We start from the raw sequence: 114,517 nt of genomic DNA on the forward strand, positions 1-114,517 counted from the left end.
TCATCTGCTGAGACTATCGTCAAAATTTCTCATTTCCATACCTTGCTTAAACGCTTATGAATACAGCTTCTCAAAACCGCCGTTCTCCTTGCACCGCAAGCCAATCAACAACGGTTTCGTTGTGATGGCTCTGCGACTGTGCGTCTGGCTCTTTTCAATATTTACTTAAATTGATCCACATTTCACTTTTCCGCAAAAAACTTGGTTTTTTACAGAGAATCTGCTATAATATAATACCGATTGAATCGGTTGCCTGTGGCTGATTCACATGCAAAGTTCCGGTAATCTATGGAGAAAGAGGAATCTGGATTTGGAAATTGGAATCATCGGGTTAGGCAGAGACGGGAAGATCGTGCTCCGGCATCTGCTGCAAAAGACGGTCGAAGACCTCGCAGTTTACGATCCGGACGGGCGGACCACCAGACATCCGGTCCGGAATTACGATACAGCAGCAGAGCTGTGTGACCATTGTGAAACCGTCATTCTTGCGCTCGAGACAGCTTCCGATCTGACCGCGCTTTGCAATGGGATCGCCCCTTATCTGCATCCGGGGCAGCTTTTCATCGACCTGACCCCGGCAAGCCCCGCACTTGCACACGCTGTCTCGAATGGGATGCGGCGGCATGGTGTGCGGTATATCGAATGCGGCATTTATGGCAGGGAAGGGCTGGAGCAGCCGTTCCTGCTGTTTGCAGGCGGGTCTGGGGAGGCATTTTCCGCTGCGCTGCCGCTTCTGCGGTGTTTCGCGCCCGACTGCCGGCATCTTGGTCCCGCTGGAAGAGGTAAGGCCGGACGATTGCTCTGCCGCGCGCTGGATGACAGCCTTCAGAAAGCGGTTGCTGAAATCGGGGATACGGCATCCATGCTCGGAATCGGCCGGGAGCGTTTTCTCGACTCGCTCGGCGGCTTTTCCGGGATTGCAGATCCGCTGGCAGCCTTAGGTGGAGGAAGCCCGGTGTTCCCTCGTGAGCTGCTCGCCGCAGATACCGATATGGTCAGCCAGATGCGCCAGCGGGCAGAAACCCTCAAGGACAATGAATAACCCCCGCACATCCGGAGCCGGAATGTGCGGGGGATTTTCTTTTTTGGATTTCCTGAATATAGAAAAATAGATGCATTTTTGCAGCCGCTATGCGCCGATACGATAGGCAGCACGTCCGGAATCGAAGAGATTGGTTCCGGTAGAGTCTGCGGCGACGATTAACGGGAATGCTTCCACCCGCAGCCGTTTGATCGATTCGCAGCCGAGATCGTCGTAAGCGATCACCTCACAGGCTTTGATACAAAGTGCAGCAAGGGCGCCAGCGCCACCGATCGAGCAGAGATAAACCCCTTTGTTGCGGACAATCGCGTCATAAACCGCGGGGGAGCGCTCCCCTTTGCCGATCGTAGCGGTCAGCCCAAGGTCCATCAGCTTGGGGGTAAACGGATCCATCCGGCTCGAGGTGGTTGGGCCGCAGGAGCCAATCGCCATCCCTTCTGGAGCAGGGGTCGGACCTGCGAAATAGATAGCTGATCCCTCGAGCGGGAATGGGAGTGTCCCGCCCTCATGGATGGATGCCATGAGCCGCTTATGGGCAGCGTCCCGCGCGGTATAGATCACGCCGGAAAGGAGTACACGGTCCCCGGTGCGCAGCTCGGGCGCCCGGACTGCGAGGTCTTTGGCGTCAATGTTCCATGTTTGCATCTGTATTCCCTCCAAGATAGCCAGCCTGGTCCGCAGGCGTTTCAAACGGCTGCGGTTCTTCCTGTGTATAGATGAGCGAAAGCTCCTCCGGGGAAAACCGCTTTTCCACCTGCCCGACTACCTCCTGCATCACATCAATCCGGTCGTTGAGCACAAAGAGGATCTCTTCGATGGATTTGCGCAGGCGGGAGGCATCCCCCTTAAAGCTGCCCAGTTCGGAGTAAAAGCTGTTCATCCGCTGCTGGGCGGCCATGGCGATCTCCTGTGCCTGCGTATGGGCGGCGGCGACGATATGGTCCGCATTCTGGCGGGCCTCGATGATGGTATCCCCGATCTGGTTGGAGATTTCATCGTATTTTTTGCTCTTGTAGTCCAGGCTTTCGGCCCGGAATTGCAGCTGGCGGTTGCGCTCAAGCTGAATCTCGATCTCACGCGCCCCGTCTGAAAGCTGCTTTTCGAGCGTGCGGTTCTGCGCTTCCAACTGGGAAATCTGCTCCTGCGCCTGCCTTGCGACCTCCCGTTCCTGCTCCAGCTGGGCGGCGACCGTCTCAAGCTTGGCGTTCTGTTCGGCGAGCTGCGCCTCCAGGCTGCGAATATGCGCGAGCTGGGATTCCTGCGCTTTTCCAAAGCCCTCCAGCTTCTCCTGATATTCTTTTTCTGTATTTTGAAAATTTTCGTTCAGCGTATCTATGTAATAGAGCACCGATTTTTTGTCAAAGCCGCCAAACGTCGCGGTCTTGAAAAATCCGGGTTCTGGCATCCTGAAACATCCTTTCTATCTTGGGATATGAAATAGATTCTAAGATATTATAACATTTTCGTCGGGAAATACAAAGGAAAATTTGCGGATGATGCGGGATTTCCGGAAATTTCTTGCGACAGGCGCAGATGCCGGAGGAAAATCCCCGGCATCTGTCATTATTGGTATTTGGCTGCGGTCCCGTAGGCCATGACCTCCGCCGCCCCCTGTAGGATCGAGGATGAGGTATAGCGCACGCCCACGATGGCATCCGCTCCCAGCGCCTGCGCTTCCTCAATCATCCGGTTGGTAGCGATCTGGCGCGCCTGGTTCATCATGTCGGTGTAAGATTTCAGTTCACCACCTACGAGGGTTTTCAGCCCCTGTGTGATGTCCCGCCCGATGTTTTTCGACTGGATGGTGCTGCCTTTCACCAACCCCAGCGGTTCGAGCTCTTTTCCTGCGATCGTTTCGGTTGTAACCAGTAACATCCTGCTGTACCTCCATTTATTGTTTTCAAAAATTTGCCCGAGGGGCCTTTTCCTTTGTCAAAAGTCCCCTGCGGCGGCCCTTGGGCCGGAGCAAAAAAATCGTGTAGAACTTTTGACGATAAACCAGATTCTGCGTATTTGCATTTTTTACATTATAGACTGTGCTGCAAGATGTTGTCAACCTTTACGCAGATGTTCTGCGCTCCTCCCTTAGACGGCGGGCAAGCAGGATAAAGACCGGTGCAGCGAACATGCCGGCCACCCCGGCGATTTGCAGCCCCGCATACATCGCGGTGATCGTGGCGATCGGATGCAGGCCGATCTGCGCGCCGACCACCTTGGGTTCCACGATATTGCGTACCACTGCGATGATCCCAAACAGAAGCAGCAGCCCCGCGCCGCCCGCTGCATCCCCGCCAGCCAGCAGGACGATCCCCCATGGGACAAGGACGGTGCCGCTGCCGATCAGTGGGAGCAGGTCAAGCAGGGTGATGACTGCGGCAACCGGCAGGACATAATCAAACCGGAGCAGCCATAGCCCAATGGCAAGCTGGACAAAGGTGATCGCCATAATGATCGTGTAGGCGCGCAGATACTGCCAGACCGTTTCACGCAGGAATTCCTGCAAACAGTCCATCCGGTCGGAACGGGGCATCAGGGAGCGCAGGAACCGCCCCACCTGATGGTAGTTTGCGGCAGTGAGCATCGAGATCACAATGGTGAACACTGCGGCGAGCAGGAGCATAGGAAGCTGTGCCGCCAGCCCTGCGGCCCAACCGACCAGGTGGGCCGATCCATCCACCGCCGCCTGCTGCACTGCCGAGGCGACCGCTTCGGAGAACTGCTCCAACCCACCGCTCGCGTCCCGGAACAGCCGCCCCGCGATCCCGTAGAACCACTCGTTAAACCGGGCAAACAGAGGGGAGATACATTCGGCATAGAGGGCGGGCAGGCGGGCAAGCAGCTCGTAGAGCTGGGCGAGCAGGATGGTGAAAAAGAGCACAAGCGCCCCTGCGGCGGCAAGGTAGAAGAAGGTCAGCACCAGTGCGGACGAAGCTTTTTCGCCCAGATGGGTGCGTGCGGAGAGGCGGAGCGCCGCAGGGCGCAGCAGCGTCGCGATTGCCGCGCCGAACAGGAAGGGCAGCAGCCAGAAAAAGACATACCGGATACAGAACCAGCAAAGCCCGCCGATGACCGCCCAATAGAGGGCGGCGGTGATCGTGTTCCACTGTTCGTCGCTGCGCATCTGATCCCACCTCCGTATTCCCAAAACGCTTTTTTCTTTTTATAGTATGCGAAGATCAGATACCGATATAACCGGCAGGAGAAAGATGCATGATATTGGCAGAAAAGCTGGGGTAGCAAAAAGGGATTTGTCGAAAATAAACAGTCTTTGCTGGATTTTTCTACAAAGATGGGGGAACCTGATACTTTACAGCAAAGGATGGTTATGATAAACTGTATCTGATAGCAATACAAAAGTGTGCAGGAGGCGGACAAGATGCTGGAAAACCGGGAGTTTTTGCTGGTGGATGCCCAGGCCCTGCCGGAGGTGTTCCTCAAGGTGGTGCAGGCCAAGCGCTATCTGGCGCAGGGGAAAGCGAAAAATGCCTCCCATGCGGCACAGCTTGCGGGGATCTCCCGCAGCGCGTTCTATAAATATAAGGATGCAGTCCGGCCGTATGACCAGCGGGAGAGCGGGAATATCCTGACCTTTTCGCTCACGCTGGAGGATCGGCCCGGGGTGCTTTCGGTGCTGCTTGGGGAGTTCTACCGGGCGGGGGCGAACATCGTCACCCTCAACCAGAACCTGCCGGTCGATGGGGTAGCGGCTGTCACCGTTTCGGTGTGCACGCGGGAAGGCTCGCGGGAACAGCTTCTCGACCTGTTCGCCGCGATCGACGGCATCGTGGAAGCCAAATCAATCGGATAAAGAAAGGGGTAAGCAGGATGATGAATATTGCTGTTTTGGGGTATGGGACGGTTGGTTCCGGCGTAGTGGAGGTCTTTTTCAAAAACCGGGAGAACCTCCAGCGGAAAGCGGGACAGGAGCTCGGCCTGAAATATATCCTCGACGTGCGGGAGTTCCCGGACAGCCCGCACGCGGACCTGTTTGTCAAGGATTTTGAAACAATCGTCAACGACGAGAGCATCAAGGTAGTTGCCGAGGTGATCGGCGGCCTGGAACCGGCCTACAGCTTCACCAAAGCCTGCCTTTCACACGGCAAGAGTGTCGTAACCTCCAACAAGGAGCTGGTTGCGCAGAAGGGCGCGGAGCTGCTCGCGCTCGCGCGGGAAAACAAGGTCAACTATCTGTTTGAGGCGAGCGTGGGCGGCGGTATCCCGATCATCCGCCCGCTGCATATGTGCCTCGCGGCCAACCGGATCGACGAGATCGCCGGTATCCTCAACGGCACTACCAACTTCATCCTCACCAAGATGATCCGCGAGAGCATGCGGTTCGAGGATGCCCTCGCACTCGCGCAGCAGCTCGGCTATGCCGAACGCAACCCAGCCGCAGATGTCGAGGGCCATGACGCCTGCCGCAAAATCTGCATCCTTGCGGCGCTTTCGTTCGGGGAACACATCTATCCGAAGGATGTCAGTACCGAGGGGATCACCCAGATCACCCTTGAGGATGTTGCCTATGCAGCGTCCTGCGGCAGTGTCATCAAGCTGATCGGGCGCGCCCGCTGGAACGGTGAGGGCAGGAAGATCACCGCGATGGTTTCCCCTGCGTTCATCCACCACGAGAGCCAGCTCGGGACGGTGGATGACGTATTCAACGGCATCCTGGTGCGCGGCGATGCGACCGGCGATGTGGTGTTCTACGGCAAGGGCGCGGGCAAGCTGCCGACCGCTTCGGCTGTGGTCGGGGACATCATCGAATGCGCAAAGGCGCCAGGGACCAGCCCGTCGCTGCAATGGAAACCGTCCGAGGGCGGCAATGTCGCCGATCCGGGCGAGAACGTCACCGCAATGTATCTGCGCTGCCGGTCGGAAACGGTCAAGCTGCCTGAAGCGCTGAAAAAGCTGTTCGGAGAGGTACAGGAACTGCGCCGGGAGGGCCAGCCTGCGGACGAGTTTGCCTGTATCGTTTCGGCGCGTCCGGAACAGGAGATCAATACGTCCATCACTAAGCTCGCGGCGATGGATGTAGAACTGCTGGGCAAGGTCCGGGTGCTCGACTATTGAGCCGCCCAATCAGAATCCGCATCCCGGCAACCAGCGCGAATATCGGCCCGGGCTTCGATTCGATCGGGCTTGCAGTCAACCTTTATAACCATCTTACCATGGAGGAATTCGACGGCTGCGAGATCGTTTCTCTGGATTCCACGCCAGTGCCGCGCGGGGAGGACAACCTGGTCTATGCCTCCGCGAAACACCTGTATGAAGTCTGCGGGGTCCCGTTCCGGGGGCTGAAGATCGGGCAGATCAACAATATCCCGTTTGCACGCGGGCTGGGCAGCTCGTCCGCCTGCGTGATCGGCGGCCTGAAGGGTGCCAACCATCTGATGGGCAATCCGGTTTCGGACGACGAACTGATTAACCTCGCCGCAGGAATCGAGGGGCACCCGGACAACTCCACCCCTGCGCTGACCGGCGGCCTGGTCACTGCGGTGATCGACCGGGGCAGGGTCTATTATGTCAAGCAGGAGATCCGCGGAAATCTGCATTTTGTGGCGATCGTGCCCGACTTCGAGCTGAAAACTTCGCTGGCGCGGTCGGTCCTGCCCGATGCGGTCTCCCGGCAGGACGGGGTGTTCAACCTCTCGCGGGCAGCGCTGATGTCGGTGTCGCTTTACAGCGGCAACTACCGGAACCTGCGGGTTGCGGCGGATGACCGCCTGCACCAGCCCTACCGGCTCGGCCTGATCCGGGGCGGCGCCGAAGTGATGGAGCTGTGTTACAGCCTGGGCGCGTATGCTGCGTTTATCAGCGGGGCCGGCTCGACGATCATGGCGATCGTGGACGCTGCGCTTCCCGATTTCGGGGGCTGCATTTCCCGGCACCTCCCCGGTTTGGGACTGGATGGATGGCAGGTGCATACATTATCAATAGACAACATAGGAACCGTTGTTGAAACGGAATAATACAGAGGCTTTTCCAATGGTTTGACTGCTAAGGGGCTGGTACCATTCCGCGCGCTTTGGCGAATGGTACAGCTTCTAAAAACCAGCGGCCGGTCTGATGCGGGCCGGCACGCTTTCGGGAGGAATGAAGATGAATCTGGTGGTACAGAAGTTCGGGGGAACATCTGTCAAGGACGCACAGCGCGTCTTTAATGTGGCGAAGATCGTCACAGACACCTATCAAAAGGGAAACAACGTGGTGGTGGTGGTTTCCGCACAGGGAGACACCACCGATGACCTGATCGCAAAGGCCGGGGAGATCAATCCCAACCCCTCCAAGCGGGAGATGGATGTTCTGCTCTCGACCGGGGAACAGATTTCGATGTCCCTGCTCGCCATGGCGATCGAGCGGATGGGCTTCCCGGTGAAATCACTGACCGGCTGGCAGGCAGGTTTCCTGACCGACTCGACCCACGGCTCGTCCCGCATCCGCCGGATCAACAAGGAGCGGATCGACAACGAGCTTTCCAAACGCAACATCGTAATCGTAGCGGGTTTCCAGGGGATCAACCGGTATGACGACATCACCACGCTGGGCCGGGGCGGCTCGGACACGAGCGCGGTTGCGCTGGCTGCGGCGCTCCACGCCGACCTTTGCCAGATCTATACTGATGTGGACGGCGTTTACACCGCAGACCCGCGGCTGGTGCCGGGCGCGCACAAGATGGATGAGATCACCTATGACGAGATGCTTGAGCTTGCCTCGCTCGGCGCGGGTGTGTTACATAACCGCTCGGTCGAGATGGCGAAGAAGTACGGCGTCAATCTGGAGGTGCTTTCGAGCCTGACGCAGAATCCCGGCACCAAAATTAAGGAGGTTGTCAAAGTGGAAAAAATGTTGATTCGCGGCGTCGCAAGGGATAACGATGTGGCGCGCATTTCGATCGTGGGTGTGCCCGACCAGCCGGGCATTGCATTTAAAATCTTCTCCCGGCTCGCCGCCAAAAAGGTGAATGTGGACATCATCCTCCAGTCAATCGGCCGGGACGATACCAAGGACATCAGCTTCACTGTGCCGCGTTCGAGCAAGCAGCTCGCAATGGAGCTGATGGAGGAGATCAACGAACGGTGCGGCGGAAAGGGGGTCATCTGCGACGACAACATCTCCAAGGTCTCGATCGTCGGCGCGGGAATGCAGTCCAACCCGGGCGTCGCGTCCAAGATGTTCGAGGCGCTCGCCGAAGCAAACGTCAACATCCAGATGATCTCCACCAGCGAGATCAAGATTTCGGTGCTGGTCAAACTCAGCGATGCGGATAAGGCGGTCAACGCGATCCACGACGCTTTCGAACTATAAGAACCCGTATTTACAACCATTTGACACCGTCTGGGCGGGTCTTTCGCCGTCCTGCCGCGTTGAAAAATCCTGCAATACACAAAGGATTGCCTGCATTTTTTCGCCTTGCAGGGCAGCAAACTCCCTCGCCCATCCGGTATCCTCTGAATTTATGAATACAGGTTCTAAAAATTCGGGCTGGTACAAAAGATCACAGCCAACCCCCGCCCGCTTTTACGCCACACGAAGAGCCGCCTTTCGAGCGCAGCCGCCGCAGGCGGCTCTTAGCGTGAGATGCGGCGGAAGTTTGCTCCTGGGAAGCGCTGCTCTGGCCGGCTTCTGCACGCCGCTGCGGCAGTTTTTCGGGCTTTTGCCGCCCTTCGGACTGCAAAAGCCTTTTCTGTTTTGAAAGCACCTATGGATTGTGCAGAAGCTGTCAGGATTAAGAAGGGGTGTCAAACCTCCAAAAGTTAGGAATGAAAGAAACTTGATGAAAATTCTTGCGATAGAAAGTTCCTGCGATGAAACCGCGGCGGCAGTCGTCGAGGACGGCAGACGGACGCTTTCTTCGGTGATCTATTCGCAGGTGGCCGAACATCAGAAATATGGCGGGGTCGTGCCCGAGATCGCGTCCCGCCGCCATACCGAACAGATTGTGCAGGTGGTGCAGGCGGCGCTGGACCAGGCTGGCTGCACCCTTAGCGAGGTGGACAAGATCGCGGTGACTGCGGCCCCCGGGCTGATCGGCGCGCTGCTCGTCGGGGTGAATTACGCCAAGGGGCTTTCGATGGCTTCCGGAAAACCGCTGATCCCGGTGCACCATATCCGTGGCCACATTGCCGCAAACTATCTGGCGCACCCGGACCTGGAACCGCCCTTTCTCTGCCTGGTGGCGTCGGGCGGGCACAGCCATATTGTCGAGGTGCGGGATTACACCGATTTCCGGATTATCGGGCGCACCCGGGATGACGCGGCGGGTGAGGCGTTCGACAAAGCCGCGCGTGCGATGGGATTTCCCTATCCGGGCGGGGTTTACATCGACCGCGCCGCGCCGCTGGGGGACGACAGCAAATACCGTTTGCCCCGCCCGCGCGTGGAGGGGTCGGAGTATGACTTCAGTTTTTCCGGGCTGAAAACGGCTGTCATCAATCTGCTGCATAACGCGTCCCAGAAAGGGGAAACTGTGGATAGGAACGCGCTCGCGGCTTGCTTCCAGCGGGCGGCCTGCGAGGTTCTTGTGGACCATTTGGAGCGGGCTGCGCAGGCGTATGGATATACCACCATTGTCGCAGCGGGCGGTGTTTCCGCCAACAGCGGGCTGCGCGGCAGGCTCGGGGAGATGTGTGCTAGGCATGGATATGCCCTCTATCTGCCGCCGCTCGAGCTTTGCGGGGACAACGCTGCGATGATCGGTGCGCAGGCGTATTATGAGCAGCTGGTTTATTCCCCGGCGGGCCTGGACCTCAATGCGTCCGCGTCCAAGGGGATCGACACTGTGTTCTAAGAACCTGTTCCGTATTTATTTGTGCAGGGGGGCTTTTTCTCTTGCAAAAAGCCCCCTCTTGCCGCATCGCGGCAATTCACCCGAAAAAAGCGCTTCATAGGATAAGTGTTCCGCCGCGTGCACGCGGCGTCGGGGGCTCTGCCCCTCGACCCCGCCACCTTTGAAAAGGTGGACGAAACTTCTGGATAAAGAATAGATAAAAAGCGCACTTTGCCCCATCGGGGTGGGGCCTGCGGGGAGGGGTCACTGACCCCTCGCCCGTAAGGCAAACTGAGGGGGCGTCGCGGCGGATGCCGCGCTTCGGACCCGCAGGTCCGAGAAGTCCCCCGAAGAAGGGCGCTTGCGCCCCGGAAGTTTGGGCTGGAACCCAAACTTCCGTTGCCTCACTGCCCCTCGACCCCGCCACCTTTGAAAAGGTGGACGAAACTTCTGGATAAAGAATAGATAAAAAGCGCACTTTGCCCCATCGGGGTGGGGCCTGCGGGGAGGGGTCACTGACCCCTCGCCCGTAAGGCAAACTGAGGGGGCGTCGCGGCGGATGCCGCGCTTCGGACCCGCAGGTCCGAGAAGTCCCCCGAAGAAGGGCGCTTGCGCCCCGGAAGTTTGGGCTGGAACCCAAACTTCCGTTGCCTCACTGCCCCGCGCCTGAGCAGGAAAGCCTGCCGCTACGGCTAGGAACCGGCTTCCGGCCGCGATTTGCAGGAGGCTCCAAAAAAGTGCTGTTCTATTGTAGAAAATTTAACAAAAATACCATTGCAATTTTTACAGCGGTGAACTATAATGGTAGCTGTGGGAAGAGTTCATTTTCCCGCCGATTGTTTTACTGTTTCAAGTTGCTATTTTAATACAACGAGAGGAGAACCGGAAATGACAAACAACAAAAATGTCCTCAACTGGATTGAGGAAATGAAAGCGCTTGTCAAACCTGACAAGGTGGTCTGGATTGACGGCAGCGAGGAGCAGCTCAAAGAGCTGCGTGACCTTTCGATCTCGATCGGGGAGATGGAGGAGCTCAACGAGGAGAAACTCCCGGGATGCCTGCTGCACCGCACTGCGGTCAACGATGTCGCGCGTGTTGAAGGCAGAACCTATATCTGCTCCAGAAACAAAGAGGATGCAGGCCCGACCAACAACTGGGAAGACCCGCAGGTCATGTATGAAAAGCTCAAAAAGCTGTATGACGGCTGTATGCAGGGCCGCACCATGTATGTCATCCCCTACTGCATGGGTCCGATCGGTTCCCCGTTCTCCAAAGTCGGCGTTGAGCTGACCGACTCTACCTATGTCGTTCTGAACATGGACATCATGACCCGTATGGGACAGGCCGCTTTTGATCAGCTGGGCGATGAGTCCAACGATTTTGTCCGCGGCCTGCACTCCAAGGCGAAACTCGAGGAGGAGAACCGGTATATCGTCCACTTCCCCGAGGACAACGCGATCTGGTCGATCAACTCGGGCTACGGCGGCAACGTCCTGCTCGGCAAAAAGTGCTTTGCGCTGCGCATTGCTTCCTATCAGGCGAAGATGGAAGGCTGGATGGCAGAGCATATGCTGATCCTCGGCCTTGAGAATCCGCAGGGCGAGATCAAATATGTCTGTGCAGCGTTCCCGTCCGCGTGCGGCAAGACCAACCTGGCGATGCTGATTCCGCCCAAGAAGTTCCTCGAAGCAGGATACAAGGTCTGGACAGTCGGCGATGACATCGCATGGCTGCGGATCGGTCCGGACGGGCGCCTCTGGGCGATCAACCCCGAGAACGGTTTCTTCGGTGTTGCACCGGGTACCAACGTCAAGTCCAATCCGAACGCGCTTGAGTCCACCAGAAAGAACACCATTTTCACCAACGTGGTTCACAATCTGGACGACAACACGGTCTGGTGGGAGGGTCTGGACAAGAATCCGCCTAAGAACGCGGTCGACTGGATGGGCAACAAGTGGGATTGCACCGATGGTTCCAAGGGTGCGCATCCCAACTCCCGTTTCACCGCACCGGCGGTCAACTGCCCCTGCATCTCCTCTGAGTTTGCAAATCCGCAGGGCGTGCCGGTTTCCGCGATCATCTTCGGCGGACGCCGCGCCAAGACCGCTCCGCTGGTCTACCAGTCCCGTGACTGGCAGCATGGTGTGTTTGTAGGCTCGACAATGGCTTCCGAGACCACCGCTGCCGCGGCTGGTGCGGTCGGCGTTGTCCGCCGCGACCCGATGGCAATGCTGCCGTTCTGCGGCTACCATATGGGCGACTATTTTGCACACTGGCTCGAGATGGGTAAAAAACTGGGTGACAAAGCGCCGAAGATCTTTAACGTCAACTGGTTCCGCACCGATGATGAGGGTCACTTCATCTGGCCGGGATTTGGCGACAACATGCGTGTGCTCAACTGGATCGTTGACCGCTGCGAAGGCAAGGCCGATGCAGTGGAGACCCCGATCGGCTACGAGCCGAAGCCGGAGGATATCGACACCGAAGGGCTTGACATTGATCTCGATACCCTCAAGGGCCTGCTGAATGTCGACAAAGACCTCTGGAAAGAGGAAGCAAAGGGCATCCACGAGTTCTACGCGAAGTTTGGCGACAAGCTGCCCAAGGAGCTCGAGGCTGAGTTGGCAAATCTGGAAGCCAACCTGAACAAATAAATGATGCGGGTGTATCGTGCAAACCCGTGGCGCGGGGTCACTGCGATTGCGCTGGTTGCTGCGGCAGCGGCGATTTCGGTGGTCTACGGGGTTATGGCAGTATTGGTTCTCAATCCGCGCCAGCATTGAATGGAACAGGCGGCCGCTGTTGCGGCCGCCTGTTTTGACTGTTGGGAAAATCTACAGGGGCCCGCTGCCTGGCGGCACAGATGTCAGCCGGCAGCTCATGGGGCGCCTCTTTGAGAAAGGGGACAATCCTTATGCATATCCAAAAAGTAAAGATTGGAGAAAGTACCAGCCGGCAGGGGAATCGGCTTATAGAGCTGCCTTTTCTGATCCTGCTCCTCTTTTTGCCTCTTGCCGAGCTTTATCAGAGCCGAATCCAACTGTCTGCATTCACAACCTCCCTGTCCTTTCAGATGATCGGTATGATGCACCTCGTTTCCCCGCTCCTCTTCCGATTTGGATACCTGTTTTTAGCGGTTGCAAAGGTTCGGTCTTTCCGAAAGAGCCGGTTGGCCCTGACGGCCCTGCTGCTGGCGTTTCTCTCCGCGGCGCTCTGGAACGCTCTTTCTCCGCTGCCGCTGGACTTCCAGATTTCAAGGCCGAATCAGCTTCCTGTCCTGCTCTGCAACTGGGCCTTTTACTGCTACCTGTTTGTCCATTTTTTCAGGGCAGATCCATAAGCGTGCTTGCTGACTATGGAATGCAAAATGAAACAGGCGCATCCAACAGGTCGGTGTGGCCTGTGGGTGCGCCTGACTGTGTATTGGGTTTCGGGTTGCCCGGTCAGAATCCTGGACCGGGCACTGTCCCCACTTATTCCGCCCAACGGTCGATCTGTTTCAGGAAATGGGGGTCCTCGGTCACGACCCGGACCGGTTTGTTATAGTCGAGCGCCATCAGCCCGAGGATCGACTTCGCGTCCGCGATTTTCCCTTCGACTGTGTGCACACCGATGTCCTCCACAGACTGCATCGCCAGATACATGAACTGGCGCAGGTCTTCTGCGGAATGGAGCACAATCTCTTTTACCATGGATAAAACTCTCCTTTCAAAAAGGGTTTTGCTTGCTTTCTTTCCTACGCCTCTATTAAACTACAAATTTTTCTAAAAGTCAATATATACAATTTGATTTTTTTTGTTTATACATATTCACTATAATTAGCACTCGATATAATTGACTGCTAAAAAATATGTAAACATTTCGTGAAGGGTATTGACTTCTGCAAAAAATATGGTACATTATAGTTGTTAGCAATCAATTTACATGAGTGCTAAAGCCTGATGGAAAGGTGACAGCGATGAAGCTGGATATTCGAAAACTGAAGATTCTGACTGCGATTGTAGAGACATATATCGACACCGGCGAGCCGGTCAGCTCGAAAATACTGGCGCAGCAGCTCGGTTTTTCGGTATCGTCCGCTACGATCCGCAACGATATGGCGGCCCTTTTCGAGATGGGCCTTCTGGAACAGCCCCATACCTCGGCGGGGCGGGTTCCCTCCCACCTTGGCTACCGGGTATATGTTGACCAGCTGATGCACTGCAAGCCGCTTTCGGAGGAGGAGCGCCGGGAGATCGACGCACTTTTCAATGTGCGCGATCCTGATCCCGACAAGCTCCTTGAGGATGCGGCGCAGGCGCTCGCGGACTACACCAACTGCGCGACCGTCTCAACGACCATCACCCCAAAGACCGTTCTGGTCAAGCGGGTGGAGATCGTCCCGGCGGGCACGCGGACGGTTGTTGTCCTGGTGATCGCCACCAATGGGGTCATCAAGAACAAGGTCTGCCGGGTCGATTTCCGGGTGACTGGCGAGATCGTCGAGTTCCTCAACCAGTTTGCCAACGGGCGGCTGGTCGGCAGGTCGGTTAACGACATCTCCCAGTGGTATATCAACTCGATCTCGGTCACGCTCGGGGATTACTCCCAGCTCTTTATCCCGGTGCTTGCCACCATCTATGAGCTTTGCCGGGAGATCAACGACGGGCAGTTCTACACCTCGGGCGGCGCAAACCTGCTCAACTACAAGGAGCTGGCGGACATTGCCCGGGACCTGTTAAGCGCGATGGCAAACCGCGAACAGCTGCTTGGTGTGATCGGCTCCAAAAGTGACGCGGTGTTCATCACGATCGGCAAGGAGAACAACCAGAGCGAACTGACCGATACCTCGGTGGTGGTTACCAAATACCGGATTGGGGAGCAGAATTCGGGTGCGATCGGGGTGATCGGGCCGGTGCGGATGGACTATGCAAAATTGATCCCACATCTGGAATATTTTTCGCAGACACTAGGTAAATTATTGGCGGAGACGTTTGAACAGGAGAACTGATCCATCATTTGGATAGAGACAAAACCGTCCGGAAAGGAAGCGAGCAGATTGTCCCAGGAAAACAAACACGAAAAGCTGGACCCGGAGCAGGAACAGACTGTTTTGGACCAGGAGGAAGCGCAGAAAGCGCAGCCGGAGCCGACGGGGGAGCCCAAACCGGAGGAGCCGAAGCCCGAAAAGACCGAACCCCAACTGTTGCAGGAAAAGGTGGACGAACTCAACGACCGGCTTCTGCGTACGATGGCGGAGTACGACAACTTCCGCAAACGCAGCCAGAAGGAAAAGGAGGCCATCTACCCGCAGGCAACTGCGGCGGCGGTGGCGCAGTTTGTCCCGATCCTGGATACCTTCGACCGCGCCCTCTCTGCCCCCTGTGCGGACGAGGAGTTCAAAAAGGGGGTCGAGATGATCCTCCAGAACTTCAAGGATGTGCTGGCCAAGATGGGCGTCGAGGAGTTTGGCGCACCGGGTGAGCAGTTTGACCCGGAATGCCACAATGCGGTGATGCATATTGAGGACGAATCGTTTGCTGAAAACAGCATCGTCGAGGTGTTCCAGAAGGGTTACCGGATCGGCGACCGGGTGGTCCGTCACGCAATGGTCAAGGTTGCAAACTGAACAGGGACAGATTCTAAATGTTGCAGATTATTATTTCGAAATAAATGGAGGACTGAATCATGGGAAAAATCATTGGTATCGACTTAGGTACAACAAATAGCTGTGTATCCGTCATCGAGGCCGGCGAGCCGGTCGTCATCGCAAACGCTGAGGGCGCGCGGACAACCCCTTCGGTTGTCGCGTTCTCCAAAACCGGCGAGCGGATGGTCGGGCAGGTCGCAAAACGTCAGGCGATCACCAACCCGGACCGCACCATCTCCTCGATCAAACGCCATATGGGCACCGATTATAAGGTCTCCATCGACGGCAAGAGCTACACCCCGCAGGAGATCTCCGCAATGGTCCTGCAAAAGCTCCGCGACGACGCGGAAGCCTATCTCGGCGAAAAGGTCACCGAAGCGGTCATCACCGTCCCGGCATACTTCTCGGATGCACAGCGTCAGGCGACCAAGGACGCGGGCAAGATCGCTGGGCTGGATGTCAAACGCATCATCAACGAGCCGACCGCGGCAGCGCTGGCATATGGCGTTGACAAGGAAGAGGATCAGAAGATCATGGTCTACGACCTCGGCGGCGGTACCTTCGATGTTTCGATCATCGAGATGGGCGACGGTGTACAGGAGGTTCTCGCGACCAACGGCGACACCCGTCTGGGCGGCGACGACTTTGACGAGCGGGTCATCAACTACCTCGCGGACGAGTTCAAGCGGGAAAACGGCATCGACCTGCGCAACGATAAGATGGCTATGCAGCGCCTGAAAGAGGCGGCGGAGAAAGCCAAGATTGAGCTCTCCGGCATGACAACCGCGAATGTCAACCTGCCGTTCATCACCGCCGACGCAACTGGTCCGAAGCATCTCGATGTGACCATCTCCCGCGCAAAGTTCAACGAGCTGACCGCCGATCTCGTCGAGCGGACGATGGTCCCGGTCCGTAAGGCGATGGCGGATTCTGGGCTGAAGGTTTCCGACCTCAACAAGGTCCTGCTGGTGGGCGGTTCCACCCGAATCCCGGCGGTACAGGAGGCGGTCAAGGCGTTCTGTGGTAAGGAACCGTTCAAGGGGATCAACCCGGATGAGTGCGTTTCGATCGGTGCCGCGATCCAGGGCGGCGTGCTTGGCGGCGATGTCAAGGGCCTCCTGCTTCTCGATGTCACCCCGCTCTCCCTCGGCCTCGAGACCCTCGGCGGCGTCTGCACCAAGATCATCGAGCGCAACACCACCATCCCGACCAAGAAGAGCCAGATCTTCTCGACCGCTGCGGATGGGCAGACCTCGGTTGAGATCAACGTCCTGCAGGGCGAGCGCGAGATGGCGCGCGACAACAAGCAGATCGGCATGTTCCGTCTGGACGGTATTCCGGCGGCTCCCCGCGGCGTGCCGCAGATTGAAGTGACCTTCGACATCGACGCGAACGGCATTGTCCATGTCACCGCGAAGGACCTCGGCACCGGCAAGGAGCAGAACGTCACGATCACCGCTTCGACCAACATGTCCAAAGAGGATATCGACAAGGCAGTCAAGGATGCGGAGATGTTTGCCGAAGAGGATAAAAAGCGCCGCGAGGAGATTGACGCCCGCAACGCGGCTGACAACATGGTATTCCAGTGTGAAAAAACGCTGACCGACCTCGGCGACAAGGTGTCGGCGGATGAGAAAGCAAAGGTACAGTCCAAGATCGACGCGCTCAAAGAGGCGCTCAAGGGCACCAACACCGACGAAATCAAGTCCAAACAGGAGGATCTCCAGAAGGATTTCTACGAGATGAGCGCCAAGATGTACCAGCAGCAGGCCCCGCAGGGTGCGCCGGATATGGGCGCACAGGACATGGGCGGCAGCAACGGTCAGGCAGGCGACTATGTGGATGCCGACTTCAAAGAGGTTGACGAGGACGGCCAAAAGTAATAGAATAGGCTGGCAGGTGTTAAGGCGGGGGTCTCCCTCCGCCTTAACCTGATGCAGTGGAACAGCCAATGCGATATGAAACAGATACACAAACAGGGGTGAACAGATTTGGCAGATAAACGGGATTATTATGAAGTTTTGGGCGTTTCGAAGGACGCCTCGTCGGACGACCTGAAAAAGGCTTACCGCAAACTTGCAAAGCAGTATCACCCCGACATGAACCCGGGGGATAAGACTGCGGAGACCAAGTTTAAAGAGGTCAACGAGGCGTATGAGGTTTTGAATGACCCCGCCAAGCGCCAGCGGTACGACCAGTTCGGCCATGCAGGGGTTGACCCGTCCTATGGCGGAGGCGGCGCGGGATACGGCGGAGGCGGTTTCGGCGGTTTTGACGTTGGGGACATTTTTGAGAGCTTTTTTGGCGGCGGCTTCAGCGGTTTTGGCGGAAGCAGCCGCACCCGCAATCCAAACGGCCCGATCCGGGGCAACGACATCAATGTGACGCTTGGGCTGTCGTTCATGGAAGCGGCCAAGGGCTGCAAACAGCAGATTCAAGTCCAGCGGCTTGAAAAGTGCGATGTCTGCGGCGGGAGCGGCGCCAAGAGCGGTACGACCGCAGAAACCTGTACCGAATGCGGCGGTACAGGCCAGGTCAAGGTGTCCCAGCGGACGCCAATCGGTGTGATCCAGACCACCCGCACCTGTTCGAAATGCTCGGGCAAAGGCAAGGTCATCAAGGAGCCCTGCCCCGACTGCCGCGGGATGGGGCGTGTCCGGCATACCCGCACACTTGAAGTCTCGGTCCCTGCGGGCATTGATGACGGACAGACATTCGTTCTGCGCGGGCAGGGCGATCAGGGGGTCAATGGCGGGCCTTCCGGTGATGTGAACATCATGGTCACTTTGCGTCCGGATACCCTCTTCGAGCGGGATGGGTTCGATGTCTGGTGCGATATCCCCATCACCTTCTCACAGGCTGTGCTTGGGGACGAGATCACCGTCCCGACGATCGACGGCAAGGTCAAATATACCGTCCCGGAGGGGACCCAGTCGGGGACCGTCTTCCGCCTGCGCAACAAGGGTATCCAGTATGTCAATGGGCGCGGGCGCGGCGACCAGTACGTCAAGGTGAATATCGAGGTCCCCCGCAACCTGACCGGCAAACAGAAGGAAGCCCTGCGCAAATTTGAGGAGCTTTCAACCGAGAAAAACTACGAAAAGCGCCGCAGCTTTTTCGACAAGCTCAAGGACGCAATGAAATAAGAATCTGTATTTATCATCAGGGGATGCCGGACGGGCGAATGGTTGTGAATACGGGTTCTAAGCAGCCAGTACCCCGGCCGCCTCTTTTTTCGATTTGAAAAAGAGGCGGCTTTGTTGTATACTGTATCTTGGAAAAGCTGCCGGGAGTGGCTTCACAGGAGAAAGGGTTCCGCTGCATGCGCGCAGCGGCCAAAGGCTCTGCCTTTGGAAACCGCAGCCTTTGAAAAGGCTGGCGAAACTTTTGGATTTGCAATAAGGGAAGGAGAAACAGGTATGCAGTACAGCGAGGTGCAGATTCGGGTTGCAACCGCGGATGTGGATACGGCTGCGGCGATCGCCAATCTGGTGGTTCCGTACGGCCTTTATATTGAGGATTACAGCGACATCGAGGAGCTTGCGCCCAAAATTGCGCATGTGGATCTGATCGAACAGGAGCTGCTCGACCGCGATCGGGATCACGCAATCATCCATCTCTACATCTCTCCCGAGGAAAACCCGGCAGAGGCGGTTTCATTCGTGCGGGAGCGGCTCGAGTCGGAACGGATCGGATTTTCGATCGAGCGGGCACAGGTCAACGAGGAAGACTGGGCGACCGCTTGGAAAAAATACTATTTTCCCACCAAAGTCGGGGAGCGTCTGGTCGTATGCCCCTCGTGGGAAACCTACTCCCCTGTTGAGGGGGAGGTCGTCCTGACGATCGACCCGGGCATGGCGTTCGGCACCGGCACCCATGACACCACCCGCCTCTGCATGCAGCTGCTCGAAGAGCATGTCCGCCCGGGTGACCGGCTGCTCGATGTCGGCACCGGCAGCGGCATCCTCGCAGTTTCGGCGCTGCTGCTTGGCGCAGGCGCGGCGGTCGGGGTGGATATCGACGAGGTTGCGGTGCGGGTTGCAAACGAAAATGCCGCGGCAAACAACGTTTCCGATCGGGTGGACTTCTTTGCGGGCGACCTCGCGGACAAAGCCAGCGGACGGTTCCGGGTCGTGACCGCCAACATCGTGGCGGATGTCATCATCCGGCTGATCCCCGATCTGGACCGGTTCCTCGAGCCGGATGGTGTATTCATCGCGTCGGGGATCATCGACATGCGGGAGCCGGACGTTATGCAGGCGCTCACCGCTGCCGGTTACCAACTGGCTGGCAGGAAAGAATCGGGCGGATGGGTTGCGCTTGCCGCCTGCCGCGCCGGAAACTGATCGGAAAGGCGGTGGAGGCGGGATGCCCAGATTTTTTACAGGCCAGGTGAACCGGGAACGGGCGCTGATCGTGGGGGAGGATGCGCGTCATATCGCGCTTGCTTTGCGGATGAAGGCCGGGGAACGGCTGACCGTCTGCGACGCGGATGGCCAGGACTATCAGTGCGTGATCGAGCGGATCAGCCCGGAACAGGTGGAACTGCGGGTCGAGGAGGTTGCGCCATCGGCTGGGGAGCCGGGTGTCTGGATCACCCTCTATCAGGCGCTGCCCAAGGGGGACAAGATGGAAACGATCGTCCAGAAGGCGGTTGAATTGGGGGTCGGACGGATCGTGCCGGTGCTGACCCACCGGTGTGTCTCCCGTCCGGACGACAAATCCATGCGCAAAAAGTGTGAGCGGTACAACCGGATTGCGCTCGAAGCAGCCAAACAGTGCGGACGCGGACGGGTGCCCGAGGTTGCGCCGCTGGTCGGGTTTCGGGAGGCGGTCGCGCAGATGCGCGCCGACCCGCTCGCGCTCTTCTTCTACGAGAACGCCGACCAGCCGCTCCGGGAAGTTCTCTCCGGGCATCTTGGGGACCGGGTTTCCATCCTGATCGGGAGCGAAGGCGGGTTTGAACCGTCCGAAGCGGCGTTTGCGGCAGAAAACGGCCTTGTCCCGCTTTCACTGGGGAGCCGTATCCTGCGGTGTGAGACCGCCCCGCTCGCCGCGATCACCGCGATTTTATATCAGGCCGGGGATATTTGACCCGCCTGGTGAACATACTTGAAACAGAGAAAGAAGGAGAGTGACATGAGAAAGATTGCAGCACTCCTGCTGGCCTGCCTGCTGTTTGGCGGATGCGAAGAGCGCCATGCGGCGCCGGTGCAGGCGGAGTCCTCGGAGGATGCCGCCCCGGTAAGCTCTCAATGGTGGGAGGAGGTCCCGGAGGAGCTATCTTCGGATCCGGAGCCGGAAGAGTCCTCCCCGGCATCGGAAGAGCCGTCCTCAGAACCGGAAGAGCCGCCGCTCGAGCTGGAAGAGTGGGCGCTGGTCCTTGCCAACTATGACCACGACATCCGGGAGTACGAGCCCGAGTTGGAAGAGGTCCAGAACGGCTACCGGATGGATGTGCGCGTTGCCGAGATCGCCCGGCAGATGATCGCGGACGCGGCGGAACAGGGGGTAAGCCTTCTGGTGTGTTCAGCCTACCGGCCGTATTCCTCGCAGGAGCGCAACTTTAACAACAGTGTCAACACCTATCTTTCGATGGGCTACAGCCAGGATCAGGCGGTCGCGGCTACCGCGCAGCTGATCGCCTATCCCGGCAGGAGCGAGCATCAGACCGGGCTTGCCGCAGACATCGTAACCCCGGCCTACCAGGGGCTGGACGATGGGTATGCCGAGACCGACGCGGCAAAATGGCTGCTTGAAAACGCGGCGGACTACGGGTTTATCCTGCGCTACCCGGCGGATAAAACCGAGATCACCCGGATCAACTTTGAGCCGTGGCATTACCGGTATGTGGGAATTGACGCGGCAAAGGAGATTATGGAAAACGGGCTCTGCCTTGAGGAGTTTCTTGAGCAGCAGGGAATGATCGAATGAGCCGCCGGCAAAAAGCTGCGCGGGCCGCGTACCGCCTGCTGGAGGTGCGCGGACGGCGTGCGGCAACGGCTGCCGCATTCCTCCTGCTTGTGGTGGTGCTGGCCGCGGGTTGCCTGATCGCATGGCAGGTCCAGCAGATGAAGGATCAGATCCTGAAAACCCAGCTTGTGCAGTCGCTCACAGGCGGGGCTGACCTGGGCAGGTTCTCCCAGTTATCCGATCAGGGCAGGCTGACCCAGCTCCTTTCCGACCCCCAAACCGCTGCCCTGCTGGTCAGCTATTTCGACTCGATGGCAGATTCCCTCCAAAACCTCGACCCGTCCGGACGGGGGGCTTTCGCCCGGTTTTGCGCCCTTCTGGACGCGGCGGAGGGTTCCGGCGCTGCGTTGACCGGGTTTCGATGGGAAGAAAATGCCCTGATGGCCGACTGTGTTTCCGACCGGGAGGACGCCTCCAGGGAGATGATGGAAATTCTGGGGCGGGACAATCTGTTTTCAGATGCAGAACTTTCCTCCCTGATAGGAGAAAAACAGGGGATTTTCACAATCTGCTGCAAATTTTCCGATCTCGTTTAGATGGAATCCACAAATTTTTTGAATTCTATACATAAATATCGCTCCATCTCTGTAAATTTCGGATGGTTTGTGGTAGAATGATTTTAAACTGGGAGATCGTAAAATTGGCAAAAGAGAAACAGATGGTATGGCAGATCCCTCTTACCCGGAAACAGGCTGGGGTCTTTTTGGCGGCATTGCTCCTTTCCGCTGCGCTCGTGCGGCTGATCCTCGGCTATACGGCGGTTCACTATTTCGATTTGGGATACTATGTTGACTGGTCGTCCGGTGTGCTGGAGGATTTTTTCGGCGCATATGACCGGATCGAAAATCTGGATTATCCGCCGCTGTTTCTCTTCCCGCTCTATTTTACCGGGTGGGTGATGTCCGACCCGCGGGTCTCGGAGTTTCACCCCTACGCGATGCTTGCTCTCAAGGGCTGGCAGATGCTCTTCGATCTGGCGCTCATCCCCATGCTGTATCTTCTTCTGCGCAGGCATGGCGAGCTGTTTGGCCTGCTTGGGGCGGCGCTTTGGGCGGTCAACCCGACCATCCTCTACAACTCCGCCTACTGGGGCCAGACCGACAGCATTATGCTCTTCCTGCTCGCGCTCGCATTCAGCCTGCTCGACAATGGCAGGCCGGTCTGGAGCAGCGTGACAATGGCGCTCGCCTGCCTGATGAAGTTCCAGTCGCTCTATTTTGCGCCGCTTTTTGCGTTGGTGCTCTTTACGCGGTATCCGTTCCGGAGGGCGGCCCTGGGCGGCTGTGCAGCCGTGGCAACCGCATTTGCGGTATTCCTGCCTTTCATGCTCCGCTCAGGCTGGGGTCTTCCGTTTCGCGTTTACTTCGGCGGATTTGCACAGTATCCAGGGGCATCGCTCAACGCATTCAACCTTTACAGTGCGGAAGGGCTGAACTATGCCAGCGTTGCAACCACTCTGGTTGGGCCGCTCACTGTCGGCGGATTTTCCGCCTGTGCCACAGCCGCCGCGCTGCTTCTGTTGGCTTACTTCTACCTGACCGCGACCGAAAAAAGCGTCTGGCTGCTGGGGTTCTGGTTTATGCAGACGGTATTCCTGTTCACCGCCCGGATGCATGAGCGGTATCAGATACCGGTGCTGTTGTTCGCACTTCTGGCGAGCGTTGTACACAGGAGCTATCCGCTTTTCTGGGGATACGCCGCGTTGACGGCAATCACCTTTTTTAACCATTTCCTTGTGCTGGAAGAGGCGTTTGCAGGCGACCCGCCAAAGGCCTGGACGCTCTGGTTCGGCGATCTCGTCGAACAGTTTTCGTGGGCGAACCTTGCTGTCTATGCACTGACAGCTGCGGTCTGCCTGCATATCCTGTATCGCAGGGGGCGGATCAGCCTGCGTGAGGGGATTCAGCAGGCGGGTTCTTACAAATTTTGAACAGAAAGCTGTGTGTTGGATTGAACGTATTTTCACATCTCACCATGGGGCGGTACCTCTACGCTTATTTTACCGAAAACCTCGGTGTAGAGCTGGATAAGGTCAGCTTTGTAAGCTGGAACATGCTTCCGGACGTCGCCCCAAGCCTGTTCAGGCTTTCCCACTTCAAAAAGGACATCTATGACCTCGTGATGGCGCGCGCGGAGCATCTTTCCAAAGAGGGCGAGCGGATGAGCGTCAAGGAATACAGCCGTCAGCTTGGCATCCTCTGCCATTTCATGTCGGACTTTTTCTGCTATGCACACGCCGAATATTTCAGCGGGAGCAAGGTGGGGCATCTCCGGTATGAACTGCTGATGCAGCTGTACGGGTACCGCCGCAAGGAGATGCTGCATGCAGTCGACCTGATTGCCAATGCCGCAGAACTCGACCATTCAGCGGCACTCTATGAGCAGATCAACGAGCTGCATGACCAGTACCGCCAGATAGCCCCTTCCTATGGGGTGGACTTCGTTTACTCGCTGACCGCCTGTGTGGACCTCCTGATGGGGATTCTCGACCAGCCAGCCTCATCGGCTACATAACCGGTCGAAAAACCGGCGGGAAATGGCCTGCCCTTCTCTTTTCCGGACTGTGGATTCAAACACCCCCTGCTGCGAGCCAGATGCGGCAGGGGGTGTTTTTGTTCCTGTTTCAGGGGCTTCTATTCTGTGAACCTCTGTCTGTTTCAAGTGTGCTGCTGATGCTGCGCATATTCCGCCACTTTATGCAGCAGCTTGCAATCGACCAATGCATCCACCAGGGTGCCATCGGCTTCATACGCCTGGGAAAAAACCTTCCCTTCCTGCATAATCTCATTGATAAGCCCGGTTTTGCTGTACGGGATCAGAAGCGTGAGCCGTTTATGCGTCGGTGCAAGGGCTTTGGCGGTTTTTTGCAGAAGCGCATCGAAGCCGAACCCGGTCCGGGCCGAGATCAGCGCGGTCTGATCGTTAATCGGCAGGGGCGCTTCGGATACCAGGTCGCATTTGTTCAACACGGTGAGCATCGGTATCTCCTGCGCGCCAAGCTCCTGCATCAGCTTTTTGGTGACCGCGATCTGTTCGTCCGCTTCCCCGGAGGAGATGTCGCAGACGTTCCAAAGCAGGTCTGCGCCGGCGGCTTCCTCCAGTGTCGATTTGAATGCTTCCACCAGATGATGCGGCAGCCGCCGCACCAATCCCACCGTATCGACCAGCATAACGGTCCTGCCATCCGGCAGGGTCAGTGCCCGCGAAGTGGGGTCCAGCGTTGCGAACAGCTTGTTCTCGGCGAGCACGCCTGCATCGGTCAGCGCATTGAGCAGCGTACTTTTCCCCACATTGGTATAACCTACGATCGCCACAGTGGTCACACCGTCCTTTTTGCGGCGGCTGCGCAGCAGTCCGCGACGCTTTTCCAGCTCTGCAAGCTGTTCCTGCAATGCGGTAATCCTGCGCCGGATATGCCGTCGGTCGGTCTCGAGCTGGCTTTCGCCCGGGCCGCGGGTGCCGATCCCGCCGCCCAGCCGGGAAAGCACGCTGCCAAGCCCAGCCAGGCGTGGGAGCTGGTATCTGAGCTGCGCCAGCTCGACCTGTAATTTCCCTTCTGCGGTGACTGCGCGCTGGGCAAAAATATCGAGGATCAGCGCTGTGCGGTCGATCACCGCGATGTCGCAGAGCTGCTCGATATTGCGGACCTGCGCGGGAGAAAGCTCATGGTCAAAGATCAGCAGGTCGATCTGATGGTCTTTGCAGAATGCTGCGGCCTCCTCCAGCCGCCCTTTGCCGATCACCGTAGCTGCTTCAAAAGCTGCGCGCTTCTGGGTCATCTTTGCCACAACTTCAGCCCCCGCGGTCGCCGCAAGCTCCTCCAGCTCGGCGAGCGAGACCTCCAGGTCAAATTCCCCGGTGTCTGCGGCGATCAGAACCACCCGCTGTGGTTTATTTTCTGTTGTTTCGATCATGCGGAACTCCATTTCCGGGGAGGATTTTTTACTCCCCAATCGTTTGAGCTGCTTCCAGATGGGTTGCTCCTAGCATACCACATCTGCCCTGGGAAAACACCTCTCGGATTTTTACCAAATTCTTTGCATTGAAGATCGGCCCGGAATGGGATAAACTCAAGATAGTATTATTGAATTGGATGTGAACAACCGATGAAGATTCTCTTGTCAACCTCGCTTCCACTCCGGCCCTTTTTCGAACGGCTGCTCCCCGCATCCCCCCACGAGGTGGAACTCCTCTGTTTTGAAGAGGAGATGCCTGCTCTGGAGCTGCTGGAACAACAGCTCGCCCGTGTTACAGGCTGTGACGCGATCCTGCTTCCGGATGGCGCGGCCATCCTTGGGGAAACCGGGCTTCGGGCGGGCAGCATCCCGCTGGTCCTGCCCCGGGTACATAACTGCGTGGCGCTCCTGCTCGGCGGTGCAGACCGGTACCGCAGCCTGTTTGAGCGCTATCAGGGCGGCATCTGCTGGCAGACCGCCGGCCTTGCCGCGCTGCTCGGTTCCGACGCGCAGGAAGCGTACTCCTGTCTGTGCTATCTTGCGGATACCCAGCTTGGCCTGCGGGACACTTCAGTAGAAGCACAGGCCGCCGCCAAACGGTACGGCTGGGACTTTTTCGAGGCCGAAACCGACCTCTCCTTGATTGAACGGATGCTCGCCGGGGACTGGGACACGGATGCGTTTCTGACCGTCCGTCCGGGGGAACAGGTCCTGCCCTCCTACACCCGTACCCTGATGGAAGCTGCCGCCTGCCGGTGATCCGGCTTTCCCGCGCCAGAGAGGGCGCCGCAAATGCGGCGCCCTCTTTGTGATCCTCTTTATTTCCCGCCGGCGATCTCTTTCAGCGAAGTGACCATCCCTGCTAAGGACTGGATTTCACTTGGAATGATGATCTTAGTTGCCTTGCCATCTGCCGCCTTTGCAAACGCCTCCAGGCTTTTGATCTGGATGACCCGGTCGGTCGGATCGGCTTCGTTCAGCATCTTGAGTGCATCCGCATAGGCGCGCTGCACCATCTGGATCGCTTCCGCTTCACCTTGCGCTTCACGGATCTTCTGCTCGCGGACACCCTCTGCACGCAGGATCGCGGATTCTTTCTCCGCTTCCGCGCGCAGAATCGCGGACTCCTTTTCACCCTCGGCCACAAGGATCTGGCTGTGTTTTTCGCCCTCTGCACGCAGGATGGATTCGCGGCGTTCGCGCTCGGCCTTCATCTGTTTTTCCATCGCGTCCTGGATCTCGCGCGGCGGCAGGATATTTTTCAGCTCGACCCGGTTGACCTTGATCCCCCATTTGTCGGTTGCGACATCCAGCGTCGCGGTGATCTTGGAGTTGATGACATCACGGGAAGTCAGGGTGCTGTCCAGCTCCATCTCGCCGATGATGTTGCGCAGGGTGGTTGCGGTCAGGTTTTCGATCGCCGACATCGGGCGCTCGACCCCGTAGGTGTAGAGCTTGGCATCGGTCACCTGATAAAAGACAACCGTATCAATCTGCATGGTAACATTGTCCTTGGTGATTACCGGCTGGGGCGCGAAGTCGACTACCTGTTCCTTCATGGACATCTTTTTGGCAATCCGGTCGATGAACGGCACCTTGACATGCAGCCCGGTCTCCCAGGTGGCATAATAGCTGCCGAGGCGCTCGACCACATAGACACTCGCCTGCGGGACGATCTTGATGTTCGAGATCACGACGATCAGCACAAACAGTACAATCGCGATCAGGATTGGGATTAAAAGCATGGACGTTGAAATAAACATGGAAATTCCCCCTTTTTTAGAAATAAAACAGGCACTGCCTATCAAACACTACAACAGAAGTTCCCGAAGGGTTCCAACTGCCTGATGCCAGTCTGTTGTATGTATCCGTCTGGACGCTGAATCAGGCTGCGGAATTCTCTTGGCGAAGGGGCATCATGTCGCCCCTTTGTGGGTATGCTGTGCTGTTTCGGCTGCAACGATCAGCTTCACCCCTTCGATCGCCAGCACCCGGACCCGTTCCCCCTCTTCGAGGATTTCGCCATCCTGGGTGCGGGCGGACCAGTCCATCCCAAGCACCGAGACCCGGCCCATTCCGGGAAGGTTATCCACCGTCTGGGTCACCACCCCGGTCTTTCCGATTACGCGGTCTGCGTTGGTCGGTTCCTTGCAGGTCTTAACCACCTTTCGGACAAATGGACGGGTAGCCAGCAGTGCAGCCAGAGAGACCCCCGCAAATAGAATCCATTGGGTGCGTACCGACGCGCCCAGCGCCGCTGAAACCGCCGCGACCACTGCGCCCAGCGCAAACCAGATTGCATTGAGCTGTACCGTGATCCCCTCGGTAACCGCCATCGCGATTCCGAGAACCAGCCAGAACACCGGCATCATTGACCCAACAAACGACATAATCAGACCCCCTTGCTTTTTTTCATCTGGTGGTATCGTCAAGACACTGAAAAACAGGCATCTGCTTTTCAGAGGCGGGCAAAAGTCCGCCAGCACATTGTGTGCCGAATGACCATGTAACCCTAGAAGCAAGGCCGTAAACAGCAACCTTTTTTAGAGAGACCGCTGCGGGTTAAAAAAACCAGAAAAAGCTTTGCTCCTGTCCTAACCGGCAGGTACCAAAGCCGATTTCAGCTTTGGTGTACGATCTTGCAGGCTGTCTGCAACATCGCCCCCGCCTTTGTGGATATTATAGCATAAAACGAGTGTTTTTCACAATGCCTGAAACAGAGCCTTTTTTTCCCGGTGGGGTCCGGGCGGGTTTTGTAGATGGGCGCATCCTCCTCGAGCTTACCCAATCGCGTCCAATCTCGCGTATACGCGCTCATACACCACTTTCAGGCGGCAGTAGTTCCGAATCAGAATGTTCTAAGGACCGCCTATAGTATCCTGGCCCGATGGGAAAGCGGCCTCGTTACACCGGGAAAAAAGGGCAGATGCGGCGGTCAGGGCTTCTGGTCGCAGCTGCGGATGGATGGAACCCCGACAATGAGGGAAGCGGCGGCCAGAGTGAGCACTCCTGCGACGATAAACCAGTTTTGCACTCCACAAAGCTCGGCAAATATGCCTGAAACCGACAGAGCGACCGGTGCGACCACCAGTTGAACACTGCTTGAGATCGAGAGAACTCTGCCGAGATACTGCTGTTCGAATCCCTGCTGGAGCAGAGGGGTGTACATCCCCCAGTAGAACGGTCCAGAGACTCCCATAAAGAACGAGCAGACAGAAAATGCCCAGAATCCGTCGGGCGGGAGCAGGCCGGAAAAAATCAGGCTGGCAGACATCAGCAGGAACGAAAACAGGATGGTACGAATTTTATTTTTGGAGCCGCCCCAGCCCCCGAGGACTAACGATCCAAGCAGCAGCCCGATCGAAAAAACGATCTCCGCAATGCTTGCGTGAACATTGGTGCCGCCAAAGTAGGACATACTCATCAGCGGAAAGAGCGCACTGGTGGGCATCAGCGCGAAGGTGTAAAGTGAGCTGACCAGCACCAGCCCAAAGAGGCCGCGGTTGGAGCGCAGGATGCGGAATCCGGCAGCGGCTTCCCGCAAAAACGACCCTTTGGGTTCTGCTGTTTCGGAGCGGGCGGGCAGAGGAGAGATATGGCAGATACAGAGGGTGCAGACCGCTGCCAACGCACCGATTACATCAAGAAAAACAATGCTGCTCAAGCTCCAGACGCTGTAAATGACCGCTGCCAACGCAGGGCTGAGAATCTGCGAAACCGATTGCAGCGACTGGGAATACCCGGCGCAGCGGGTGAGCTGATCCGCCGGGACGATCTGTGGGGTGACCGCCTGAAGCGACGGGTTGTGGAATGCCGACCCGACCGACCGGGCGAGCAGGACCGAGAGGATCAGCCAGACGGGGAGCGCTCTTCCGCCCAATCCGGCGGCAACCAGCAGGAGGCTTGCGAGTGCGATCAGCAGGTCGGAAACGATCATAATTTTTTTGCGGCTGTAGCGGTCGATGTAAACCCCGATGAATGGGCCGAGCACCGCTTGTGGAAGAAACCCGGCGAGCATTGCAGCGGAGAGGACTAATGCGGAACCGGTTTTTTCGGTGAGATACCAGACGATCGCAAATTGCAGGATCGAGCTGGAAAGCTGGGAAACCGCCTGTCCGGACCAGATTATAAAAAAGTTCTTTTTCCATTGGTACATATCGAAGCCTCCCCTGCGCAGATACTTTGTCTATTATATCCAATCTGGATAGAAAGCGCAAGCGCCGGGGGCACACAGCGCGTACGGCGGCGGGGGTTCTGCCCCTCGATCCCACGATTTTTTGAAAAAAATCGAGTAAAGCTTTAGAGTTTAAAACAGAGAGGATTTCTCAGGCCGGGGAGGGGCGTATGATGATGGGCTGGTAAGAGAGCCAGAGGTGGTATTACGGCGGATGTTCTGGTTTCTGCCCGAGGGGCTGCCTTTGACAGATTGCATAAAACGGTAGAAGTACAAAACAGGCATCCCGGAAACGGGATGCCTGTTTGTGTTTAAGCAGGGGTCTTTTCCTGCCGTTCTTTGTAATGGTGCGCCTGCTCAAGCAGCATATCCTTGACCTTCATCAGACGGATCTGGGTAGAGCGTTCGCTCTCGTCCAGCTTCATCGTGATGTACTTGATGTTCTCCTGCGTTTCAGGGATCATGACATGTTCGAGCGCATTGACGCGCCGGCGGGTTTTTTCGATCTCCGCAGCCATGAGCTGGCAGGACTTTTCGCACTCGGCGAGACGGAGCATATCAGGCAGGATGTCCGCCAGCGACTTTACCGCGTCGTCGAGATCACTCGAAGTGAAAGCGTAGCCATAGGAATAGATGTTGTTTGCATCCGAGGTGCGCGTCTTATACTCAAAGACCGGGATGTCCACGCTCATGACATTGCGGTGGGAGGTCTCAAGATAGACCTCCTGCATCGGCGCCATCATCGCGACATTGAGCACCTCGTCGGCCATCCCTGCGCGGGCGAGCACGAAATTTTTGTTGGCAGCAGCGATGCCCGCTTCCACCTTTTCGCGCAGTGCTTTATTCTCCCGCACGAGATCGAGAAACTGCCGCATCAGCTCGTCACGCTTATCCTTGAGCAGCTTGTGGCCGCGGGTGGTGGTCGCCAGTTTCCGCTTGAGGCGGGTCAGCTCCATACGGGTGGGGTTTACCTGTTGTTTCGCCATGACAGCTCACCCCTTACTTTCCGTAGTATTCGTCGAGGAACTCGTCCTTGATTCGTTTCAGCTCGCTGCGGGGCAGGATGTTGAGCAGCTTCCAGCCGATCGCGAGGGTTTCCTCAATGTCGCGGTTGGCGTCGTAGCCCTGCGAGACATACTCGTTTTCAAATGCGTCGGCAAACTGCGCATACAGCTTGTCGATATCGGTCAGTGCAGCCTCGCCGAGGATGACCATGAGTTCTTTCGCCTCTTTGCCGCGGGCATAGGCGGCGAACAGCTGGTTCATGGTGTTGGCATGGTCGGCGCGGGTCTTGCCCGCACCGATTCCCTTGTCCTTCAGGCGGGACAGGGAGGGCAGCACGTCGATCGGCGGCGCAATATTTTTGCGGTAGAGGTCACGCGAAAGGATGATCTGGCCTTCGGTGATGTAACCGGTCAGGTCAGGGATCGGATGGGTTTTGTCGTCTTCCGGCATGGTCAGGATCGGGATCATCGTGATCGAACCGTTTTTGCCCTTCTGCCGCCCTGCACGCTCGTACAGCGAGGCGAGGTCGGTATACATGTAGCCGGGATAACCGCGGCGTCCGGGGACCTCTTTACGGGCGGCTGAAACCTCACGCAGCGCATCCGCATAGTTGGTGATGTCGGTGAGGATGACCAGGACGTGCATGTTCTTTTCAAATGCGAGGTACTCGGCAGCAGTCAGCGCCATACGCGGGGTCGCAATACGCTCAACCGCCGGGTCATTCGCGAGGTTGATGAACAGGACGGTACGGTCGAGCGCGCCGGTCTCACGGAAACTCTCGATGAAGAAGTTGGATTCCTCGAAAGTGATGCCCATTGCGGCAAAGACAACCGCGAACGGCTCAGAGGTTCCGCGCACCTTCGCCTGCCGCGCGATCTGTGCGGCGAGGTTGGCGTGGGGCAGACCGGATGCCGAGAAGATCGGCAGCTTCTGGCCGCGGACAAGGGTATTCAGCCCGTCAATTGCTGAAACGCCGGTCTGGATGAACTCCTGCGGATAGTTGCGCGCAGCGGGGTTCATCGGCAGGCCGTTGATGTCCACCCGCTTGTCGGGCAGGATTTCGGGGCCGCCGTCGATCGGGCGCCCCAGCCCGTCGAACACGCGGGAGAGCATATCCTCCGAAACGCCAAGCTCCATGCTCCGCCCGAGGAAGCGGACCTTGGAATTGGAGAGGTTGATACCGGTCGAGCTTTCAAAGAGCTGAACCAGCGCATTGCTGCCGTCGATCTCAAGCACCTTGCAGCGGCGTTTTTCACCGGAAGCAAGCTCGATTTCACCCAGCTCGTCGTAGGTGACGTTTTCGACGCCGCGCACCAGCATCAGGGGGCCTGCGACCTCCTGGATTGTGCGGTATTCCTTCGGCATCAGAATTCCTCCTTCCGTGATACAATCTCTTCGATCTCCTGCTCGAGGGCTTTAAAGACCGCGTTATATTCGGCCTCCAGCTGCTCGGCAGGGGTATATTTGTAGCGGCCGATCCGCTCGCGGACCGGCATCTTGACCAGGTCGTCGATCGGCGCGCCTTTTTCGAGCGCAGCAACCGAACGGTCATAGAACGCCAGCACCAGCTCCATCATGATATACTGTTTCTGAAGCGGGGTGAAGGTGTCAACCTCGTGGAACGCATCCTGATGCAGGAAGTCCTCGCGGATTGAGCGGGCGGCTTCGAGTTTGAGACGGTCGGGCGCGGAGAGCGCGTCCATACCGACCAGCTTGACGATCTCATCCAGTTCGGATTCGTCCTGCAAAAGCCGCATGATCCGGGCGCGCAGCTCCATCCAGTCGGGCTGGACATGCCCGTTGAACCATTTGGACATCGAATCGGTGTAGAGCGAATAACTGGTCAGCCAGTTGATCGCGGGGAAGTGGCGGCGATAGGCGAGCTGGGCGTCGAGGCTCCAGAACACCTTGACGATCCGCAGGGTTGCCTGTGTGACCGGCTCGGAGATGTCGCCGCCCGCAGGGGAAACCGCGCCGATCACCGAGAGCGCGCCTTCGCGCCCATCCGCGCCGAGTGCAACCACGCGCCCGGCACGCTCATAGAACTGCGCCAGACGGCTGCCGAGGTAAGCGGGGTAACCCTCTTCACCGGGCATCTCCTCGAGGCGTCCGGACATCTCGCGCAGCGCTTCCGCCCAACGGGAGGTCGAATCGGCCATCAGCGCGACCGAATAGCCCATGTCGCGGAAATATTCGGCGATCGTGATACCGGTATAGATCGACGCCTCACGCGCCGCAACCGGCATATCCGAGGTGTTTGCGATCAGGACGGTGCGCTCCATCAGCGAACGGCCGGTTTTCGGGTCTTTCAGCTCGGGGAACTCGTTCAGAACGTCGGTCATCTCGTTGCCGCGCTCACCGCAGCCGATGTACACAACGATGTCCGCGTCCGCCCACTTGGCGAGCTGATGCTGTACGACCGTCTTGCCCGAACCGAACGGGCCGGGGACCGCCGCAACACCGCCTTTGGCGATGGGGAACAGGGTGTCGATGACCCGCTGACCGGTGACCAGCGGTTTATCCGGGGAGAGCTTCTGCTTGTAGGGCCGCCCGACGCGGACCGGCCATTTCTGCATCAGGGTAAGTGCCTGTTCGGAACCGTTTTCGGTCTCAATAACCGCGACCGTCTCCGAGATGGTGTAATCCCCCTCGGTGATCGACTTCAGCTTGCCGACGATCCCGGCCGGCGCCATGATCTTGTGCAGAACCACTTCGGTTTCCTGCACCGTACCGATTACATCGCCGCCCACGACCGGGTCCCCAGCAGCCATCACCGGGGTGAAATGCCATTTCTTATCGCGGTCGAGCGAGGGAACCTCAACGCCGCGCTCAAGGGAGTTGCCGCTCTTGGCCATGATCGCCTCAAGCGGACGCTGGATGCCGTCATAGATATTCGAGATCAGGCCGGGGCCAAGCTCAACGCTCATCGGGACGCCGGTGGACTCCACCGGTGCGCCCGGGCCGAGGCCGGAGGTCTCTTCGTAGACCTGCACCGAAGCCTGGTCGCCGTGGATCTCGATGATCTCACCGATCAGGCGCTGGTCGCTGACGCGCACGACGTCGAACATGTTCGCATCGCGCATCCCCTCGGCGATAACCAGCGGGCCGGCTACTTTTTTGATCGTACCTTTGCTCATTTTATGCATTCACCTACTATCTATTAGTTGCCGTTGAAGATAATATCGGAGCCGACCGCCTGCTCCACGGATTTTTTGACATTGAGGATCCCCATGCCGGTGTTGCCCGAGACGCCGGGGATCGGGATGATCGCGGGGAGCGGGGCCAGGCGGTAGCGGTCGATCTCGGCTTGGATCTGTGCCGCGAGTGCTTCGGTGATATAGACGACCGCATACTCCCCTTCGGCGAGCTGGCGGAGCTTTTTGGAAGCCTCTGCCGGGTCGGTGACAGGGAAGGTATCCAGCCCGAGCGCGGCGAAGCCGTAGATGCTGTCGCGGTCCCCCATGACTGCTGTCCTATACATACATCTCCCTTACCCTTTCCCGGATCGACTGGTCGGAAAGCTGGTTGAGCTTGCCCGAAAGGATGATCCGAACCGATTTGATTTCGTTTTCGCGCCCAAGGATGTAGGCCGCCAGCGGCCCGATGCCGAAGCTCTGGAACTGCTGGGGACGGATATAACGGATGATGAGGTTATCGCACCACCGCTCAAATGCGGACGGGGACTGCCGCAGCACCTCGACCGCGTCCGCGTAGTCGGTTGTCGAGAGCAGGTCGCAGATCGAATCCAGCCCTTCGGCGGCCGCTTTCGCGAGCCGGGAGACACTCAGAGAATCGCACTCGGCCAGCGCGCGGCGGATGAAATCCATCGGCTTGCCGGTGCGTGCGCACCGCACCGCTGTTTTGATGTCAGCGGCGGCGACGGTCAGCTCCGCATACCTGCGGACCAGCTCGTCACGCGAGGCTTTGCCCGCTGCATAGACCGCATCAAGCGCCGCGCGGTCGAGGATGATGTCGCACAGCTGCCCGTCGCGGGTCTGGGCGAGCGCGGTATAAGCCTCCTCCGCAGGGCCGCGCATTGAGTCGGGCAGGGAACCCCAGTCCCGCTCCTGCACCGCGTGCAGCAGTTCCCGATGGTCGATCGTGCCATGTGAGATGAACAGCCCGAAGTCCTCCGAGCCGGTACAGACCAGCTTGATTGCGGCTTTCAGGTTGTGGTAATCGTTGGTGTAGAGGAATACGTCAAAAACCGAGAGGTCGGGCACCAGCTCGCGCATCAGCGCCCAGGTCTTTTCCCGCTCTTCGGCAAGCAGGCCTTCGGCGGTGGGGTTGGCTTCCATCCCGCCCCAGCCTTTGTCCTGCAGCAGCCGGATGCATTCCTCATAGCTTTTGGCGGCGAGAAGCTGCTCGATCGCCTGGTCGTTGAAGAGTGCAAGCTCGTTTGCGCGGATGCGTGCGACCGCATAGGTATATGATTCAGACATTTCTTGACCTCCTTTTACCGGACTGCACGCGCGTCATGCGAACAAAAGGGCATGCACCTTATCCTGAAGCGACTCACGCGCCGCATAGAACAGCGCCTCGAGCGAACAGTTCTCTTCGACGCCGCCGTAGGTCAGCACAAAGCCGCCGTCGATGGTGCAGGGATTGGCGGAGATCGAAAGGGGGCCTTTCGCGGCCTTGGAGAGCGTCTCCGAAAAACCCTCGGGCAGGCGGCCCAGGTCAGCGGCGGAGAAAGCGATTTCCCCTTCCTGCGGCAACGAAAATTTACCGGCCATCTTGAGAATCAGGTCGAAATACTCCTTGTCGGGCAGCGAACGGATCGACTGCTGCGCATCCGCGATCACCTCGGAGATGATCCGCTGTTTTGCGGCGAGAACCTCCCGGCGCACCGCAAGGTCAGCAGCGGATTTTGCCGCGGCGGAAGCGGCTTCCGCCGCTGTTTTCGCCTGCGCCGCAATCGCAGCACAGTCCGCCTTGGCCTGTTTCTGGGCCTCGGCGGTATATGCAGCAGCCTCTTCTTTCGCCTGTGCGATGACCTCGCTGGCCGACTGGGCAGCTTCGTCCCGGATCTGCTTTACGATTTTTTCTAATCCTGTCATCGCAGAATCCTCCTAAACTTTGTAAGTACGGAACCGATTCCGCTTAAATGTTGATCGCGCCAACGCCGCTGATGGCGAGCAGGGAGATCAGCAGGGCAAGGATCGCGTAGGTCTCGACCATTGCCGGGAAGATCATCGCCTTACCGAACTGGTCCGGGCGCTTTGCAACCATGCTGATACAGGAGACGGATGCCTTGCCCTGATAGATCGCGGACATCAGGCCGGCGATTGCCATCGGCAGGCAGGCGAAGAAGTACATGACGCCCTTGGCGAGCGAGATCTCGACCGGGGTGCCGATAACGCCGACGTTCGACAGGCAGAGGAACGCGATCAGCAGGCCGTAGATGCCCTGGGTGCCCGGGAGCAGCTGAAGGATCAGAACCTTGGAGAATTTCGCGGGGTCCTCGGTGGTAACACCGGCGGCAGCCTGGCCGGCAATGCCGACTCCGATCGCGGAGCCTGCGCCCGCAAGACAGGCGGCGAGCGCCGCGCCCAGTATCGCAAATGCAATTCCCATATTAGCCATCATGATTAGTTTTCCTCCTTAAATTTGAAATATTTGGTATGGGCAGCAAACGGTGAAAACGGACGGCTGCCGCCCTCATAAAACTTACCGAAGAACTCGACAAACTGCAGGCGGTTGCAGTGGACATACGCGCCCAGCAGTTCGATACCGAAATTGAGGATATGCCCGACTAGGAAGACGAGCACAAAGAGGATCACGCCGGGAACGGTTTTGCCTCCCATGGAACCCATCTGGTTGATAACCGAGCCGACAACGCCGGTTGCGAGGCCGAGCGCGAGCAGACGGGAGTAGGAGAGGATGTCGCTGAGGTAGCCGGTGACGTTATAGAGCTCGTAAAGCCCCTGCGCAAACCGGACAGCCGGGTTGGCGCTGTCTCCGTTGGTGAACACGATCCCCACCGCGCCGGCTGCGGCGACCCATCCGAACACGCTGCCAATGCCAGCAGGGACAGCGAACGGAAGCTGCAAAACACTGACCAGCATATCGGTCGAAAGCCCGAAAACGATCAGCCCGCCGACGAGCATATACCAGAAAATCACCTTGCAGAGCGCGCTTTTGTAATCCCTGTGCTTGATGTGCAGGTAAAGCTGGATGCCCAGGCCGGTAAACAGGTGGACAACGCCGACTGCCATCGAAAAGACGAGCAGCTTCATCGGGTCGTTGAGGGGCAGGAACCAGAGCGGCGGAATGCTGACCTCATGCCCGAGGAAGGTGCGGGAAACGACGTTGACCACGTCGCCGAAATAACTGCTGAACACGATGCCCCATGCAGCGGTCGAGATACCGCAGAAGAAGAACATCTTGACCATCTTGCGCAGGCCCGGTTCGATATTTTTGAACTCGAGCAGGACCAGACCGGTGCCGATGCAGAGCAGCGCGCCATAGCCGAAGTCCGAGAACATCAGGCCGAAGAGGAAATAATAAAAGCAGGCCATGATCGGCGTCGGGTCGATCTCGCTGCGCAGCGGCAACCCATACGACTCGAGCACCCCTTCGACCGGCTCCGCGAACCCGTTGTTGCGCAGTGCGCAGGGGACTTCCTCTTCCTCACCCGGATCTTCCAGCTCGACCGCGAGGTCAAACCGGCTGGTAAGCGCAGCTTCGAGCGCAGCAGCGTCCGGTTTGGGGATATACCCGGTCAGCAGGAAGGTGCTGCGCGACTGGGACAGGCATCCGATCGCCTGATACCGTTCGGCACGCATCGTATAATAATCGGAGAGGAAGAGCAGGGATTCCCGCGCCTTGGCCTGTGAGGCGATCTCGGCCTGTGCGCTCTGCACCGCCACCTCAGCCTCCTTGGCCTGTTGAGAAAGGATGCCGATCTGCTCGGAAGGCGGGAGCTTGGACGGGGATGGGGGACGCATGAAGCCCATCGAACGGAGCGCCTCCTCCAGGGCGGGCGCATCGCCGCGGGGGACGACCGCCATGATGCAGGTCTGTTCGTTCGACTGGCTGATCAGGTCGATGTTGACCGCCTGCACCTCGGGGGCAAGCTCGGCAATCCGCCGGTATAGCTCCTCAAGGGTGAGCGGTTCGGCAAACGAGCCGATAAACGCCGCGGTGGTACGGGTTCCGGTGAACCGCATCGAGACATCGAGGCCCGCCCACGGCGCAAGCTGATCGAGCTGGGTCTGGAGCTTAACCAGCTCCGCGCGGTTTTCCGCGATTTTTTTCGAGAGGGAAACCAGATGGGATGCTGTTTCGGAAATTTCATCCCGTTTGCCGCAGAGCGCGTCGTATTCTTTTGCGGAGATCGCGCGCCTGCCTTCGAACATGGCAAACATCGAGGACTTTTCCGGGACATACTCGTTGAGCACCTCGACAGCCTGGCTGGCGGTGGAAGCCGCTTTTTCAAACAGCGACTTCTGCTCCTGCGTGTCCGGCTTGCCGAATACCTGGTCCTGCAAGGGCAGATCGGTCAATTCGACCGCGCCGCGCCGCTGCAGGAGTTCCAGAATCTGTTTACGATCCTTTTTGAGCGCGCATATGCTGATGCGTTGCATCTGCAATACCGCCATAAAACGATACCTCCTTTTTAGATGGGATCAGCGGGCTGTCAAAACCCGCCTAGACCAGTTCGGAGAGGATCAGGTTGAGCGCCTCTTTCCGTCTGGACTGCGCCTGTGCGCGCAAGCCGTCAATCTTCGACTCCGCCGCTGTGAGCGCCTCTTTCTGGAGGCCTTCACCGAGCAGGCGCGCCTGTTCAACCTCGAGGGCGGCACGCGCTTTGGCGTCACTGATCATTTTGGAGGCCGACTGTGCACAGTCGCTCTTGGCCTTGGCAAGGATAGATTCCCGCTCAAGAGCCGCTTTTTTAGCGGTTTCTTCCGCTGCAAGCTCTGCATCCCGGATCGTCTGCACCGTATTCTGGTTCATGCTTATCACCACCTGTTTTGCACCGTTTGAAGATGTATTTTTGTAGCCATCCTTTAGAAAGGAGAGGGTCTCCATCAGAGACACCTTTGTTATTGTACACGAAAATAAGGCAAAATGCAATATAATTGGTACGAAAAAAGAGCATCTTTTTCTGGATTTCGCAAGATTTACATCGGTATCCTGCATTTTGCATTCGAGGGCTTATCAAGGGGGCTGGAGGGCTCTGGTGATATGCTCTGCAGCGCCTCTCGGCTTCCTTTTATGCCGTTGATACCGGGTTCTTCAAGCCCTTCACCAAAAAGGGCCACAACAGGTAATTGCCCATTGTGGCCCACTGCTTAACAAAGCAGAATTCAGCGTTTTCCAGTCTTTGATAAATCTGAATGGCAGCCACAGCATTTTATATTTTCTGAACACAGGCAGCAAGCAAGCCCGCATCTGGCAGTTCAAGGTTCTCTTTTCACGATATGCACTCACTTTCCCTGCAAATAAGGAATTCTCCTGCGGCTCTGGATGCCGCAGACGGGGAGCAGGGCCAATGTTGCCGGGCCAGGATTTTTGTGCTATAATCGAGTAATTGGAAAGACGCAGAATGGGTTCTTTTCGGGCTTACGGCAGGGGCGGCGGCAGCGCTGGATTGGATTGCGCAGTTATCTTGCGCGCAGAGCGTGCCGGCGGGCTTTTGCCCTCCACTTTAGTGCAAAGCAAGCGCTCGCTTTTGCGTGTGCTGACGATATCCGAAAAAGCAAAGTTGGATTTGCTGATTTGATCCGCCGGAAAAGACTGTTTTCGCGGCGGTCTTGGCGTCTGCCAAAAATGCAGGAACGGGGAAAATGGAGTATGGGAAAGCTGGCTGTTGGGATACTGGCCCATGTTGACGCGGGAAAGACCACCCTTTCGGAGGCGATGCTCTACCGGAGCGGCTGCCTGAAGAAGCTTGGGCGGGTGGACCATCGGGATGCGTTTCTGGATACCGACGCGCTCGAACGGGAGCGGGGAATCACGATCTTTTCCAAGCAGGCGGAGCTGCCGGTGGGGGAATGGGGGATCACCCTGCTGGACACACCGGGGCATGTTGATTTTTCGAGCGAGATGGAGCGGGTTCTCGGCATCCTGGATTACGCAGTCCTTGTCATCAGCGGCGCCGACGGGATACAGGGCCACACCCGTACCCTTTGGGACCTGCTCGCCAGATACCGGGTGCCGGTATTCCTGTTTGTCAACAAGATGGACCTGCCGGGCAGCGACCGGGAGGGGCTGCTGTCCGCGCTCAAAAGCCAGCTTGGGGAGGGATGCACAGCATTCGGCGGCGAGGAAGGGGAGGCGTTCTGGGAGGAGGTCGCGCTCTGCGATGAGCAGGCGATGGCCCGCTATCTGGAGGACGGTGTTCTCCCGGACGGATTTGTCGCCTCGCTGGTTGCGCAGCGCAGACTGTTCCCTTGCTATTTCGGCTCGGCGCTCCGCCTTGACGGGGTGGACGCCCTGTTAAAAGGGATTGAACGGTTCACCCGGATGCCCGACTATCCGGAGACGTTCGGTGCGCGGATTTACAAGATTGGCCGCGACCCGGGCGGCGCGCGTTTGACCTTTCTCAAGGTCACGGGCGGGAGCCTGCGTGTGAAGGCCCTGTTGACCAACCGCCGGGAGGGGATGCCGGAAGGTGCGGTCTGGGAGGGAAAAGCCGACCAGCTGCGCATCTATTCGGGGAGCCGGTACCGGTTGGCGGAAGAGGTGTTTGCAGGGGAGGTCTGCGCGGTGGCCGGCCTGGACGGGAGCCGCCCGGGCGAAGGGCTTGGCTGTGAAGCCATGGGGGAGCCGCCCAGCCTCGAACCGGTGCTGACCTACCGGGTGGAGCTGCCCGAGGGCTGTGACCCGCACCTCGCGTTCCGGAAACTGCGGCAGCTCGAGGAGGAGGACCCGCAGCTCCGGCTTTCGTGGGACGGACAGCTGCGGGAAATACAGGTCCGGCTGATGGGTGAGGTGCAGATGGAGGTGCTCCAGCGGCTGATCCGGGAGCGGTTCGGCTGGGAGGTATCGTTCGGGACAGGGAGCATCGTCTACCGAGAAACGATCGCCGCCCCCGTGGAAGGGATTGGGCATTTCGAGCCGCTGCGCCACTATGCGGAAGTGCATCTCCTGCTCGAACCGGGCGAACCGGGGAGCGGTTTGGAGTTCGGGACGGCGTGCAGCGAGGAGATGCTCGACCGCAACTGGCAGCGGTTGGTCCTTACCCATCTGGAAGAGCAGGTACAGCCCGGCGTGCTGACCGGATCTCCGGTCACCGATCTTCGGATCACGCTGGTTGCCGGGCGCGCCCATGAAAAGCACACCGAAGGCGGGGATTTCCGGCAGGCGACCTATCGAGCGGTACGCCAGGGGCTGATGTCCGCTGAAAGTATCCTGCTCGAACCGTGGTACCGCTTCCGGCTGGAGCTGCCCGCCGGGTCGGTGGGCCGGGCGCTCAACGATCTGCAGCGGCGGCATGGACAGGTCGACCCGCCCGAGACAGCAGGCGCGGATGCGGTGGTGACCGGTTCGGCCCCGGTTGCCTGTATGCGGGATTATGCGGTCGAGGTCGCGTCCTATACCCGCGGCCAGGGAAGGCTCTCCTGCACGCTTCTGGGGTATGCGCCCTGCCACAACCAGCAGGAGGTGGTGGAGGCGCTCGGCTACGACAGCGAGCGGGACCTTGAGCATCCGGCCGATTCGGTGTTCTGCGCGCATGGCGCGGGTTTTACCGTCCGGTGGGACCGGGTGCGGGAATATATGCATGTCGAAAGCGGGCTTCCGTCCAGAAACCCGGGGATGCAGGGGGCGGAACCCGCAGCAGGGGTGCCCCGGCGTGCCGGCCCGGCCTACGGGGGAAGCCTGGAGCAGGACAAGGAGTTACAGGCGATCTTTGAGCGCACCTATGGCCCGATCAAGCGCCGGGCGATGGCGCCGCAGTCCGCCCTTTCCCGCGTCGAACGGGAGGGTGCGGAAAAGCCTGTTCCGGCACCGGTCCCCAGCGGGCCGGAATACCTCCTGGTTGACGGGTACAATATCCTCCACGCGTGGGACGAGCTGAAAGAGATCGCCCGGGACAATCTGGACGCCGCCCGTGGAAGTTTGATGGACCTGATGAGCAACTATCAGGGATATTGCGGCTGCGAGGTGATCCTGGTGTTCGACGCTTACAAGGTGCCGGGAAACCCGGGGTCGGTCACCCGGTACCACAATATCCACGTGGTCTACACCAAAGAGGCGGAAACAGCCGACGCCTATATCGAGAAGGCCACCTATGAGATCGGGAAAAACCATCGGGTGCGGGTGGCCACCTCGGACAGCGCGGAACAGCTGATTATTTTGGGGCATGGTGCGCTGCGGCTTTCGGCGCGGGCGTTCCGTGAGGAGGTTGAGCTGGTCGAGGGGAAGATTTCCGCTGCGCTGGCACGCAGCAACCGGCGGGTCAAATCCGATGCCATGCGGGATGCATTCGAAAAAGCCGGACGGTGACAGCCTGTCCGGCTTTGGAAGATAAGGAGAGGGCTTTTTCACTGGCAAAAAGCCCTCTTTTTTGTCGCTGGCTGTCGGCGGGAGACGCCGCGCTTGCCGAGGCCCTTTAAAAGACACCTTTTGTTCCCTGTAGCTGTGGCAGCAAAAAGAGCACCGCTGCAAGGAAGAGGATGGCCACACGGATCATCTGACCGTTCTGTCCGGACATGGAAAGTCCCCCCTTTTTTCACAGGATATGCGGGAAAGGGAGGGGACGTGCGTGGATCAGAAGAACAGCATCCAAAAGACACAGGACAGCAGCAGAATGCCGGCGGCGATCAACAGGATCGGAAGGCATCCGGGGCGGCAGCCGCTCGGACGGCACCGGCGCAGCGGCGGGCGGCAGTCACAGCATTTCATATAGGCAGCCTCCAAAATAGAAAAGTCAAAAGGGCGGGACCCTGCATAGGATAGAGCGGGAGGTGAACAGACATATGAACCGTCATCGTCAGATCGGGTATATAGGACGCAGGCACTGCGGCCAGCCGGGTTTTTCACCGCAGCAGGACTGGAACCACCCGCGTCAGGCGCCGGTACCTGAACCGGTCCGTCCGAAAATCCCGGAACCGCTCCCGGTCTACCGCGCGGAGCCCCAGTACCGGATCAATTCGGCCGAAGCCAGGCTGGTGCGATTTTAAATCATGAGGGAGGCAGGCAAAAGGCCGACAGGGCATCCTCAAACAGCCGGATATGCAGCTGTTCATCCAGTGCGAGGCGGCGCAGCATCGCTGAGACCTTTTCGTCCCGGATCTGGCCGGCGTGTACGCGGTAGGTGCGGCAGGAGAACCGCTCGGCTTCGATGTTGTTCCGGAGCATCTGCGCAAGGCTGCGGCTGGTATAGTCGACCATTCCCCCATTCCATGGAACACAGCCCGGCGGGTTGGGGACATAGTAGCGTGGTTCCCCGCCGAGCAGAAGGATGAGCTGTCCGAGGATGTCCAGATGCTTCATCTCGACCATTGCAATGCGGATCAGCAGATGGGAGAGTTCGGGAGTGGTTTTTTGAAGCATCCAGCTCTGGTAGCAATACCGGGTAATGGCGGTCAGCTCCCCGCGCCGGGAGGCAAAACTCTTGGAAAGCAGCTCTACATAGCGGCAGTCCTGCCCGCAGACAGCGATCTCGGGATAAGGGGCAGGGTCGGCAGTGGGCGGAAGCGGCATAAAAACTCCTCCTGAAGGTTTCTGAAAAAAGGTTCGGTATGAGACATCTCTATGTGCACCACGCCGGTGATATGCCTGCAAACAGATAGAAAAGCCTGTTTCCACGTCCCAGACAGGGGGACCGGAAACAGGCTTCTGTTGTTGTGGGAGCGGTCAGGACTGCGTCCCGCCGCTCTGACGCATCAGCTTTTCCGCATAGCTGCGCAGCTCCTCTTCGCTGGAAAACTTGACGCCGCACTGTTTGATGGTCGCCTGTACCACCGGCGGGAGGGATGAGAAATACTGCCCGTCAGATGCGCCCTTGTTGCTGTTTAAAAGTGGATTCTGCATGGAAAAACCTCCTGATTTGATCGGTTGCTGGTAGGGGGACAACGCCCCTGAAAAACAGTATGTCCGGAAATCGGGCGTCTATGACAGCAGCGGCAACAACCAGCCGGGGAAGGCATACAATGGGTTGACAGGAGGTGAGAGGATGAATCTGAAAAACGGACAGATTACGGTGGGGGAGGTTCTTTCAAACCCGAATGCGCGCGCCCTGCTCCAGCGGGAATATCCCGCGCTGCTCAACCATCCGATGCTGGGGATGGCGCGGGGGATGACACTGAATCAGGTGCTGGGCATGGCGCGTGGGAAGGTTTCTCAGCAGCAGGTAAACCGGCTGTTTGAGCAGTTAAGCCGGATCTAGTTCAGAGGTTTTTTGAGAAAAGGAATTGTATTTTGCATGGATTTGCCCTATAATCAAACTGCTGAAGCCGGCGGTCAAAGGCGGCTTTGGACTGTATCGCCATCAAACAGGAAAACAGGCGGAAGAGAACCAAAAATCGAACAGACAGAAAAAGGAGAAACAGATGGCAAAGATGTGCGAACTGCCGAACCTGGATTATTTCAGCTTTGGCAACCCTTACATTGGAAGCGTGGAGTCCTTCCGGTACCGGATTTCCCCGTCCGGGGAGGCGATGACAGCCGAGGTCTACCTCGATGTCTGTTACGAGAAGGCGCAGGTGCTTGATCGGGAGGAGTTCCCGATCGACGCGGATGGACTTGCCCGGATGGCCGAATGGCTCACCGAAAAACAGCGGGTTTATGGATGAACCCGTCCCAACCAGAGAAACAGAGGCTTTGCGGTATGAATTTACAAAAGGTTCATAAGCGGCCTCTGTTTTTGTGCTATACTGGTTCACGTTATTTGACGAGATCGTCAACACACGGGAAAACCATTCTGTTGGCATCTGCCAACATCAGAAGTTCAACTGGAGGATTTTTGGAAATGAAAAGATGGATTTCAATACTGCTTGCGCTGGCATTGGCCGCAGGCATCTCGGCCTGCGGTACGCAGGGGGCCGGTTCCTCGTCCGGGGCTGGATCGGAGGGGGAATCTTCGTCCTCCTCCGAGGCGGAGAGCAGCAGCTCGGACAGTGCTTCCGATGTGGAGGTCCCAGAGATTCCGGCGGAAAAGCCGCTTCCGGGGGATGAGCTTTCGGCGGCGGAGCTGGCGGAACAGATCGACGCGCTTTATAACGGGACCGGCGACTATGCCGGGCTGCCGGTTCTGACCCTCGAGACCAGCGAAGGGACCATCAAAATCCGGCTGTTCCCCGAGCAGGCGCCCAAGGCGGTCGAGAACATTGTGACCCATGCGAAGGAAGGTTATTATGATGGGCTGACCTTCCACCGGGTCATCAAGGATTTCATGATCCAGGGCGGCGACCCCGAGGGGACCGGGGCTGGCGGTGAGAGTATCTTCGGCGAGCCGTTTGAGGACGAGTTCACCGACCTGCTGCACAACTTCCGGGGTTCCCTTTCGATGGCGAATGCGGGCTACACCACCAACGGCAGCCAGTTCTTTATCGTGCAGAATCCCAGCGCGATCAAAAGCGATGAAGAAGTTGACCAGTTTCTGACCATGATGTACCAGAACAGGATCGTCTATCAGGCGAGTATGCGCCTGGACGCGATGATCGACCAGATCACCACACAGGAGCAGTTCAATGCGGTATATGAGCAGCTCAACAACGAGCTGCTTGCAAAGATGAACGAAGGCGTCCCGGATGATTACCGGGAGCGGATGAAGCCGGTGATTGAGAAATACCGGGAGCTTGGGGGGACCCCGCATCTGGACTACATGCATACTGTGTTCGGCTTTGTGACCGAGGGGATGGATGTCGTGGACAAGATCGCCGCGCTCCAGAGCGATGAGGTGGACGAGGGCGGAAACCCGACCGGCAAGCCGACCAAGGAAATCAAAATTGTGAAGGCAACTGTGGCGGAGTGAGTACCTGCCCGGCATTTCGCAAAAAGCCCGCCGGGCTTTGTTCCAGCCCGCGGGCCGCTGCGGCGGCATCCAAAGGCTGCGGGGCCGAATGGCATCCTGCAAGCGGATACAGGGAGATATAGCAACAACTGAAAGGCGGCGGGCGCAAAAACCCGCTGCCTTTACATCTGTGACGGAGGGGAAACATGAAACTGTTCGTGCGTGAAAAAGCGTTTTACAAGCTGCTTTTGACGATTGCAGTACCGATCGCGCTGCAAAACCTGATTACCGTATCGGTCTCGATGATGGATACCCTGATGATCGGGCAGCTCGGTGAAACCCAGCTTTCGGCAACTTCCATCGCAAACCAGCTCTGGTTTATGCTGATGATTGTCTGCTTTGGGGTAGCGGGCGGCGCAAACGTCCTGATTGCCCAGTATTGGGGCAAGGGTGACGTGGAAGTGATCAAACGGGTGCAGGCGATGACCTACAAGATCAGCCTTGCGGCGGCGCTCTTTTTCGGGTCGGTCGCCCTCTTCTTTCCCCGCCAGTTTATGGGCATTTTCACCACCGAGCAGGCGGTAATCGAATACGGTGCGCAATATCTGCGGATCATCGGCTGGTCCTATCCGCTCTATGCGATGGCCAATGTCGCGATCATGATGCTCCGTTCGGTCGGGACAGTCAATATCTCGGTGGTTGTCTACCTCAGCTCACTGGTGGTCAATACCTCGCTCAACTATTGTTTGATCTTCGGGAAATTCGGATTCCCTCGGCTGGAGGTGCGCGGCGGCGCAGCTGCAACCGCCTGCGCGCGGGTGGCGGAGTTTGCAATCACTGCTTATTATATCCTGCGCAGGGAGGGGAAAATCAGGTTCCGGCTCCCGGACCTGCTCCCCAATAACCGCGCCCTCTACCGCAAATATATTGCAATCTCGATACCGGTGATCGGCAATGAACTGATGTGGGGGCTGGGGACCTCGATGGTTGCGGTGGTGATCGGTCGGATGGGCACCAATTTTGTCGCGGCGAACAGCATCTATACCGTACTGAACCAGTTTGTCTCGGTGATGATCTTCGGGGTGGGCAACGCCGCGCTGACCATTGTGGGCAATACGATCGGCAGCGGGGATTACGAGCTGGCCAAACAGCGCTCGGTGACCCTGCTGATGCTTTCGCTCGGGCTGGGGCTTTTTTCGGCAGGGGTCACCCTCCTGCTCGGCCCGATGGTCGTTTCGATGTACAACCTCTCCCCCGAGACGGTGGAGATCGCACTCGCCATCACCCGGCTTGGCGCGCTGATCGTCTTTTTCCAGTCGATCGCGCTCATCGGGATGGTCGGGGTGCTCCGCGCAGGCGGGGACGCCAAGTTCGTCCTGCTCTGTGAGGTGGTCTTCCTCTGGTTTGTGGCGGTGCCCGCCGGGTTCTATACCGGGCTGGTGCTCGGATGGCCTGCCGCACCGGTATTCCTGCTGCTCAAATGCGACGAAATCCTAAAATCCCTGATAACAATGGTGCGGATCGTCCGGTTCCGGTGGCTGCGGGATGTAACAGGCCGTTAGTTTTGGAGTTTTTCACAAAAATACCAGCTTTTTTGCGCCCGGTTTTGCAAATGCATCTTGACAAAAGGCGGACAGATCGAGTATAATGGCAATATGTTAATTTTGTTGTTGGGACTTTGGCACGTCGCAGGCGAGCAGGGGGAGATCGGATGAATGCAGTTTCCCATCCGGAAGCTGTGCTGTTCCGGGCAGAAAGCGATGAGCAGCTCGTGGTGCGTGCGAAAGACGGCGATGATGAGGCGCTGACAGCTTTGATCCAGCGGTACGCGCCTTTTGTCCGGATGAGGGCAGGCGCCTACGGCGTGAAGGAACTGGATGCGGATGACCTGTATCAGGAGGGAATGATTGCCCTGCTGACCGCAGTGCGCAATTACTGTGCAGGTTTGAACAGCAGTTTCCGGACGTTTGCGTCGGTCTGTATCAACAACAAGTTAAACAGTGCATTGCGTGCGCATATGCGGGAGAAAAATGCCCCGATGCGCGGATATCTTTCACTCAGCGAGCCGGAGGTTCCAGAGGAAGCGCTCACCGCGCATACGCTGGATCCGGAACAGCTTGTGATCCAGAGTGAGGAGACCGATGCACGCAACAGGCGGATCGAAACTCTTTTGTCCTTGTTTGAACGGCAGGTTTTAAAACTGTATCTCAGCTCATATTCTTATGAAGAGATGTCGAAACAACTCGGTTCATCCACCAAAGCTGTTGACAATGCCTTGCAAAGAGTGCGGCGAAAGCTGCGGACAGTATTTACCCTTGAGTGATGTGCCCGCGTATCCCCTATTTTGTGACAGTCCCGTAGAGGGATTGCATATATACCCTTTGGCACCTATTGGCAGAGCTTGAAATCAATCTCGGTCTACGCAGTTCCAGCGGGTAAATCCAATTTTTAAGCGAGGTTATCAAAATGTACACAGACAAAACACTAACATGCAAAGAGTGCGGAGCCGAGTTCGTTTTTACTGCTGGCGAGCAGGAGTTTTATGCTGAAAGAGGCTTTGTGAACGAGCCGCAGAGATGCAAAGCTTGCCGCGATGCGCGCAAGAACAATGCAAGACCCCAGAGAGAGATGTTTACCGCTGTCTGCGCGAGCTGTGGAGCCGAGGCGAAAGTCCCCTTCCAGCCCCGTGAGGACCGCCCGGTCTATTGCTCTGACTGCTTCGCCAAGATGAAAGACGCGCAGTAATTTCCGTAAAATGAAACGGTATCCTCTCGGGTGATCTGCCCAGAGCGGATATGCGTAAAATAAGCGGTACATGGATGACATTCATGTACCGCTTTCTTCGTATCCGGGTTCTGCTTTCCCGCTTTTACACGCCCGCTGGCTTTTGCAAATATAAAAATCAGGACCGGGATTGCCTGAGGAATCGGGAGTGTCACGCTGCCCCGCTTTCAAACAGGCCCCGCCCCCAGAGGTGAACGATATGAAAAAACTCGGTTTTGGCACGATGCGGCTGCCCTTGACAGATCCCAACAACGCTGGGAGCGTCGATCTCGAACTGTTCAGGGAGATGGTGGACACCTATCTTTCCAACGGATTCTCCTATTTTGACACAGCCTGGCCTTACTGTAGGGAACAGAGCGAGTGCGCAGTCCGGACAGCGCTCGTGGAACGCTACCCGCGTGACCGCTATCAGCTGACAGATAAGCTGCCGACTTATGTCCTGCACTCTTTTGATGACAGAGATCGGATTTTTCAGGAACAGCTTCGAAAAACCGGGGTGCGCTATTTTGATTACTATTTTTTGCACAATATCAACGCCTCCACCCTCCCGGACTTCGAGCGCTTTGACTGTTTCGGCTGGATCAAGCGGAAAAAAGCCCAGGGGGATACCAGGCATATCGGTTTTTCCTATCACGATGGGCCGGAGCTGCTCGACAAACTGTTGACAGAGCATCCAGAATTTGAGGTCGTACAGCTACAGCTCAACTACCTTGACTGGGAGAGCCTTGGCATACAGTCAAAAAAATGCTACGAGGTTTGTGTAAAGCATGGAAAGCCGGTTTTTGCGATGGAGCCGGTCAAGGGGGGCACACTGGCAGAGGTGCCGGAAGCGGTCGAAGAGCTGTTCCAGGGATATGCTCCGGGCCGCTCGGCAGCGTCGTGGGCCATTCGGTTTGCCGCAAGCCATGAGCAGGTTCAGCTTGTTCTGTCGGGGATGAGCAATCTCCAGCAGCTTTTGGATAACATCAGCTATATGTCGGCGTTTCAGCCGCTGGACGAGACCGAGATGGCTTTGGTAAAACAGGCCGCGGAGCAGATCAACAAACAGGTGGAAATCCCCTGTACGGCCTGCGCCTACTGCACAGAAGAGTGTCCAAAACGGATAGCAATTCCTCAATATTTCTCTCTGTATAATGCGGAGGCGCAGGAACGGAAAACGAAAACCTTTACCGTACAAGCAGCATATTACGAAAATCTGGCCTTGGCCTTTGGAAAAGCCAGTGATTGCATCAAATGTGGAAAGTGTGAGAAGCATTGCCCGCAGCATCTCCCAGTCAGGAATTATCTGGAGGATGTTGCGGCGAAATTTGAAAGATAGCCGCGCATATTCCAAAAAACGCACCATGCAGGAACCGATGCCCTGTATCGTGCGTTTTGGTGGTGCGGTCGTTGCTGGAGGCATTCTTACAGGCCCGTTTTAATCCCCTTCCCGCACCAGATAGAGGTTGTGATCCTGGTCGAAGAACGAGAACATCCGCCCGTAGGGGAACTCTTCCAGCTTGCCGACCTCGATCCCGTTCTTTTTCATCTTGCGGTGGAGCCGGTCGAGGTTGTGCGCGCAGAGGATCACCGAGGGATGCCCCACAGGTACCTCCGGGTTCTGGGCCTGCATGACGGCTTTTGGGTAGAGCACAAAGCTGATGCGGGAATCGGGTGCGGCAACCTCCAGCCAGTTCAATCCAGGGCCGGCCGCCTGTTCGTATGCGACCCGGTACCCCATCCGGTCGACCCAGAAATGTTTTGCCTGCTGCTGGTCCTCGACATAGATGGTCACTTTTGAAAGTTTAGGTATCATATGCATCCTCCTGACTTTGATTGAAAATATCTTCTGATATCGTGAACACACGCCAAAACAACGGGTTGTTTTGGCGTGTCGGGCCAAAGCCCGCAAGCACGCTTTGCGTGCCTGATGGCTATGTAATAGGAGCAGTACGGCCCCAGTAGCTTTCTGTGGCGGCCCCGCTGGATCATACTGCCTCTTTTTAACTACTTCTAGTATAGTCTGCCCTGTCTATTCTAAAATTACTTGAAAACAGGAAAAAGATTGTCCCCGGATCACCCGGCTGCATGGGAAAAGGCTCACTTTTAGACATAATACAGAATATGTGCAAAATCGTCTGCGGAGAAGTGCGCGGCCCAGAAAAAACCTGGGGACAAGGTGTTCTGGGAAGAAAAAGGTTGACCTTTCCAGGCGGATAAATTATACTGGAAGAAAGGCCGGTATGCAGATTTCGGCAGCCGGGCCGTTCAACGAGACGATGCGAGGGAGGGCCTGCCATGAAAAAATTTGTGATTACGATTGCGCGTGAATATGGAAGCGGCGGAAAGCAGATCGGGAGACTGCTGGCGAAAGAGCTGGGGGTCGGTTACTACGACCGGGAGCTGCTCCGGATGGCCTCGGATGACAGCGGGATCAACGAATCCCTCTTCGCCAATGCGGATGAAAAATTCAAGCGTACCCTGCTCTTCAAAACCGCGCGGGGCGCCTATACCGGTGAACTGATCCCGCCGGATAAGGGGGAGTTCACCTCCAACGAAAACCTGTTCAATTTTCAGGCGAGGGTGATCCGGCGGCTGGCCGAGAGCGAATCCTGTATCATTATCGGACGGTGTGCCGACTATATCCTGCGGGATATGGAGCATGTCGTGCGGATCTATGTGCATGCGCCGTTCGAACACTGCGTCAATGAGTCGATGCGGATTCATCCGCAGATGACCCGCGATGAGGTCACCCGCTATATCACCAGAATCGACAAGGAGCGCGCGCTCTACTACAAGTACTTCACCGGTCTGGACTGGAAAAATGCGGATAACTATGATCTCTGCCTGAACAGCAAGGAACTGGGTTGGGAGAAATGCGTTTCGCTGGTCAAGGCATATCTGGAAATCAAACTGAGCTGAACAGGAAAATAGAAAGGAACCCCCGCTGCCCCAAATGGGGCAGCGGGGGTTCCGCTCATACTTTAAACTTTCCATTATGTGGAATTATGTGTTGGATTCCTCATACATACTGTACAGGCTGTGGTAGATGCCCCGTTTTTCCATCAGTTCTGCATGGTTCCCCTGTTCGGCGATACCATCTTCGGTCAGGACAAGAATCGTATCCGCCCCGCGGATGGTGGTCAGCCGATGGGCGATCGTGAAGGTGGTACGCCCATGCGCCAGTTTTTCGAGCGACTGCTGCACAATCCGCTCGCTTTCGTTGTCGAGCGCGGAGGTGGCCTCGTCGAGGATCAGGATGGGCGGGTTTTTGAGGAATACGCGTGCGATACTGATCCGCTGTTTCTGGCCTCCGGAGAGCCGCACCCCGCGTTCCCCGACATAGGTGTCATACCCGTCCGGGAACTCGCTGATAAAGCTATGCGCGCCCGCCAGCTTGGCCGCCTCAATGACCTCCTGCCGGGAGGCGCCCGGCTTCCCGTAGGCGATGTTTTCATAGACCGACCCGGCAAACAGGTAGACATCCTGCTGTACCACCCCGATCTGCTGCCGGAGGGAGTGGAGGGTGAGGGAGCGGATGTCCTGCCCGTCGATCAGGATGCGTCCGCTGGTCACGTCGTAGAACCGCGGGATCAGGTTGCAAAGGGTGGTTTTGCCACTGCCCGAAGGCCCGACCAGCGCGACGCTTTCCCCGGGTTTGACCGTCAGGTTGATGTCCGCAAGCACAGGGGCAGGGTCGTCCGCATAGTGGAACCCGACCTGCTCGAACCGGATGTTCCCCTCGACCTGCCCCAGCTCGGACGCGTCTGGTGCATCCTCAATGTCGACCGGCGCATCAATCACTTCAATGAACCGTTCGATCCCGGTCATGCCGCGCTGGAACTGCTCGGTAAACTCGACAATGCGCCGCACCGAGGCCAACAGCGTCGTGACATAAAGCAGGTAGGCGATGAAATCAGCGGCGGTGATCTTTCCATAGGTCATGAACAGCCCGCCGATCACCATGACCGCCAGGTACATCACCCCGTCATAGATGCGGGTGGTGCTGTTGAACCCCGCCATATAGCGGTATTGCTCTTTTTTGATCTCGAGAAACGCCTGATTTCCTTCGTCAAACTTTTCCTTCTCCAGCTCCTCATTGGCAAAGGATTTGACCACGCGCACGCCAAGGAGGCTGTCCTCGACCTGTGCGTTGATCTCGCCTGTCTGGTTGCGGGACTTTTTAAATGCCCGGCGCATCCTGCGGTTGAAATAGATGGTCGAAAGCAGCATGAGCGGGATGATCGCGAAGATAATCAGGGTCAGCGTGAGGCTGTAGTTCGAGAGGATCGCAAACGATACCACGATTTTCAACCCGGCGATGAAAAATTCTTCGGGGCAGTGGTGGGCAAACTCGGTCACATCGAACAGGTCGCTTGTAATCCGCGCCATGATTTGCCCAATCTTGTTGCTATCGTAAAAGGTGTAGGACAGCCGCTGGAGATGGTCAAACAGATCGCGGCGCATGTCGGTTTCGATCCGGGCTCCCATCACATGCCCGATGCTCTGCATAAAATAGTTTGCGGATGCATCGACGATCCGCAGAACCAGATAGAGCAGCCCGACCCGCAGGATGAGCGGGACAGTCAGCCCGATTGCACCGCCGGTGCCGCGGTTGGTGAGAAACCGCACGATCAGCGGCAGCACCAATTCGCAGACGGTGGTGAGCGCTGCGCAGACCAGGTCGATCAGCATAATTGCGGCGTAAGGTTTGAAATAGGGGGCGAAGCGGCGTAAAAGCACGCTCGTCTTCATCTGTCGATTGTTCAAAAAGGTCCCTCCCGGTGAATTTGTTGCCTGTCAAAGGCGGTTTGGCAGGCGGGCAGGCTTAGAACCCGTATTCATAATCCGGCGCTCCCGGATTATGAATACAGGTTCTTAATATTGGCTTGCATTTCACTGATCCCGCAGATTATTCTATCACAAATCCGGACAGACTACAACCGTACCCGACTGCGCACAAAGGCTGTGTATCAGCGCTTTTTACGCCCTTTTCAGGGAAGGCGGATTTTTTTCGGAATTTATTTTGCATTTTTTCAGAAAAACTATTGACAAACCGGTCCATATCGCGTATAATAAGTAAGCACTCTTCAAGAAAGCATAAAGAACGCAACGCCGTTATGGGAGCATAGCTCAGCTGGGAGAGCATCTGCCTTACAAGCAGAGGGTCACAGGTTCGAGCCCTGTTGTTCCCACCATAAAATGGCCCGGTAGTTCAGTTGGTTAGAACGCTAGCCTGTCACGCTAGAGGTCGTGGGTTCGAGCCCCATCCGGGTCGCCAGAGTGTGCCTTTGTAGCTCAGTTGGTAGAGCAGAGGACTGAAAATCCTCGTGTCGTTGGTTCGATTCCGACCGAAGGCACCACACGCGGGTTTAGCTCATTTGGTAGAGCGCCACCTTGCCAAGGTGGAGGTAGCGAGTTCGAGCCTCGTAACCCGCTCCAAAAAAAGGGGATCTTTTGTGTCACACAAAGTCCCTTTTTCCATATACTAAGTATATGGAGACGGCGCCATAGCCAAGCGGTAAGGCAGGAGTCTGCAAAACTCTCATTCCCCGGTCCGATTCCGGGTGGCGCCTCCAAATCATTTTGAAAGACCTCTTTCGTTAGAAAGAGGTCTTTTTTACGTTCAAAATTCGATCCGCCTATTCAAGGATCTTTTCGACAAGTGAAATCCGGGTTCCCGGTCGAAGGTCTGGGGAAATAGCGGCAGGTATAGAAATACCGCCGCTATTTGCGGTTTCAGCCGCTTTTCGGAATATGACAGGCTTCTCACCCCTGTTCGACCCGTTCAAAGACATCCGCGATGGCGCCATATGCGCTTGCATATTTTCCAAGGGTGGCCAGGCTGATTTCGGCGTGCATCGGGGAAAGACTAAAAGCAGTGTCGCGAATCTCCTGGATAACTCCGGACATCGCCTCAATAACCGGTCCCCCCAGGATCACCCGTTCGGGATTGAGCAATCCGATGAAATTTGCCAGAACAACCGAGAGCTCCAGAACAAATTGAGAAACGGTCTCACGCGCCAGGATATCCCCTGCGCAATAGGCGTCAAAGAGCGCCTGACAGCTCCCGAATGTTTTTGACAGGGTGTGTGCGGAAACCTTCTGTTCAAAAACACCGGTTTCACCCAGCACATTAAACCGTTTTTGGCGGATGTCATCGGTTCCGATCTGATAGCAGATTTCCCCCGACAGTGAGTGGCTTCCATCAACGACCTTGCCGTTGCAGATGACCGCCCCGCCGACGCCGTTCCCGATCGAGAGAAACAGCATATCGTCGGTTCCTTTGCCCGCGCCCAGCCAGCGTTCTCCCAGAGCTGCGCAGTTGGCGTCGTTGCCCAAAAAGACCGGGTATGGGAACTGGGATTGCAGAACCGAACCGGCATTGTAGTGGTGCCAGTTCAGGGTTCCGGAATGGAGCACGATGCCTTCGCGGGTGACGGTACCTGGCACGCTGATGCCAAGACCCGAGATCGTCTGGTCGGCAAGGCCGCTCTCCGAAATCCCTTGTTGGATGCGCTCGATCAGCGCGGAAAGCTGGTTCGTAGAGGGGAAGGTGGTCTTAAACACACAGCTTCCAAGCAGATTGGTTATGACCAGCAGGGTTTCGCTCCGGGCGATCGAAACCCCGATTCCATAGGCGGAGTCAGGGTTGAAGCCGAGCATCCAGGCGGGTCTCCCGGCCCCCTTTCCTGCTGTGCATTCGCCCAGATCAATAATCATGGACTTTTTCAGAAGGTCCTCTACGATCAGCGAAACGGTGGTTTTGCTCAGAGAAAGCTCCCGCGCGATTTGGGCGCGGGAAACCGGCTGACATTCCTTAATCATGTCAAGCACAAGCGACCGGTTGATTCTTTTGATAAATTCTACTGTGGCGACTCTCTTATTTCCGGACATGACGCTCTCCTCAATAAAAGTTGTCAACTTAATAATACTAATTATGGACTAAATCTGCAATAACAGAAAATCTCATAATTGTATTATATTATAAATAGAAATTTAGAGAATGTCAATAGAATAAACGCTTGTTTTGTTGAATTTTACCGTTAAAAATTAAGAGCATGTAAACAAAACCGGTTTTTTATCCAGAACTGTGCACAATGGTTCTTGACAAAAGATATCCCCGTGTTATAATGGTTGCAAATAAATAATCCATATAATTTACTAATTAAGGCGGAAAGAGAGAGGGGAAGATATACTGTGTGCAGGCGGATGGCTGGTCTTCTTGCTTTCCTGGAATTAAGGTGATCGTCTTTTTTATGTCCTATCTGGCACCGGGCAGCCCACTGGACTATCTGCTTGCCGATCCCACGATCTCTGTGGAAGAACTGATATGTACGCTTTCGCGCGGGTCCAAAGCGTGCGAAACCAGGGAACGCAACTTCTCATCAAGCGTACGAAGCAACAGGTTATAAGCATCCCAAAGGGTTTGCCATCTGTGAAGAACAGGCGGCAGGCCCTTTTCCTTTTCCCAGCCTGCTGTAACAGAATGGAAACGGCAGGAGCCAATGCGGTGGAAGGCTTATCATGCGTCCTGGTTCGCATTCCGAAGCCAATGGGCCTGCTCACAGGCATTTGCCTGCTGTTTGGAAACAGGATTGTTTTCAAGTGAGTTGACGATATATCAAGTGGTATTTTGGGGAATCCATGCACAAAAAAATCAAATGCTCATAAACTGGTAGTGAGTATAGCTCAAAACAGAACTAGGAGGATTCATATGGCAGAGCAAAGAACAGCTCCGGTCACCGCGACAGGGGCGAACTGTTTTAAGGAAGCGGTATGCATTGACGCCGGTCGGATCTACGACTCTTGTACTGAATGACATGATCCAAGATAACCGACAGACGATACCCAGTCCGGCTGGCTGCGGTATCGGTCCGGTTAGGCGGTTTTGCGTTTCAACGCCGCAGCATGAGACCGGGATGCCCCCAGTTTATGTCCTGTCCAGCGCACAAGCCCACATGGTTTCCCACGAGTGAGTTGGCCCCGCCGACAGGAGCTTTGTTTTTGGCGGTCGGCGCGGCGTCCCGCATCCAGCCTGTTTGAAGCGAGAAAAGTGGATGTCCCTTTCTGGCGGAAAAAGGAGCCATTTCGATTTTTCAAACCCGGGTCAGCCAGAATCCCGGACAGAGCGCCGCCATTGCAGGCAGGTTCTAGCCGAAGCACTCCGGAAATTTTCTGAGCGCTTCATAATAGGAGATTCCGAAATGCGCGTAGACCGCGAGGTAGAGGATGATGTCCTTTGGGGTATGGATTTCCTCCAACGGGTCCCCAATAACCACTTCCTTCATCTTTTTTTCCTTCAGCTCCCAGCAGCGGCGGGCGGCTCTCTCAATATTTCTGGTGATATTGGCCTGAGAATCACCCAACTGTCTGGCCACTTCAGGATAAATCTGCTTGGTCACCCGTATGTCATAAACCGAGAGCTTCTCCTCCAACAGCAGCTTTTCCATGACCGTAACCGCGCAGCTCAACGCCTTGAATTCTTTTCCTCTCTGTCCCAATACTTCATAAATACGTGCTTCTGTCTGTGTCGTGGCAATCCAACCCTTTCCTGCAACTGGTATTCATAACCGGGTCATTTCGGGTAGGCGAAAGAACTGTCCAGCTGGTTGTGAATACGGCTTCTTAGAGTTTTCTTTTTATAATAGAGTAAAAACGGCAGTGACAGACGAAAAACGATGTTATACGACATAATACGACAAATCTATTGTCGCATTCTTAAAGAGGAGAAGTGGTTTTATCAGGATTTTCGCAGGGGATAGAGGTGATGCAAATATATACAGGAATTGACTGAAAAATGAAAAGATATCTTTTTAAGTCGAATTTTAAGTCTAAAAAAGATATATTTTGTCCATCCGCTCTTTTTTACTTTATGCTGTTTCTAAATGACGATAAAAGGGGGTGAGCATTGTGACAACAGTTGAATCTCAGATTTATGAGTTTTTGAGAAAGGGTGGAAAAGAGTTTAAAGCCCTGTCCTGTGCGATTATGGTTATGGAAAGGCTGTTGTTTGAAGAAAAGAAGTCGATCTATGATATTCAGGTGACAAAGGATATCTATCCCGAGGTTGTAAAGCTAATGGGGGGCGGGCCGGCAAGCGTCACCAGGAATATCGCCCGGGCGGCGAGGAAGTGCTGGAAATCGCAGGAGGCACAGATACGGGAGAAAGTCATCGGAGAGCCCTGTGAGGATATGCACGCCCCAAGAGACCTGATCCTCTATCTTGCGGTTTACGCGCATTTTGGGATTCCCTATTATGAAGCGATCCGCAAATTTCCGGGGGATTTTGGCTGACGGGACACCGCTTCCTACAATACGATCTCCGGGGTCCTGCATATTGTTATGATAAGGATTGTTTAACCGACTTGCAGGTGTTCTTTACAGACCGGGCGCAGCCGGTAATTGATAATGCGCTGAGCGTCAAATGTAAAGATGTCGAGATTATCACCGTCTATCTGGATGTCGAGCCGGTTCCATTCAATAAGGGGTTTTATTCGGTCGATATTACCTTCTTCTTTAAGGTAACCCTCAGCGCATACAGCTCTCCGGTGGTGCCTCCGGCGACAGTGGTTGGGGTAGCGGCATTCTCCAAAAAGGTGATCCTGTTTGGAAGCGACGGCAATGTCAAGGTTTACTGTTCGACGGACCCCCGTAATTGCAGTGAACACGACAATACCAACATGCCCAAGGCAAGTGTACACACAGTGGACCCAAAACAGGGGGGAACAGAAAAGGGGAGGCTGCCAGTTTGCAGTCTCCCCCCGGCATGTGCCCGGACGATTTATCATCAGAATGCTTCTCAAGAAAGAATCTGGACATCCTATTGAAGTCCTTGGATATTGTCTGCGACAGACCGCCAGAAACGGTTCTGTTTCCCCCTCCACAGTTAATCAGCGCCGGCCCTGTCAGCCGCAGCTATGCCCACCGCAGCCATGTTCCCCGCATGAATGCCCATCCTCATGATGGCTGTGTTCATGGTGGCTGCACTGGATGCCCGGGTTGTAAGAAAGATTACCCGCCAGAAATGCCTTTACAGCGTCATCCGCAGGGCAGGAAACCCCGCCGTAGAGCTGAATCCCAGCCTGCGCCAGGGCGGTTTTGGCCCCGGCGCCAATCCCCCCGCAAAGCAGCACATCCACCTTTGCGGCTTTCAGAAAACCGGCCAGTGCCCCATGGCCGCTCCCACTGGTATCGGCAAGCTGCTCTTTGACCACCAGCCCGTTTTCAACGTCATAAAATTTAAACTGTTCGGTATGTCCAAAGTGCTGGAACACCTGGCCATCCTCGTATGGAACTGCAATTCTCATCATCAACACTCCTTTTTCCGCAATCGTTTGCCTGATTTGGCTCCATTGACAATGCCGTACACAACCGTGTCCCCGTTCCCCCTGGCAGATGCGGTAATGCCCGCCCGCAATGACCAGTGCCTTTCCGTTGACCAGGACGTCGGAGAGCTTAAACCGCGCGGATTCGTAGATCTCTGTTACGGTGGTGCGGGAGATTTCCATCTGTGCGGCACACTGTTCATGCGTCCTTTTTTCGTAGTCAACCAGCCGGACCACTTCGTATTCGTCCACGGTGAGAACGGTGATGCCTGTATGCGTTTCGCCATTGGGGATAAAGCCACAGTAGGCCGGTTCCATGCAAACCCTCCGGCATCGGCTCGGTCTGGCCATGCGGTCACCTCCATTTCAGAAGCTATTATCGACATATGTCGATAATAGCATACTGCATATAGCGGAAAAAAGCAAGCCCTTTGAGACGCTCGTGGAAAATGAAAAAACGGTGTGACCCTGAGATCACACCGTTTCCGATCAAAAATACATGGGAACCCACCTGGGAATGAACCGGATTTTAGAACCCGGTCTACCGCATCAGCATCGAAACCGCATTGTAGGCCATCATCTGTTGGGCATTCTTCATCATTGCGATCGAGGTCGCATTGAGCGCCATGCTGATGCTGCGGTTGGTCGACTCTTTTGCAATATCCGCGTCCATGATCCGGGAAAGCCCGGCCTGAAGGTTTTCATTGGTGTTGTCAAGCGCGTTGATCGTGCTGGCAAGGCTGTTTTCGGTTGCGCCGAGGTTTGCACGCTGGGAGGAAACCCGGTCGGTCGCGCTGCTGATCCGGTCCAGTGCGCTCTGAGCGCCGCTGAGGGAGGAAAGGTCAACCTTATCCAGCCCGAGCGAAGCGGCGGAAAGCTTACCGGCCTCGACCGTGATCTGCTCGCCCGCGGTCGCGCCTACCTGCATCTGCTGGGAACTTCCGTCAAACGGCTTCAGACCGTTGAAATCGGTCGACTGGCCGATCCGGTCGATCTCGCTCGAAAGCTGTTTGTACTCCGCCTGGATCATATTGCGCTCGGTCGAACTGAGAAGGCCGTTGCTCGCGCGGGTCGCCAGCTCGGTCATCCGGTTGGTGATCGAATGCACCTGGTCCATCGCGCCCTCCGCAGTCTGAATATAGGAAATCGCATCCTGTGCATTCATGCTGGCGGTCGAAAGGCCGGTGATCTGCGCGTTGATCCGTTTCCCAATCGCAAGCCCCGAAGCATCGTCGCCCGCGCTGTTGATCCGGTATCCGGACGCAATCCGGCGGATCTGCATCGCCTGCATCTTCTGCGCGCCCGAGAGCATCCGCCGCATCGACTGTTGTAAACCGACATTGCCATTTACTTTCATAAAACACAACCCCCTGTCATATGGAGTGAAAGATTCTTATCCATTTCCAGTATACTAAAATGATCCTGAAAATGCAAGTAGCTGCGGAAAGATTCTTGGAAAATTTACCGGTCTGTGTTAGAATATTTTTGAATCGCAGGCTGTTTCCGGGGAGCAACCGGGAAAAGGGAGGTGCGGACGATGCAGAATCCGAAGGAAATCCGGAAAAAACAGTATTTTTCGATGGACCCCAAACATCTGGTTGGCGGGCTGGTGGAAAAGTGCGTTACCCATGCGTCGGGGGCAAGGCTGGCGATCGAGCGGAAGGAGTTTGCGCAGGCGAATGAGCATCTGAAAAATGCACAGGATATCCTGATACAGCTCCAGTCGCTCATCCCCAAGGACGGGGACGAGACTTCTCAACAGGGAAGGCAGGTGCTGGGGCTGTTGATCCGGGAGCTTTTTTTCTGCAACATCAATAAGGATGCCGGGCGGCTGGATGAGGCCATAAACATTTTGAACCGGCTTGCGAGCGTCACCCGGTGCGACCAGTGAAAGATGGACAGCCCGCCCCGCATAGACTTGGGCGGGAGGTGTTTGGATGGCACAGAAGAGAAAGCCGCAGTTTTTCTGGATCGACCCCAACCCGCCGGGGGCGGTCGAACAGAGGCTGGAACAGTTGTTTGTGGGCAGGCTGCTGGACGGGTACGCGGAATTGACGAACCGCGGGGAAGATGGTAAAATAAAATGCGATAAGGCTGGTGAACCGGGATGAGGCTCGCGGCCTACTGCCGGGTGAGCACCGACCGGGAGGCGCAGCTCGAATCGCTCGAAAACCAGAAGGCATTTTTCGCGGAATTTGCCGGGAAGTATGGGCATGAGCTGGTGCGGGTCTACGCCGACGAAGGGCTTTCGGGCAGGCAGATGTCCAACCGTAAGGCGTTTTTGCAGATGCTCTCGGATGCGGAGACAGGGCTGTTCGAGATGGTCGCGGTCAAGGATATCAGCCGGTTTGCCCGCAATACGGTCGATTTCCTCTGCGCTACCCGGCGTCTGCGCGCGCTGCGGATCGAGGTGCAGTTCCTCTCCAACAGCCAGACCATCCTCGGCGGTTCGGAATTTGTACTCACCCTGTTCAGCGCGCTGGCACAGGAGGAGAGCGCCAACCTCTCCAAACGGGTGCGGTTCGGCAAACGGGTCAACGCGCGCCGGGGCAGGGTGCCCAACCTGATCTACGGCTACGACCAGCTGGACACCTTTACCCTCGCGGTCAACCCGCAGGAGGCGGAGGTTGTCCGGCGGGTGTTCTCCCTCTACCAGAACGAGGGAATGGGTGCGCACCGGATCGCGCTCCTGCTCAACGGGGAGGGGGTCCCCGGGAAGAAGGGCGGGCGGTGGACCTCCAAGACGGTCCGCCGGATGCTCCGCAACCCGATCTACTGCGGGATACTGGTCAACAACAAATATGAGACGGTCGATTTTCTGACCGGTCAGCAGGTCCGCCTGCCTGCTGACCAGCAGTTTGTCCACGAGCGGCCCGCTTATGCGATCGTCCCGAAAGCCCTGTTTGAGCAGGTGCAGCGCACCGCTGACGCGCGCGCCGGCCAATATGCGGCCAACGAGAGGCACAGCAGCAGGCATCTGTTCAGCGGGCTGATCCGATGCGGGAGCTGCGGGCATCTGTTCACCCGCAGGCAGTATACCTACCGCAATACCTTTCTGAAATGGGGTTGTTCGGGGCATAATCAGTATACGGCAGATTTCTGCCCCAACGCCGTTTCAATCGACGAACAGATGCTGCTGGAGGAATTGGAGCGGTTCCTTGACCGGGCAGTCCCTGACCGGGAAGCGTTTTTGGAGAGGGTTGCCCGGATATGCAGGCGGGCGGACAGAGCGCCGGACAGGTCCGATGCGGGGCGCAGGTTGGCGCAGCTCAACCGCCGGGCGGAGCGGTATCGGGCCATGTGTGCCGATGGGCTGATCGGATTCGAGGAGCTTGCACGTCAGGTCGCCTGTCTGGACGCGGAACGGGAGCGGCTCTGCGGCAGGCTGCGGGAGGATTGCCCGGAGGCCGACTGGACGTCCCGCGTACGGGAGCGGTTTGCTCTCCCCGGCTGGACCAATGCCGACCTGCGGGAACTGATCGACCGGATCACCGTCTTTCCGGACGGACGGGTGGAAATCGCAGTGAAACCCCTGTTTGGGGGCAGCGGCACATGTGGTTGACCCGATGTGTCTCGACAGCAAGCTGGTTGAATGCGGGCCGCAGCGGATGTTCGACAGTGGCGTGACCCTGCCCGCCTCGGTCTGCGCCAAGTTTGACGGCGATTTCGCCGCCTGTAAACCCCAGAAGGTGGTCCTGATTACGATCGGCCTGTTCACCATTGTCCAGCTCGAACGGAGTGTGCAGATGATGATTCCTGCATACGACTACGCGGTCCCGGACAAAGAGGGCAGCACCAACACCGGCTCGGACGATCCATGCGAGGTGTTCAAGAAGATCAAATTCCCGGTGAACCAGTTTTTCCCGCCCAAATTCAACGAAATCGGGCAGGCTTAACCGGCCGGGTGCGGCAGCGTGCGGATAGGGAGCAGGCAGAACCTGCTCCCACGCGCCGGGCCTGCGAAACCATACAGGAGGAAGTTATAAACCATGCCACAAGTTACCCTGCTTACCCATACCCCCGCCCCCGAGCGGACGATTGCGGCTGCGGCCAGGCTCTGTTATTCCCCCGCGTCCATCGCCGACCTGCTGGACAACCTCTCGGATGAAAAAGCATCCGGTTTTGTCGGGATGCTCGCCGAGATCGGGCACGAAAGCCCGATCGAACATGCCAGCTTCACCTTCGGGATCGAGGGGGTCTCCCGCTCGCTGCTCGCGCAGATCACCCGGCACCGGATCGCATCTTACAGCGTCCAGAGCCAGCGGTATGTGCGGGAAGACGCGTTTGCGTTTGTCACCCCGCCCCAGATCGCGCAGAACCCGGAAGCGCAGGCACTGTTTGACGAGGCTATGCGTTCGGCACAGGACTATTACGACCGGATTGCCGCCCTGCTGAAAGCGGACCATACCGCCCGGCTCGCCGCCGCTGGGGTGCCCGAACAGGATGCGGTGCGTCAGGCGGAAAAGCTGGCGATCGAGGATGCGCGGTTTGTGCTTCCGAATGCGTGCGACACCAAGCTGGTGGTCACGATGAACGCGAGGAGCCTGCTCAACTTTTTCTCCCATCGGTGCTGCAACCGGGCACAGTGGGAGATCCGCGAGGTGGCCGACCGGATGCTCGCGCTGGTGAGCGAGGTCGCGCCGGCCCTTTTTGCCAAGGCTGGCCCTCCCTGTGTGCGGGGCGGATGCACCGAAGGGAAGATGTCCTGCGGCAGGCCGGAAGAGGTCCGCGCCCGGATCGCCCGGCTCAAAGAGGAGGCGCAGGGATGAACGGGACCCTGATTGTGATCGACGGCCTGGATGGCTCGGGCAAGCAGACCCAGGCCCGGCTTTTGCGGGAGCGACTGGAACGGGAGCGGGTGCCGGTGCGGGCGATCAGCTTCCCGGATTACGGGCAGCCCTCCTCCGCACTGGTCCGGCTCTATCTGGACGGGAGGTTCGGGCAGGCGGACGAGGTTTCCGCCTATGCCGCCAGCAGCTTCTATGCGGTGGACCGGTTCGCAAGTTACATGCAGTTCTGGAAGGATGACTATCTTTCGGGGCATACTATCCTTGCCGACCGCTACACCACCTCCAATTTGATCCATCAGATGTCCAAGCTCTCACGTGAGGAGTGGGGGCGGTTTATCGCGTGGCTGGAAGCCTACGAGTATGATGAGATGAAGCTCCCACGGCCGGACCTGGTGCTTTATCTGGACATGTATCCGGACGTTTCACGCGAGCTGCTTTCGGTGCGCTACAGGAGGGATGAACGGAAAAAGGACATCCACGAGGCCAATTTCGCCTATCTCCAGCGGTGCAGGGGCTGTGCGCTCTATGCCGCGGAACGGTTTGGCTGGCGGGTGATCCCCTGTTCGGACGAGCGTCGGCCGTTTGGGATCGAGGAAATTGCAGAGCGGGTTTATGAGGCGGCAGCCGCCTGTATCCGTAGGCCATAGACCAAACTTACAGGCGCCCGCGCTTTCCTCAGAGCGCGGAACGCTTAGGGGCTGTTTGAAAAATCGAAACGACTGTCTTTTTCTACAAGAAACGGCATCTGCTGCGTCAAAAATGCTCGGAATACACAAAGTATTCCTGCGCTTTTCTCCTTGCAGCTGCTCATCTCTTGCGAAAAATCCGTCCATTTCTCTATTTTCAAACAAGCCCTATCCTGTGAAGCGCTTTTTCGGGTGAATTGCCGCGAGGTGGCAGGCGGAGGCTTCTTGCAAGAGAGAAAGCCCCTGCTCCCGGGAAAGATAAAAAGGTATAGAAAAGGGATGTACACCATATGCTGGAGTTTCAACCGATTACCCTCAGCGATCAGGAATGGATCGCGCCGCTGCTCGCGATGTCCAACCGGCGCGGGAGCGAATACACCTTTTCCAACAACTACGTCTACCGGACGATCTATCAGATCGAGGTCGCCCGGATGGAAAACTACTATCTGGTCCGCTCCCGCAAGGATGGGGAACCGCCTTTCTATCTCTTCCCGGCGGGCAGCGGCGACCTCGCCCCCGTGATCCGGGCGATGCAGCTTGACGCACAGGAACGCGGTTTTCCCCTGCTCATCAGCGGTGCGGTGAAAGAGGATGTCGCGCAGCTCGAAACCCTCTTCCCGGGTGTGTTTTCGTTTGAGGAAGCGCGGGATAATTTTGACTACCTTTATGAGAGCGAATCGCTCATCACGCTGGCGGGCAAAAAGCTGCATTCCAAACGAAATTTTATCAACCGGTTCAAGGCGGAGCAGGAAGGGAACTGGCGCTATGAGCCGATCGACGCGCGGAACATCGGGGACGCATGGAGGATGAACGTCGAGTGGTGCGCCGAAATGGGGTGCGGGGAGGACCCGAGCCTGCTGGAGGAGTCATGCGCGGTGCGCAACTGCTTTGAAACGTTCGATGCCCTCGGGCTGCGGGGCGGGCTCCTGCGGGTAGGGGACCGGGCCGTCGCCTTCTCGATGGGCAGGCCGCTTTCGTCGGACACGTTTATTGTGCATATCGAAAAGGCGTTCGCCTCGGTAGCGGGCGCCTACCCGATGATTAACCAGCAGTTTGCTGCGCATAACTGTGCGGAATACCGATATGTCAACCGGGAGGATGACGTGGGGGACGAGGGGCTTCGCAAGGCAAAACTCTCCTACCGCCCTGCCATCCTGCTGGAGAAATATCTGGTGTCCGAAAAGGGTGCAAAACAATAGAGGAGGCGTTTGGCAGATGATCCGATTTGCAGATGAAAGTATGCGGGAGGCGCTGCGCCAGCTCTGGCACGAGTGCTTTGGGGACAACAATGATTATGTTGACCTGTATTTTGCCCAGCATGACATTGCCCGGCATACAATGGTGTTCATCGACGGGGAAACCCCGGTTTCGATGCTCTCGCTTCTGCCGATGACGGTGGTGACCCGGGCGGGGATTCTGCCTGCGCGGTACATCTATGCGGTGGCGACCAAGGCCAGCCACCGGGGGCGGGGGATCAGCACAAAGATGCTCGAAGCCGCCCACAAACATATGCGGCAGGCGGGCCTGAAACTTTCGGTGCTCGTCCCTGCGAGCGGGCCGCTCTATAATTTCTACGGCAAGCGGGGGTTTGAGGCGGCGTTCTATGCAGGGCACACGATTGTCACCAGGGATCAGATCCCGGAATACAACGGGAGTTTTGCGGTCAGCGAATCAACGGCGGAAGAGTTTATGGGCATCCGGGAAAATGCGTTTTCCGGGCGCACGATGTTCGTCCGGTGGGATGGGGACGCCCTCTCCTACCGGCTGACCGACACCGCATTCAATGGCGGCGAAACCCTCACCCTCACCACCGGGGGGGCGCGTGCGGTCGCGGTCTGCTACAGCCGGAGCGGGTCGGTGCTGGTCAAGGAGCTTGCGCTCGATGGAATGACGATCGAAACCGCACTGGCCATCCTTCAGCGCAAGTATGACGCGCAGGAATACCATCTGCGCCTGCCGATGGACATCGAATGCCCCTATCCGCTTGAGCGGGTCGCTTCGGGTGCGGCCTACTGGTACGACACCGACGCAAAAGCCCGGACATTCAGCACCGATGGCAGGGCGCCCTATATCAGTCTGGTATTGGATTAAACAGCAAGGCCCCTGGCCGCCCTTTTGGGCAGCGGGAGAAATTGGTCAGGCTTTCAGGAACGCGTCCCCGCAGGTGCGGGAGGACAGAAAAGGAGTGTATCGAGATGATTTATGTATTCCTTGCGGATGGCTTTGAGGAGATCGAGGGATTGACCGCAGTGGACGTTCTGCGGCGTGCGGAGCTGGAGGTCAGGACGGTCGGTGTGGGCGGCAGGACGGTGGCCGGCTCGCATGGGATCGTGGTCGGGACCGACCTGTCCGAGCAGGAGGTGGAGCCATCGGAAATCGAGATGATCGTTCTGCCGGGCGGGATGCCGGGAACCCTCAATCTCGAGCGTTCCCAGGCGGTTCAGGCAGCGATCGACTTCTGCGCCGCAAACGACAGATGGATTGCGGCGATCTGCGCGGCCCCGTCGATTTTGGGGCATAAAGGGCTTCTCGACGGGCGGGAGGCGACCTGTTTCCCCGGTTTTGAAGAGCAGCTCACCGGTGCCCGGCTTTCGGAGTCGTATGTCTGCGTCGATGGCCGGTTTGTCACCGGGCGCGGGATGGGTGTCGCGCTCGAGTTCGCCCTCAAGCTGGTGGAGCTGTTCAAGGGCAGGGAGCGGGCCGCGGTTCTGGAGGCATCACTGCAATGCAGAGGGTAGACATCCGCCCGCTCAAGCAGAAGCTGCGCGCTGAGATCAAGGAATGGCGCAGGGCAATGCCCGATGGGCAGAAAAAGCGTGCGGACCGTAAAATACGGGAACGGCTGGTCCGCCTGCGGGAGTACGCGCGGTGTCATACCCTGCTTGCCTATGTATCCTTGCCGATCGAGGTGGACACGCTTGGGCTAATTGAACGTGCCCTCGCGGATGGCAAGCGGGTGGCGGTTCCGCGGTGCATCGAGGGCAGCCACGAAATGGAGTTCTACTATATCACCGGGATGGATGACCTAGCCCCACAGACGTTCGGGGTTCTGGAACCGGTTCCCGGACGGTGTGAGCTGGTCACCCGATACGACGGGAGCATCTGTATCGTACCAGCGCTCGCCTACGACCGCTCGGGGTTCCGGCTCGGCTATGGCGCTGGCTACTATGACCGGTTCCTTTCGCGGTATCCGCACCCGAAAATCGGGATCACCTATGCGCATAACCTCTGCAAGGGGCTGTGGCATGGGCGGTATGATGTTGCGGTCGATCTCGTGGTAACCGAATCGCGGTTGTGTGTCTGCGCCGCACAGCCGCAGCGCACCAAATCGAAGAGAAGCAGGTGAACCGGTTGAGCCTCATTGGGCCCGGCGTTTCATCCGGCCTTTTTCATGGTGATCGCCGGTCGCTGGAAAGACCGAACCCGGAAGCTGTACGTCCAGCCTTGGGCGTGCGGTGGGCGTTTGCGTTCAAAATTGCAGAAAAGAGGAGTCCGGGAATACCCCGGGCTCCTTTTTCCGGTCGATGTACGCGGGAAGGATCAGCAGCAGCCGCCCCAACCAAACAGGATGATGATAATGAGAAGAATCCAGATCCAGCTTGCGTTGGAGCCGCCGAATCCCAGACCGTTGCCGCCGCAGCATCCGCACCCGCAGTTGCAGTTGTTGCAAACCGGTACGCATCCACATCCACAGTTACAGTTGTTCATCATGATTGATTGACACCTCTCTAGTTAGTGATTTGTTTTATACTATGTGGGGGGCCAAAAATGGGTTACAACAGGGGCAGAGCGGCGAACGGAAAAAATTTACGAATTATTTATGATTAAATCTCCCGAAGGATTTGATTATTGTGCCAATTTGAGGTATTATATATGATATATCGGCAAATTGTACTTTTCCGCCCGCAAAAGAACGACAAAAATGGCGTTCCGGCGGAGGATAAGGAGGACATATGAGCACCAATGATGAGTTTGAAAGCCTGATCCGCAACTTCAAGCTGGATGATATGGAACCGCCTCCCGGTTCGGGGGCTGCGGGACGCAGGGCTTTTGACTTTGACCGTGAGGAACAACAACCCAGCCCCCGCGCCGCACAGGCGACCGCTCCGCGTCCGTCCGCACAGCAGGCGCGCTCCTCCGCGCAGCAGCGGCAGCAGATGCGGACAGGCCATCCGCAGCAGAGGGCAGTGCGCCCGTCCCGACAGGGGGTGGCGGCGCCTCAATATCAGCAGGCGACCGCTCCGCAGTATCCGATGCAGCCGCAGTACCCTGCACCGCAGACGAATCCTCCACAGATGCAGGCTCGCCGGAAGGAGTTTCAGGTGCAGATTGATGAGGATGCGTACGGCCCGTCCGGGTCGCCGCGCAGTTACCCGGCCATGCAGCCGGTCCGCGCAGCAGGCGGCGGAGGCGGTGGATATGGCGGCGGCTACGATGACGAAGAAGATGAGGACGAGTATGAAGGCGGCGGAGGCGGACGCTGGTTCAAAGCGATCATCGCGCTGATCGTCGTTCTGGCGGTTTCGGTTTTCCTGGCGTTTTTCGCGCTTGAAACCGCCAGCGACCTGTTCGGCCTAAACAAGGCGGAGGGGGAGGTCGAATTTACCCTCCCGGCGGGGCTTACTACTGCGGAAATCGCGGAAAAGCTGCAAACCGAAGGGATCATCACCCAGCCGCTGGTCTTTCAGATTTATGCCGACTTCAAGGACGATACCGCCAAATACGAGCCGGGAAACTACACCCTCAACAAGAACATGGGGTATGACCAGATCATGATGAAGTTCCGCACCGGCTCCAAGATCCTGATTGAGGTCCGGGTGTTGTTCTATGAGGGTATGACCCTCAGCGAGATGGCGCAGAGCCTCGAAGAGGCGGAGGTCTGTACGGCGGACGCGCTTTATGAATATCTCAATACCGCTGATCTTTCGGATTATGATTTTGTCGCGGAGATTCCGCGCAGCGCGGACCGGTTCCGCAAATATGAAGGGTATTTCTTCCCGGACACCTACAATTTCTATAAAGACATGAAACCGGCACAGGTGGTGCAGCGGTTCTTCAATAACTTCTATAACCGGGTGATAGCGGATGAAGAACTGACCGAGCGGCTGTCGGCTGTCGGGATGAGTGTCGATCAGGCGATCACCCTTGCTTCGGTGATCCAGAAAGAGGCGAGCAACGCCGAGCAGATGGGGAATGTGTCGGGCGTATTCCACAACCGCCTTGCGGAGGGAAGCCAGCTGCCGCAGCTTCAGTCGGATGTTACGCGTGATTATGTTAACAACTATATTAAACCGTTTCTCGACGATGCGGTGGACAAAGAGTCCAACCCCGATGCGGTTGACCCGAATCAGGCGATGTATGATGCGTACAACACCTATGTCTGCAAAGGGCTGCCGGTCGGACCGGTCTGCAACCCGGGCTTGGAGGCGATCCGGGCAGCGCTCTACCCGGCCCAGAACAACTACTATTACTTTGTTACCGATGAGGCGGGCAACTATTACTATGCATCCACCCTCGCCGAGCACGACCAGAATGTTGCGGTTGCGGCGCAGAACGGCAAGGTACACGGCACCGCCGCGGACACCGATGCGCCGGAGGCGTAAAGACTGCATGAAAAAGGGGAATCCTGTTTTGCAGATGCCAGAGCTGCTCTCCCCGGCGGGTGACCGGGAATGTCTGGAAGCCGCGATCCGCTATGGAGCGGATGCGGTTTACCTCGGCGGCACACAGTTCGGTATGCGTGCCGCTTCGGCCAACTTCGACGCGGACGGACTGAAAGCCGCTTGCACCTATGCACACGAACGCGGGACGCGGGTGTATCTCACCTGCAATACCCTCCCGACCAACGAGGAGGCCGAACAGCTTCCCGAATTTCTGCGGATGGCGCAGGAGGCCGGAGTGGACGCGTTGATCGTGGCGGATGTGGGTATTCTGATGCTTGCCCGTCGGGTCGTCCCCGCGCTGCCGGTCCATATCTCGACGCAGGCGGGGGTCGTCAACTATCTCACCGCGACCGAGCTTTTTCGGCTGGGGGCGTCCCGTGTGGTACTCGCGCGCGAGCTTTCGCTCGATACGATCCGTGTCATCAGGGACAAGGCCCCGCCCGAACTCGAACTGGAAGCGTTCGTCCATGGGGCGATGTGCATGTCCTTTTCAGGCCGGTGCCTTATCAGCAGTTATCTGACCCGGCGGGATGCCAACCGCGGTGAATGTGCGCAGCCCTGCCGCTGGAATTACCGTCTGGTTGAGGAGAAGCGTCCGGGGCAGTATTTCCCGATCTTTGAGGATGAGCGGGGCAGCTACCTGCTCAATGCGAAAGACCTCTGTATGATCGAGCATATTGACAAGCTGGCGCAGGCGGGGATCACCTCGTTCAAGATCGAAGGGCGGGCAAAATCCGCCTACTATACCGCAGTGATAACCAATGCCTACCGCGGCGCGATTGACGCTTATCGGCGTGACCCCGAGCGGTTTGAGCCGCCCCCATGGACATTGGAGGAGGTCAACCGGGTCAGCCACCGGGAATATTCGACCGGGTTTTACTTTGACCGCCCCGACCAGCGCGACCGGGATGGCGGCTATATCCGCGAATGGGAGATTGTCGCGGTGGTGGACGGCTGGGAGGGCGGCAGTTTGGTGGTCACCGAGCGCAACCGGTTCACCCGGGGCGACCGGGTAGAAATCATGATCCCACACAGCAGGCCGGTTCTATTTGAGATCGGGACGATTCTCGACCCGGAGTGCGGGGAGGTCGAGTCCGCCTGCCATCCAATGCGACGGTATCTGCTCCCATATGATACCCCCCTGCCAGCCGGGTCGATCCTGCGCAGGCAGGCGGCAGAAACGATTTGAAAGTCAGCACACCATGGAAAGAAAGGTTGAAAAAAATGTCAGGACATTCCAAATGGGCGAATATCAAACGGAAAAAAGAGAAAACGGATGGCGCAAAAGCCAAAATTTTTACCAAAATTGGACGGGAAATCACGGTTGCCGCGCGCGAGGGCGGTTCCGACCCGAATAACAACAGCCGGCTGGCTACACTGATTGCCAAAGCCAAAGCGAACAATGTCCCGAACGACAACATTGAGCGTCTGCTCAAGAAAGCGAGCGAGGGCAAGGAGAACTACGAGGAGATTACATACGAGGGCTATGGGCCTTCGGGTGTAGCAGTCATCGTTGAGACTCTGAGCGACAACCGTAACCGCACTGCCGGCGACCTGCGCCACTATTTCGATAAATGCGGTGGCAACCTCGGGCAGAGCGGGAGCGTGTCGTTCCTTTTCGAGCGCAGAGGTATGATCTACATTGAGAATGAAGACAACCAGATCGACGAGGAAAAGGTGATGGACGACGCATTTGCGGCGGGTGCATCCGACTTTGACTACGAGGACGGGATGATTACGATTGTCACCGAGCCGAATGATGTGACCAAGGTCGCATCCGCGCTTGAAAAGCTGGGCTATACCTACGATTCCGCCGAGGCTGAGTATATCCCAATGACCAAAACCCAGATCACCGATGAGGAACTGGTCAAAAAGATGGAAAAACTGCTCGATCTGTTTGACGACAACGATGATGTGCAGAACGTCTATCACAACTGGGACATGCCCGAGGAGCCGGACGAGGATTAAAATTCTGTTTTGCAATTTTGATGAGGGGGCTTTTTCACTTGCAAAAAGCCCCTCTCTTGCCGTCGGCGGCGGGGGCTCTGCCCCCTGACCCCGCGATTTTTTGAAAAAAATCGAGTAAAACTTTAGGGCTTGTTTGAAAATAGAGAAATAGACGGATGGTTCGTAAAAAGCGAGCGGTTGCAAGGAAAAAAGCACAGGAATACTTGCTGTATTCCGCGCATTTTTGACGCGGCAGCTGCCGCTTTTTGTAGAAAAAGACGGCTATTTCGATTTTTCAAACAGCCCCTAGGTTTAGGTCGGGGAAGAAGGAAGTTGCGCCCAGCCTGCCGGGGCGGGTCCGAACTGTGAATTGGAGGAAAGATGGATGGAAAATCGAGTGGAACGGGCGGTCACAAACCATAACAGAGGGTATAACTGTGCACAGTCGGTCGTCTGCGCCTACTGCGAACTGTTCGGGATGGACGAATCCACCGCGTTCCGGTTGGCGGAGGGATTCGGCGGCGGCATGGGCGGCATGCAGGACGGGACCTGCGGCGCAGTGACCGCAATGTATATGTTGGCAGGGGTGAAAGGCAGCAGCGGCGGGGTCGAAAACGGGATCAGCAAGGTGGAAACCTATGAGCAGGTACAGAAGCTCTGCGCGGCGTTCAAGGAGCAGAATGGTACGGTGATCTGTCGCGAGCTGCTTCAGAAAAACGATATGTCTCTTGAGCGGCCATGTAACCGCTGGATTGCGGATGCTGCCCGGATCGTGGAGGCACAGCTTGTCGGGGATGCAGAGGCACAGACCCAAAAATGATCCGGATTACGAATTGCAGGCTTTGTCCGCGCGTCTGCGGGGCTGACCGCACATCCGGGCAGGGAGACTGCGGCGGCGGAAATCAGGTGCGGGTGGCGCGTGCTGCCCTGCACTTTTGGGAGGAACCCTGTATCAGCGGTCAGAACGGATCGGGCACTGTCTTTTTCTCGGGATGCCCGCTGCGCTGCTGCTTCTGCCAAAATGGAAAGATCAGTGCGGGGAATTTTGGAAAAGAGATTTCGGTCAATCGGTTGGCCGAAATTTTTCTTATGTTGCAGGCACAGGGGGCACATAACATCAATCTGGTGAACCCGACCCATTACCTCCCGTGGGTGCGGGACGCATTACAGCTTGCCAGGCTGCGGGTGCCGGTGGTCTGGAACTCGGGCGGCTATGAGCGGGCGGAAGCCCTGCGCGCGATGGAGGGACTGGTGGATATCTACCTGCCTGATCTGAAATATGCCGGCTCTGTCCGGGCGGAGCGTTATTCCGGTGCGTCCGATTATTGGGCGGCAGCTACCAAAGCAATCCGGGAGATGCACCGCCAGACGGGAAAACCAGTGTGGGATGCGTCCGGCCTGCTTCGGAAAGGGGTGGTGATCCGGCATCTTGTGCTGCCAAAGGGGGTACAGGATGCGGCAGCAGTGCTCGACTGGATCGCGGGGACTTTCCTGCCGGGGGAAGTGCTTGTCAGCCTGATGAGCCAGTACACCCCATGCGGTGATCTGGAGCGGTTCCCTGAGCTGCGACGGAGGGTCAGCAGCTATGAATATAAAATAGTGTTGGCACATGCGCAGTCGCTCGGGCTGGAAGGGTTTATGCAGGAGCGTTCCTCCGCGCGGGAGGAATACACACCGCCGTTTGATCTGGAAGGAGTCTGAAAACGCTGGGGTCATGCGGCGTGCAGGATGGTCCGCCGGTGTCTGGAAAAGGGCAGGTGCCGGAGGTCTTTCAGCCGGATAAAAAATCTCCGGCGGCTCATCCGGGCACAGAAAACCCCAAAACCAGTGCAGGCGGTGAGCTGCACAGCAAACTGTACCGGGTTAATCATGTCGGTTTCCAATGCACCGACTGTGCCAAATACCAGAAAGAATGCGAGCAATACGCCTGCCTGGAAAAGGAAGCGGACCCGCCTGACCAGTTTCATACCTTCACCTGCTTTTTTCAAAGATTAGGAACGTTTGTTTCTAAAACTATAATACAACTTTTTGGAGTTGTCAAGCTAAAGAACAACTTTTTATCGAAATTTGAATTGACAAAAACAACTACTCGCTGTATAATGGAAAAAGAAGGGACGAAAGGTGGTCGGCAGGATGTTTGCAGAGCGGTTGAAGGAGCTGCGTAAGATGCGCAGATTCTCCCAACATGCACTGGCGGAACGGCTGGGGATCAGCCAGCAGGCGGTCGGAAAATGGGAAACTGGGAAGTCCACGCCTGATCCCGCCACCTTGCGGGAGATCGCGGATATTTTTGAGGTGTCAGTCGACCTGCTGCTAGGGCGGGAGCTGATCCCGCCAGCGTCCGCGGGGGCGGCAGGGGAGGTTCTTCTGCCCATCCTGGGGACTGTCCGCGCGGGCTATGGGGCGCTTGCTTTTCAGGAGTACCGCGGGACGGAACCCGCCAGCGTGCATAATCCGGAGGAATATTTCTATCTGGTGGTGAGCGGCGATAGCATGGAACCGCGGATCAGCAGCGGGGATCTCGCGCTGGTCCACAGGCAGCCGGATGTTGAGAGCGGCGAGCTGGCGGTGGTGCTGGTCGACGGGGAGGAAGGAACCCTCAAGCGGGTGGTGAAACGGGATGGCGCGGTGATTTTGCAGCCGTTTAACCAGTCCTACCAGCCACAGATTTTTATGGGGGAGGAGCTTTCCCAGCTCACGATTGTGGGGAAGGTCGTGGAAACAAAAACCAAATGGTGATTGCATTTTTGAGGAAATTGTGCTAGACTAAAACCATCCGTTTTGGACGTTTATTGATACACGGAAAAGGGGTTTTATTGTGAATATTTGGCATGACATTTCTCCCAAAAGGATCACAAAAGAAGATTTTATTGCGGTGATCGAGATTGGCAAGGGCGGCAAGAACAAGTATGAACTGGATAAGGAAACCGGATTGATCATTCTGGACCGCATCCTTTACACCTCCACCCACTATCCTGCGAACTACGGGTTCATTCCCCGCACCTATGGGGACGACGGTGACCCGCTGGATGTGTTGGTGCTCTGTTCGGAATCGCTGATTCCGCTGAGCCTGGTTCGCTGCTATCCGATCGGTGTGATCTCGATGATCGACAATGGCAAATACGATGAAAAGATCATCGCGATCCCGTTCAACGACCCGATGTATAATATGTATAAGGACATTGATGAGCTGCCCAAGCATATTTTCGAGGAGATGCGCCATTTCTTCACCGTCTATAAGGAGTTGGAAGGAAAACAGACCGCGGTCAATGAGGCGTCCGGCTCGGAAGCCGCGCTGGGTATCATTCAGGCAGCGGTTGATAACTACATAGAGAAATTCTGCAAGGGATAACGAATGAAACCGTCCCCCGGTATCTCCGGGGGCTTTTTTATGCAGTTTTTTGCCAGCCAAGTTTTTTCATAGAAAAACGAAGATTTTTCTATCGCTTTTTCGGGTAATTTTCACTAAAATAAAAACATCCCCAGCGGTTACAATGGTAGCATCAAAGCAGCTCAAAACGGGGCAGGATTTTGAAGTGGTGAGCAGAATGCTGTCTGACAGCTTTGCATGGAACCCGGGGAAACGGATAAAGACAGAAACACCACAGCTATTTTAGGAGGAAAAAATGATGAAAAAATTACTTGCTTCCATCCTTGCAGCAGCAATGATCGGTACCGCGCTCGCGGGCTGCGGCGGTTCCGGGTCCACCTCTTCGGCGGCGCCGGCTTCTTCTGCCGCACCGGCCTCTTCGGAAGCCCCGGCGGCCTCTTCGGCTCCGGCTGAAACCCCGGCTCCGGCAGCGTCTGACCTGAATGTAGGCGTATTCTATTACACCTTCTCGGATGTCTACATCACCAGCGTGCGCACCAACATGGATGCGAAGCTCAACGAGCTGGGCGTCACCTTCCAGAACTACGACGGCAACAACAACCAGGCCAACCAGCTCGACCAGATCAATACCGCGATCACCAACGGATGCAACCTGCTGGTTGTCAACATCGTTGAGACCTCTTCGCCGGATGCGGCGCAGACCGCCTGTGATGCCGCCAAAACTGCCGGTATCCCGATCATCTTCTTCAACCGCGAGGTTGCGGATGATGTTGTCAACAGCTATGAGAACTGCGCGTTTGTCGGCACTGACGCCGCCGAGGCTGGTCACATGCAGGGCCAGATGATCGCCGAGTACCTGCTCGCTAACTACGATGCAGTGGACCTCAACAAGGACGGGGCCATCTCCTATGTCATGTTCAAAGGCCAGGAGGGCAACGCAGAGGCCGAGTACCGCACCCAGTTCGCGGTTGAGGATTGCGACAAGCTGCTCGCAGAGGCTGGCAAAGAGCCGCTGGCATTCTACAATGCAGGCAACGCCTCCAAGTACCTGGTTGACCAGACCGGCGCATGGTCTTCGCAGGCTGCAACCGACTACATGAACACCATCCTCGCTGAGTACTCCGAGGCAAACAACAACATGGTCGAAATGGTCATCGCGAACAACGATGGCATGGCTGAGGGTGCAATCGCGGCGCTTCAGGCTGCCGGCTACAACAACGGCTACGATGAAGAGAACAATATTGGCAAGTTCATCCCGGTATTCGGGGTAGACGCGGTGGATTCCGCGAAGGAGAAGATCCAGAATGGCCAGATGACCGGTACCATCATGCAGGATGCAGAGGGCATGGCCAACACGATCACCGCTCTGGTTTCCAACCTCAACAGCGGGGCGGCTCTGATGGATAATACTTCCAGCTTCAATGTAGACGCTGGCGTAGCTAAAATCCGTGTCCCGTACGGCGTATACACCGGCTGAGTGAAGCGCTCCAACACAAACGCGTACCAACCGGAAGGATAAAAGCGGAGTGTGCGGGGCTGTCTGATGACAGCCCCGCATACTGCGGATTCCGGAGCCGTTTTCGACAGGGTCTGTCCGGAAGGCCGGGGCATCGTCTTTTGCCCGGTTTTCAGGCAGGCTGTGGGGAAGGGTTGCGGAATCCGCCGCAGAGAGAGGAGGAGTCACATGGATCGGCCAGCACTGCTGGAAATGAAGAATATCAGCAAAGAGTTCCCCGGTGTCAAGGCGCTGGACAACGTGTCGCTGACAGTCCGCCCCGGCACCGTCCATGCGCTGATGGGCGAGAACGGCGCGGGTAAATCGACGCTGATGAAATGTCTGTTCGGGATTTATAGCAAGGACGGCGGCACGATCACGCTGGAAGGCAAAGAGGTCAACTTCAAAAGCTCCAAGGAAGCGCTGGAAAACGGCGTTGCTATGGTACATCAGGAGCTGAACCAGGCACTTACCCGGAGCGTGCAGGATAACCTGTGGCTGGGGCGTTACCCCAAGGTAGGCGGGGTGATGGTCAGCGAGCGGATGATGCGGCAGCGGACAAAGGAGATTTTTGAAAACCTCGAAGTTAAGGTCAATCCTTTGGCGATCATGTCCACCATGCCGGTTTCCCAGCGGCAGATGGTGGAGATTGCAAAGGCGGTTTCGTACGATGCGAAGATCATCGTATTTGACGAGCCGACCTCCTCCCTGACCGAAACCGAAGTCGAGCACCTGTTCCGCATCATTACGATGCTCAAGGAAAAGGGCTGTGGAATCATCTATATCTCGCACAAGATGGAGGAAATCCTGCGGATCTCGGACGACGTCACGATCATGCGCGATGGTACCTGGGTGGCGACCCGCGCGGCAAAAGAGCTGACGATGGAAGAGATCATCCGGCTGATGGTCGGGCGCGAGCTGACCAATCGGTTCCCGCCCAAAACCAACAAACCCGGCGAAGTAATTCTGGAGGTCGAGCATCTGCAAGGGCGGTACACCCGGCTCAAGGATGCATCGTTCAGCCTGCATAAAGGGGAGATCCTCGGGATCGCGGGTCTGGACGGTTCGGGACGTACCGAAGTGCTGGAAAACCTGTTCGGGGTGATGACCAAGGAGAATGGCAGCACGATCCGCCTGCATGGCAAAGAGATTTTCAACCACTCCCCGCAGGAGTCGATCAAAAACGGGTTTGCCCTGCTGACCGAGGAGCGGCGCGCGACCGGCATCTTCGGCATCCGGGATATTCTGGAAAACACCGTCATCTCTAACCTGAAAAGCTATCTGATGGCCGGTATCTGCCTGAACGACAAAAAAATGGCAGAGGACACCGACTGGGCGATCAAGGCGATGCATATTAAGACGCCCAGTCAGAAAACCCAGATCCGCTCCCTCTCGGGCGGCAACCAGCAGAAGGTGATTATTGGCCGCTGGCTGCTGACCAAACCGGAGGTGCTTTTGCTGGATGAACCGACGCGCGGTATTGACGTCGGGGCAAAGTATGAAATCTATCAGCTCATCATCGACCTTGCGAACGAGGGCAAGGGGGTTATCATGGTATCCTCCGAAATGCCGGAGCTGCTCGGCGTCTGTGACCGGATTCTGGTCATGTCGGGCGGGCAGGTGGCCGGTGAGGTGGATGCGAAAAACACCAGTCAGGAGGAGATCCTGACGCTGGCTGCGAAATATGTATAGGAGGGGGATGCACCATGAGTAACAATCCCGGAAAAGCGATCGCAAAACAGCCGTGGGATGCCAAACGGGTCGGCAACCTGCTGTTGAACAATGCCCTGTTTATCCTGATGTTTATTGCGATTATTTATATCGCGATCCGCAACCCGAACTTCATCAAACCGGCTTCGCTCATCAACATCATCGCGCAGACTGCGGCTTATCTGCCGGTGGCGCTGGGCGTTGCAGGTTGTATCGTGCTCACCGGTACCGACCTTTCAGCGGGCCGTATCGTTGGCCTGACCGCCTGTGTCTCGGCTTCCCTGCTTCAGGCAGTGGGCGGTGCGAACAAGATGTGGCCCAACATCGGCACCCTGCCGATTCCAGTGGTCATCCTGATCGCGATTCTGATTGGCGCGGCGTTTGGCGCGTTCAACGGTTTCTTTGTTGCAAAGTTTAAGCTCCACCCGTTCATCGTGACCCTCGGCACCCAGCTGATCGTATATACCCTGCTGCTGCTCTATGTCAAGATGGGCAACAACAATGGTATGGCGATTTCGGGTCTGGACGATTCCTATAAGACCTTTATCACCGGCTCGCTCTTCTCGATTGCGGGAACCCCGATTCCCAACTATATCTGGATCGCAGTTTTCCTCACCGCGCTGATGTGGTTCATCTGGAACAAGACCACCTTTGGTAAAAACATGTTTGCGCTCGGTGCGAACGAGGAAGCGGCCCGCGTTTCGGGTGTCAATGTCATCATGACCACCATCATGGTCTTTGCGCTGGCAGGTGCGATGTACAGTATCACCGGCTTTATCGAGGGCGCACGTGTCGCGTCCAATACCGCGAACACCGGCTTCAACTATGAGCTGGATGCGATCGCGGCCTGCGTCATCGGCGGCGTCTCGTTCGTCGGCGGTATCGGTAAAATCCGCGGCATCGTGATCGGCGTCCTGCTGCTCAGACTGATTTTCATCGGCCTGAACATGATCGGTATTAACCAGGATCTGCAGTACCTCATCAAGGGCGGCATCATCCTCTTCGCCTGTGCACTTGACATGCGGAAATATCTGGTCAAAAAATAAAATTCCCTGTTCTTCAAAAGCCCGTTGCTGGTTTCCAGCAGCGGGCTTTTGCCATTTCGCGAAATTTACATTGCGTAAAACTTTTAAACGCAAAGCAGGCTCTTGGGGTATGGCATCTAAAGCGGATTTGTAGTATAATCGAAGTATTTCAAAGAATGAAAAAGGGGGACAGGTATGCAGCCCTACCGCGTACTTCTGGTGGATGACGAAGAGGACATCCGGGTCGGCATCAGCCGCAAGATGGACTGGGAATCGCTTGGCTTCTCGCTGGTCGGGGAGGCAGAAAACGGACAGGAAGCCCTTGAACTGGCGGAACAGCTCCGCCCGGATGTTGTTCTGACCGACATCCGGATGCCGTTTATGGATGGACTGGAACTCTGCCGCATCCTGACCCGGAGCCTTCCGGCAGCCAGATTTGTGCTGTTTTCCGGCTTTGACGACTTTGAATATGCAAAACAGGCGATCCAGATGAACGTCTTTGAATACATTCTCAAGCCGATCAGCGCACAGGAGCTTTCGGAGGTACTGGACAGGCTGAAAAAGCAGCTCGACGCGCATCGCGCAGAGGTCCAGAACCTGGAAACCCTCCGGAGGCAGTACGAGGAATCGCTCCCGATCCTGCGTGAATTGTTCTATACCCAGCTGCTGGACGGGCGCATCCGCGCAGAACAGGCAGCAGCCCGCGCGGCGCGCTACGACATCGACCTCAGCGGCTGTGCGTGGACGGTTGGTATGGCGCAGTTTGACAGCCCGGACGAGCGCGGGGAACTGCTTGCCCTCTCGGTGCGGGCATTCCTTGAGGACAACCTGTATGCGCAGCAGGGCTGTACCTGCCGGGCGTTCCTCTATGGGGATTCGGTCGCGCTGCTGGCGGGGTTCGACCACAGCCCGCAGATGTACCGTCTGACCGAGGAGGTCAACCGGGTCTGCAAGCTGGCAAAAAGTTATCTGAACCTCACCCTGACGGTGGGGGTCGGCCTGCCCTGCACCGCAATCGGGGAAATCCCGCTCGCGGCTGCGGGCGCACGCAGCGCGCTCGACTACCGGGTGTTGGTGGGCGCCGGGCGCGCGATTTACATCGGGGACCTGGAACCGGACAGCGGGACAGCGTCCACCTTTGACGAGAACGACGAGCGGGAGCTGGTCGGGGCGGTCAAACTCGGCACGCCGGAGGAGGTACGCGCGGTGGTGAGCCGTCTGGCGGGCAAAATCCGCGAGGCCGGGCTGGCGCTCCCGCAGTGCCACCTGTTTTTTCTCGAGCTCTTCACCAGCCTGCTGCGCCTGACCCGTGGAGCGGGGCTGGAGATGGAGTCGGTTTTTGGCGAGGGGTTTACCGGCGCGGTACAGATCACCGATTTTGATTCGATTGAGGAGCTGGAAAACTGGTGCGTTGACCGGTGCCTGCGCATCCATGAGCTGCTCGGCCGGCGCAGGACCGATTCCACAGGCCGTACGGTCGAGAAAGCCAAGGCGTTTATCGAAGGCCACTATGCGGAAACCGACCTTTCGGTCGAAACCCTCTGCGCCTATCTGCACCTGAGTCCCGCCTACTTTTCGACCCTGTTCAAGCGGGAAACCGACATGAGCTTTACCGCCTATGTGACACAGGTGCGGATGGAACACGCGGCCGACCTGCTGCGCAACAGCGAGGACAAAACCTATCTGATCGCGGAAAAGACAGGGTATCTGGACCCGAACTATTTCAGCTATGTCTTTAAAAAACATTTTGGCCTGTCTCCGACCAGATTCCGCGGTGGGTGATATGGTCAGCATACTGGAAAACAGGTACCTGTTTTCAGTGGCGGGCTTTTACACGCCATCACACAGCGTGTGCCTGATGCGGGATGGAAGCTGCTGCAGGCGGCTTTCTATGGCAGGATCGCCGCAGGCTGGAAAAGGGTCAGGAGGGTTCTTTTTCAGCGTTTTCATGATATGCCGGAAAAGGGGGAAGAGAAAATGCGCAGGCTGATCGGCCGGATGGTGGAGCGGTGGCGGAGCTTTTACCGCAGATCGAGCATCCAGATGATCCTTTCCCTCTCGTTTACAGCGGTCGCGGTGACTGGCATGGTCTTTCTTGGCCTGTCGCTGTTCCTGCGGTTTTCGGTTTCGACCAACCATCAGCTCGCCGAGAGCAGCGAGCGGGTGATGGCGCAGGTCAACCTGCACCTCGATTCCTACCTGCGCAGCATGATGCGGATGTCGGATACGGCCTATTACCGGGTCATCAAGCGGATAGACCTGGAGACCGACACGATTGATACCGAGCTGAACCTGCTCTACGAGGGGAACCGGGACATGTTGGTGTCGATTGCGGTTTTTTCTCAAAAGGGGGAGCTGGTTTCGGTTGCCCCTCTTTCCACCCTGAAAAACAGCATTTCCCCGCAGTGGCAGGAGTGGTTCCTCTCCGCGCAGGGAAAGATCGAGAACCTGCATTTTTCCACCCCGCATGTTCAGAACCTGTTTGAAGACCCGGATTATCGCTACCGGTGGGTGGTGTCGCTCAGCCGGCAGGTCGGACTGACCCGCGGCGGCCGGACCGAGAGCGGGGTGCTGCTGGTGGATATGAACTTTGGCGGGATCGAGCAGATCTGTAAGGATGTGGAGCTTTCTCCCTCGGGAGGGTACCTCTACCTGATCGACGGAAACGGCGAGATCATCTACCATCCGCGTCAGCAGCTGATCTATTCGGACCTGCTGGAGGAAAACAATCTCCAGGCTGCACAGTATCCGGATGGCAGCCACGAAGAACTGTTCCAAGGCAGGCAGCGGCAGGTGATCGTCCGGACGGTGGGGTATACCGGCTGGAAACTGGTCGGTGTGGTACCGCTCGACGGGATGCTGGACGACTATGACCAGCTGTTCCTCTTTGCATTGTTTGTGGTGCTTTTCTCGGTCTTTCTGCTTGCGTTTATCAATCTGCGTCTGTCCGAGGGCATTTCGGTGCCGATCAAGGCGCTCGACCGGTCGGTCAAAGAGCTGGAAGCCGGAAGCACCGAAGTGGATTTCAATGTCAGCGGCCCGTATGAGATCGAGCACCTTGGCCGCTCGATCGACTCACTGGTCTCGACCATGCACCATCTGATGGACGACATCATTGAACAGGAGCAGCAGAAACGCCGGAGCGAACTGGATGTGCTCCATTCCCAGATCAACCCGCATTTCCTCTATAATACGCTGGATTCGGTGATCTGGATGACCGAAAATGGGCGGACTGACGAGTCGGTCCGGATGGTGACCTCCCTCGCGCGGCTGTTCCGGATTTCGTTAAGCAAGGGAAAAATGATTATCCCGGTTGCGGATGAGCTGGAACATGCCCGGCACTACCTCACCATCCAGCAGATGCGGTACAAAAACCGGTTCACCGCCCGGATTTCGGCTGAGGACGGCGTACCGGCGCTTTATACGATCAAACTGGTGGTCCAGCCGATTCTGGAAAACGCGATCTACCACGGGATGGCCTATGCGGACGGGGAAGGCGAAATCCTGATCCATGCCTTTCTGGAAAACGGCGACCTGGTGATCGAGGTGGCGGATAACGGGCCGGGTATGCCAAAGGAACTGGCTGACCGTCTGCTGGACCAGGAGTACAGCCCGCCGGGGTCCAAAGGTTCGGGAATCGGCCTGCGAAATGTCCACCAGCGCATCCGGCTGACCTTCGGGGAGCCGTACGGTGTGACCATCCAGAGCGAGCCGGACAACGGGACTGTTGTCCGTATCCGGGTTCCGGCGCTCAAAACGCCCGATGCAGGAACGGGGAAAGGGGAAGCCGGATGAAACGCAGACATATCTTTCAGATGGGAGTGCTCTCCCTGTTCGGGATGGGGGTGCTGCTCTCAATGGTTGCATTCGATCCGCCCGGCCTGCACCGGAAACAGGAACTTTTGTCTCTTTCCGTCATCCTTCGGGGGGCCGACAGTGCCAGCTGGCCGGCGCGGCAGGGTATGGAACAGGCGGCGGTCGATCTGGGCGCGGAGCTGCGTTTTCTGGCGCTCGACCGCCCCAACCATGCGGGCGAACAGAGCAGCCTGCTTGCGCGTGAAGTGGAAGGCGGCGCCGACGGGATCATATTGGTGCCAGCGGATACCGAAGCACTCTCGGGCGATGTGCGGCGGGCAGCGGCAGAAACCACAGTTGTGACGATCGAATCGGATATGTCTGCCAGCGGGGCGGTTGCCTGTATTTCGGCGGACAACGCCGCACTGGGGGAAGCGCTGGGGCGTGCCGCGATCAACGGGGTGCCGCTCGGCGGGACGGTCCTGCTGCTCGACAGCGTTCCAGGCAGTTCAGGTATGGCACAGCGCCTGTCACAGGCCGCACGCATCCTGGAGGAAAATGGGAGGCGGGCGGAAGCGCTCGGTATCCCGGACGCACACGACCTGGGCGAGTTTCTGTCAGAGAGGTACCGCACCGACCCGCCCGATGCAGTGGTTGCCTTTGATTCGGAAACGCTCGAATCTGCGGCGCGGCTGGCGCGGGAGTTTGAAAAGCCGCCGCTGCTTTATGGGATGGGCGGCACCAATGTGGTGGTCTCGGGCCTTGAACGCGGGGAGATCATGGCGATCGCCTCCCAGAATGAGTTCGCGGCCGGGTATCTGGCGGTCGAAGCAGCGGCACAGGCGGCGCGGGATGCGCCGCAGCAGGCGGTGGAGCCGCTGCCCTTTCTGATTTCCCGGCAGGAGAATATGTATGATTCCAACCATGAAAAGCTGCTCTTCCCGGTCACGCGGTAGGAGCCATGCAGAGGTGACAGCAATGAACCATTCATTTTTGAGAAGGATGGCCCTGCTGGCGGCAATCGGTTTTTGCTGTCTGGCCGGGTGCGCGGAGGAAGAACCGGAAACGGTACGGATCGGCGTGGCGCTCTACCAGCAGGATGACACCTTCCTTTCAACCATTGTTCAGAATCTCGAACAGCAGGCGAAAGAGCGGGAAACAGCGGACCGAAAGCTCAACCTGAATATTGCGGATGGGCGGGGCAGCCAGGCGGCGCAGAATGAACAGATTGAGCGTTTTCTGAAGCAGGGCTATGATGTGGTCTGCGTCAACATCGTGGACCGTACCGCGGCCGCAGTGCTGATCGATAAGGCGCGTGCATCCAACGTGCCGCTGATCTTTTTCAACCGGGAGCCGGTGGAAGAAGACCTGATGCGGTGGGATAAAGTGTTTTATGTCGGGTCGGATGCGGAGCAGTCGGGGCTGCTTCAGGGCGGAATCGTGCGGGATGTGTGGAAGGCTGACCGCGGCCTGATCGACCGCAACGGGGACGGCCTTCTCCAATATGTGATGCTGGAAGGGGAGCCGGGGCATCAGGACACGCTGCTGCGCACCGAAAACAGTATCAAAGCGCTGACCAAAGCATGGGTGCCGGTCGAGAAGCTCGCGAACGATTCCGCAAACTGGCAGCGCGGGCAGGCGCATACCCGGATGGCCCAGTGGCTCAAACAGATCGGGCAGCAGGTCGAAGTGGTGTTTGCCAACAACGACGACATGGCGCTCGGCGCGATTGACGCCTGCTTTGAGGCGGGAATGTCGGAGGATCAGCTCCCGTTTGTCGTGGGGGTGGATGCGACGCCGCCCGCTTTGGAAGCGATCGCAGAGGGGACCCTCAAGGGGACGGTGCGCAACAATGCATCGGCGCAGGCGTCCGCGATGCTCGATCTCGCCTGCGCACTCTCCGCCGGGGAAGGGCTCAACGGGATAGAAGGGCTGAAAAATGGGAAATATATCCGGACAGAATACGCCGTGGTGACCCCCGAAAACCTGGATGAGTTCCTCCCTTAGAACCTGTTTCGTAATTCTTTATGCAAGGGGGCTTAACGCCAAAATATATCTGACCGTGGATGCGCATGGTAGCGGAGCCGATTGACCATATCGACGTGTACCATGCGGAAAAGCAGGACGGCGTTACCACCCAGCATATCACCATCTATTACAACTGTATCGGCGCTTTCTCCGTCCCTGACCGCCGGAAAATCCCGTTTGCGGAGATCACCATGGGAACGAGAAAAGGAGTAGCCGTCAGCTACTCCCCGGAGCGGATTGCCATATAGGATTTTGAGCAAAAATAATGCGGAGTGTCCCACAAGGATACTCAAATCCTATAAGGACACTCCGCATGGTCCGAATAGCGGGACTTGAACCCACGGCCTCTACCACCCCAAGGTAGCGCGCTACCAAACTGCGCCATATCCGGAGAAAAGCTGTGATACAGCTTTCTTATATTACCATAATTATTTAAAAAAATCAAGAGGAAGTATGGGGAACAAACTATACAAATAGAAGGTAGATAATATGTATATATTTATCTATATTGTTTATTCTAAAAAAATGAAATTAAAAATCAAAGAAAAAATGAGAATTTCAACGTTTATTTAAGAATAAGAGAGATATTCTAAATAAAAATCTAAAAATGAGAATATTTGTAGAAAAAAAGAAGGAAAATCGAGAAAAATACTTGACAATATAGGCAGTAATTGCTATATTGTGTATGCAGTTTTTGCATCTGCAATTCAAAATCGATGACAATTTACCACCTAATAACGGGCGAGACTGGTGTCAACGGTTTCGCTGCGATTAGGACCGTCAAATCTGAAGGGCGGTCTAAAACCTTTTGCGGGTAAGTGGTAAGAAATCATCGGGGGTCGTAAAGACGGCCTAAATTCCGCAAAGGGGGATGCATAAATGAAAGAAAGCAATATTGTAAGCCTGAGAGACATTTCGGTCGATTTTGATGGGGAACCCATTCTCGTCGGATTGGATCTCGACATCCGTGACAAGGAGTTCGTTACCCTGCTTGGCCCGTCCGGCTGTGGAAAGACCACAACCCTCCGGACGATCGGTGGATTTGTCCATCCCAAGTCGGGTGACGTTTTTTTTGACGGACTTCGGATCAACGACCTGCCGCCGCATAAACGGAATGTCAATACAGTGTTCCAACGCTATGCGCTGTTTCCGCATCTGAATGTGTTTGAAAATGTTGAGTTTGGGCTGAAGCTGCGCAAGGTACCGGAAAATGAACGGAAAGCCCGTGTACAGGAGATGCTGGAGCTGGTAAACCTTGCGGGGTATGACCGCCGCAACATCCACCAGCTTTCGGGCGGACAGCAGCAGAGGATCGCGATTGCACGCGCGCTGGTCAACCATCCGCGGGTACTGCTGCTGGATGAACCGTTGGGGGCGTTGGACCTCAAGCTGCGCAAGGAGATGCAGATTGAGCTGAAACGGATACAGCAGACGCTTGAAATCACCTTCATTTATGTGACCCATGACCAGGAGGAAGCGCTCACCATGTCGGATACCGTCGTTGTTATGAATGATGGGGACATCCAGCAGGTGGGAAGTCCGCAGGATATTTATAATGAACCGAAGAATGCGTTTGTCGCTGATTTTATCGGAGAGAGCAATATTCTGGACGGAGTGATGTTTGAGGACTGCCTGGTGGAGTTTGCGGGCAGGAAGTTCGACTGTGTGGACAAGGGGTTCGGCAAACTCGAGCGGGTGGATGTTGTGATCCGCCCGGAGGACATCAAGGTGATTGACCCGGAGAATGCCCCCTTGAGCGGCATGGTAGAATCGGTGATCTTCAAAGGGGTACACTACGAGATGATTGTGGACGCGCATGGTTATAAATGGATGATCCATTCAACCAGAAGTGAGCAGCCCGGCGCGTTTATTGGAATGGAGGTTGCACCGTTCGACATCCATATCATGCGGAAGATGGAGGTGGAATGATGAAAACAAGAGCTACCGCCATCCCATACCTGCTCTGGATGGTTATTTTCATTCTGGTTCCGCTTCTTCTGGTCGCCTACTATGCGGTTACTACCCCCGATGGGGCTTTTACCATCGACTATATCTCTCAGGTGGGGGAATACACCCCGGTTTTGGTGCGGTCGGTCTGGCTGGCGTTTATTGCTACGGTTCTCTGCCTGTTGATCGCCTATCCTCTGGCTTTTATCATCTCCCGCAAAAGCGGTTCCGGGCAGCGCACGATGGTAATGCTGGTCATGCTGCCGATGTGGATGAACTTTCTGCTCCGCACCTACGCATGGATGACCATTCTGGAAAAGAACGGCCTGATCAACCGGTTCCTTGCACAGTTCGGAATCGGCCCGCTCGAGATGATCAACACGCAGGGCGCGGTTGTACTCGGCATGGTATACAACTATCTCCCGTTCATGATCCTGCCGCTCTACTCGGTAATGACCAAGATTCCCAATGCATTGATTGAGGCGGCACAGGATCTCGGCTGCAACGGGGTCCAGGTGCTTATCAGGGTGCTGCTGCCCCTCACCTTGCCCGGGATATCAACCGGGATTATCCAGGTGTTTGTGCCGTCGGTCTCCACCTTTATCATCTCCCGGATGCTGGGCGGCGGCGGGAACCTTCTGATTGGGGATCTGATTGACCTGCAATTTCTGGGCAATGCCTATAACCCCAACCTGGGTGCAGCAATCTCCCTTGTGCTGATGGTGATGATCCTGCTCTGTATGAGCATCACCAACCAGTTTGGCGACGAAGAGAAGGGGGAGATGCTGAAATGAAATGGCTTTCCAAATCCTATGTTTGGGTCACAATGGCGTTTCTCTATGCCCCGATTGCGGTTTTGATCGTCTTTTCGTTCAACCAGTCCAAATCGCGCGGCGCATGGACCGGTTTTACATTAAACTGGTACCGCAGGCTGTTCACGAATGAAGTCATTATCAATTCGCTGATTAACACGCTGATTATCGCGGTGATCTCCTCGATCATTGCGACAGTGATCGGCACCCTTGCCGCCATCGGCATCGTCAATATGAAGCGGTGGCAGCGCAGCCTGATTATGAATATCACCTATATGCCGGTCATCAACCCGGAAATCATCATCGGCGTTTCGCTGATGCTGCTTTTCGTCTGGGTGAAGTCGATCGGCCTCCAGATCGAGTTCGGGTTTGTGACGCTGATCCTCGCGCATGTGACCTTTAACATCCCGTATGTGATCCTGAATGTCATGCCCAAGCTGCGGCAGATGGACATGTATGTCTACGAGGCGGCGCAGGACCTCGGGTGCAGCCCGTCACAGGCATTTTTCAAGGTGGTGATCCCCGAAATCCTGCCCGGCATCCTGTCCGGATTTCTGATGGCGTTCACCTACTCGCTCGACGATTTTATCATCAGCTATTTCGTGGCGGGCGCGACCTCCCAGACCCTTCCAATCACCATCTTTGCGATGACCCGCCGCAAGGTCAGCCCCGAAATCAACGCGCTTTCCGCCATCATCTTTATGGTGGTGCTCACTGTGCTTCTGCTGGTCAACCTCCATGACACCCGCATTGAGCGTGAAAACCAGCGGGGCAGAAGGGGGATGGGGATATGAAAAAGATGATCTGCCTTTTCTGCACCGCGGTGCTGTTGCTGACGGGTGCCGCTCTGCCGGTTTCGGCGGAGGTACAGGTCGGGGATACGGGTTACTACACCCGGTTTCAGGGACAGGGAAAGTCGATCAATGTCCATAACTGGGGGGAGTATATCTCTGACGGGTCGGACGACAGCCTGGCCGTGATCTCCGAGTTTGAGCAGCTGACCGGCATCAAGGTCAACTATACGACCTTTTCCACCAACGAGGAGGTCTATGCGCGCCTGCGCAACGGCGGCGCAAGCTATGACGTCATTGTGCCGAGCGATTACATGATCGCCCGGATGATCCGGGAAGGGATGCTCGAAAAGCTCGATTTTGACAATATTCCCAACTTTGAAAACATCAGCAGCGATTTCCGAAACCTGGTGTACGACCCGTCCAACGAATATTCTGTGCCCTATACATGGGGAACGATTGGCGTGATCTATAACAAGACGGTGGTGGACGAGGAGGACATCGGTGGATGGGACCTGCTCTGGAACCAGAAATATCTCGGCGACATCCTGATGTTTTCCAATCCGCGGGACGACTTCGGAATCGCGCTCAAACGGCTCGGCTACCCGATGAATCCTCAGAACACCCAGCATCTTTCCGAGGCGCTCGAGCTGCTCAAGGAACAGAAGATGCTGGTACAGGCATATGTGATGGACGAGATTTTCGACAAGATGATCGGCGGAGAAGCGGCGATTGCGCCCTATTATGCGGGGGATGCCATTACGATGATGGCGGACAACGAGGACCTTGGGTATTTCGTCCCGGAGGAGGGGACCAACCGGTTTGTGGATGCGCTTGTCATTCCCAAAGGCTCCCGGGAAAAGGAGTGCGCGGAAATGTTCATCAACTTTATGCTCGAAGCCGAAGTGGGGGCGGCGAATGCCGAGTATATCGGTTACAGCTCCCCCAACACCGCTGCGCTGGCGATCCTCCCGGAGGAGGTGACAGGAAACCCGGTTGCCTATCCATCGGAAGAGGTGATCTCAAAGACCGAGCTGTGGGTGGATCTCCCGTCCGAGATGAACCTCGCGGTCGATCAGGCGTGGACCGAGCTGCTCTCGGCGGACGAGGAATACAGCCGCTGGCTGATCCCGGCATTCATGCTGATCTGCATTGCGGTTTCGGTGGGACTGAATATCTCCCGTTCCTACCGTAAAAAGAGGTATGGAAAATAACAAAACAACAGCGCCCCTCACAGGCGCAAAAAAAGGGCTGGACGCATCTGCATCCAGCCCTTTGTCAGGATTCCGACGGTTAGCAGCCGCAGCCACAACCGCAGTTATTTGTGTAAGGGGTCGCACAGCCGTTGTTGCAGCAGCCACATCCATTGTTGCAGCAGCCATTGCCTTCGTTGTTGCAGCAGCCGTTGCAGCCACAACCGTTGTTGCAGCAGCCATTGTTCGCAAGACCGAACCCACTGCCGCTGCCGCCCCAGCCGAAGATAATGATGATGAGGATAATGATCCAGAAGTAGTTGCCGCCGAAATTGTTATTGCATCCCATGAAGAATGACCTCCTAATTGTGATTTCAACTTATACTATGTCAGAGGCCCGGATTGGGTTACAGCCCGCAATTTACCGGCAGGCGAATAGAGCGGAGCACATCTGCCAATATTATGAGCGTAAGTCGCATACAGATATTTGTGGGGTGATCTTTTGTTTAAATTCAACGGCTTTACGCCAAAGGCGAACGCCGCGATCAACTGTGCGATTGAGGAAGCCTCCGCGCTGGGGCACACCTATATCGGGAGCGAACATCTGCTGCTGGGGCTGCTCGTAGAAGGCAGCGGGGTGGCCTACACCGTACTGCTGAAATGTGATGTCACCGCCGACAAGGTGCGGGAACTGCTGATCAAGACAGTGGGACGCGGGATACAGTCGGTGCTTTCCCCATCCGACATCACGCCGCGGTGTAAGCGGATCCTCGAGCAGGCGCTGATGCAGACCCGGATGAGCGGCGTGCAGGCGGCTGGCACCGAGCATATCCTCATCAACCTCCTCAAGGAGAGTGAGAGCTATGCGGTGCGGTTTTTGCGGCAGCTCTCGATCGACCCGGAATCGGTGGTCAAACAGCTCACCGAGTTCACCCAGATGATCGGTGCGGACCTCACAGGAATGAAAAAAGCTGCGCCTGTTCGTGCGAAGCCGGCGGTCAAGACCCCTCTGCTCGATAAGTACAGCCGGGACCTGACCGAACTGGCGCGTCAGGGCAGGCTGGACCCGGTGGTTGGCCGGGAGAAGGAGATCGAACGGGTGCTCCAGATTCTCACCCGGCGCACCAAGAACAACCCCTGCCTGATCGGGGAAGCCGGGGTGGGAAAAACGGCGGTGGCCGAAGGGATTGCCCGGCGGATCGTGGAGCTGAAGGTACCGCCTCAGCTGCAGAACAAGCGGTTTGCCGCGCTCGACCTGACCGCGATGGTTGCAGGGACCAAATACCGGGGGGATTTTGAAGAGCGGATCAAAAACACGATCGACGAGGTGGTGGCGGCAGGGAATGTGATCCTCTTTATCGACGAGCTGCACACCATCATCGGCACCGGCGCGGCAGAGGGCGCGGTGGACGCGGCAAATATCCTGAAACCCCAGCTCGCGCGCGGGGAATTCCAACTGGTTGGTGCGACCACGATTGACGAATACCGGAAGTTTATCGAGAAGGACAGCGCACTCGAACGACGGTTCCAGAGCGTGATGGTTGAGGAACCCTCCGAGGAGGACGCGGTGGAGATCATCAAAGGGCTGCGGGAGCGGTACGAGAACCACCACAAGATGCGGATTTCGGATGAGGCGATCCAGGCAGCGGTTTCCCTCTCGGCGCGGTATATCGCGGACCGCCGCCTGCCCGACAAAGCGATTGACCTGATCGACGAGGCGTGCTCCCGCGCAAAGATGCACGCGGCCGGCAATCCGGGGAGCCTGCGCGAGCTGGAGCAGAAGCTGGATGCGCTCAAATCCGAGAAGGAAAGCGCGATTACAACGCAGGATTTCGAGTTTGCCGCCAGCATCCGGGACCGGGAGTCCGAGCTGAAAAACCGGATCAAACGCCTGCAAAAGGGGTGGGATGGTCCGGGAGGGGACGGCGGGCTCTGCCTTTCTTCGGACGAGATCGCAGTATTGGTATCGGACATGACCGGCGTGGATGTGACCCGCCTGACCGAAGAGCAGAGCGAACGCCTGCTCCACCTCGAGGAATCCCTTCATGAGATGGTGGTCGGGCAGGAACAGGCGGTGCACGCAGTCGCAAGCGCGATCCGCCGGTCCCGGGTCGGCCTGCACGACCCCGCGCGGCCGCTCGGTTCGTTCATCTTCCTCGGCCCGACCGGCGTGGGCAAAACCGAGCTTTGCAAGGCGCTGGCCAAGTGCATGTTCGGCGACCCCCACTCAATGATCCGGCTGGACATGTCCGAATATATGGAGAAACACGCGGTTTCCAAGCTGGTCGGACCGCCTCCTGGATACGTCGGCTATGAAGAGGGCGGACAGCTTACCGAGAAGGTGCGCCGCAGGCCCTATTCGGTGCTTCTCTTCGACGAGATCGAAAAGGCGCACCCGGATTTCTTCAATATGCTCCTGCAAATCCTTGAGGATGGGATGCTGACCGATTCGCAGGGCAGGCGGGTGAGCTTTAAAAACACGATCATCATTATGACCTCGAATGTCGGCGCACGCCTGCTCAGTGAACAGAAAAGCCTTGGGTTTTCACAGGGCGGAGAGGGCCGGGAGGCGGTGGAGAAACAGCAGGAGCTGGTGCGCAGGATGATGATTGGGGAGCTGAAAAAGGAGTTTAAACCCGAGTTTCTCAACCGTGTGGATGAGATCATCGTTTTCCACAAACTGAGCCGGTCGGAAATCCATAAGATTGCCGATAACATGCTCGACGGGCTAAAGACCCGGCTGGCAGGGCTGTCGATCGAGATCCAGTTCACACCGTCCGCGACCGAACGGATCTCAACCGATGGATTCGACCCTGTTTACGGGGCGAGGCCGCTGCGCCGGGCGATTCAGGCGAAGATCGAGGATAAACTCGCGGATGAAATGCTGCATGGCACGATCAAGGCGGGGGATAAGATCATCTGCACCTGGGAGAATGAACAATTTACCTTTTCCTGATTGATGAATGCGGCGGAATATGGTACAATCCAATCATGACAGGTTCTTAGAAAAGGAAGGATTGCAATGATTGGAAAGACCAAAGAGATCAGTGTAACAGTGGACCGGGAGAAACTTGCCTGCACCGTGGGGAGCGGGAGCCTGGAGGTGTTCGCAACCCCGATGATGATTGCCGCGATGGAGCAGGCCGCCTGCACGCTTTTGCAGGAGTTCCTGGAGGAGGGGCAGACCTCGGTGGGAACCATGATGCATGTCGCACATTCAGCGGCGACCCCGCTCGGGATGCAGGTGACAGCGGCCGCCACAATCACCGCACAGGAGGGACGCAAGGTAGAATTTGAGGTATCCGCGCGGGATGCGTGCGGGGAGATCGGGCGGGGGACCCATACGCGGTTTATCGTCGACGCAGCAAAATTCCTCTCCAAGACCAACGCGAAGCGGGAGGCGGCAGAGTGAAAACACTGGTGATCTTCGACCTGGATGGCACCCTGCTGAACACGCTTGACGATCTCGCGGCTGCGGCAAACCATGCGCTTGCGGAACAGGAGCTGCCGGTCCACCCGGTGGAACAGTACAAAACATTTGTCGGAGATGGGGTCTATAAGCTGATCGAGCGGATGACGCCGCCCGCCCAGCGGGCGGACACCGCGCTGGCCGCCCGTTTGAAGGAGGGGTTCGACCGTTATTATGCGGCACACGGCGAGGAACTGACCGCTCCCTATCCGGGCGTACTCGACACGCTTGACGCCCTGCGGGAACGCGGCGTGATCTGCGCGGTGCTTTCGAACAAACCACATGAATTTTCAGTCCCGCTCTGTAAGCGGTTTTTCGGCGACCGGCTCCGGTTCGTCCATGGGCAGCGGCAGGGGTATCCCCGCAAGCCCGACCGCAGGCTGGTGACCGAGCTGCTCGAACTGGCGGATGCCCAGCCGGAGGACTGCCTGTATGTCGGGGACTCCGGGGTGGATATGCAGACCGCCAAAAATGCGGGTGTATTCGCGGTCGGTGCACTCTGGGGCTTCCGCACCCGGGAGGAACTGGAACAGGCCGGTGCGGATACGTTTGCCGGGTCGATTGAAGAAATCCTGCATCTGCTCTGACCGGGCCGGCACATTGAAAAACAAGGGCTTCCATGGTTCAAGCGGTATTTTCTGGGAGACGCTTGACAAACGCTGCGTGATGGTGTAGAATAACCCCAATATCTGAACAAAGGCAGGGAGAGGGACGGCAGGTTCCGGATTCCGTTTACAGAGAGCCGGTGGTTGGTGGAAACCGGCAGCGGAGGGGATTTTGTTTATCACCCTTGAGCCGGGCACTCAAAACGGTTGTGAGTAGGTGTCTCCGCTGGACAGCGTTACAGGTCAGGAGCTTGTTGGAGCTCTGATGAGAGGCGCAGATCTGCGCAATGCGGGTGGTACCGCGGGTATGTTTGGTAAAAACAGGCTCGTCCCAGTGTTGGGGCGGGCCTTTTTGTTTTGTTCAGAGAAGATTTTTTTTGGAGGGATCGACCATGCAGGATCAGATTTTGGAAATTGCACAGCGAATCCGCACCTTGCGGGAGATTATGGAGTTCACCCCGGCGGAGATGGCGCGGGCAGCGAGCGTCACCGAGGCGGAGTACCAGGAATATGAGGCGGGGAACAAGGATTTCAGCTTTACCTTCCTCTATAACTGCGCGCAGAAGTTCGGGGTGGACATCATTGAACTGCTGACCGGTGAAACCCCGCGGCTGTCCTTTTATTCGATCGTCCGCAAGGGCGAGGGACTGAACATCGAGCGCCGCAAAGGGTTCACCTATCAACATATGGCCTACCGGTTCCAGGACAAGACGGCCGAACCGTTCCTTGTCACCGCGCCCTATTTTGCGGAGGAGCAGGACCAGCCGATCCATCTGTCCCGGCATCCGGGGCAGGAGTTTGATTACATCATCAAAGGACAGCTCAAAGTGCAGATGGAGGGGCACACCGAATATCTGCATGAGGGCGACGCCATCTACTATGATTCGGGCCACGGCCACGGGATGATCGCGACCGGCGGGGAAGAATGCGTATTTCTGGCAATCGTGATGAAGGACGAAGAAGAAAAAGGGGAGTAACAGGATGGATATGGAACATTTTTACCAGCGCTTCTGCAAGGAGGGGTTCGACGAGAACGGAGTGCTCAGCTTTTTTGAGCCGCTTCCTGCGGACAATTTCAACTTTGCCTATGACGTGGTGGACGAGATCGCGCGGCTGGAGCCTGACCGCCGGGCAATGGTCTGGTGCAATGTCCCGGGTGAGGAGCGGGTATTCACCTTTGGCGAGATGAAACAGTATTCGGACAGGTGTGCCCAGATGCTGGCCAGACGAGGGGTCAAAAAGGGCGACAAGGTGCTCCTCGTGCTCAAGCGGCACTACGAATTCTGGTTTACCGTTCTCGCACTGCATAAGATCGGTGCGGTTGGCGTCCCGGCAACCAACCTGCTCACCACCAAGGACATCCTCTACCGGTTTGAAGCGGCGGGCATCACTGCCTGTGTCTGTTCGGGAGAATGCAGCATCACATCCTATGTTGATGAGGCCTGTCAGAAATATCAGGACATCGGCGCGAAATGGATTGTGCGCGGCTCTCGCGAAGGCTGGCTCTCCTATGACGAGGAGATGTCCCAGTGTGACGGGAACTGGGAACGGATAGAGACCTCCAAAGATGACCCGATGCTGCTCTATTTCACCTCCGGGACCACCGGCTTCCCCAAGATGGTGGTGCATAATATGGCTTATCCGCTGGGGCATATCGTAACAGCGCGTTACTGGCACAATGTCCACGCCGACGACCTGCATCTGACGGTTTCGGAGAGCGGCTGGATGAAATGTGTCTGGGGCAAGCTCTATGGACAGTGGCTCGCCGGTGCGTCGGTCTTTGTCTATGATTTTGATAAATTTGTCCCGTCCGACCTGCTGCATGTGATGGAGAAACACAAGGTCACCACCTTCTGTGCGCCGCCGACCGTCTACCGGTTCTTTATCAAAGAAGGGCTGGGGGAGTACAACCTTTCCAGCCTGCGTTATTCGACTACCGCCGGCGAAGCGCTCAACCCGGAGGTCTATAACCGCTGGTTCGAGTTCACCGGGCTCAAGCTGATGGAATCCTACGGCCAGACCGAAACAGTGGTGCAGACCGCCAACTTTGTTGGGACTACCCCCAAGCCCGGCTCCATGGGCAAGCCATCGCCGCTTTATGACATCCACCTGGTAGACGAGGATGGGAAGGATGTCCCGCGCGGCGCGGTGGGCGAGATTGTGATTAACACCGATAAACCGCATTATGCGCTGTTTTCCGGCTACTATCGGGACGAAGAGATCACCCGGCAGGCGTGGCATGACGGCTACTACCATACCGGGGATACCGCATGGATGGATGAGGATGGGTATTTCTGGTATGTCGGGCGGACGGACGACGTAATCAAGGCGTCGGGCTATCGGATCGGCCCGTTTGAGATCGAAAGCGTCCTGATGGAGCATCCCTCGGTGCTCGAGTGCGCGGTCACCGGCGCGCCTGACCCGATCCGCGGCACCGTTGTCAAGGCAACCATCGTTCTGACAAAGGCATATCAGCCGTCTGAAGCGTTGAAGAAAGAGCTGCAAACCTATGTAAAACGCCAGACCGCACCGTATAAATATCCGCGGATCGTCGAATTCGTTGATGAGCTGCCCAAAACCATCTCGGGTAAGATCCGCCGCACCGAAATTCGGGCGAAGGATCAGCAGAAATAAAACAGCAGAAACACAAAAGGCACGTAGTGGAAGATACACGTGCCTTTTTGCTGCCTGAAAATCAGGGCAGTCTTTCAAAAACGGAAGAGCTGAGATCGCCCGCCTGCTATCCGGAACATACCACTTCGTCAGAAACCATTCCGCTGTGTTTTTGCGGTCCGTTTTTTCAGTACCTTGAAGATATATGCGGCAATGATACGGAACCCGGAGGGTTTTTGTGCACTTTTGCAGGCTGTATGAATATAGTGGAAGAGATGCTTTCGGGAGGTGGACAGGTGAAACCGATCGTAATTCGAGTGAAAAAGAAAAAGCTGCGGGCGATCAAATTGGTTTTGGCAGGGGTGTTGGCGATGGTCCTTGTGCTGGTGATGGACAGCCGTCTCCGCCCGCTGATTACCATGATTGCCTCCTATCAGGCGAAACTCTCGGCGACCCGCTCGATCAACAATGCGGTCATCGAGGTGATCTCTAAGGAGGATGTGGTCTATAACAACATCATCAGTATGGTGCAGGACGAGAATGGCGAGATCGCCTCGATCGAAACCGACATGATTACCGTCAACCGGTTGAAATCCGAGATCACCAACCAGATTTCTGACCAGCTTCTGGAGGATTCCGACCGCGCAGTCCTGATCCCGATCGGTACGGTACTGGGCGGGCAGCTCTTTTCGGGACGCGGCCCCAACATGGAATTCCGCATCCTGCCGGCAGGATATGTCCACACCGAGATTTATAACAACTTCGAGTCCGCCGGGATCAACCAGACACTGCACCAGATCATGCTTTCGGTCGATGCGACGGTCAGCGCGGTTGCCCCGGTCTATACCACAACCACCGACATCACCACCAACTTCTGCATCGCCGAAACGGTGATTGTAGGCAAGGTGCCGCAGGCGTTCACCGACATCAACGGCGATAAATCCAGTCTGCTGAACATGAGGAATGATTATGCCGCGGAACCTCCGGCAGAGTCCCCTGCGGGGATTTCCTGATTGAGTGGCGGCCGGTCTGAGGAAAGCGAGAGGTCTGACAGGCGCAGCCTCTGGAAGGAACCCGTTCCTTTCGCCTCTGCTTTCTCAAGAGGTTCCCCATGTCCCAGTTTTGTGTCTTATGCGGGCGTCATCCAGATGATTTTTTTACCCAATTTGTGCGCAATCCCTTTTGCAGACGCTTGGAATGTGTTAAAATAGAAAACGTAGACCGAAGGCGGTCTAAGGGAGGGGCGTACATATGCGTTTCGATTGGAGAGAGCGGATTTTGGTTCCGGTGCGGGCAAACCTTGCCAGCTTCTGCCGATGGCTGATGGTTGCGGCGGCGGTTGGTTTGGTGGTCGGTGCGGCGGGAAGTACATTTTATTACCTGCTCCACTGGGTTACCGATCTTCGCACCAAACATGGATGGCTGGTTTGGCTGCTGCCATTTGGAGGGCTGCTGATCGTGGGCTGTTATCGGTTGAGCAAGGTGGAGACGCCCAAAGGGACCAATCTGGTGCTGGCAGCAGTGCGCTCGGGGGAGCCGCTGCCTGCGCGGATGGCGCCGCTGATTTTTGTTTCCACGGTCCTGACCCACCTGTTTGGCGGTTCCGCGGGACGCGAAGGGGCAGCGCTTCAGCTCGGCGGGAGCCTGGGAACACTGGTCGGACGGTGGCTCAAGCTGGATGACGACTGCAAAAAGATCGTGATTATGTGCGGGATGAGCGCGGGTTTTACAGCGCTGTTCGGTACGCCGGTTGCGGCGACGGTCTTTTCGATGGAGGTCATCAGCGTCGGGGTGATGTACTACGCGGCATTGGTGCCCTGCGTGGTTTCAGCGGTGGTTGCATATGCACTGGCGGGGCGCCTCGGCATACCGCCCGAAGCGCTTTCCATCCAGACGGTCCCGGCGTTTGCGCTTTCGACAGCATTGCGGGTACTGCTGCTGGGGGTGCTCTGCGCGGGGATCAGCGTGGTGATGTGCGCTGCGTTCCATCAGGCAAACCGGCTGTTCCGGCAGTACCTGCCCAACCAGTATTTGCGGGCATTTTCGGGAGGGGTCCTGGTGCTCCTGCTGATGCTGGTTTTCCAGACCCGGGACTACCTCGGCGCGGGGATGCCGGTCATCAAAGCCGCGATCACCGGGCAGGCACGTCCGGAAGCATTCCTTCTCAAAATCCTGTTCACCGCAATCACGCTCGGTGCGGGATTTAAGGGGGGAGAGATCGTCCCGTCGTTTTTTGTCGGCGCAACCGGCGGCTGTCTGATCGGGCGGATGATCGGCCTGGAACCCGGCTATGCGGCGGCGCTGGGAATGCTTTCGGTGTTCTGCGGAGTCACCAACTGCCCGATCACGGCGCTTGTGCTTGCGTTCGAGATCTTTGGGTTCGTTTCCCCAAAAGGGTTTCTGCTTGCACTCGCATCCAGTTATATGCTCTCTGGATATTACAGCCTGTACAGTGCACAGAAGATCATGTACAGCAAAATGCGCCCGAAGTACATCAACAAGCCGACCCATTGAAGGTTCCGCAGGGCTGCCGCCGCGTGTATGTAGTGGCAAAAACGTGCGAGGGTTGTCCGAAATAGGGTGAGGGTGGTGTACCGGAGGTCAGACCTGTTTTAGGATGCGGGCGGGGTTCCCGCCAACCACTACGTTGTCCGGCACATCCCGGATGACCACCGCGCCCGACGCAACCACCACATTGTTCCCGATCGTAACGCCGGGGTTGATAACCGCATGGCCGCCGATCCAGACATTGTTGCCAATCGTGACCGGCCGGGCAAATTCGCGCCCGGAGTTGCGGGCCTGCGGGTCGATCGGGTGGGTCGCGGTGTAGATGCCAACCTGCGGCGCGATCATGCAGTTGTCACCGATCGTGATGGGGGCGGCGTCGAGCATCACGCAGTCAAAGTTTGCGTAGAAGTTATCCCCCACCCAGATGTTGAAGCCGTAGTCGCATCGGAATCCCGGCTCGAGGTAGGGGTCTGCGCCTGCCGCCCCGAACAGTTCCCGGGTCAGCGCTTCGCGTTCCTCCCAGTGGCCCTCCTCCATCTGGTTGTATCGCCGGCAGAGCGCACGTGCACGCATTCGTGCGGCGAGCAGGACAGGGTCGCCAGGGGCATACAGTTCCCCGCGGATCATCTTTTCTTTTTCGGTCATGTGGAACACCTCGGTTTGTTTTTTTAAGGTTGTATAATCGACCCGCTTAAAAACAATCAGTTGTTTTTAAGCGGCAGGCAGAAGCCCGCCAGCACGCCGGACAGGCTCGGCCCGTGTATCGTCCTGGCCACAGCTATTATACCATATTCCGGCAGGAGACGCCATTGCTTTTGGTACAAAGATGCAGATTTGTTAGTTTGAGAACAGGAGTGTGTCAATATGGAGTTAGGCAATCGTACAAAAGAATTTGACGTTGTGGGGTTTGGAGAAATCATGCTGCGCCTTTCCCCAACCGGCTTGGAGCGGCTGTCCCAGTGTGAAACGCTCGAGAAGCGTCCGGGCGGCAGTGAGCTGAATGTGGTTTCGGGCATCTCGCTGCTTGGGCTGCGCACTGCGGTAATCACGAAGGTCCCGGACAACGATATGGGCAGATTTATCAAAAACAAGATCCGGTTTTATGGGGTCAGCGATGATTGCCTGATCTACGATCAATCAGATAAAAAACGCATCGGCATCTATTATTATGAAAGCGGAGCTTATCCGCGCAAGCCGGCGGTAATGTATGATCGCGCTTATTCGTCGATCAACAGCATCTCGATTGACGAGATCAACCCCGCCATCTATCAGGATACCCGCGTGTTCCACACCAGCGGGATTTCGCTCGCGTTAAGCCGGAACTGCCGGACCGCCGCAGTCGAGATGATCAAACAGTTCAAGGCTGGAGGCGCGGCGATTTCGTTTGATGTCAACTACCGCGCCAATCTCTGGGACGAGGAGGAAGCGCGCAAAACGATCTATGAGATTTTGCCCTATGTGGATGTGCTGTTTGTCTCGGAGGAGACTTCCCGGAGGATGATGCAGCGCAGCGGCACCATGGAAGAGATCATGAGAGGCTACTGCAGCGAGTTTGGCTGCAAGGTGGTCGCCTGCACCCAGCGCAAGGTCAAAAGCCCCAGGTGCCATTCGTTCAACTCGACTATCTATCTGCACGAGGAGGACAGGCTCTACACTGGTGTGCCGTTCGAGGACATCGACGTAATCGACCGGATCGGTTCGGGCGACGCGTATGTCGCGGGAGCGCTGTTCGGAATGCTCAAATATGGAGATATACAGCAGGCGGTCGATTTTGGAAATGCAATGTCCGCGGTCAAAAATACGATCGTTGGGGACATGCCCGCCTCCGATTTTGAGGAAATCCAGCGGGTGATTACGATCAACAATTCCGGCAAGTCCGGGGATGAGCTGAACCGGTAAAGCCGGAGCCGGCGGGTATTCCGCCCGCCGGTTTTCCACTTATAAGCAGTACAGATTTAAATTGATAAAGTAAATTTTCCAAAACCCCTTGACAGTGGCACCAATCTTGCTATAATAGAGTCAAACCATTTGAAAAGATTCCAGGAGGAAGCCATGAACTGTCTGACCAGCAAACAGAACCGATTTAACAGCTTTTTTAGCTGGGGCTATTATTACGGCACCGGCTTTATTTGCTGTGACCATCGTTGTGTTTGTGAGCGGAGATAGTTCCCGGAGTGGCGGATTCAGGAACGATTCAAGAGAACTCATTGACGCAATGGGTTCTCTTTTTTGTTGTCCCACAGGATGCAAGCGAGCGGCCCGGCGCGTCCCAGATCAATTTTCAGGAGGATTTTAGCCATGATTGTTATTATGAAACGGGGAACCCCCCAGAAGGAAATCGACAAGCTTTCGGAAGCGCTGATTGCAAAAGGGGTGGAAGTCAATCCGGTGGTCGGAAAGGACCTGACGATTCTCGGCCTTGTCGGGGACACCAGCAGGATCGACGACAGCTGGATCGAGGCGAACCGGAACGTCATGCGGGTGATGCATGTTGCGGAGCCGTTCAAAAAGGCGAATAAAATGTTCCACCCAGAACCGACTACCATCCATGTGGGCGGTCAGGAAGTGGGCATGAACAGCCGCCTTGCGCTGATCGCGGGCCCCTGTTCGGTTGAGAGCGAGGAGCAGATCTGCGGAATTGCGGCCGAGGTCAAGGAGGCGGGCGCGAACTTCCTGCGGGGCGGAGCGTTCAAGCCGCGTACCAGCCCGTATGCGTTCCAGGGCCTGAAATACGACGGGCTGGAGCTGCTGATGGAGGCGCGGGAAAAGACCGGGCTTCCGATCGTGACCGAGATCATGGCGCCTCATGACATCGAAATTTTTGAGCGGGAAGTTGATGTGATTCAGGTGGGAGCGCGCAACATGCAGAATTTTGATCTGCTGCGCGAGCTTGGAAAAACCCGCAAGACAATTCTGCTCAAACGCGGCCTTTCCGCAACGATCGAAGAATGGCTGATGTCAGCTGAATACATCATGGCGGGCGGAAACGAAAGCATCATCCTCTGTGAACGCGGAATCCGCACCTTTGAGCAGTACACCCGCAATACCCTTGATCTTTCTGCGATCCCCGCGATCCGGAAACTCTCCCATCTGCCGGTAGTGGTGGACCCGAGCCATGCAACCGGGAAATGGTGGATGGTTGATCCGCTTGCCAAAGCAGCGGTCGCGGTCGGTGCGGACGGTCTGATCGTCGAGGTACACAACGACCCGGCAAATGCGCTTTGCGATGGTCCGCAGTCGATCAGACCGTCGGTCTACAGGCAGCTGATCGACGATATCCGGCCGATCGCGGCGGCTGTTGGGCGTGCCATGTAAGACCCGCTGCGCGCCGGCAAGGGATATTGCTTAGAACGGCGTTCCCGCCTTTCGGCGAATACCGAAGCGCACCAATCCCGATATTCAGGCAGGGCGGCAAAGCCCCATTTTTGTGAAAAATCTGACGCAATGTGCTTATGGGAAAGAGAGATGGTTCTATGGCAGATTTGAGTGATTACCGCAAGGAGATCGACGAGATTGACCACCAGCTGGTACCGCTTTTTGAGCAGCGGATGGAGGTCGTCCGGAAGGTTGCCGCATACAAAAAAGAGCACAATCTGCCGGTGCTCCATGCAGGCCGGGAGGAGGAGGTCCTCCGGAAAGCTGCGGACAGTTTGAAAAACCCTACCTATGTGCCGCAGATACGGCAGTTTATGAATCAGGTGATGGAATTGAGCCGCGCCAGCCAGCACCAGCAGATTGCGGACAGCCAGCCGCCTATCCAGGGGGAACAGCCACATCTGTTCGAGGGCAGACTCGGATATTTTGGGGTCGCGGGCTCGTTCACCGAGCAGGCCCTGCTCGACTTTTTTGGTGAGGGGCGTCAGGCTGCGTCCTATCCGGAGATCGAGGATGTGTTCGCCGCCCTTCATACTGGGGAGATTGATTTCGGGGTAGTGCCGATTGAAAATTCTTCCACAGGTTCGATCACCAAGGTCTATGACCTGCTGGGCAGTTATCGGTTTTATATTGTAGGGGAACAGAGCGTCAGAATCAGCCAGAATCTGGTCAGCGTAGCGGGTGCAACGCTGGACACCATCCGGACGATCTATTCCCACGCGCAGGGGATTGAGCAGAGCGGGAAATTTCTGGCACAGCATCGCAGCTGGCAGATGCTGCATTTTCATAACACCGCGATCAGTGCCAAGATGGTCGCGGACGAGGGAGACCCATCCAAGGCAGCGATCGCGAGCCGCAGGGCCGCTGAACTGTATGGTCTGACGGTAGTTGCGCCGGACATTCAGGACAACAGCCAGAACACGACCCGGTTTATCGTTGTGGCGCGGGAGATGTGTACGGCGGATGCAGATAAAGTGAGTATCTCGTTCCTGCTCGACCACGCTTCGGGCACCCTTTACAATGTGCTCCGGCATTTCTCCCAGCAACAGGTCAATATGGTAAAGATCGAGTCTCGGCCGATTCCGGATGTGCTTTGGAACTACCGGTTTTATCTGGACTTTGAGGGCGATCCGGCAGACGCGCGGGTCAAGGCGCTGTTAGAGTCGATCTCCAGAGAGAGCAAGGGGTTCCAGATGCTTGGCGCTTATCGGAGCAGCGGCTCCCGGCGGACCAATTGAGACAGCGTCCGTTTGGCTCCTGTGATCTTGATTCAAAAGCTTCGTCCACCTTTTCAAAGGTGGCGGGGTCGAGGGGCGGGGCCCCCGCTGCGGAAGCGCATTTTTGGAGTGGTTTGCAGTTTGAAGAACAGAAAGAGGGGGCTTTTTTTAAAAAGCCCCCTCTTTATCAAGATTATGAAATGGATCAAACAGAAAACGGTTTATGTCCGCTCAAAAGACAGGTATCTGGTTCCCTGAAACGACAGGTTTCCATGGTCGCCCTCTGCAAGCATACCAAAGTCGGTGCCGCCCACAGCGAACTCCATCCGATCGCCGCTTTCAACCTGAAAGGTCACATAATACCAGGTGGCGGAGGTGGTATGGAACCCATGGGCGCCGCTGGCGTCCCCTGCGTTTGCGTGATGATGCGAGATCTCGGTTCTTTTGGTCACAACCACAGCCGGAACCGTCAGCCGCGGCGACTGGTTGTTCCGGTTCCAGGTGCGAAGGCCGCTGACCATCGTTGCAACAAAAACCCCGATCACCAAAAGAAACACAACCGGGACCAGGAGTTCCAGGATTCCAAATACAAAACCAAATCCCATCTCGTCACCTCCATCAATGAGTTCCCCCTGGGTCAGGGCTTCATAAACTCCCGGATCAGGGAGGTTTCGGGGATCAGCGCGGAGGAGATGCCGAAGAAGTGCTCCGCAGATTCCCGCAGACGCAGGACGATTTCCGCATAGTGAGAATCGGCCGGGGTGTTGTCCAGAGCGGTGAGGATGTCGTCGTGATAAAGGAACGGCTCATAGCTATGGGTGGAATCTATGTGGCAGTCGGCATACTTGCGGAACGGACGGATATAGAGCTTTTCCCCCATCATCACGTAATCCCACATCCGGAAGGTGCCTTCCGCGGAGGTGTTCCGGTAGGTGTAGTCGCGGAGTACCCGCCGGGTGAGGCGCAGGTCGCGTGCCGGGAAGAGCACCTGCCCGTCGCTGTCCACAAAATCGCTATGTACGCTGACATAAATCCGCAGGGTGGAAAAATCCGACACCGGCTGGGAGATCAGCGGGTTAAGCGCATGGATCCCTTCAAAGATCAGAATGGTGTCCTGATCAAAGGTAAGATCGACCGACTGTGCAGACCGCTCGTTGACCGAGAAATCGTAAAGCGGGAACTGGGAATGCCCGGTGGTGAGCAGTTCGGTGACCCGGTTTTCAAAATAAGGGATATCCAGGCCCTCAATGCTTTCGTAGTTCTGATAGCCGTCCTTCCAGCGGGGAAGCTCGGAGGCATGGCGGTAGAAGTTGTCGAGCGAGATGGTGCTGACCTTTTTGCCATGCTTTTGCAGGACGAGTGAAATTTTCTGAGCGGTCGTTGTTTTGCCCGAGGCAGAAGGCCCGGTCACCAGTACGATGCACTTTTTTTCCCGGATGATCCGGTCGCAGACCTCGTCAATCCGTTTCTGATAGCGGTCCTCGGCTTTCTGCACAATCTCCTGCGGGGATTGTGCCATATGGCCGTAAAAGCTGGAACAGTTGATCCTGTCGAGAAGGGGATTATAACGCATAAAAACCTCCTTGAAGATGGGATAGAATGCCCCGTTTTTGATAGCTGTATCGAATTGGCAGCGTTTTCTCTGCCGGATGAAAAAGCAAGGATGGAACTGCTTTGACTATACTATACTATACCATGTTGCCTGCCGGATGGCAAGGGCAGACTGCACAAAACGTATGCGGCAGGGGTGTACAAACCGTACAGGTCTCCAAACTCTGCCAAAAGGCTTGCAATCTTCCGGAAAAAGGTTCAGAATAGAACCTTAAAGAGAGAAGGTGGAGTGCGTTTTGTTTACAAGGAAGGACCTGGTGCGGCTGATTGTTCCGCTGATTATCGAACAGGTGCTCGCGGCAACCATCGGCATTGCAGACACCCTGATGGTTGCGAGCGTGGGAGAGGTTGCGGTCTCGGGCGTTTCGCTGGTCGATTCGATCAATATTCTGCTGCTACAGGTGTTTGCCGCCCTTTCCACCGGCGGCGCGATTGTTGCCGCGCAGTACCTCGGGCGGGAGGATGCCGAAAACGCCAACCGCGCCGCAAGACAGCTGATGGTGGTCACCACACTGGTTGCGGCCGGGCTGGGGGCAGTCTGCCTGGCTGTGGGGCCGGCGATCCTGCATCTGCTGTTTGGGTCGGCAGAACAGGCGGTCATGCAGAGTGCACAGACCTACTTCTGGCTTTCCGCCCTCGGGTATCCGCTGATTGCTATTTATAATGTATCAGCGGCGCTCTTCCGGGTGCAGGGAAACTCCCGCATCTCCATGTTTGCCGCGCTGGTGATGAATGTGACCAACATCGGCTTCAACGCGCTTTTGATCTTTGTATTCCGGATGGGGGTAGCGGGTGCGGCACTGGGTTCGCTGATCGCGCGCATGTGCGGCACTGCACTGCTTCTCTTTTTCCTGCGGAATCCGCACAACCGCCTGCATCTGGATACCCTCCGGGGATTCCGGTTCGACCGGGAGATGATCCGAAATATTCTTCGGTTAGGCATCCCCAACGGACTGGAAAACGGTATCTTCCACATCGGGAAGATCATCGTTGCAGGGCTGATTGCCTCGTTCGGGACGGTGGCAATCGCGGCAAATGCGGTAAGCAACAGCATCCTTACCATGTCCCAGATGCCCGGTTCGGCGCTGGGGCTTGCGATGGTGACAGTCATCGGGCAATGCGTCGGTGCAAGGGACTATCCGCTGGCTAAAAAGTATATGTTCGGGCTGACGGGAGTGTCTTATGCGCTGATGGCTGCACTCAACCTCCTGATGATCTTTTTTCTGCCGCCGGTTATCGGCTGCTTCGGGCTTTCGGAAGAAACCGCCCGCGCGGCATGGGAGGTCTGTGTGGTCTGCTGTATCGGAAATGCCCTGGTTTGGCCCGCCTCGTTTACCCTGCCAAATGGCCTGCGGGCCGCCAATGATGTGAAGGTTACGATGATTGTTTCGGTACTCAGCATGTGGATATTTCGGGTGGGATTCAGCTATATCCTTGGTGCATGGCTGGGGATGGGGCTGCTTGGCACCTGGCTTGCCATGATTATCGACTGGGTTGCCCGCGCCGTCGTCTTTACTGTTCGTACGATGGGCGGAAAGTGGCAATACATAAAAGGTGTCTGAAGCGCAGGCTGGCGCTTATGCCAGCGGCAATGACGGACAGGGCAGTTTGGCTTCTGCTTTTCAAACAGCAGTTTGCTGTGAAATGATGGTTTACATGTCCATGAGCGGATATAAATTTCCTTTTCTGTAAGAAACTATAAAATAAAAAATGGCCGCTCTTTTTTACCCTTCTGCCACATAAATTAACCTTAAATTCATTTTTTCACCCCCCTTTGCAGGCTTGTTTTTTTCACAAAGCTGTGTTATGATAGGGTTTGTTGAGGATTGAGAAACAGAAGACCCGCGCGGTTTCCAGACGGATTGCCGCGCGGGCGTTTATGCGAACCGGTTATTATCCCATTGCTCTAGGGCGTGGGATGGTGGGTTGGGGTTGCTGTGGAACGTTGGCCGGGGGCGTGTGCCTGTCATAGAAGGTGACGAACTTAATCGAGTAGAGGTCGCAGACGACATACCGGTCCTCCGCGCTCTGGTAGAGGGTAATAAAGTTGTTTCCCGCGTTGTAAAGGATCCCCTCCTTCTGCACCAGCCCGGAAGTGCCGATCAGGAACTCAACGACAACATAATAGCCAAGATTTTCGGTCAGCACCGAGACGAACGACGAGGCGTACACCTGCTCGGTATTCTGTGGGTCGAGCACCTCCTGTACGTCGGTAGCGGGGCTCATGGTTCTCCCCATTGCATCCATTGGCATTGCGATCATCCTTTCCGAAAGTTGTGGGGTGGGCATCCCCTAAGTCTGATAGTAGGCGTCGGTCGGGTTGTAGAAACAGTGGTCGCCGATGCGGTCGGCCAGAATCCCGACATCGCTCGGGAAGTATCTGCGGCAGGTGGGTGAAAACGGGTTGAAAAACCAGAGCGACTGCCCAAGGTTGATCAGCCGGTTCCCAGCGATTGCCCAATCTGCAATCTCGTAGTGGATCGGCTCCGGACGCATGTTGTAGACATTCTGTGGATTATACCGCCCGCGCTCGGTCTCGGACATGCAGACAAACTGCCCGGTCTGGTAGAGGATTTTACGGATACTCCCTTGGCCGACCCGCGCATACTCTCCGCCCGGGGCATTCACCCGGTTCATGACCACGCTGGCTACCGCTTTCATACCGTTTTCGCCTTCCCCGCCGGCTTCGCACTGGATTAGCCTGGCAAACAGTTCCCTGTCGTCCAACGGCATGGATACCGCCTCCTTCCTTTTTAAACTGGCTGAATGATACAGTCTATGGAGGGGCCGCCTGTCCCTATGCCGGGATTTTCCCGGGCTTGCAGCAGGTAACGCGCAGAAGAAGCAGGTAGGCCAATCCGGAAACTGTCGCGGCGGTGATGGTCCGCAGCTGGGAGAGCGGGAGGGAAGCCGCTTCTACTGCAAGCCGCCCGAGAAGGACTGCGATTGCAATGCAGAGGACCGGACGGACCACCCGCTCGAAAAGGTCGAGACGGAACTGCGTCACCTTAACCAGCCGCCAGAGGCTGAGTGAAAAGTTGAATACCTCACTGCCGCAGATAATCAGGATATAGCCTTTGATGCCCAAAACGGGCAGCAGCAGCCAGACGGCTGCGAGGCTGAACAGTGCGTCGATTACGTTATAGCGCATGACGCTGAGCTGTTCGTCCAGCCCCTTGAGCATATTGTCCACTGCGGTATCCAGATACATTACCGGAATCACCGGCGCAAGCAGCCGGATATAGATTCCTACATCGGGGTTTTCCGAGATAGCTGCCCCGATCCCGCCCGAAAAGGCAAAGACAATCCCACAGACCCCGATCGAACATCCGAGTGTGAGAGCAAACATCCGGTCGATCATCCCCGCCACATCCTCTTTGAGGCTGTGCGACTGCGCGAGTTCGGGCACGATCAGGCAGTTGAACGCGTTCAGGAAGGCGTAGGGGAAGAGGATGACCGGAAGCGCGACCCCGTGAACCGCACCGAAAACAGCGACCGAATCGGCGGCGGCAAGCCCGCCCGCCTGAAGACGCACCGGTACAAGCAGATGCTTGACGGTGGCAAGCCCCGAACGCAGATAAGAACTGAAAGCGACCGGCAGAGCAATGCCGCAGAGCTTCCGGGTCAGGTGCGGGGAGCGGCTGCCATGGTAGCGCCGGCGGTCGATCAGATAGAGCGCCAGCTCGAACAGGCAGGAGCCCGCTTCAGCGAGCACGCCGGCCCCCGTGATGGCGAGACAGGCGTATTCCAGCCCTGGAGGGACCAGGCAGGCAAGCGCGAAAATGGTCAGGGCGATCTTGAGGAACTGTTCCAGTACCTGGGAGGCTACCGCCTTGACCACCCTGCGCACAGCGGTGAAATACCCGTTGAGGGCGCAGCAGACCGACAGGAATGGCATGCTGAAGGCCATCAGCCGGAGCGGACGGACCGTATCAGCGTTCTGGAGCCAGTGCAGGCCGATGTACGGCCCGCCGAACCAGAGTGCCAGCCCGGTGAGCCCGCCAAAAAGCAGGCTGAACCCGATGCACCGGCGCATGGCGCCGCGTACATCCCCTTGTTTTGATACCGTTTCTTCGGCGACCATCCGGGTGGCGGCAAGGTTGATCCCTGACGCCGCAAAGGTGGTTGCCATGGAATAGACTGACATCATCAGCTGGAATACCCCCATCCCGACGGCCCCGAGCCGGTTGGAGATGTAGAGGTTGAACCAGACGCCAATGCTGCTCATCGCGAGGGAGGTGACCGTCATAATGAGCGCATTCAGCAGAAATACCTGCGATTTTTTCATAGCTTCACCACACATTTGCTTTGATTCTCTGATCAGTTAAATATATGTGCCGGATCAGAAAAAAACACCGTTTCAAAGTGTCCGCGCAAAAAAACGTGGGGCATTAAATCACGATAAAGGATGGGAATTTTATGCAAAAGATCATGAAACGTATCGCCGCATTTATGCTGGCAGCCATGATGGTCGCTTCGATGAGCGCCTGTAACCGCCAGAGCGAGGAGGAGCCCGGCTCGAGCGCAAGCTCGGGGACCAGCTCGTCCGCTTCCTCTACCAAGTCGAGCAGCAAGGGCAAGGATGACTATAAGCCCACCGTCCCTGATGTTGCCGACAAGATGAAGGCCGCCAAGGAGAAGAACGCAGATGTGGTGGGCTGGCTCCAGATTCCGAACACCACGATCGACGAAGCGGTTGTCCAGACCACCGATAACGACTTCTATCTGCGCAAAGACGTTGAGAAAAACTATGCCTATGAGGGCTGCTACTATGTGGACTATGAGAGCGAGCTGAAGAACAACGGCAAGGACCTCCCGCAGAACACGATCATCTACGGGCATAACCTCGGCACCCCGATGGGCGTCAAGGACGATCCCGAGGGGGTTAAATTTGCACAGTTGCTCAAGTTCAACGAAGAGAAGTTCGCCAAAGAGAACCCGTACATCTATTTCACCACCGAGGGTGCACAGCATATCTTCGAGATTTTCGCGGTTGCCTACTGCGAGCCGACCACCAGCCCGGTTCCGTATCACATGGCTTCCTATGACGGGGATAAGTTCCTCCGTCTGGTGGATGATATGATGGACCGCTCGCTCTGGACCTATGAGGTACCCTTCTCTGAGGATGACAAGATCATCACCCTCTCGACCTGTACCTACAAATATGGCACCTACAACCAGAACCCGAACCAGCGTTTTGTCGTGTTCGGCAAGCTGGTCAAGGATGGCGAGTCGTTCCACAAGGAAGCCAACCTCAAGCCCAACGCGAAGATCAAAGAGCCGAACTTCGGCTGATTTCAAACGATGCGCCGCTGATGCAGATTTCTGCATCAGCGGCGTGCAGTTTTGTCGGGCCTGTATGTTTTTCCTGTCCCCTTTTCCTTTGTTTCTCGGTTTGTATTGATGAAAACATTGTGCTATAATAGGCGCAGACCAGATGGTTTTGCTGCCACAACAGCGGGCTTATAGGTCGGGACGGTCTGCGGGCGGGCGTCCGTTCTTGTCCTGATGGCCCGTTCCGACACAAGTTGTGAACAGAGAGCGCGAAAACAGAACCGGAAAGGGGGCGATGCGGCGTGCTGGAGCTGTCCAGGATTGTGAAATCGTTTGGCAGCAGCAGAGTGCTTGATGGGGTCAACCTGAAAGTCGATGCCGGGGAAGCGGTCTGTATTGCCGGGGCGAATGCAGCAGGGAAAACCACTCTGCTGACCATCGCAGCCGGGATGCAGAAGCCGGACAGCGGCTCGGTCGCGGCGGAAGGGAAACTGGGGTATGTTTCCCAGGAGCCAGCGCTGTTCGGGGAGATGACGGTCAGAGACCATCTCCGCCTGTGGTATGCGGCGAATAATCTGCCGGAGAAGCTGCTTTTTTCCGCATCCGCGCCCGAGACGATGCTCGGCCTGCACCTTCATGCGCGCAAAAGGGCGGACCGTCTCTCCGGCGGGGTCAGGAAGCGGCTTTCGATCGCCTGTGCGCTGGCGGGAGACCCTCCCGGGCTGCTGCTCGACGAGCCGTTCACCGCCCTTGATCTGCAAACCAAAACCGATATTCTCGCGCTGCTTTCCGATCTGAAACAGCGTAGAAAGGGGCTTTTGTTTACTTCTCACGACCCGTCTGCGGTCGCGGCAGCAGCCGACCGGGTGCTGTTGCTGCGGGATGGCGCTATTTCCGGGGAAATCCGGCTCGCGGGTGAGCAGGAAGACCGCATCGCACAGGTGATCGCGCTGCTTTCCCAGACGTAATCCGGGCTAGGCAATTGTGGCCGCAGCTTCTGCTGCGGTTCGCAGTGCGGCGCGGCACAGAGAAACTTCGGAGAGGGATCTGCGTTCGGGAAGCCCGGCTGGGCCGCTGCCAAGGGTTCTTGTCAAAAGATGTGGAGAAGGCCAGAAGGATAGATTAGGAGGAAAGAAAGATGGATATGGAAGAAAACAAGGGGATGCAGCAGCCGGAGCAGCTGTCTGAAAGCGGTGTTATGCAGTCGACTGCTGCGCCGCAGGAAAATATGCAGCAGTCGGCGGAGCCGTCCCAAACACCGGGGCAGCCGGAGAAAAAGAAGCCGGCCGTTCTGTTTGTCGTGGCAGGGCTGGTGCTCCTGCTGGTGGTGCTGGTGATCCTGTGGGTAAGCGGCATCTTCGGGAAGGACCCCAAAAAAGCGGTCAACGATGCGATAGAAGCCACACAAAAACAATCGGAGGATCGGATTGAGCGGATCAGCGCGGAGATCCCCGCTGCAAAATCCATGATAGATACCTCGGTGCAACCCGAGAAAAGTGATTTTGAGCTGGAGTTCCAGTCGCTCGAAGGGGGAGACACCTCGCTCCAGATCGTTTCAAAGCTGTTTGCAGGCTTTGGGTTAAAGGGTACGGTTGTGACCGATCCGGAGAATGGGGTCATGGAGCTGGACGGTTCGATCGCCATGAGCGGTTCTGAACTGCTGGGACTCTACTTTTTCCTGTCGCCTGAGACCTACGCGGGCGGCATTCCAACCTTTACCGATACAATGGTCTCGATTGATCCCCAGACATTTGCTGACGATATGCGTGCAAGCCGGTTTTATGACCCACAGACGATGCCGGACGAGCAGCTGGAGGAGCTTCAGGAGATGCTGACGGCACAGGCCGGGATGATCCAGTCAGCGGGTGGCCTTGATATCAGGGCGATACAGGAGGATATCCGGAAAATCCTCATGGACGCGCTGGAACATGCAACCTATCAAAAGGTCGGGAAAGAGGGCAAGGATACCGCCTATGAGGTGAAGATTCCGGGTGCGGATATCAAACAGGCACTGGTCGATCTGGTGCGGTATCTCTACATAGACTCGCCGATCGGCGAGCTCTATGACAATGCGTTCCCGGCTGAAATGTTCGATGGAAAACGCTACTCCGAGATGATCGAAGAGGATATGCTCCCCGAAATAGAGGAGAGTATGCCCGAGATGGATGCAACATTGGTTTTCCAGATCAACAGGACCATCCGCTCGGTCCAAGCGAGCTTCGTTCCGAATGATGGCGGAGAATCCGGCTTTGAAACCATTCTGGCGGACATCAGCTACAGTGAGGCCGGCGATACGTCAATGACCGTTGAGATGGGCTTCTCGGAGGAAGGCGTCAGGAAGGGTTCTCTCAGCGCCGAGATTTCCGATCGCTATGCGGACGGTGTCTACGAAATGTCCCTGACATTTGACCTGTCAGGCGAGGAAGCGGGGGAACCGGTCGCGATCCAGATAGACGAGCAGCTCACGATGGACAAAAACGGAAGATATGCGCTCGGTTTTGACATGGGCTTTGACGGGATGGGCCTTGACCAGATGGTACCCTCGATCGGCATTCAGCTGGATGGGACGGTCACAGCCGACGGGGAGAATACCATTTGGGAGTTCCCGGTTGTTTCAGGCAAGGTGGGCTATCTGGACGATTCCTACACACTGAACTTCACCTGCAAATCCACTTCCAGCCCGATCACGGTGCCATATGAAGCGTCGAGGACGCTCACCCCGCTGTTCGAGATGGGGGAAAGCGATCTGGATGCTTGGGTCAGCGAATATGAGGCCGGTGCACAGGCCCTGTTCGGCAGTCTGTTCGGATATGCTATGGGGTCAGCAGTGCCGGAGGCAGGGCAGCCGGCAGCGTGACGAGAAGGAGAAACGATGCGGTTATTCACAACTTCTCTATGGATTGCGTGCAGGCACAGCGGCAAAAAGCTGCTGTGCCTGCTTTGCATCCTTGCGGTCTGCGGCCTGCTGGGCTATGCGGCACTTGATGCGCTGGACACCGAGCCTCCCGGGCCGGTACAGATCGCACTGGTGAACGAGGACAGCGATCCGCTTTCCCGGATGGCGGTGCGGATGGTGGTTGGGCAGGACCGGCTGGACTCGATGTTTGAGGTACACCCGGTTACCCGGGAAGAAGCCGATGCAGGCGGTTTTGGGGCGGTCATCACGATTCCGGACGGCTTCCTTGCCGGGGTGCTCAATGGGTCCAATCCCAGCCCGGTCGTCGAAGTCCATGCCGCCAACCCGCTGGAGGCGGTTTGGGTCCGTCAGATGGCGCGGACAGGGGCGGAATATCTGACATTGGCGCAGCTCTGCGTTTATACGGTGCAGGAGGGGGTCGGCTACGGCGAGGGGCTTGCTCCCGGCCAGTACACCCTCCTGCTCACCGACGTGAACCTGGAAGCGATGCGCGCCATCCTTGAGCGGGATTCCCTGCTTGGAGAATCCCCGCTTTCGGCGACGGGCGGTCTTTCATTGCCCGCGTATTATCTGGCCGCGCTCTTTCCGGTTCTGGTTCTCTGCTATGCATTTTTCTATCAGCCTACGGTTGCGTCGCTCCGCCGCTTTTCTTCCCTCTGTGGGAGAAAGCTCGCTCTGTTCGGCGCGGCATGGCTGCATTTGTTCCTGCTGATGCTGTTCCCGACAGCACTGCTTTTCTGGCTGGGGGAACGCTCGGCGCGGATGGCTGCGGTCTGGCTGCTGTTGGGCGCCCTGCTCGGGACCGCAAGCCTGCTGCTGCTCCTGCTCTTCCGGAGGAGAACAGCTTCTGCCGTTGGATGCCTGTTGGTTTCGGCTGGGTTGGGGTTCTGTTCAGGCGGGTTCCTCCCGCTTGGGCTGATGCCCCCTGCTTTTTCCCGGATCGCCCCGTTTACTGTGACCGGACAGGCACGTGTTCTCGCATCAACCCTGCTTGGGGAGCCGGTCACAGGGACAGGGGTTTTACAGGCAGTGGGAATGACCGTCTGCTTTTTACTGTTCTGTGGATTTCTATGGCGAAGGGGGGAACGGTGATGCGGTATTTCTTTACCCTTTTGCGGCTCCGGATCAAGGCGGGGGCCGCCTCCAGGACCTTTCTGCTCACCGCCGTC

Annotated in this window: 114 protein-coding genes, 6 tRNA genes and 1 other annotated feature (1 of these 121 cut by a window edge); of the genes, 83 read left to right on the forward strand and 37 right to left on the reverse strand. The window is 56.9% G+C overall.

All coding sequences use genetic code 11. The features are described 5' to 3' along the window. Positions 1-310: 310 nt before the first annotated feature. Positions 311-1,042 carry an NAD(P)-binding domain-containing protein gene (locus D5269_RS02420; RefSeq protein WP_158605032.1) on the forward strand — a complete coding sequence of 244 codons (732 nt, stop codon included), beginning with the start codon at positions 311-313 and terminating at the stop codon, positions 1,040-1,042. An 87-nt stretch (positions 1,043-1,129) separates the two neighbouring features. Here the strand turns inward: D5269_RS02420 and D5269_RS02425 are convergent, their stop codons facing one another. The 4 genes from D5269_RS02425 to ytvI all read right to left on the reverse strand — a co-directional run bounded on the left by D5269_RS02425 (position 1,130) and on the right by ytvI (position 4,163). Continuing rightward, positions 1,130-1,687, reverse strand: a complete 558-nt coding sequence (locus D5269_RS02425; protein WP_016314744.1) for a FumA C-terminus/TtdB family hydratase beta subunit — start codon at positions 1,685-1,687, stop codon at positions 1,130-1,132. Next, positions 1,668-2,447, reverse strand: a complete 780-nt coding sequence (locus D5269_RS02430; protein ID WP_016314745.1) for a hypothetical protein — start codon at positions 2,445-2,447, stop codon at positions 1,668-1,670. The genes D5269_RS02425 and D5269_RS02430 overlap by 20 nt, the downstream gene beginning before the upstream one ends. 158 nt (positions 2,448-2,605) lie before the next feature. Then, positions 2,606-2,917 (reverse strand): YbjQ family protein, encoded by a 312-nt coding sequence (locus tag D5269_RS02435; protein ID WP_120486780.1) that lies wholly within the window; start codon positions 2,915-2,917, stop codon positions 2,606-2,608. Between the two features lie 184 nt (positions 2,918-3,101). Then, positions 3,102-4,163, reverse strand: coding sequence for a sporulation integral membrane protein YtvI (ytvI, locus tag D5269_RS02440; RefSeq protein ID WP_016314747.1), 1,062 nt, complete (start codon positions 4,161-4,163; stop codon positions 3,102-3,104). A gap of 255 nt (positions 4,164-4,418) precedes the next feature. On the opposite strand from ytvI, the gene D5269_RS02445 reads away from it, so the two are divergent. The 8 genes from D5269_RS02445 (at position 4,419) to D5269_RS02475 (ending at position 13,150) form a co-directional block, all read left to right on the forward strand. Next, the gene (locus D5269_RS02445) at positions 4,419-4,850 is read left to right on the forward strand and encodes an ACT domain-containing protein (protein ID WP_016314748.1); all 432 of its coding nucleotides are present in this window, start codon (positions 4,419-4,421) and stop codon (positions 4,848-4,850) included. Between the two features lie 17 nt (positions 4,851-4,867). Beyond that, entirely contained in the window at positions 4,868-6,112 is a 1,245-nt protein-coding gene (locus D5269_RS02450; RefSeq protein WP_016314749.1) for a homoserine dehydrogenase, read from the forward strand. Beyond that, complete coding sequence (gene thrB / locus D5269_RS02455) at positions 6,109-7,011, forward strand: homoserine kinase (RefSeq protein ID WP_016314750.1); 903 nt, start codon at positions 6,109-6,111, stop codon at positions 7,009-7,011. Before D5269_RS02450 ends, thrB begins: the two co-directional genes overlap by 4 nt. Positions 7,012-7,141: 130 nt before the next feature. Continuing rightward, the gene (locus D5269_RS02460) at positions 7,142-8,347 is read left to right on the forward strand and encodes an aspartate kinase (protein WP_120486779.1); all 1,206 of its coding nucleotides are present in this window, start codon (positions 7,142-7,144) and stop codon (positions 8,345-8,347) included. Between the two features lie 469 nt (positions 8,348-8,816). Then, entirely contained in the window at positions 8,817-9,830 is a 1,014-nt protein-coding gene (tsaD, locus tag D5269_RS02465; RefSeq protein ID WP_120486777.1) for a tRNA (adenosine(37)-N6)-threonylcarbamoyltransferase complex transferase subunit TsaD, read from the forward strand. 867 nt (positions 9,831-10,697) lie between these two features. Continuing rightward, positions 10,698-12,464 carry a phosphoenolpyruvate carboxykinase (GTP) gene (locus tag D5269_RS02470; protein ID WP_016314753.1) on the forward strand — a complete coding sequence of 589 codons (1,767 nt, stop codon included), beginning with the start codon at positions 10,698-10,700 and terminating at the stop codon, positions 12,462-12,464. Beyond that, entirely contained in the window at positions 12,465-12,593 is a 129-nt protein-coding gene (locus D5269_RS18845; protein WP_022788161.1) for a hypothetical protein, read from the forward strand. Positions 12,594-12,724: 131 nt separating this feature from the next. Continuing rightward, on the forward strand, positions 12,725-13,150 hold the full coding sequence (locus D5269_RS02475) for a hypothetical protein (protein ID WP_120482835.1): 426 nt from the start codon (positions 12,725-12,727) through the stop codon (positions 13,148-13,150). 133 nt (positions 13,151-13,283) lie between these two features. Here the strand turns inward: D5269_RS02475 and D5269_RS02480 are convergent, their stop codons facing one another. Further along, complete coding sequence (locus tag D5269_RS02480) at positions 13,284-13,502, reverse strand: HPr family phosphocarrier protein (RefSeq protein ID WP_120482837.1); 219 nt, start codon at positions 13,500-13,502, stop codon at positions 13,284-13,286. A gap of 266 nt (positions 13,503-13,768) precedes the next feature. On the opposite strand from D5269_RS02480, the gene hrcA reads away from it, so the two are divergent. The 10 genes from hrcA to D5269_RS02530 all read left to right on the forward strand — a co-directional run bounded on the left by hrcA (position 13,769) and on the right by D5269_RS02530 (position 23,926). Next, positions 13,769-14,800, forward strand: coding sequence for a heat-inducible transcriptional repressor HrcA (gene hrcA, locus D5269_RS02485; protein ID WP_016314756.1), 1,032 nt, complete (start codon positions 13,769-13,771; stop codon positions 14,798-14,800). Between the two features lie 48 nt (positions 14,801-14,848). Then, positions 14,849-15,418, forward strand: a complete 570-nt coding sequence (grpE, locus tag D5269_RS02490) for a nucleotide exchange factor GrpE (RefSeq protein WP_016314757.1) — start codon at positions 14,849-14,851, stop codon at positions 15,416-15,418. Positions 15,419-15,477: 59 nt separating this feature from the next. After that, positions 15,478-17,322 (forward strand): molecular chaperone DnaK, encoded by a 1,845-nt coding sequence (gene dnaK, locus D5269_RS02495; protein WP_016314758.1) that lies wholly within the window; start codon positions 15,478-15,480, stop codon positions 17,320-17,322. Between the two features lie 108 nt (positions 17,323-17,430). Continuing rightward, positions 17,431-18,585, forward strand: coding sequence for a molecular chaperone DnaJ (gene dnaJ, locus D5269_RS02500; RefSeq protein ID WP_016314759.1), 1,155 nt, complete (start codon positions 17,431-17,433; stop codon positions 18,583-18,585). Between the two features lie 273 nt (positions 18,586-18,858). Further along, positions 18,859-19,785, forward strand: a complete 927-nt coding sequence (prmA, locus tag D5269_RS02505; protein WP_120482940.1) for a 50S ribosomal protein L11 methyltransferase — start codon at positions 18,859-18,861, stop codon at positions 19,783-19,785. A 22-nt stretch (positions 19,786-19,807) separates the two neighbouring features. Further along, complete coding sequence (locus tag D5269_RS02510; protein ID WP_120482839.1) at positions 19,808-20,533, forward strand: 16S rRNA (uracil(1498)-N(3))-methyltransferase; 726 nt, start codon at positions 19,808-19,810, stop codon at positions 20,531-20,533. A 45-nt stretch (positions 20,534-20,578) separates the two neighbouring features. Then, positions 20,579-21,373 (forward strand): M15 family metallopeptidase, encoded by a 795-nt coding sequence (locus D5269_RS02515; RefSeq protein WP_120482841.1) that lies wholly within the window; start codon positions 20,579-20,581, stop codon positions 21,371-21,373. Continuing rightward, a complete protein-coding gene (locus D5269_RS02520) occupies positions 21,370-21,948 on the forward strand; it encodes a hypothetical protein (RefSeq protein WP_016314763.1) in 579 nt (192 codons plus the stop codon). The genes D5269_RS02515 and D5269_RS02520 overlap by 4 nt, the downstream gene beginning before the upstream one ends. Before the next feature lie 104 nt (positions 21,949-22,052). Next, complete coding sequence (locus D5269_RS02525) at positions 22,053-23,342, forward strand: glycosyltransferase 87 family protein (RefSeq protein ID WP_158604828.1); 1,290 nt, start codon at positions 22,053-22,055, stop codon at positions 23,340-23,342. Then, positions 23,339-23,926 carry a zinc dependent phospholipase C family protein gene (locus D5269_RS02530; protein ID WP_016314765.1) on the forward strand — a complete coding sequence of 196 codons (588 nt, stop codon included), beginning with the start codon at positions 23,339-23,341 and terminating at the stop codon, positions 23,924-23,926. The genes D5269_RS02525 and D5269_RS02530 overlap by 4 nt, the downstream gene beginning before the upstream one ends. Positions 23,927-24,069: 143 nt before the next feature. On the opposite strand, the gene hflX is transcribed toward D5269_RS02530, so the two are convergent. After that, positions 24,070-25,326, reverse strand: a complete 1,257-nt coding sequence (gene hflX, locus D5269_RS02535; RefSeq protein WP_120482942.1) for a GTPase HflX — start codon at positions 25,324-25,326, stop codon at positions 24,070-24,072. Between the two features lie 192 nt (positions 25,327-25,518). Here hflX and D5269_RS02540 point away from each other — a divergent pair, with 192 nt between their 5' ends. Beyond that, complete coding sequence (locus D5269_RS02540) at positions 25,519-26,127, forward strand: DUF1638 domain-containing protein (protein ID WP_120482845.1); 609 nt, start codon at positions 25,519-25,521, stop codon at positions 26,125-26,127. A gap of 59 nt (positions 26,128-26,186) precedes the next feature. On the opposite strand, the gene D5269_RS02545 is transcribed toward D5269_RS02540, so the two are convergent. The 12 genes from D5269_RS02545 to D5269_RS02600 form a co-directional block, all read right to left on the reverse strand. Beyond that, the gene (locus D5269_RS02545) at positions 26,187-27,131 is read right to left on the reverse strand and encodes an SPFH domain-containing protein (RefSeq protein ID WP_016314768.1); all 945 of its coding nucleotides are present in this window, start codon (positions 27,129-27,131) and stop codon (positions 26,187-26,189) included. A 153-nt stretch (positions 27,132-27,284) separates the two neighbouring features. After that, positions 27,285-27,758, reverse strand: a complete 474-nt coding sequence (locus D5269_RS02550; RefSeq protein WP_120482847.1) for an NfeD family protein — start codon at positions 27,756-27,758, stop codon at positions 27,285-27,287. Positions 27,759-28,303: 545 nt separating this feature from the next. Further along, positions 28,304-29,524 (reverse strand): MFS transporter, encoded by a 1,221-nt coding sequence (locus D5269_RS02555; RefSeq protein ID WP_120482849.1) that lies wholly within the window; start codon positions 29,522-29,524, stop codon positions 28,304-28,306. A gap of 329 nt (positions 29,525-29,853) precedes the next feature. Continuing rightward, complete coding sequence (locus D5269_RS02560) at positions 29,854-30,528, reverse strand: V-type ATP synthase subunit D (RefSeq protein WP_016314771.1); 675 nt, start codon at positions 30,526-30,528, stop codon at positions 29,854-29,856. Positions 30,529-30,541: 13 nt separating this feature from the next. Beyond that, positions 30,542-31,912 (reverse strand): V-type ATP synthase subunit B, encoded by a 1,371-nt coding sequence (locus D5269_RS02565; RefSeq protein WP_016314772.1) that lies wholly within the window; start codon positions 31,910-31,912, stop codon positions 30,542-30,544. After that, positions 31,912-33,684, reverse strand: coding sequence for a V-type ATP synthase subunit A (locus D5269_RS02570; RefSeq protein ID WP_016314773.1), 1,773 nt, complete (start codon positions 33,682-33,684; stop codon positions 31,912-31,914). Before D5269_RS02570 ends, D5269_RS02565 begins: the two co-directional genes overlap by 1 nt. Before the next feature lie 23 nt (positions 33,685-33,707). Next, positions 33,708-34,028, reverse strand: coding sequence for a V-type ATP synthase subunit F (locus D5269_RS02575; RefSeq protein WP_022788165.1), 321 nt, complete (start codon positions 34,026-34,028; stop codon positions 33,708-33,710). Then, positions 34,021-34,989: a V-type ATPase subunit gene (locus tag D5269_RS02580; protein ID WP_120482851.1), complete on the reverse strand. Its 969-nt coding sequence runs from the start codon at positions 34,987-34,989 to the stop codon at positions 34,021-34,023. Before D5269_RS02580 ends, D5269_RS02575 begins: the two co-directional genes overlap by 8 nt. Before the next feature lie 33 nt (positions 34,990-35,022). Further along, on the reverse strand, positions 35,023-35,607 hold the full coding sequence (locus D5269_RS02585) for a V-type ATP synthase subunit E family protein (RefSeq protein ID WP_120482853.1): 585 nt from the start codon (positions 35,605-35,607) through the stop codon (positions 35,023-35,025). Between the two features lie 43 nt (positions 35,608-35,650). Continuing rightward, on the reverse strand, positions 35,651-36,133 hold the full coding sequence (locus D5269_RS02590; protein ID WP_031219367.1) for a V-type ATP synthase subunit K: 483 nt from the start codon (positions 36,131-36,133) through the stop codon (positions 35,651-35,653). Positions 36,134-36,138: 5 nt separating this feature from the next. Further along, positions 36,139-38,151: a V-type ATP synthase subunit I gene (locus D5269_RS02595; RefSeq protein WP_120482855.1), complete on the reverse strand. Its 2,013-nt coding sequence runs from the start codon at positions 38,149-38,151 to the stop codon at positions 36,139-36,141. 49 nt (positions 38,152-38,200) lie between these two features. Continuing rightward, positions 38,201-38,509: a hypothetical protein gene (locus tag D5269_RS02600; protein WP_147407906.1), complete on the reverse strand. Its 309-nt coding sequence runs from the start codon at positions 38,507-38,509 to the stop codon at positions 38,201-38,203. 840 nt (positions 38,510-39,349) lie between these two features. Between D5269_RS02600 and D5269_RS02610 the strand changes: the two genes are divergently transcribed. Then, positions 39,350-42,004 (forward strand): TetM/TetW/TetO/TetS family tetracycline resistance ribosomal protection protein, encoded by a 2,655-nt coding sequence (locus D5269_RS02610; protein ID WP_120482944.1) that lies wholly within the window; start codon positions 39,350-39,352, stop codon positions 42,002-42,004. 264 nt (positions 42,005-42,268) lie between these two features. On the opposite strand, the gene D5269_RS18850 is transcribed toward D5269_RS02610, so the two are convergent. Beyond that, on the reverse strand, positions 42,269-42,403 hold the full coding sequence (locus D5269_RS18850) for a hypothetical protein (protein ID WP_279286760.1): 135 nt from the start codon (positions 42,401-42,403) through the stop codon (positions 42,269-42,271). Between the two features lie 74 nt (positions 42,404-42,477). Here D5269_RS18850 and D5269_RS02615 point away from each other — a divergent pair, with 74 nt between their 5' ends. Continuing rightward, positions 42,478-42,681, forward strand: coding sequence for a hypothetical protein (locus D5269_RS02615; protein WP_016314782.1), 204 nt, complete (start codon positions 42,478-42,480; stop codon positions 42,679-42,681). A gap of 1 nt (position 42,682) precedes the next feature. On the opposite strand, the gene D5269_RS02620 is transcribed toward D5269_RS02615, so the two are convergent. Both D5269_RS02620 and D5269_RS02625 read right to left on the reverse strand, forming a co-directional pair. After that, complete coding sequence (locus D5269_RS02620) at positions 42,683-43,204, reverse strand: ferritin family protein (RefSeq protein ID WP_120482857.1); 522 nt, start codon at positions 43,202-43,204, stop codon at positions 42,683-42,685. Between the two features lie 153 nt (positions 43,205-43,357). After that, entirely contained in the window at positions 43,358-43,534 is a 177-nt protein-coding gene (locus D5269_RS02625) for a hypothetical protein (RefSeq protein ID WP_166545124.1), read from the reverse strand. A gap of 142 nt (positions 43,535-43,676) precedes the next feature. Here D5269_RS02625 and D5269_RS02630 point away from each other — a divergent pair, with 142 nt between their 5' ends. From D5269_RS02630 to D5269_RS02660, 7 genes are all read left to right on the forward strand, one after another. After that, positions 43,677-43,889 carry a hypothetical protein gene (locus D5269_RS02630; RefSeq protein ID WP_016314785.1) on the forward strand — a complete coding sequence of 71 codons (213 nt, stop codon included), beginning with the start codon at positions 43,677-43,679 and terminating at the stop codon, positions 43,887-43,889. 163 nt (positions 43,890-44,052) lie between these two features. Then, a complete protein-coding gene (locus D5269_RS02635; RefSeq protein WP_016314786.1) occupies positions 44,053-44,295 on the forward strand; it encodes a hypothetical protein in 243 nt (80 codons plus the stop codon). Positions 44,296-44,471: 176 nt separating this feature from the next. Then, on the forward strand, positions 44,472-45,476 hold the full coding sequence (locus tag D5269_RS02640) for a peptidylprolyl isomerase (protein ID WP_158604830.1): 1,005 nt from the start codon (positions 44,472-44,474) through the stop codon (positions 45,474-45,476). Positions 45,477-45,661: 185 nt separating this feature from the next. Beyond that, a complete protein-coding gene (locus D5269_RS02645; RefSeq protein ID WP_016314788.1) occupies positions 45,662-47,017 on the forward strand; it encodes an MATE family efflux transporter in 1,356 nt (451 codons plus the stop codon). A 149-nt stretch (positions 47,018-47,166) separates the two neighbouring features. Next, positions 47,167-47,778 carry a sigma-70 family RNA polymerase sigma factor gene (locus tag D5269_RS02650; RefSeq protein WP_120482864.1) on the forward strand — a complete coding sequence of 204 codons (612 nt, stop codon included), beginning with the start codon at positions 47,167-47,169 and terminating at the stop codon, positions 47,776-47,778. Between the two features lie 143 nt (positions 47,779-47,921). Next, a complete protein-coding gene (locus tag D5269_RS02655) occupies positions 47,922-48,200 on the forward strand; it encodes a zinc-ribbon domain containing protein (protein ID WP_016314790.1) in 279 nt (92 codons plus the stop codon). Between the two features lie 238 nt (positions 48,201-48,438). Then, positions 48,439-49,557, forward strand: coding sequence for an aldo/keto reductase (locus D5269_RS02660; RefSeq protein ID WP_120482866.1), 1,119 nt, complete (start codon positions 48,439-48,441; stop codon positions 49,555-49,557). Positions 49,558-49,656: 99 nt separating this feature from the next. On the opposite strand, the gene D5269_RS02665 is transcribed toward D5269_RS02660, so the two are convergent. Then, on the reverse strand, positions 49,657-50,034 hold the full coding sequence (locus D5269_RS02665; RefSeq protein ID WP_016314792.1) for a VOC family protein: 378 nt from the start codon (positions 50,032-50,034) through the stop codon (positions 49,657-49,659). Between the two features lie 482 nt (positions 50,035-50,516). Between D5269_RS02665 and D5269_RS02670 the strand changes: the two genes are divergently transcribed. Further along, positions 50,517-51,140: a cytidylate kinase-like family protein gene (locus tag D5269_RS02670; protein ID WP_016314793.1), complete on the forward strand. Its 624-nt coding sequence runs from the start codon at positions 50,517-50,519 to the stop codon at positions 51,138-51,140. A gap of 84 nt (positions 51,141-51,224) precedes the next feature. On the opposite strand, the gene D5269_RS02675 is transcribed toward D5269_RS02670, so the two are convergent. Further along, positions 51,225-52,973 (reverse strand): ABC transporter ATP-binding protein, encoded by a 1,749-nt coding sequence (locus tag D5269_RS02675; RefSeq protein ID WP_120482868.1) that lies wholly within the window; start codon positions 52,971-52,973, stop codon positions 51,225-51,227. A 367-nt stretch (positions 52,974-53,340) separates the two neighbouring features. Between D5269_RS02675 and D5269_RS02680 the strand changes: the two genes are divergently transcribed. The 5 genes from D5269_RS02680 (at position 53,341) to D5269_RS02700 (ending at position 53,797) form a co-directional block, all read left to right on the forward strand. Further along, positions 53,341-53,416, forward strand: a tRNA-Val gene (locus tag D5269_RS02680). A gap of 6 nt (positions 53,417-53,422) precedes the next feature. Further along, positions 53,423-53,499 (forward strand) — tRNA-Asp (locus tag D5269_RS02685). A gap of 6 nt (positions 53,500-53,505) precedes the next feature. Further along, a tRNA-Phe gene (locus tag D5269_RS02690) sits at positions 53,506-53,581 on the forward strand. 3 nt (positions 53,582-53,584) lie between these two features. Beyond that, positions 53,585-53,660, forward strand: a tRNA-Gly gene (locus tag D5269_RS02695). A gap of 62 nt (positions 53,661-53,722) precedes the next feature. Beyond that, a tRNA-Cys gene (locus D5269_RS02700) sits at positions 53,723-53,797 on the forward strand. 190 nt (positions 53,798-53,987) lie between these two features. Here D5269_RS02700 and D5269_RS02705 read toward each other — a convergent pair. After that, entirely contained in the window at positions 53,988-55,115 is a 1,128-nt protein-coding gene (locus tag D5269_RS02705) for an ROK family protein (protein WP_120482870.1), read from the reverse strand. Between the two features lie 362 nt (positions 55,116-55,477). Between D5269_RS02705 and D5269_RS02710 the strand changes: the two genes are divergently transcribed. After that, positions 55,478-55,633: a hypothetical protein gene (locus D5269_RS02710; RefSeq protein ID WP_166545125.1), complete on the forward strand. Its 156-nt coding sequence runs from the start codon at positions 55,478-55,480 to the stop codon at positions 55,631-55,633. Between the two features lie 738 nt (positions 55,634-56,371). Here D5269_RS02710 and D5269_RS02715 read toward each other — a convergent pair. Beyond that, positions 56,372-56,722: a sporulation initiation factor Spo0A C-terminal domain-containing protein gene (locus tag D5269_RS02715; protein WP_147407907.1), complete on the reverse strand. Its 351-nt coding sequence runs from the start codon at positions 56,720-56,722 to the stop codon at positions 56,372-56,374. 409 nt (positions 56,723-57,131) lie between these two features. Between D5269_RS02715 and D5269_RS02720 the strand changes: the two genes are divergently transcribed. Beyond that, a complete protein-coding gene (locus D5269_RS02720) occupies positions 57,132-57,515 on the forward strand; it encodes a sporulation initiation factor Spo0A C-terminal domain-containing protein (protein ID WP_016314798.1) in 384 nt (127 codons plus the stop codon). Between the two features lie 71 nt (positions 57,516-57,586). After that, positions 57,587-58,048: a hypothetical protein gene (locus D5269_RS02725; protein WP_016314799.1), complete on the forward strand. Its 462-nt coding sequence runs from the start codon at positions 57,587-57,589 to the stop codon at positions 58,046-58,048. A gap of 78 nt (positions 58,049-58,126) precedes the next feature. Here the strand turns inward: D5269_RS02725 and D5269_RS02730 are convergent, their stop codons facing one another. Next, positions 58,127-58,897 (reverse strand): DUF134 domain-containing protein, encoded by a 771-nt coding sequence (locus D5269_RS02730; RefSeq protein ID WP_031219374.1) that lies wholly within the window; start codon positions 58,895-58,897, stop codon positions 58,127-58,129. Between the two features lie 190 nt (positions 58,898-59,087). Then, a complete protein-coding gene (locus tag D5269_RS02735) occupies positions 59,088-59,903 on the reverse strand; it encodes a flagellin (protein WP_016314801.1) in 816 nt (271 codons plus the stop codon). 180 nt (positions 59,904-60,083) lie between these two features. Between D5269_RS02735 and D5269_RS02740 the strand changes: the two genes are divergently transcribed. From D5269_RS02740 to D5269_RS02785, 10 genes are all read left to right on the forward strand, one after another. Beyond that, positions 60,084-60,437, forward strand: a complete 354-nt coding sequence (locus D5269_RS02740) for a flagellar export chaperone FliS (protein ID WP_016314802.1) — start codon at positions 60,084-60,086, stop codon at positions 60,435-60,437. Between the two features lie 46 nt (positions 60,438-60,483). After that, positions 60,484-60,657, forward strand: a complete 174-nt coding sequence (locus tag D5269_RS02745) for a hypothetical protein (RefSeq protein WP_016314803.1) — start codon at positions 60,484-60,486, stop codon at positions 60,655-60,657. Continuing rightward, complete coding sequence (locus D5269_RS02750; protein WP_120482874.1) at positions 60,654-62,108, forward strand: recombinase family protein; 1,455 nt, start codon at positions 60,654-60,656, stop codon at positions 62,106-62,108. Before D5269_RS02745 ends, D5269_RS02750 begins: the two co-directional genes overlap by 4 nt. Beyond that, positions 62,101-62,442, forward strand: coding sequence for a hypothetical protein (locus D5269_RS02755; protein ID WP_022788172.1), 342 nt, complete (start codon positions 62,101-62,103; stop codon positions 62,440-62,442). The genes D5269_RS02750 and D5269_RS02755 overlap by 8 nt, the downstream gene beginning before the upstream one ends. A 93-nt stretch (positions 62,443-62,535) precedes the next feature. After that, positions 62,536-63,315: an FAD-dependent thymidylate synthase gene (gene thyX, locus D5269_RS02760; RefSeq protein WP_120482876.1), complete on the forward strand. Its 780-nt coding sequence runs from the start codon at positions 62,536-62,538 to the stop codon at positions 63,313-63,315. Next, the gene (locus tag D5269_RS02765; RefSeq protein WP_120482878.1) at positions 63,312-63,983 is read left to right on the forward strand and encodes a deoxynucleoside kinase; all 672 of its coding nucleotides are present in this window, start codon (positions 63,312-63,314) and stop codon (positions 63,981-63,983) included. Before thyX ends, D5269_RS02765 begins: the two co-directional genes overlap by 4 nt. Positions 63,984-64,312: 329 nt before the next feature. Beyond that, positions 64,313-65,221, forward strand: coding sequence for a phosphatidylglycerol lysyltransferase domain-containing protein (locus D5269_RS02770; protein WP_016314808.1), 909 nt, complete (start codon positions 64,313-64,315; stop codon positions 65,219-65,221). 16 nt (positions 65,222-65,237) lie between these two features. Beyond that, positions 65,238-66,113 carry a GNAT family N-acetyltransferase gene (locus D5269_RS02775; protein WP_016314809.1) on the forward strand — a complete coding sequence of 292 codons (876 nt, stop codon included), beginning with the start codon at positions 65,238-65,240 and terminating at the stop codon, positions 66,111-66,113. A 104-nt stretch (positions 66,114-66,217) separates the two neighbouring features. Further along, on the forward strand, positions 66,218-66,760 hold the full coding sequence (locus D5269_RS02780) for a DJ-1 family glyoxalase III (protein WP_016314810.1): 543 nt from the start codon (positions 66,218-66,220) through the stop codon (positions 66,758-66,760). Beyond that, positions 66,748-67,368, forward strand: coding sequence for a 5-formyltetrahydrofolate cyclo-ligase (locus D5269_RS02785; protein ID WP_016314811.1), 621 nt, complete (start codon positions 66,748-66,750; stop codon positions 67,366-67,368). The genes D5269_RS02780 and D5269_RS02785 overlap by 13 nt, the downstream gene beginning before the upstream one ends. Before the next feature lie 194 nt (positions 67,369-67,562). On the opposite strand, the gene D5269_RS02790 is transcribed toward D5269_RS02785, so the two are convergent. After that, on the reverse strand, positions 67,563-67,733 hold the full coding sequence (locus tag D5269_RS02790; protein ID WP_016314812.1) for a hypothetical protein: 171 nt from the start codon (positions 67,731-67,733) through the stop codon (positions 67,563-67,565). Between the two features lie 242 nt (positions 67,734-67,975). Here D5269_RS02790 and mltG point away from each other — a divergent pair, with 242 nt between their 5' ends. From mltG to D5269_RS02815, 5 genes are all read left to right on the forward strand, one after another. Next, on the forward strand, positions 67,976-69,625 hold the full coding sequence (gene mltG, locus D5269_RS02795) for an endolytic transglycosylase MltG (protein WP_016314813.1): 1,650 nt from the start codon (positions 67,976-67,978) through the stop codon (positions 69,623-69,625). A gap of 34 nt (positions 69,626-69,659) precedes the next feature. Further along, positions 69,660-70,874 carry a U32 family peptidase gene (locus D5269_RS02800; protein ID WP_243150705.1) on the forward strand — a complete coding sequence of 405 codons (1,215 nt, stop codon included), beginning with the start codon at positions 69,660-69,662 and terminating at the stop codon, positions 70,872-70,874. Positions 70,875-70,909: 35 nt separating this feature from the next. Continuing rightward, complete coding sequence (locus D5269_RS02805; RefSeq protein ID WP_016314815.1) at positions 70,910-71,653, forward strand: YebC/PmpR family DNA-binding transcriptional regulator; 744 nt, start codon at positions 70,910-70,912, stop codon at positions 71,651-71,653. Between the two features lie 364 nt (positions 71,654-72,017). After that, positions 72,018-72,452, forward strand: a complete 435-nt coding sequence (locus D5269_RS02810) for a C-GCAxxG-C-C family protein (RefSeq protein WP_120482883.1) — start codon at positions 72,018-72,020, stop codon at positions 72,450-72,452. Beyond that, a complete protein-coding gene (locus tag D5269_RS02815) occupies positions 72,449-73,333 on the forward strand; it encodes a radical SAM protein (protein WP_016314817.1) in 885 nt (294 codons plus the stop codon). Before D5269_RS02810 ends, D5269_RS02815 begins: the two co-directional genes overlap by 4 nt. 11 nt (positions 73,334-73,344) lie before the next feature. On the opposite strand, the gene D5269_RS02820 is transcribed toward D5269_RS02815, so the two are convergent. Then, positions 73,345-73,599: a hypothetical protein gene (locus tag D5269_RS02820; RefSeq protein ID WP_016314818.1), complete on the reverse strand. Its 255-nt coding sequence runs from the start codon at positions 73,597-73,599 to the stop codon at positions 73,345-73,347. A 166-nt stretch (positions 73,600-73,765) separates the two neighbouring features. On the opposite strand from D5269_RS02820, the gene D5269_RS02825 reads away from it, so the two are divergent. The 10 genes from D5269_RS02825 (at position 73,766) to D5269_RS02870 (ending at position 85,264) form a co-directional block, all read left to right on the forward strand. Next, complete coding sequence (locus tag D5269_RS02825) at positions 73,766-74,371, forward strand: XRE family transcriptional regulator (RefSeq protein ID WP_016314819.1); 606 nt, start codon at positions 73,766-73,768, stop codon at positions 74,369-74,371. Positions 74,372-74,450: 79 nt separating this feature from the next. Continuing rightward, positions 74,451-74,984, forward strand: a complete 534-nt coding sequence (locus D5269_RS02830; RefSeq protein ID WP_016314820.1) for an inorganic diphosphatase — start codon at positions 74,451-74,453, stop codon at positions 74,982-74,984. A gap of 274 nt (positions 74,985-75,258) precedes the next feature. Next, a complete protein-coding gene (locus D5269_RS02835) occupies positions 75,259-76,440 on the forward strand; it encodes a galactose ABC transporter substrate-binding protein (RefSeq protein WP_016314821.1) in 1,182 nt (393 codons plus the stop codon). A 207-nt stretch (positions 76,441-76,647) separates the two neighbouring features. Beyond that, positions 76,648-78,150 carry an ATP-binding cassette domain-containing protein gene (locus D5269_RS02840; protein WP_016314822.1) on the forward strand — a complete coding sequence of 501 codons (1,503 nt, stop codon included), beginning with the start codon at positions 76,648-76,650 and terminating at the stop codon, positions 78,148-78,150. A gap of 14 nt (positions 78,151-78,164) precedes the next feature. After that, positions 78,165-79,214, forward strand: coding sequence for a hypothetical protein (locus D5269_RS02845; protein WP_016314823.1), 1,050 nt, complete (start codon positions 78,165-78,167; stop codon positions 79,212-79,214). Between the two features lie 174 nt (positions 79,215-79,388). Continuing rightward, entirely contained in the window at positions 79,389-80,975 is a 1,587-nt protein-coding gene (locus D5269_RS02850; protein WP_016314824.1) for a response regulator transcription factor, read from the forward strand. Positions 80,976-81,170: 195 nt separating this feature from the next. Then, positions 81,171-82,988, forward strand: coding sequence for a sensor histidine kinase (locus tag D5269_RS02855; protein WP_120482946.1), 1,818 nt, complete (start codon positions 81,171-81,173; stop codon positions 82,986-82,988). Then, positions 82,985-83,944, forward strand: coding sequence for a substrate-binding domain-containing protein (locus D5269_RS02860; protein ID WP_120482885.1), 960 nt, complete (start codon positions 82,985-82,987; stop codon positions 83,942-83,944). The genes D5269_RS02855 and D5269_RS02860 overlap by 4 nt, the downstream gene beginning before the upstream one ends. Continuing rightward, positions 83,901-84,995: a galactose ABC transporter substrate-binding protein gene (locus tag D5269_RS02865; RefSeq protein WP_243126584.1), complete on the forward strand. Its 1,095-nt coding sequence runs from the start codon at positions 83,901-83,903 to the stop codon at positions 84,993-84,995. Before D5269_RS02860 ends, D5269_RS02865 begins: the two co-directional genes overlap by 44 nt. 59 nt (positions 84,996-85,054) lie before the next feature. Continuing rightward, positions 85,055-85,264 carry a DUF4368 domain-containing protein gene (locus D5269_RS02870; protein ID WP_243126585.1) on the forward strand — a complete coding sequence of 70 codons (210 nt, stop codon included), beginning with the start codon at positions 85,055-85,057 and terminating at the stop codon, positions 85,262-85,264. A 66-nt stretch (positions 85,265-85,330) separates the two neighbouring features. Here the strand turns inward: D5269_RS02870 and D5269_RS02875 are convergent. Further along, a tRNA-Pro gene (locus D5269_RS02875) sits at positions 85,331-85,407 on the reverse strand. A gap of 488 nt (positions 85,408-85,895) precedes the next feature. Between D5269_RS02875 and D5269_RS02880 the strand changes: the two genes are divergently transcribed. From D5269_RS02880 to D5269_RS02895, 4 genes are read left to right on the forward strand one after another with little or no spacing between them, the layout of a single operon-like run. Next, complete coding sequence (locus D5269_RS02880; RefSeq protein WP_016314829.1) at positions 85,896-86,945, forward strand: ABC transporter ATP-binding protein; 1,050 nt, start codon at positions 85,896-85,898, stop codon at positions 86,943-86,945. After that, complete coding sequence (locus D5269_RS02885) at positions 86,945-87,757, forward strand: ABC transporter permease (RefSeq protein ID WP_016314830.1); 813 nt, start codon at positions 86,945-86,947, stop codon at positions 87,755-87,757. The genes D5269_RS02880 and D5269_RS02885 overlap by 1 nt, the downstream gene beginning before the upstream one ends. Then, positions 87,754-88,569 (forward strand): ABC transporter permease, encoded by an 816-nt coding sequence (locus D5269_RS02890; protein ID WP_120482887.1) that lies wholly within the window; start codon positions 87,754-87,756, stop codon positions 88,567-88,569. The genes D5269_RS02885 and D5269_RS02890 overlap by 4 nt, the downstream gene beginning before the upstream one ends. Continuing rightward, positions 88,566-89,780 carry an ABC transporter substrate-binding protein gene (locus D5269_RS02895; RefSeq protein WP_016314832.1) on the forward strand — a complete coding sequence of 405 codons (1,215 nt, stop codon included), beginning with the start codon at positions 88,566-88,568 and terminating at the stop codon, positions 89,778-89,780. Before D5269_RS02890 ends, D5269_RS02895 begins: the two co-directional genes overlap by 4 nt. Before the next feature lie 79 nt (positions 89,781-89,859). Here the strand turns inward: D5269_RS02895 and D5269_RS02900 are convergent, their stop codons facing one another. Next, a complete protein-coding gene (locus D5269_RS02900; RefSeq protein ID WP_016314833.1) occupies positions 89,860-90,108 on the reverse strand; it encodes a hypothetical protein in 249 nt (82 codons plus the stop codon). A 153-nt stretch (positions 90,109-90,261) separates the two neighbouring features. On the opposite strand from D5269_RS02900, the gene D5269_RS02905 reads away from it, so the two are divergent. The 7 genes from D5269_RS02905 (at position 90,262) to D5269_RS02935 (ending at position 98,960) form a co-directional block, all read left to right on the forward strand. Beyond that, the gene (locus D5269_RS02905) at positions 90,262-92,715 is read left to right on the forward strand and encodes an ATP-dependent Clp protease ATP-binding subunit (protein ID WP_016314834.1); all 2,454 of its coding nucleotides are present in this window, start codon (positions 90,262-90,264) and stop codon (positions 92,713-92,715) included. Positions 92,716-92,781: 66 nt separating this feature from the next. Further along, positions 92,782-93,171 (forward strand): thioesterase family protein, encoded by a 390-nt coding sequence (locus D5269_RS02910; protein ID WP_120482890.1) that lies wholly within the window; start codon positions 92,782-92,784, stop codon positions 93,169-93,171. Then, positions 93,168-93,815 (forward strand): HAD family hydrolase, encoded by a 648-nt coding sequence (locus D5269_RS02915; protein ID WP_120482892.1) that lies wholly within the window; start codon positions 93,168-93,170, stop codon positions 93,813-93,815. Before D5269_RS02910 ends, D5269_RS02915 begins: the two co-directional genes overlap by 4 nt. Before the next feature lie 106 nt (positions 93,816-93,921). Next, positions 93,922-94,170 (forward strand) — a binding site (T-box leader). 55 nt (positions 94,171-94,225) lie between these two features. Beyond that, positions 94,226-94,810 (forward strand): XRE family transcriptional regulator, encoded by a 585-nt coding sequence (locus D5269_RS02920; protein WP_016314837.1) that lies wholly within the window; start codon positions 94,226-94,228, stop codon positions 94,808-94,810. 4 nt (positions 94,811-94,814) lie between these two features. Then, positions 94,815-96,467 (forward strand): AMP-binding protein, encoded by a 1,653-nt coding sequence (locus D5269_RS02925; RefSeq protein ID WP_120482894.1) that lies wholly within the window; start codon positions 94,815-94,817, stop codon positions 96,465-96,467. A gap of 275 nt (positions 96,468-96,742) precedes the next feature. Beyond that, positions 96,743-97,459: a sporulation protein YunB gene (gene yunB, locus D5269_RS02930; RefSeq protein WP_161909964.1), complete on the forward strand. Its 717-nt coding sequence runs from the start codon at positions 96,743-96,745 to the stop codon at positions 97,457-97,459. Positions 97,460-97,697: 238 nt separating this feature from the next. Beyond that, positions 97,698-98,960 (forward strand): chloride channel protein, encoded by a 1,263-nt coding sequence (locus tag D5269_RS02935; RefSeq protein ID WP_120482898.1) that lies wholly within the window; start codon positions 97,698-97,700, stop codon positions 98,958-98,960. 87 nt (positions 98,961-99,047) lie between these two features. Here D5269_RS02935 and D5269_RS02940 read toward each other — a convergent pair whose 3' ends face one another. Next, positions 99,048-99,599: a maltose acetyltransferase domain-containing protein gene (locus D5269_RS02940; protein WP_120482900.1), complete on the reverse strand. Its 552-nt coding sequence runs from the start codon at positions 99,597-99,599 to the stop codon at positions 99,048-99,050. Between the two features lie 219 nt (positions 99,600-99,818). On the opposite strand from D5269_RS02940, the gene D5269_RS02945 reads away from it, so the two are divergent. From D5269_RS02945 to pheA, 3 genes are all read left to right on the forward strand, one after another. Further along, positions 99,819-100,853, forward strand: coding sequence for a sugar kinase (locus D5269_RS02945; RefSeq protein WP_120482902.1), 1,035 nt, complete (start codon positions 99,819-99,821; stop codon positions 100,851-100,853). 399 nt (positions 100,854-101,252) lie between these two features. After that, entirely contained in the window at positions 101,253-102,269 is a 1,017-nt protein-coding gene (aroF, locus tag D5269_RS02950) for a 3-deoxy-7-phosphoheptulonate synthase (RefSeq protein ID WP_016314844.1), read from the forward strand. Positions 102,270-102,427: 158 nt separating this feature from the next. Then, positions 102,428-103,567: a prephenate dehydratase gene (gene pheA, locus D5269_RS02955; protein WP_016314845.1), complete on the forward strand. Its 1,140-nt coding sequence runs from the start codon at positions 102,428-102,430 to the stop codon at positions 103,565-103,567. A 200-nt stretch (positions 103,568-103,767) separates the two neighbouring features. Here pheA and D5269_RS02960 read toward each other — a convergent pair whose 3' ends face one another. Beyond that, positions 103,768-104,151, reverse strand: coding sequence for a DUF2500 domain-containing protein (locus tag D5269_RS02960; protein WP_120482906.1), 384 nt, complete (start codon positions 104,149-104,151; stop codon positions 103,768-103,770). Between the two features lie 32 nt (positions 104,152-104,183). Next, on the reverse strand, positions 104,184-105,119 hold the full coding sequence (locus tag D5269_RS02965) for an ATPase, T2SS/T4P/T4SS family (RefSeq protein ID WP_016314847.1): 936 nt from the start codon (positions 105,117-105,119) through the stop codon (positions 104,184-104,186). Between the two features lie 274 nt (positions 105,120-105,393). Here D5269_RS02965 and D5269_RS02970 point away from each other — a divergent pair, with 274 nt between their 5' ends. Then, on the forward strand, positions 105,394-106,719 hold the full coding sequence (locus D5269_RS02970) for an MATE family efflux transporter (protein WP_120482909.1): 1,326 nt from the start codon (positions 105,394-105,396) through the stop codon (positions 106,717-106,719). 331 nt (positions 106,720-107,050) lie between these two features. Here the strand turns inward: D5269_RS02970 and D5269_RS02975 are convergent, their stop codons facing one another. The 3 genes from D5269_RS02975 to D5269_RS02985 all read right to left on the reverse strand — a co-directional run bounded on the left by D5269_RS02975 (position 107,051) and on the right by D5269_RS02985 (position 109,445). Next, positions 107,051-107,410, reverse strand: a complete 360-nt coding sequence (locus tag D5269_RS02975; protein WP_016314849.1) for a hypothetical protein — start codon at positions 107,408-107,410, stop codon at positions 107,051-107,053. A gap of 39 nt (positions 107,411-107,449) precedes the next feature. Beyond that, a complete protein-coding gene (locus D5269_RS02980) occupies positions 107,450-107,890 on the reverse strand; it encodes a cell wall hydrolase (protein WP_016314850.1) in 441 nt (146 codons plus the stop codon). A gap of 64 nt (positions 107,891-107,954) precedes the next feature. Next, positions 107,955-109,445, reverse strand: coding sequence for a polysaccharide biosynthesis C-terminal domain-containing protein (locus tag D5269_RS02985; protein ID WP_158604831.1), 1,491 nt, complete (start codon positions 109,443-109,445; stop codon positions 107,955-107,957). 131 nt (positions 109,446-109,576) lie between these two features. On the opposite strand from D5269_RS02985, the gene D5269_RS02990 reads away from it, so the two are divergent. The 5 genes from D5269_RS02990 to D5269_RS03010 form a co-directional block, all read left to right on the forward strand. Continuing rightward, positions 109,577-110,452 carry a class B sortase gene (locus D5269_RS02990; protein ID WP_016314852.1) on the forward strand — a complete coding sequence of 292 codons (876 nt, stop codon included), beginning with the start codon at positions 109,577-109,579 and terminating at the stop codon, positions 110,450-110,452. Between the two features lie 281 nt (positions 110,453-110,733). Next, complete coding sequence (locus tag D5269_RS02995; protein WP_120482913.1) at positions 110,734-111,399, forward strand: ATP-binding cassette domain-containing protein; 666 nt, start codon at positions 110,734-110,736, stop codon at positions 111,397-111,399. Positions 111,400-111,569: 170 nt separating this feature from the next. Then, positions 111,570-113,288 (forward strand): hypothetical protein, encoded by a 1,719-nt coding sequence (locus D5269_RS03000; RefSeq protein WP_120482915.1) that lies wholly within the window; start codon positions 111,570-111,572, stop codon positions 113,286-113,288. Between the two features lie 15 nt (positions 113,289-113,303). After that, the gene (locus tag D5269_RS03005; protein ID WP_120482917.1) at positions 113,304-114,440 is read left to right on the forward strand and encodes an ABC transporter permease; all 1,137 of its coding nucleotides are present in this window, start codon (positions 113,304-113,306) and stop codon (positions 114,438-114,440) included. Next, positions 114,440-114,517: the 5' portion of a hypothetical protein gene (locus tag D5269_RS03010; protein WP_120482919.1), read on the forward strand. It continues 942 nt past the right edge of the window; the window shows 78 of its 1,020 coding nt (coding positions 1-78); the start codon lies at positions 114,440-114,442; its stop codon lies beyond the right edge, outside the window. Before D5269_RS03005 ends, D5269_RS03010 begins: the two co-directional genes overlap by 1 nt.

The organism is Anaerotruncus sp. 1XD42-93 (assembly GCF_009917605.1).
Lineage (GTDB): Bacteria > Bacillota > Clostridia > Oscillospirales > Ruminococcaceae > Anaerotruncus.

Coding starts and splice junctions, on each gene's coding strand:
- D5269_RS02855 (WP_120482946.1), top strand. CDS start 81,171: ATGCGCAGGCTGATCGGCCGGATGGTGGAGCGGTGGCGGAGCTTTTAC.
- D5269_RS02750 (WP_120482874.1), top strand. CDS start 60,654: ATGAGGCTCGCGGCCTACTGCCGGGTGAGCACCGACCGGGAGGCGCAG.
- D5269_RS02765 (WP_120482878.1), top strand. CDS start 63,312: ATGAACGGGACCCTGATTGTGATCGACGGCCTGGATGGCTCGGGCAAG.
- D5269_RS02430 (WP_016314745.1), bottom strand. CDS start 2,447: ATGCCAGAACCCGGATTTTTCAAGACCGCGACGTTTGGCGGCTTTGAC.
- aroF (WP_016314844.1), top strand. CDS start 101,253: ATGATTGTTATTATGAAACGGGGAACCCCCCAGAAGGAAATCGACAAG.
- tsaD (WP_120486777.1), top strand. CDS start 8,817: ATGAAAATTCTTGCGATAGAAAGTTCCTGCGATGAAACCGCGGCGGCA.
- D5269_RS02510 (WP_120482839.1), top strand. CDS start 19,808: ATGCCCAGATTTTTTACAGGCCAGGTGAACCGGGAACGGGCGCTGATC.
- D5269_RS02475 (WP_120482835.1), top strand. CDS start 12,725: ATGCATATCCAAAAAGTAAAGATTGGAGAAAGTACCAGCCGGCAGGGG.
- D5269_RS02555 (WP_120482849.1), bottom strand. CDS start 29,524: ATGTACCAATGGAAAAAGAACTTTTTTATAATCTGGTCCGGACAGGCG.
- D5269_RS02820 (WP_016314818.1), bottom strand. CDS start 73,599: ATGAAACTGGTCAGGCGGGTCCGCTTCCTTTTCCAGGCAGGCGTATTG.
- D5269_RS02965 (WP_016314847.1), bottom strand. CDS start 105,119: ATGCGTTATAATCCCCTTCTCGACAGGATCAACTGTTCCAGCTTTTAC.
- D5269_RS02610 (WP_120482944.1), top strand. CDS start 39,350: ATGGGAAAGCTGGCTGTTGGGATACTGGCCCATGTTGACGCGGGAAAG.
- ytvI (WP_016314747.1), bottom strand. CDS start 4,163: ATGCGCAGCGACGAACAGTGGAACACGATCACCGCCGCCCTCTATTGG.
- D5269_RS02660 (WP_120482866.1), top strand. CDS start 48,439: ATGAAAAAACTCGGTTTTGGCACGATGCGGCTGCCCTTGACAGATCCC.
- D5269_RS02810 (WP_120482883.1), top strand. CDS start 72,018: ATGGAAAATCGAGTGGAACGGGCGGTCACAAACCATAACAGAGGGTAT.
- D5269_RS02975 (WP_016314849.1), bottom strand. CDS start 107,410: ATGCCAATGGATGCAATGGGGAGAACCATGAGCCCCGCTACCGACGTA.
- prmA (WP_120482940.1), top strand. CDS start 18,859: ATGCAGTACAGCGAGGTGCAGATTCGGGTTGCAACCGCGGATGTGGAT.
- D5269_RS02675 (WP_120482868.1), bottom strand. CDS start 52,973: ATGAAGACGAGCGTGCTTTTACGCCGCTTCGCCCCCTATTTCAAACCT.
- D5269_RS02900 (WP_016314833.1), bottom strand. CDS start 90,108: ATGGGATGCAATAACAATTTCGGCGGCAACTACTTCTGGATCATTATC.
- D5269_RS02625 (WP_166545124.1), bottom strand. CDS start 43,534: ATGCAGAATCCACTTTTAAACAGCAACAAGGGCGCATCTGACGGGCAG.
- mltG (WP_016314813.1), top strand. CDS start 67,976: ATGAGCACCAATGATGAGTTTGAAAGCCTGATCCGCAACTTCAAGCTG.
- D5269_RS02540 (WP_120482845.1), top strand. CDS start 25,519: ATGAAGATTCTCTTGTCAACCTCGCTTCCACTCCGGCCCTTTTTCGAA.
- D5269_RS02925 (WP_120482894.1), top strand. CDS start 94,815: ATGGATATGGAACATTTTTACCAGCGCTTCTGCAAGGAGGGGTTCGAC.
- D5269_RS02845 (WP_016314823.1), top strand. CDS start 78,165: ATGAGTAACAATCCCGGAAAAGCGATCGCAAAACAGCCGTGGGATGCC.
- D5269_RS02735 (WP_016314801.1), bottom strand. CDS start 59,903: ATGAAAGTAAATGGCAATGTCGGTTTACAACAGTCGATGCGGCGGATG.
- D5269_RS02435 (WP_120486780.1), bottom strand. CDS start 2,917: ATGTTACTGGTTACAACCGAAACGATCGCAGGAAAAGAGCTCGAACCG.
- D5269_RS02635 (WP_016314786.1), top strand. CDS start 44,053: ATGGCAAAGATGTGCGAACTGCCGAACCTGGATTATTTCAGCTTTGGC.
- D5269_RS02520 (WP_016314763.1), top strand. CDS start 21,370: ATGAGCCGCCGGCAAAAAGCTGCGCGGGCCGCGTACCGCCTGCTGGAG.
- D5269_RS02740 (WP_016314802.1), top strand. CDS start 60,084: ATGCAGAATCCGAAGGAAATCCGGAAAAAACAGTATTTTTCGATGGAC.
- D5269_RS02865 (WP_243126584.1), top strand. CDS start 83,901: ATGATTCCAACCATGAAAAGCTGCTCTTCCCGGTCACGCGGTAGGAGC.
- D5269_RS02885 (WP_016314830.1), top strand. CDS start 86,945: ATGAAAACAAGAGCTACCGCCATCCCATACCTGCTCTGGATGGTTATT.
- D5269_RS02785 (WP_016314811.1), top strand. CDS start 66,748: ATGCAGAGGGTAGACATCCGCCCGCTCAAGCAGAAGCTGCGCGCTGAG.
- D5269_RS02895 (WP_016314832.1), top strand. CDS start 88,566: ATGAAAAAGATGATCTGCCTTTTCTGCACCGCGGTGCTGTTGCTGACG.
- D5269_RS02580 (WP_120482851.1), bottom strand. CDS start 34,989: ATGTCTGAATCATATACCTATGCGGTCGCACGCATCCGCGCAAACGAG.
- D5269_RS02825 (WP_016314819.1), top strand. CDS start 73,766: ATGTTTGCAGAGCGGTTGAAGGAGCTGCGTAAGATGCGCAGATTCTCC.
- D5269_RS02860 (WP_120482885.1), top strand. CDS start 82,985: ATGAAACGCAGACATATCTTTCAGATGGGAGTGCTCTCCCTGTTCGGG.
- D5269_RS02565 (WP_016314772.1), bottom strand. CDS start 31,912: ATGCCGAAGGAATACCGCACAATCCAGGAGGTCGCAGGCCCCCTGATG.
- D5269_RS02595 (WP_120482855.1), bottom strand. CDS start 38,151: ATGGCGGTATTGCAGATGCAACGCATCAGCATATGCGCGCTCAAAAAG.
- D5269_RS02960 (WP_120482906.1), bottom strand. CDS start 104,151: ATGGGATTTGGTTTTGTATTTGGAATCCTGGAACTCCTGGTCCCGGTT.
- D5269_RS02940 (WP_120482900.1), bottom strand. CDS start 99,599: ATGACCGAAAAAGAAAAGATGATCCGCGGGGAACTGTATGCCCCTGGC.
- D5269_RS02560 (WP_016314771.1), bottom strand. CDS start 30,528: ATGGCGAAACAACAGGTAAACCCCACCCGTATGGAGCTGACCCGCCTC.
- D5269_RS02480 (WP_120482837.1), bottom strand. CDS start 13,502: ATGGTAAAAGAGATTGTGCTCCATTCCGCAGAAGACCTGCGCCAGTTC.
- thyX (WP_120482876.1), top strand. CDS start 62,536: ATGCCACAAGTTACCCTGCTTACCCATACCCCCGCCCCCGAGCGGACG.
- D5269_RS18845 (WP_022788161.1), top strand. CDS start 12,465: ATGATGCGGGTGTATCGTGCAAACCCGTGGCGCGGGGTCACTGCGATT.
- D5269_RS02910 (WP_120482890.1), top strand. CDS start 92,782: ATGATTGGAAAGACCAAAGAGATCAGTGTAACAGTGGACCGGGAGAAA.
- D5269_RS18850 (WP_279286760.1), bottom strand. CDS start 42,403: ATGAAATGCTGTGACTGCCGCCCGCCGCTGCGCCGGTGCCGTCCGAGC.
- hrcA (WP_016314756.1), top strand. CDS start 13,769: ATGAAGCTGGATATTCGAAAACTGAAGATTCTGACTGCGATTGTAGAG.
- D5269_RS02805 (WP_016314815.1), top strand. CDS start 70,910: ATGTCAGGACATTCCAAATGGGCGAATATCAAACGGAAAAAAGAGAAA.
- D5269_RS02575 (WP_022788165.1), bottom strand. CDS start 34,028: ATGTATAGGACAGCAGTCATGGGGGACCGCGACAGCATCTACGGCTTC.
- D5269_RS02730 (WP_031219374.1), bottom strand. CDS start 58,897: ATGGCCAGACCGAGCCGATGCCGGAGGGTTTGCATGGAACCGGCCTAC.
- D5269_RS02630 (WP_016314785.1), top strand. CDS start 43,677: ATGAATCTGAAAAACGGACAGATTACGGTGGGGGAGGTTCTTTCAAAC.
- D5269_RS02460 (WP_120486779.1), top strand. CDS start 7,142: ATGAATCTGGTGGTACAGAAGTTCGGGGGAACATCTGTCAAGGACGCA.
- D5269_RS02640 (WP_158604830.1), top strand. CDS start 44,472: ATGAAAAGATGGATTTCAATACTGCTTGCGCTGGCATTGGCCGCAGGC.
- D5269_RS02835 (WP_016314821.1), top strand. CDS start 75,259: ATGATGAAAAAATTACTTGCTTCCATCCTTGCAGCAGCAATGATCGGT.
- D5269_RS02710 (WP_166545125.1), top strand. CDS start 55,478: ATGTCCTATCTGGCACCGGGCAGCCCACTGGACTATCTGCTTGCCGAT.
- D5269_RS02850 (WP_016314824.1), top strand. CDS start 79,389: ATGCAGCCCTACCGCGTACTTCTGGTGGATGACGAAGAGGACATCCGG.
- D5269_RS02620 (WP_120482857.1), bottom strand. CDS start 43,204: ATGCCGCTTCCGCCCACTGCCGACCCTGCCCCTTATCCCGAGATCGCT.
- D5269_RS02445 (WP_016314748.1), top strand. CDS start 4,419: ATGCTGGAAAACCGGGAGTTTTTGCTGGTGGATGCCCAGGCCCTGCCG.
- D5269_RS02770 (WP_016314808.1), top strand. CDS start 64,313: ATGCTGGAGTTTCAACCGATTACCCTCAGCGATCAGGAATGGATCGCG.
- D5269_RS02780 (WP_016314810.1), top strand. CDS start 66,218: ATGATTTATGTATTCCTTGCGGATGGCTTTGAGGAGATCGAGGGATTG.
- D5269_RS02670 (WP_016314793.1), top strand. CDS start 50,517: ATGAAAAAATTTGTGATTACGATTGCGCGTGAATATGGAAGCGGCGGA.
- D5269_RS02515 (WP_120482841.1), top strand. CDS start 20,579: ATGAGAAAGATTGCAGCACTCCTGCTGGCCTGCCTGCTGTTTGGCGGA.
- D5269_RS02650 (WP_120482864.1), top strand. CDS start 47,167: ATGAATGCAGTTTCCCATCCGGAAGCTGTGCTGTTCCGGGCAGAAAGC.
- D5269_RS02870 (WP_243126585.1), top strand. CDS start 85,055: ATGCGCATGGTAGCGGAGCCGATTGACCATATCGACGTGTACCATGCG.
- D5269_RS02840 (WP_016314822.1), top strand. CDS start 76,648: ATGGATCGGCCAGCACTGCTGGAAATGAAGAATATCAGCAAAGAGTTC.
- D5269_RS02425 (WP_016314744.1), bottom strand. CDS start 1,687: ATGCAAACATGGAACATTGACGCCAAAGACCTCGCAGTCCGGGCGCCC.
- pheA (WP_016314845.1), top strand. CDS start 102,428: ATGGCAGATTTGAGTGATTACCGCAAGGAGATCGACGAGATTGACCAC.
- D5269_RS02615 (WP_016314782.1), top strand. CDS start 42,478: ATGAACCGTCATCGTCAGATCGGGTATATAGGACGCAGGCACTGCGGC.
- D5269_RS02600 (WP_147407906.1), bottom strand. CDS start 38,509: ATGAACCAGAATACGGTGCAGACGATCCGGGATGCAGAGCTTGCAGCG.
- D5269_RS03000 (WP_120482915.1), top strand. CDS start 111,570: ATGGATATGGAAGAAAACAAGGGGATGCAGCAGCCGGAGCAGCTGTCT.
- D5269_RS02920 (WP_016314837.1), top strand. CDS start 94,226: ATGCAGGATCAGATTTTGGAAATTGCACAGCGAATCCGCACCTTGCGG.
- hflX (WP_120482942.1), bottom strand. CDS start 25,326: ATGATCGAAACAACAGAAAATAAACCACAGCGGGTGGTTCTGATCGCC.
- D5269_RS02980 (WP_016314850.1), bottom strand. CDS start 107,890: ATGCCGTTGGACGACAGGGAACTGTTTGCCAGGCTAATCCAGTGCGAA.
- D5269_RS02570 (WP_016314773.1), bottom strand. CDS start 33,684: ATGAGCAAAGGTACGATCAAAAAAGTAGCCGGCCCGCTGGTTATCGCC.
- D5269_RS02985 (WP_158604831.1), bottom strand. CDS start 109,445: ATGAAAAAATCGCAGGTATTTCTGCTGAATGCGCTCATTATGACGGTC.
- D5269_RS02880 (WP_016314829.1), top strand. CDS start 85,896: ATGAAAGAAAGCAATATTGTAAGCCTGAGAGACATTTCGGTCGATTTT.
- D5269_RS02550 (WP_120482847.1), bottom strand. CDS start 27,758: ATGTCGTTTGTTGGGTCAATGATGCCGGTGTTCTGGCTGGTTCTCGGA.
- D5269_RS02545 (WP_016314768.1), bottom strand. CDS start 27,131: ATGTTTATTTCAACGTCCATGCTTTTAATCCCAATCCTGATCGCGATT.
- D5269_RS02665 (WP_016314792.1), bottom strand. CDS start 50,034: ATGATACCTAAACTTTCAAAAGTGACCATCTATGTCGAGGACCAGCAG.
- D5269_RS02705 (WP_120482870.1), bottom strand. CDS start 55,115: ATGTCCGGAAATAAGAGAGTCGCCACAGTAGAATTTATCAAAAGAATC.
- D5269_RS02745 (WP_016314803.1), top strand. CDS start 60,484: ATGGCACAGAAGAGAAAGCCGCAGTTTTTCTGGATCGACCCCAACCCG.
- D5269_RS02775 (WP_016314809.1), top strand. CDS start 65,238: ATGATCCGATTTGCAGATGAAAGTATGCGGGAGGCGCTGCGCCAGCTC.
- dnaK (WP_016314758.1), top strand. CDS start 15,478: ATGGGAAAAATCATTGGTATCGACTTAGGTACAACAAATAGCTGTGTA.
- D5269_RS02945 (WP_120482902.1), top strand. CDS start 99,819: ATGGAGTTAGGCAATCGTACAAAAGAATTTGACGTTGTGGGGTTTGGA.
- D5269_RS02450 (WP_016314749.1), top strand. CDS start 4,868: ATGATGAATATTGCTGTTTTGGGGTATGGGACGGTTGGTTCCGGCGTA.
- D5269_RS03005 (WP_120482917.1), top strand. CDS start 113,304: ATGCGGTTATTCACAACTTCTCTATGGATTGCGTGCAGGCACAGCGGC.
- D5269_RS02645 (WP_016314788.1), top strand. CDS start 45,662: ATGAAACTGTTCGTGCGTGAAAAAGCGTTTTACAAGCTGCTTTTGACG.
- D5269_RS02890 (WP_120482887.1), top strand. CDS start 87,754: ATGAAATGGCTTTCCAAATCCTATGTTTGGGTCACAATGGCGTTTCTC.
- D5269_RS02590 (WP_031219367.1), bottom strand. CDS start 36,133: ATGGCTAATATGGGAATTGCATTTGCGATACTGGGCGCGGCGCTCGCC.
- D5269_RS02470 (WP_016314753.1), top strand. CDS start 10,698: ATGACAAACAACAAAAATGTCCTCAACTGGATTGAGGAAATGAAAGCG.
- D5269_RS02800 (WP_243150705.1), top strand. CDS start 69,660: ATGCCAGAGCTGCTCTCCCCGGCGGGTGACCGGGAATGTCTGGAAGCC.
- D5269_RS02655 (WP_016314790.1), top strand. CDS start 47,922: ATGTACACAGACAAAACACTAACATGCAAAGAGTGCGGAGCCGAGTTC.
- D5269_RS02585 (WP_120482853.1), bottom strand. CDS start 35,607: ATGACAGGATTAGAAAAAATCGTAAAGCAGATCCGGGACGAAGCTGCC.
- D5269_RS02815 (WP_016314817.1), top strand. CDS start 72,449: ATGATCCGGATTACGAATTGCAGGCTTTGTCCGCGCGTCTGCGGGGCT.
- D5269_RS02990 (WP_016314852.1), top strand. CDS start 109,577: ATGCAAAAGATCATGAAACGTATCGCCGCATTTATGCTGGCAGCCATG.
- D5269_RS02935 (WP_120482898.1), top strand. CDS start 97,698: ATGCGTTTCGATTGGAGAGAGCGGATTTTGGTTCCGGTGCGGGCAAAC.
- D5269_RS02790 (WP_016314812.1), bottom strand. CDS start 67,733: ATGATGAACAACTGTAACTGTGGATGTGGATGCGTACCGGTTTGCAAC.